Annotated in this window: 96 protein-coding genes and 2 riboswitches (1 of these 98 running past the window's edge); of the genes, 33 read left to right on the top strand and 63 right to left on the bottom strand. The window is 73.7% G+C overall.

What is annotated here, in order from left to right; all coding sequences use genetic code 11:
- The 14 genes from ABZU32_RS23180 to pyrR all read right to left on the bottom strand — a co-directional run.
- Positions 1–338 (bottom strand): S-adenosylmethionine synthetase N-terminal domain-containing protein (locus tag ABZU32_RS23180; protein ID WP_354924955.1); only part of this gene is annotated, 338 nt, incomplete at its 3' end.
- Positions 339–473: 135 nt separating this feature from the next.
- Positions 474–842, bottom strand: a complete 369-nt coding sequence (locus ABZU32_RS23185; RefSeq protein ID WP_354843190.1) for a hypothetical protein — start codon at positions 840–842, stop codon at positions 474–476.
- Positions 843–975: 133 nt separating this feature from the next.
- Positions 976–2,196 carry a bifunctional phosphopantothenoylcysteine decarboxylase/phosphopantothenate--cysteine ligase CoaBC gene (gene coaBC, locus ABZU32_RS23190; protein WP_354924957.1) on the bottom strand — a complete coding sequence of 407 codons (1,221 nt, stop codon included), beginning with the start codon at positions 2,194–2,196 and terminating at the stop codon, positions 976–978.
- Between the two features lie 52 nt (positions 2,197–2,248).
- Positions 2,249–2,512 carry a DNA-directed RNA polymerase subunit omega gene (gene rpoZ, locus ABZU32_RS23195; protein ID WP_189166350.1) on the bottom strand — a complete coding sequence of 88 codons (264 nt, stop codon included), beginning with the start codon at positions 2,510–2,512 and terminating at the stop codon, positions 2,249–2,251.
- A gap of 109 nt (positions 2,513–2,621) precedes the next feature.
- Positions 2,622–3,185 (bottom strand): guanylate kinase, encoded by a 564-nt coding sequence (gmk, locus tag ABZU32_RS23200; RefSeq protein ID WP_354843860.1) that lies wholly within the window; start codon positions 3,183–3,185, stop codon positions 2,622–2,624.
- 151 nt (positions 3,186–3,336) lie between these two features.
- On the bottom strand, positions 3,337–3,660 hold the full coding sequence (gene mihF, locus ABZU32_RS23205) for an integration host factor, actinobacterial type (protein WP_114031276.1): 324 nt from the start codon (positions 3,658–3,660) through the stop codon (positions 3,337–3,339).
- 657 nt (positions 3,661–4,317) lie between these two features.
- Positions 4,318–5,016 carry an orotidine-5'-phosphate decarboxylase gene (gene pyrF, locus ABZU32_RS23210; protein ID WP_354843198.1) on the bottom strand — a complete coding sequence of 233 codons (699 nt, stop codon included), beginning with the start codon at positions 5,014–5,016 and terminating at the stop codon, positions 4,318–4,320.
- Positions 5,013–5,987, bottom strand: coding sequence for a dihydroorotate dehydrogenase (locus tag ABZU32_RS23215; RefSeq protein WP_354843201.1), 975 nt, complete (start codon positions 5,985–5,987; stop codon positions 5,013–5,015). Before ABZU32_RS23215 ends, pyrF begins: the two co-directional genes overlap by 4 nt.
- A complete protein-coding gene (locus ABZU32_RS23220; protein ID WP_354924959.1) occupies positions 5,977–6,873 on the bottom strand; it encodes a dihydroorotate dehydrogenase electron transfer subunit in 897 nt (298 codons plus the stop codon). The genes ABZU32_RS23215 and ABZU32_RS23220 overlap by 11 nt, the downstream gene beginning before the upstream one ends.
- A 13-nt stretch (positions 6,874–6,886) precedes the next feature.
- Positions 6,887–10,177 (bottom strand): carbamoyl-phosphate synthase large subunit, encoded by a 3,291-nt coding sequence (carB, locus tag ABZU32_RS23225; RefSeq protein WP_354924961.1) that lies wholly within the window; start codon positions 10,175–10,177, stop codon positions 6,887–6,889.
- Complete coding sequence (gene carA / locus ABZU32_RS23230; RefSeq protein ID WP_354924964.1) at positions 10,170–11,318, bottom strand: glutamine-hydrolyzing carbamoyl-phosphate synthase small subunit; 1,149 nt, start codon at positions 11,316–11,318, stop codon at positions 10,170–10,172. Before carA ends, carB begins: the two co-directional genes overlap by 8 nt.
- Complete coding sequence (locus ABZU32_RS23235) at positions 11,315–12,619, bottom strand: dihydroorotase (protein ID WP_354924966.1); 1,305 nt, start codon at positions 12,617–12,619, stop codon at positions 11,315–11,317. Before ABZU32_RS23235 ends, carA begins: the two co-directional genes overlap by 4 nt.
- The gene (locus tag ABZU32_RS23240; RefSeq protein WP_354925107.1) at positions 12,616–13,548 is read right to left on the bottom strand and encodes an aspartate carbamoyltransferase catalytic subunit; all 933 of its coding nucleotides are present in this window, start codon (positions 13,546–13,548) and stop codon (positions 12,616–12,618) included. Before ABZU32_RS23240 ends, ABZU32_RS23235 begins: the two co-directional genes overlap by 4 nt.
- 58 nt (positions 13,549–13,606) lie before the next feature.
- Positions 13,607–14,227, bottom strand: coding sequence for a bifunctional pyr operon transcriptional regulator/uracil phosphoribosyltransferase PyrR (gene pyrR, locus ABZU32_RS23245; RefSeq protein WP_354924967.1), 621 nt, complete (start codon positions 14,225–14,227; stop codon positions 13,607–13,609).
- 475 nt (positions 14,228–14,702) lie between these two features.
- On the opposite strand from pyrR, the gene ABZU32_RS23250 reads away from it, so the two are divergent.
- The 3 genes from ABZU32_RS23250 (at position 14,703) to ABZU32_RS23260 (ending at position 17,385) form a co-directional block, all read left to right on the top strand.
- Positions 14,703–15,197, top strand: coding sequence for a transcriptional regulator (locus ABZU32_RS23250; protein WP_279783368.1), 495 nt, complete (start codon positions 14,703–14,705; stop codon positions 15,195–15,197).
- A gap of 380 nt (positions 15,198–15,577) precedes the next feature.
- Complete coding sequence (locus ABZU32_RS23255) at positions 15,578–16,006, top strand: Rrf2 family transcriptional regulator (protein WP_354924969.1); 429 nt, start codon at positions 15,578–15,580, stop codon at positions 16,004–16,006.
- Positions 16,007–16,086: 80 nt separating this feature from the next.
- The gene (locus tag ABZU32_RS23260; RefSeq protein WP_354924971.1) at positions 16,087–17,385 is read left to right on the top strand and encodes a globin domain-containing protein; all 1,299 of its coding nucleotides are present in this window, start codon (positions 16,087–16,089) and stop codon (positions 17,383–17,385) included.
- A 1-nt stretch (position 17,386) separates the two neighbouring features.
- Here the strand turns inward: ABZU32_RS23260 and ABZU32_RS23265 are convergent, their stop codons facing one another.
- From ABZU32_RS23265 to ABZU32_RS23275, 3 genes are all read right to left on the bottom strand, one after another.
- Entirely contained in the window at positions 17,387–18,856 is a 1,470-nt protein-coding gene (locus tag ABZU32_RS23265; RefSeq protein ID WP_354924973.1) for an FAD-dependent monooxygenase, read from the bottom strand.
- 244 nt (positions 18,857–19,100) lie between these two features.
- On the bottom strand, positions 19,101–19,541 hold the full coding sequence (locus ABZU32_RS23270; protein ID WP_354924975.1) for an SAV_6107 family HEPN domain-containing protein: 441 nt from the start codon (positions 19,539–19,541) through the stop codon (positions 19,101–19,103).
- Between the two features lie 614 nt (positions 19,542–20,155).
- A complete protein-coding gene (locus ABZU32_RS23275; protein ID WP_354924977.1) occupies positions 20,156–21,133 on the bottom strand; it encodes a YafY family protein in 978 nt (325 codons plus the stop codon).
- A gap of 63 nt (positions 21,134–21,196) precedes the next feature.
- On the opposite strand from ABZU32_RS23275, the gene ABZU32_RS23280 reads away from it, so the two are divergent.
- Complete coding sequence (locus tag ABZU32_RS23280) at positions 21,197–22,348, top strand: epoxide hydrolase family protein (protein ID WP_354924979.1); 1,152 nt, start codon at positions 21,197–21,199, stop codon at positions 22,346–22,348.
- A gap of 11 nt (positions 22,349–22,359) precedes the next feature.
- Here the strand turns inward: ABZU32_RS23280 and ABZU32_RS23285 are convergent, their stop codons facing one another.
- Complete coding sequence (locus ABZU32_RS23285) at positions 22,360–23,241, bottom strand: L,D-transpeptidase family protein (protein ID WP_354924981.1); 882 nt, start codon at positions 23,239–23,241, stop codon at positions 22,360–22,362.
- Between the two features lie 129 nt (positions 23,242–23,370).
- Here ABZU32_RS23285 and ABZU32_RS23290 point away from each other — a divergent pair, with 129 nt between their 5' ends.
- On the top strand, positions 23,371–23,847 hold the full coding sequence (locus ABZU32_RS23290; protein ID WP_354924983.1) for a YbaK/EbsC family protein: 477 nt from the start codon (positions 23,371–23,373) through the stop codon (positions 23,845–23,847).
- Between the two features lie 40 nt (positions 23,848–23,887).
- Entirely contained in the window at positions 23,888–24,442 is a 555-nt protein-coding gene (locus tag ABZU32_RS23295) for a GNAT family N-acetyltransferase (RefSeq protein ID WP_354843240.1), read from the top strand.
- Between the two features lie 24 nt (positions 24,443–24,466).
- On the opposite strand, the gene ABZU32_RS23300 is transcribed toward ABZU32_RS23295, so the two are convergent.
- From ABZU32_RS23300 to ABZU32_RS23325, 6 genes are all read right to left on the bottom strand, one after another.
- On the bottom strand, positions 24,467–25,201 hold the full coding sequence (locus ABZU32_RS23300) for a HAMP domain-containing sensor histidine kinase (protein ID WP_354924984.1): 735 nt from the start codon (positions 25,199–25,201) through the stop codon (positions 24,467–24,469).
- Between the two features lie 102 nt (positions 25,202–25,303).
- Positions 25,304–26,548, bottom strand: coding sequence for an FAD-dependent oxidoreductase (locus ABZU32_RS23305; RefSeq protein ID WP_354924986.1), 1,245 nt, complete (start codon positions 26,546–26,548; stop codon positions 25,304–25,306).
- A 150-nt stretch (positions 26,549–26,698) separates the two neighbouring features.
- The gene (locus tag ABZU32_RS23310; RefSeq protein ID WP_354924988.1) at positions 26,699–28,327 is read right to left on the bottom strand and encodes a helix-turn-helix domain-containing protein; all 1,629 of its coding nucleotides are present in this window, start codon (positions 28,325–28,327) and stop codon (positions 26,699–26,701) included.
- A 54-nt stretch (positions 28,328–28,381) separates the two neighbouring features.
- Complete coding sequence (locus ABZU32_RS23315; RefSeq protein WP_354924990.1) at positions 28,382–28,723, bottom strand: TraR/DksA C4-type zinc finger protein; 342 nt, start codon at positions 28,721–28,723, stop codon at positions 28,382–28,384.
- Between the two features lie 200 nt (positions 28,724–28,923).
- On the bottom strand, positions 28,924–29,172 hold the full coding sequence (locus tag ABZU32_RS23320) for a hypothetical protein (RefSeq protein WP_354924992.1): 249 nt from the start codon (positions 29,170–29,172) through the stop codon (positions 28,924–28,926).
- Positions 29,173–29,283: 111 nt separating this feature from the next.
- Positions 29,284–29,613, bottom strand: coding sequence for a hypothetical protein (locus ABZU32_RS23325; RefSeq protein WP_354924993.1), 330 nt, complete (start codon positions 29,611–29,613; stop codon positions 29,284–29,286).
- 199 nt (positions 29,614–29,812) lie between these two features.
- Here ABZU32_RS23325 and ABZU32_RS23330 point away from each other — a divergent pair, with 199 nt between their 5' ends.
- Complete coding sequence (locus ABZU32_RS23330; RefSeq protein ID WP_354924995.1) at positions 29,813–30,271, top strand: hypothetical protein; 459 nt, start codon at positions 29,813–29,815, stop codon at positions 30,269–30,271.
- Positions 30,272–30,307: 36 nt separating this feature from the next.
- The gene (secD, locus tag ABZU32_RS23335; protein WP_354924996.1) at positions 30,308–32,563 is read left to right on the top strand and encodes a protein translocase subunit SecD; all 2,256 of its coding nucleotides are present in this window, start codon (positions 30,308–30,310) and stop codon (positions 32,561–32,563) included.
- Positions 32,564–32,644: 81 nt separating this feature from the next.
- Here secD and metF read toward each other — a convergent pair whose 3' ends face one another.
- Positions 32,645–33,577, bottom strand: coding sequence for a methylenetetrahydrofolate reductase [NAD(P)H] (gene metF / locus ABZU32_RS23340; RefSeq protein WP_354843263.1), 933 nt, complete (start codon positions 33,575–33,577; stop codon positions 32,645–32,647).
- 416 nt (positions 33,578–33,993) lie between these two features.
- On the opposite strand from metF, the gene ABZU32_RS23345 reads away from it, so the two are divergent.
- The gene (locus ABZU32_RS23345) at positions 33,994–35,061 is read left to right on the top strand and encodes a polyprenyl synthetase family protein (protein WP_354924998.1); all 1,068 of its coding nucleotides are present in this window, start codon (positions 33,994–33,996) and stop codon (positions 35,059–35,061) included.
- Positions 35,062–35,079: 18 nt separating this feature from the next.
- Here the strand turns inward: ABZU32_RS23345 and thiE are convergent, their stop codons facing one another.
- The 3 genes from thiE to ABZU32_RS23360 all read right to left on the bottom strand — a co-directional run bounded on the left by thiE (position 35,080) and on the right by ABZU32_RS23360 (position 37,288).
- On the bottom strand, positions 35,080–35,718 hold the full coding sequence (gene thiE / locus ABZU32_RS23350) for a thiamine phosphate synthase (RefSeq protein ID WP_354925000.1): 639 nt from the start codon (positions 35,716–35,718) through the stop codon (positions 35,080–35,082).
- The gene (locus ABZU32_RS23355; protein ID WP_354925002.1) at positions 35,696–36,028 is read right to left on the bottom strand and encodes an Rv2175c family DNA-binding protein; all 333 of its coding nucleotides are present in this window, start codon (positions 36,026–36,028) and stop codon (positions 35,696–35,698) included. Before ABZU32_RS23355 ends, thiE begins: the two co-directional genes overlap by 23 nt.
- 90 nt (positions 36,029–36,118) lie before the next feature.
- On the bottom strand, positions 36,119–37,288 hold the full coding sequence (locus ABZU32_RS23360) for an FAD-dependent oxidoreductase (protein ID WP_354843275.1): 1,170 nt from the start codon (positions 37,286–37,288) through the stop codon (positions 36,119–36,121).
- Positions 37,289–37,475: 187 nt separating this feature from the next.
- A riboswitch (TPP riboswitch) is annotated at positions 37,476–37,588 on the top strand.
- Here ABZU32_RS23360 and thiO point away from each other — a divergent pair.
- The 4 genes from thiO to pknB all read left to right on the top strand — a co-directional run bounded on the left by thiO (position 37,582) and on the right by pknB (position 41,922).
- Entirely contained in the window at positions 37,582–38,745 is a 1,164-nt protein-coding gene (thiO, locus tag ABZU32_RS23365; RefSeq protein WP_354925004.1) for a glycine oxidase ThiO, read from the top strand. Its footprint overlaps the riboswitch before it by 7 nt.
- 62 nt (positions 38,746–38,807) lie before the next feature.
- Positions 38,808–39,008, top strand: a complete 201-nt coding sequence (gene thiS, locus ABZU32_RS23370) for a sulfur carrier protein ThiS (protein ID WP_354843281.1) — start codon at positions 38,808–38,810, stop codon at positions 39,006–39,008.
- 130 nt (positions 39,009–39,138) lie between these two features.
- A complete protein-coding gene (locus ABZU32_RS23375) occupies positions 39,139–39,897 on the top strand; it encodes a thiazole synthase (RefSeq protein WP_354843869.1) in 759 nt (252 codons plus the stop codon).
- Between the two features lie 93 nt (positions 39,898–39,990).
- The gene (pknB, locus tag ABZU32_RS23380) at positions 39,991–41,922 is read left to right on the top strand and encodes a Stk1 family PASTA domain-containing Ser/Thr kinase (RefSeq protein ID WP_354925006.1); all 1,932 of its coding nucleotides are present in this window, start codon (positions 39,991–39,993) and stop codon (positions 41,920–41,922) included.
- A gap of 45 nt (positions 41,923–41,967) precedes the next feature.
- Here pknB and alc read toward each other — a convergent pair whose 3' ends face one another.
- From alc to uraD, 9 genes are all read right to left on the bottom strand, one after another.
- Positions 41,968–43,053, bottom strand: a complete 1,086-nt coding sequence (gene alc, locus ABZU32_RS23385) for an allantoicase (protein ID WP_354925008.1) — start codon at positions 43,051–43,053, stop codon at positions 41,968–41,970.
- Positions 43,050–44,378: an allantoinase AllB gene (gene allB / locus ABZU32_RS23390; RefSeq protein WP_354925010.1), complete on the bottom strand. Its 1,329-nt coding sequence runs from the start codon at positions 44,376–44,378 to the stop codon at positions 43,050–43,052. Before allB ends, alc begins: the two co-directional genes overlap by 4 nt.
- On the bottom strand, positions 44,365–45,510 hold the full coding sequence (locus ABZU32_RS23395; protein WP_354925011.1) for a glycerate kinase: 1,146 nt from the start codon (positions 45,508–45,510) through the stop codon (positions 44,365–44,367). Before ABZU32_RS23395 ends, allB begins: the two co-directional genes overlap by 14 nt.
- A 208-nt stretch (positions 45,511–45,718) precedes the next feature.
- A complete protein-coding gene (locus ABZU32_RS23400) occupies positions 45,719–47,203 on the bottom strand; it encodes an 8-oxoguanine deaminase (RefSeq protein ID WP_354925013.1) in 1,485 nt (494 codons plus the stop codon).
- On the bottom strand, positions 47,200–47,673 hold the full coding sequence (locus ABZU32_RS23405) for a (2Fe-2S)-binding protein (RefSeq protein WP_354843297.1): 474 nt from the start codon (positions 47,671–47,673) through the stop codon (positions 47,200–47,202). Before ABZU32_RS23405 ends, ABZU32_RS23400 begins: the two co-directional genes overlap by 4 nt.
- Positions 47,664–48,539 (bottom strand): FAD binding domain-containing protein, encoded by an 876-nt coding sequence (locus ABZU32_RS23410; protein ID WP_354843299.1) that lies wholly within the window; start codon positions 48,537–48,539, stop codon positions 47,664–47,666. Before ABZU32_RS23410 ends, ABZU32_RS23405 begins: the two co-directional genes overlap by 10 nt.
- A 12-nt stretch (positions 48,540–48,551) precedes the next feature.
- Complete coding sequence (gene pucL, locus ABZU32_RS23415) at positions 48,552–49,424, bottom strand: factor-independent urate hydroxylase (RefSeq protein ID WP_354925015.1); 873 nt, start codon at positions 49,422–49,424, stop codon at positions 48,552–48,554.
- Between the two features lie 2 nt (positions 49,425–49,426).
- A complete protein-coding gene (gene uraH, locus ABZU32_RS23420) occupies positions 49,427–49,750 on the bottom strand; it encodes a hydroxyisourate hydrolase (RefSeq protein WP_354843304.1) in 324 nt (107 codons plus the stop codon).
- Positions 49,747–50,517 (bottom strand): 2-oxo-4-hydroxy-4-carboxy-5-ureidoimidazoline decarboxylase, encoded by a 771-nt coding sequence (gene uraD, locus ABZU32_RS23425; protein WP_354925017.1) that lies wholly within the window; start codon positions 50,515–50,517, stop codon positions 49,747–49,749. The genes uraH and uraD overlap by 4 nt, the downstream gene beginning before the upstream one ends.
- 173 nt (positions 50,518–50,690) lie before the next feature.
- On the opposite strand from uraD, the gene ABZU32_RS23430 reads away from it, so the two are divergent.
- Positions 50,691–51,554: a deoxyribonuclease IV gene (locus ABZU32_RS23430; RefSeq protein WP_354843310.1), complete on the top strand. Its 864-nt coding sequence runs from the start codon at positions 50,691–50,693 to the stop codon at positions 51,552–51,554.
- 1,142 nt (positions 51,555–52,696) lie between these two features.
- Here the strand turns inward: ABZU32_RS23430 and ABZU32_RS23435 are convergent.
- From ABZU32_RS23435 to ABZU32_RS23445, 3 genes are all read right to left on the bottom strand, one after another.
- On the bottom strand, positions 52,697–53,596 hold the full coding sequence (locus ABZU32_RS23435) for a LytTR family DNA-binding domain-containing protein (RefSeq protein ID WP_354925019.1): 900 nt from the start codon (positions 53,594–53,596) through the stop codon (positions 52,697–52,699).
- Between the two features lie 73 nt (positions 53,597–53,669).
- Positions 53,670–54,884 (bottom strand): histidine kinase, encoded by a 1,215-nt coding sequence (locus tag ABZU32_RS23440; RefSeq protein WP_354925021.1) that lies wholly within the window; start codon positions 54,882–54,884, stop codon positions 53,670–53,672.
- A gap of 162 nt (positions 54,885–55,046) precedes the next feature.
- Positions 55,047–55,655: a sulfite oxidase-like oxidoreductase gene (locus ABZU32_RS23445; protein ID WP_354843318.1), complete on the bottom strand. Its 609-nt coding sequence runs from the start codon at positions 55,653–55,655 to the stop codon at positions 55,047–55,049.
- Between the two features lie 452 nt (positions 55,656–56,107).
- On the opposite strand from ABZU32_RS23445, the gene aroF reads away from it, so the two are divergent.
- Positions 56,108–57,145: a 3-deoxy-7-phosphoheptulonate synthase gene (gene aroF, locus ABZU32_RS23450; protein WP_354925023.1), complete on the top strand. Its 1,038-nt coding sequence runs from the start codon at positions 56,108–56,110 to the stop codon at positions 57,143–57,145.
- Positions 57,146–57,164: 19 nt separating this feature from the next.
- Here aroF and thiI read toward each other — a convergent pair whose 3' ends face one another.
- Complete coding sequence (thiI, locus tag ABZU32_RS23455) at positions 57,165–58,487, bottom strand: tRNA uracil 4-sulfurtransferase ThiI (protein WP_354925024.1); 1,323 nt, start codon at positions 58,485–58,487, stop codon at positions 57,165–57,167.
- A gap of 304 nt (positions 58,488–58,791) precedes the next feature.
- Here thiI and ABZU32_RS23460 point away from each other — a divergent pair, with 304 nt between their 5' ends.
- On the top strand, positions 58,792–59,670 hold the full coding sequence (locus ABZU32_RS23460) for an MHYT domain-containing protein (RefSeq protein ID WP_354925027.1): 879 nt from the start codon (positions 58,792–58,794) through the stop codon (positions 59,668–59,670).
- A gap of 134 nt (positions 59,671–59,804) precedes the next feature.
- Here the strand turns inward: ABZU32_RS23460 and ABZU32_RS23465 are convergent, their stop codons facing one another.
- Together ABZU32_RS23465 and ABZU32_RS23470 are read right to left on the bottom strand one after the other, a co-directional pair.
- Entirely contained in the window at positions 59,805–60,830 is a 1,026-nt protein-coding gene (locus tag ABZU32_RS23465; RefSeq protein WP_354843330.1) for a 6-phosphofructokinase, read from the bottom strand.
- Between the two features lie 166 nt (positions 60,831–60,996).
- On the bottom strand, positions 60,997–62,016 hold the full coding sequence (locus tag ABZU32_RS23470) for a lactonase family protein (RefSeq protein WP_354925029.1): 1,020 nt from the start codon (positions 62,014–62,016) through the stop codon (positions 60,997–60,999).
- 162 nt (positions 62,017–62,178) lie between these two features.
- On the opposite strand from ABZU32_RS23470, the gene ABZU32_RS23475 reads away from it, so the two are divergent.
- The gene (locus tag ABZU32_RS23475) at positions 62,179–63,090 is read left to right on the top strand and encodes a helix-turn-helix domain-containing GNAT family N-acetyltransferase (protein WP_354925031.1); all 912 of its coding nucleotides are present in this window, start codon (positions 62,179–62,181) and stop codon (positions 63,088–63,090) included.
- Between the two features lie 256 nt (positions 63,091–63,346).
- Positions 63,347–66,760: a P-loop NTPase fold protein gene (locus ABZU32_RS23480; RefSeq protein WP_354925033.1), complete on the top strand. Its 3,414-nt coding sequence runs from the start codon at positions 63,347–63,349 to the stop codon at positions 66,758–66,760.
- A gap of 79 nt (positions 66,761–66,839) precedes the next feature.
- Here the strand turns inward: ABZU32_RS23480 and ABZU32_RS23485 are convergent, their stop codons facing one another.
- The gene (locus ABZU32_RS23485; protein WP_354925035.1) at positions 66,840–67,307 is read right to left on the bottom strand and encodes a DNA starvation/stationary phase protection protein; all 468 of its coding nucleotides are present in this window, start codon (positions 67,305–67,307) and stop codon (positions 66,840–66,842) included.
- Between the two features lie 120 nt (positions 67,308–67,427).
- On the opposite strand from ABZU32_RS23485, the gene ABZU32_RS23490 reads away from it, so the two are divergent.
- Positions 67,428–68,453, top strand: coding sequence for a MerR family transcriptional regulator (locus ABZU32_RS23490; RefSeq protein ID WP_354925037.1), 1,026 nt, complete (start codon positions 67,428–67,430; stop codon positions 68,451–68,453).
- Positions 68,450–70,954: a VIT domain-containing protein gene (locus tag ABZU32_RS23495; RefSeq protein ID WP_354925039.1), complete on the top strand. Its 2,505-nt coding sequence runs from the start codon at positions 68,450–68,452 to the stop codon at positions 70,952–70,954. The genes ABZU32_RS23490 and ABZU32_RS23495 overlap by 4 nt, the downstream gene beginning before the upstream one ends.
- 126 nt (positions 70,955–71,080) lie before the next feature.
- Here the strand turns inward: ABZU32_RS23495 and ABZU32_RS23500 are convergent, their stop codons facing one another.
- Positions 71,081–71,914, bottom strand: a complete 834-nt coding sequence (locus tag ABZU32_RS23500) for an SWIM zinc finger family protein (protein ID WP_354925041.1) — start codon at positions 71,912–71,914, stop codon at positions 71,081–71,083.
- Positions 71,915–71,958: 44 nt separating this feature from the next.
- The gene (locus tag ABZU32_RS23505; RefSeq protein ID WP_354925043.1) at positions 71,959–75,309 is read right to left on the bottom strand and encodes an SNF2-related protein; all 3,351 of its coding nucleotides are present in this window, start codon (positions 75,307–75,309) and stop codon (positions 71,959–71,961) included.
- A 171-nt stretch (positions 75,310–75,480) separates the two neighbouring features.
- Between ABZU32_RS23505 and mmuM the strand changes: the two genes are divergently transcribed.
- The 3 genes from mmuM (at position 75,481) to ABZU32_RS23520 (ending at position 78,675) form a co-directional block, all read left to right on the top strand.
- Entirely contained in the window at positions 75,481–76,365 is an 885-nt protein-coding gene (mmuM, locus tag ABZU32_RS23510; protein ID WP_354925045.1) for a homocysteine S-methyltransferase, read from the top strand.
- A 190-nt stretch (positions 76,366–76,555) separates the two neighbouring features.
- Entirely contained in the window at positions 76,556–77,299 is a 744-nt protein-coding gene (locus ABZU32_RS23515) for a hypothetical protein (protein ID WP_354925047.1), read from the top strand.
- 62 nt (positions 77,300–77,361) lie between these two features.
- Positions 77,362–78,675 (top strand): FMN-binding glutamate synthase family protein, encoded by a 1,314-nt coding sequence (locus ABZU32_RS23520; RefSeq protein WP_354925049.1) that lies wholly within the window; start codon positions 77,362–77,364, stop codon positions 78,673–78,675.
- A 13-nt stretch (positions 78,676–78,688) separates the two neighbouring features.
- Here the strand turns inward: ABZU32_RS23520 and ABZU32_RS23525 are convergent, their stop codons facing one another.
- Both ABZU32_RS23525 and ABZU32_RS23530 read right to left on the bottom strand, forming a co-directional pair.
- A complete protein-coding gene (locus ABZU32_RS23525) occupies positions 78,689–79,375 on the bottom strand; it encodes a cellulose binding domain-containing protein (protein WP_354925051.1) in 687 nt (228 codons plus the stop codon).
- A 298-nt stretch (positions 79,376–79,673) separates the two neighbouring features.
- The gene (locus tag ABZU32_RS23530; RefSeq protein ID WP_354925053.1) at positions 79,674–81,170 is read right to left on the bottom strand and encodes an MFS transporter; all 1,497 of its coding nucleotides are present in this window, start codon (positions 81,168–81,170) and stop codon (positions 79,674–79,676) included.
- Positions 81,171–81,551: 381 nt separating this feature from the next.
- Between ABZU32_RS23530 and ABZU32_RS23535 the strand changes: the two genes are divergently transcribed.
- Together ABZU32_RS23535 and hypF are read left to right on the top strand one after the other, a co-directional pair.
- The gene (locus ABZU32_RS23535; RefSeq protein ID WP_354925055.1) at positions 81,552–82,550 is read left to right on the top strand and encodes a Gfo/Idh/MocA family oxidoreductase; all 999 of its coding nucleotides are present in this window, start codon (positions 81,552–81,554) and stop codon (positions 82,548–82,550) included.
- A 31-nt stretch (positions 82,551–82,581) separates the two neighbouring features.
- Complete coding sequence (gene hypF / locus ABZU32_RS23540) at positions 82,582–84,870, top strand: carbamoyltransferase HypF (protein WP_354925057.1); 2,289 nt, start codon at positions 82,582–82,584, stop codon at positions 84,868–84,870.
- Positions 84,871–84,988: 118 nt separating this feature from the next.
- Here hypF and ABZU32_RS23545 read toward each other — a convergent pair whose 3' ends face one another.
- Positions 84,989–85,702: a lysophospholipid acyltransferase family protein gene (locus ABZU32_RS23545; RefSeq protein WP_354925059.1), complete on the bottom strand. Its 714-nt coding sequence runs from the start codon at positions 85,700–85,702 to the stop codon at positions 84,989–84,991.
- A 189-nt stretch (positions 85,703–85,891) separates the two neighbouring features.
- Here ABZU32_RS23545 and ABZU32_RS23550 point away from each other — a divergent pair, with 189 nt between their 5' ends.
- Positions 85,892–86,653 carry an alpha/beta fold hydrolase gene (locus ABZU32_RS23550; protein ID WP_354843383.1) on the top strand — a complete coding sequence of 254 codons (762 nt, stop codon included), beginning with the start codon at positions 85,892–85,894 and terminating at the stop codon, positions 86,651–86,653.
- 150 nt (positions 86,654–86,803) lie between these two features.
- Entirely contained in the window at positions 86,804–87,253 is a 450-nt protein-coding gene (locus ABZU32_RS23555; protein ID WP_354843385.1) for a hypothetical protein, read from the top strand.
- A gap of 34 nt (positions 87,254–87,287) precedes the next feature.
- Here ABZU32_RS23555 and ABZU32_RS23560 read toward each other — a convergent pair whose 3' ends face one another.
- The 7 genes from ABZU32_RS23560 to ABZU32_RS23590 all read right to left on the bottom strand — a co-directional run bounded on the left by ABZU32_RS23560 (position 87,288) and on the right by ABZU32_RS23590 (position 93,671).
- Entirely contained in the window at positions 87,288–88,481 is a 1,194-nt protein-coding gene (locus ABZU32_RS23560; protein ID WP_354925061.1) for a hypothetical protein, read from the bottom strand.
- Between the two features lie 182 nt (positions 88,482–88,663).
- Positions 88,664–89,383, bottom strand: a complete 720-nt coding sequence (locus ABZU32_RS23565) for an endonuclease/exonuclease/phosphatase family protein (RefSeq protein ID WP_354925063.1) — start codon at positions 89,381–89,383, stop codon at positions 88,664–88,666.
- Between the two features lie 86 nt (positions 89,384–89,469).
- Positions 89,470–90,414: an ROK family glucokinase gene (locus tag ABZU32_RS23570; RefSeq protein WP_354843394.1), complete on the bottom strand. Its 945-nt coding sequence runs from the start codon at positions 90,412–90,414 to the stop codon at positions 89,470–89,472.
- A 16-nt stretch (positions 90,415–90,430) separates the two neighbouring features.
- Positions 90,431–91,153, bottom strand: coding sequence for a hypothetical protein (locus tag ABZU32_RS23575; protein WP_354925065.1), 723 nt, complete (start codon positions 91,151–91,153; stop codon positions 90,431–90,433).
- Positions 91,153–92,337 carry an ArsA family ATPase gene (locus tag ABZU32_RS23580; protein WP_354925067.1) on the bottom strand — a complete coding sequence of 395 codons (1,185 nt, stop codon included), beginning with the start codon at positions 92,335–92,337 and terminating at the stop codon, positions 91,153–91,155. The genes ABZU32_RS23575 and ABZU32_RS23580 overlap by 1 nt, the downstream gene beginning before the upstream one ends.
- Positions 92,334–92,771 (bottom strand): SRPBCC family protein, encoded by a 438-nt coding sequence (locus tag ABZU32_RS23585; RefSeq protein ID WP_354925068.1) that lies wholly within the window; start codon positions 92,769–92,771, stop codon positions 92,334–92,336. Before ABZU32_RS23585 ends, ABZU32_RS23580 begins: the two co-directional genes overlap by 4 nt.
- Before the next feature lie 132 nt (positions 92,772–92,903).
- Positions 92,904–93,671 (bottom strand): metallophosphoesterase, encoded by a 768-nt coding sequence (locus ABZU32_RS23590; protein ID WP_354843405.1) that lies wholly within the window; start codon positions 93,669–93,671, stop codon positions 92,904–92,906.
- A 239-nt stretch (positions 93,672–93,910) separates the two neighbouring features.
- Here ABZU32_RS23590 and ABZU32_RS23595 point away from each other — a divergent pair, with 239 nt between their 5' ends.
- The gene (locus tag ABZU32_RS23595) at positions 93,911–95,710 is read left to right on the top strand and encodes a long-chain fatty acid--CoA ligase (protein ID WP_354925070.1); all 1,800 of its coding nucleotides are present in this window, start codon (positions 93,911–93,913) and stop codon (positions 95,708–95,710) included.
- A 117-nt stretch (positions 95,711–95,827) separates the two neighbouring features.
- Positions 95,828–100,075: a HAMP domain-containing protein gene (locus ABZU32_RS23600; protein WP_354925072.1), complete on the top strand. Its 4,248-nt coding sequence runs from the start codon at positions 95,828–95,830 to the stop codon at positions 100,073–100,075.
- A 60-nt stretch (positions 100,076–100,135) separates the two neighbouring features.
- Here the strand turns inward: ABZU32_RS23600 and ABZU32_RS23605 are convergent, their stop codons facing one another.
- From ABZU32_RS23605 to ABZU32_RS23625, 5 genes are all read right to left on the bottom strand, one after another.
- Entirely contained in the window at positions 100,136–102,520 is a 2,385-nt protein-coding gene (locus tag ABZU32_RS23605; RefSeq protein WP_354925074.1) for a LuxR C-terminal-related transcriptional regulator, read from the bottom strand.
- A 103-nt stretch (positions 102,521–102,623) separates the two neighbouring features.
- Positions 102,624–103,793, bottom strand: a complete 1,170-nt coding sequence (locus tag ABZU32_RS23610) for a glycosyltransferase family 4 protein (RefSeq protein WP_354925076.1) — start codon at positions 103,791–103,793, stop codon at positions 102,624–102,626.
- A complete protein-coding gene (locus tag ABZU32_RS23615) occupies positions 103,790–105,160 on the bottom strand; it encodes a M48 family metallopeptidase (RefSeq protein WP_354925078.1) in 1,371 nt (456 codons plus the stop codon). Before ABZU32_RS23615 ends, ABZU32_RS23610 begins: the two co-directional genes overlap by 4 nt.
- A 30-nt stretch (positions 105,161–105,190) precedes the next feature.
- A complete protein-coding gene (locus ABZU32_RS23620; protein WP_354925079.1) occupies positions 105,191–106,120 on the bottom strand; it encodes a hypothetical protein in 930 nt (309 codons plus the stop codon).
- 725 nt (positions 106,121–106,845) lie between these two features.
- Entirely contained in the window at positions 106,846–107,445 is a 600-nt protein-coding gene (locus ABZU32_RS23625; protein ID WP_354925081.1) for a C40 family peptidase, read from the bottom strand.
- A gap of 82 nt (positions 107,446–107,527) precedes the next feature.
- A riboswitch (cyclic di-AMP (ydaO/yuaA leader) is annotated at positions 107,528–107,686 on the bottom strand.
- A gap of 500 nt (positions 107,687–108,186) precedes the next feature.
- On the opposite strand from ABZU32_RS23625, the gene ABZU32_RS23630 reads away from it, so the two are divergent.
- From ABZU32_RS23630 to ABZU32_RS23640, 3 genes are all read left to right on the top strand, one after another.
- On the top strand, positions 108,187–108,762 hold the full coding sequence (locus tag ABZU32_RS23630) for a metalloregulator ArsR/SmtB family transcription factor (protein WP_354925083.1): 576 nt from the start codon (positions 108,187–108,189) through the stop codon (positions 108,760–108,762).
- Positions 108,759–110,048, top strand: a complete 1,290-nt coding sequence (locus ABZU32_RS23635) for an MFS transporter (protein WP_354925085.1) — start codon at positions 108,759–108,761, stop codon at positions 110,046–110,048. The genes ABZU32_RS23630 and ABZU32_RS23635 overlap by 4 nt, the downstream gene beginning before the upstream one ends.
- A gap of 244 nt (positions 110,049–110,292) precedes the next feature.
- A complete protein-coding gene (locus ABZU32_RS23640; protein WP_354925087.1) occupies positions 110,293–111,180 on the top strand; it encodes a methyltransferase in 888 nt (295 codons plus the stop codon).
- Between the two features lie 204 nt (positions 111,181–111,384).
- Here ABZU32_RS23640 and ABZU32_RS23645 read toward each other — a convergent pair whose 3' ends face one another.
- Together ABZU32_RS23645 and ABZU32_RS23650 are read right to left on the bottom strand one after the other, a co-directional pair.
- The gene (locus ABZU32_RS23645; RefSeq protein WP_354843435.1) at positions 111,385–112,305 is read right to left on the bottom strand and encodes an NlpC/P60 family protein; all 921 of its coding nucleotides are present in this window, start codon (positions 112,303–112,305) and stop codon (positions 111,385–111,387) included.
- A gap of 271 nt (positions 112,306–112,576) precedes the next feature.
- Positions 112,577–113,899, bottom strand: a complete 1,323-nt coding sequence (locus ABZU32_RS23650) for an NYN domain-containing protein (RefSeq protein WP_354925089.1) — start codon at positions 113,897–113,899, stop codon at positions 112,577–112,579.
- A 295-nt stretch (positions 113,900–114,194) separates the two neighbouring features.
- On the opposite strand from ABZU32_RS23650, the gene ABZU32_RS23655 reads away from it, so the two are divergent.
- Positions 114,195–115,343 carry the 5' portion of a DEDD exonuclease domain-containing protein gene (locus ABZU32_RS23655; protein WP_354843441.1) on the top strand. The gene runs 597 nt beyond the window's last position, so the window shows 1,149 of its 1,746 coding nt (coding positions 1–1,149); its start codon is at positions 114,195–114,197; its stop codon lies off the right edge, out of view.

Genomic DNA, 115,343 nt, shown 5'->3' on the forward strand with positions numbered 1-115,343 from the left:
GCCTCATAGGCGTCATCGACACCCTGCGCGATGTCGGGCGACTGCGCCCCGATCGACACCGACACCCCGCACGAGGCACCGTCGAACCCCTTGTGCGAAGCGTCGTACCCGATCTCCAGGATCTTCTCCCGGATCAACCCCGGAATATCGACATACGTCTCAGTCGTCACCTCACCGGCGACATGGACCTGACCAGTCGTGATCATCGTCTCGACCGCGACCCGGCTCGTCGGATCGCCCTTGAGCATGGCGTCGAGGATGGCGTCGCTGATCTGGTCGGCGATCTTGTCCGGGTGACCCTCGGTGACCGACTCGGAAGTGAACAGGCGGCGGGACAACTCAGTGGCTCCTCATGCAGCGGCTGCTGACGTCGTTGGCTTGGGCGTGAGACGGCCGAAGCGCTCCGCCGAGTGTAGCCCTACCTGTAGCGGCGCCGCTCTACCGTCCTGGCATGTGGGCGTGGCCGACGCCGTTCACAGGTCGGGCAGCGGATCCTTCGGGAGGTCTCCCGGGGAGAACGCCTCGGCGTCCGCCGCCGCGACGACCGCGACGTATTCATCGTCGACCTCGAAAACCGTACCACCCAACTCGATCGTGGGACCGGCAGCGAATCGCACGGGGCCGAGGCGCGTCTGGCGCGGGTAGGTCGCCCACACCGCGGCGGGCTCGTACCTGCTGAACACCTTGGTGGCCAGCACGGTGATCGAACGGCCCGTCACCACGACCATGTAGTTGGCCACGCCGCCCGAGCGCACCAAAGTGACGGGGAAGACATAGTGAATGTCCTCGCCCGGCGGCAGCAGAGCGCGACAGCGTCCCCTGATGGCGGCGGTCACCGGCATGTCAAGACCTCCCGGTCCGGCATCCATCTGGAGTATCCGCCGGGAATCGCCCGCCATCAAGCGCCTTCGTCCCGGTTTGCGGTCAAGGTCAGAGATCTGTGGCTCCGAAGCGCCCGCATCGCCGCCCCGGCGATCAGCTCAGGCGGGGGACGACCAGGTCCCAGACGACGTCCGCCAGAACCTCCTTGGGAGCGCGAGGCACCTCGACGGGCTCGCCATCGGCCACCAGGACGACCGCCGCGTTGTCGGGGGTGCCGAAGGCCAGCCCCTCCCCCACCTGGTTGACGACCAGCAGGTCGCAGCCCTTGCGGGCGAGCTTGGCGCGGCCGTTGGCCAGCACGTCGTCGGTCTCCGCGGCGAAGCCGGCGATCACCTCGGGAGCGGGCTCGCCGCCCTGCCTGCGCCGCTCGCACAGCTCGGCCAGGATGTCGGGGTTCTCGGTCAGCCGGATCGGCTCGGGCCCCGCGGAGGTCTTCTTGATCTTGGATCCGCTGCGCTCGGCGGGACGGAAGTCGGCCACGGCCGCCGCCATGACCACCACGTCGGCGCGGGCGGCCGCCTCGAACACCGCCGCGCGCAGTTCCAGAGCGGACTCGACGCGCAGGACGGTGACCCCCGCCGGGTCGGGCAGGGCCACGTTCGCCGCGACCAGCGTCACCTCGGCCCCGCGCGCCACCGCCGTGCGGGCCAGGGCGTACCCCTGCAGGCCGGAGGAGCGGTTGCCGATGTAGCGGACCGGGTCGATGGCCTCGCGTGTGCCGCCGGCGGAGATCACCACGCGGCGACCGGCGAGGTCGCGCCCGCGCCCCGCCAGCACGAGCCGGCAGGCCTCGAAGATCTGCTCAGGGTCGGGAAGACGGCCGGGCCCGGTGTCGGCGCCGGTCAGCCGGCCCACCGCCGGCTCGATGACCAGCGAGCCGCGCTCGCGCAGCGTCGCGACATTGGCCCGGGTGGCGGGGTGCTCCCACATCTCGGTGTGCATGGCGGGGGCGAAGACCACCGGACATCGCGCGGTGAGCAGCGTGTTGGTGAGCAGGTCGCCGGCCAGGCCATGGGCCGCCCTGGCCAGGATGTCGGCGGTCGCCGGGGCGACCACCACCAGATCGGCGCCCTGGCCGATGCGGACGTGCGGCACCTCGTGGACCGACTCCCACACCTCACTGGTGACGGGGTTGCCGGACAGGGCCGCCCACGTGGGCTCGCCGACGAAGCGCAGCGCGTCGCGCGTGGGGACGACCCGGACGTCGTGCCCCGACTCGGTGAACAGCCGCAGCAGCTCGCACGCCTTGTACGCGGCGATGCCCGCGCCCACGCCGAGAACGACTCTCGGCCTGGCGCGGTCGTGGCTGGCCATCGTGGTCTCCGGGGCGGAGTGCTGTCGGGCTCGGGGTCGCCTCGGGAAGGTCTCAGCCCTCGATGGGCTCGGAGCTCAGCAGCCCCTCGGAGATCTCGCGCAGCGCGATGGACAGCGGCTTCTCCTGGGCGTGGGTCTCCACCAGGGGGCCGACGTACTCCAGCAGGCCCTCGCCGAGCTGGGAGTAGTAGGCGTTGATCTGGCGCGCCCGCTTCGCGCCCATGATGACCAGGCTGTACTTGCTGTCGACGACCTCAAGCAGCTGGTCGATCGGCGGGTTGGTGATGCCTTCGGCAACCGGGGCAGTGCCTGCCACGTCGTCGGCCTCTCAGTCGGAATTGGACTCGTATTCGAGTCTGCGGTCTTGGCCTCGGAGGATACCAGGCGGGAACGGCGGGGCCGACTCGCTCAGGCCGGGCCGATCGTCACTTCAGCAAGGCTACCAGCCGGCCGCACACATCCTTGACCGCCGTGTTGACCAGCGACAGGTCGAACTCCTTCTCGGCGGCCAGCTCGACGCGGCCCGCCGCCAGGCGGCGCTCGATGACGTCCTCGGGCTCGGTGCCGCGGCCGCGCAGGCGGCTCTCCAGCTCTTCCCAGCTCGGCGGGGCCAGGAAGACCAGCAGCGCCTCCGGCATCGACTCGCGCACCTGCCGCGCGCCCTGGAGGTCGATCTCCAGCAGCGTCGGCACGCCCTCGGCGAGCTTGCGCTCGACGGGCGCACGGGGCGTCCCGTACCGGTTGCCGGCGAACTCCGCCCATTCGAGCAGCTCGCCGCCGGCCACCATGCGGTCGAACTCGGCGCCGTCGACGAAGTAGTACTCGACGCCGTGGGTCTCACCGGGCCGGGGAGACCTGGTGGTCACCGAGACCGACAGCCACACCTCGGGGTGGGACCGCCGAAGCTCGGCGACGACCGTGGACTTGCCGACGCCCGACGGGCCGGACAGGACCGTGAGGCGCTTGCCCGTCGGTCCGGAGGAGACCATCGTCGCCTCCGGACTCCCGGATGGAGGCATGGAGTCACCGTCACGTGTCCCGTACCCCCCGAAAACGGGAGCCTTGTGGGCTCCGCCCTCTTCGGGCCAGGACGTACCGGTCACTACCACACCCCCGTAAATCATGTTCCGCGAACCGAGATCAGCTCTCGGCACCGCCGAACTCACGCTCCAGAGCGGCGCGCTGGTTGGCGCCGAGGCCCCGTACACGACGGGACTCGGCGATACCGAGCCGCTCCATGAGCTGCTTGGCGCGGACCTTGCCCACGCCGGGGAGCGACTCCAAAAGTGCCGACACCTTCATCTTGCCGATGACGTCGTCGGTCTGACCATCCTTCAGCACCTCAGCCAGAGAAACCGCGCCGTGCTTCAGCCGGTTCTTGACCTCGGCACGCTCCTTGCGGGCCTTGGCAGCCTTCTCCAGGGCTGCGGCGCGCTGCTCGGGGGTCAGGGGAGGAAGAGCCACGCCGGGTCACCTCGAATTTCTGTCGATGTACTCGGACGGGAGGGGAAACTAGCTGGTCTTGGGCTCGCAAGCAACGTCAAGGCCAGTTTCTCCCCACAAGAAATTCATTTCATCACCCAGCGTGTTCGCCTCATTGCCGTGCGTCGACAAAACCGGCCTGTACTGGCCCCTCGCGGGCTAGTCCTCCCACGCGGCGGGAAACCCAGCGGGCTAGTCCATTCGGCACCACAAAGATCATCCTTTCCGCCATCCTCCGCCCTCCGGACTCGCCGCGAGCGACTCCACCAGACCGCCCAAACAGCCCACTCAGGCCGCCCCCAGAGACCCCACAAGCCCGCCGAGCACAGCGAGTCCACCGACCCGACACAACACCCGTCTCAAGGTCACCCAGGCCCCGTCAAACCATCCCAACGGCTCGGCCACAAGACCCGCTCGCGCCGCCTCAAAGGCGCCCCGAGCCCGCCGAGCGGAGCGAGGCCAAGCAAACGCTGCTCGGGGCGCGGCGGTGTCCTGAGGAGGAGGGAGGGTGAGGAACGAGCCCGGACGACGACGAAGGACGCCGCCTCAAGGGCGCCCCGAGCCCGCCGAGCGGAGCGAGGCCAAACAAACACAGCCCGCCGCCTCAAGGGCGCCCCGAGCCCGCCGAGCGAGCACAGCTCAACCCGAGAGGACGCGCCGGAGGGCCGCGGCGATGCCGGCGGCGGCGGCGCCGGGGTCGGGCGAGCCGGTGATGGGCCGTCCGATCACCAGCAGGTCGGCCCCGTCGGCGATGGCCTGCTCGGGGGTGGCTACCCTGGCCTGGTCCTGGGTGTCGGAACCGGCGGGCCGCACGCCCGGGGTGATGAGCGTAATGCCGGGCCCGACCTCCGCGCGGACGGCGGCCACCTCGCGCGGGGAGCACACGAGGGCCTGGGCGCCCGCTCCGACGGCCTCTACGGCCAGACGGCGCACGGCGTCGCTCGCCGGGCCCCTGACCCCCAGGCGCACCAGATCGGCCTCTGACAGCGATGTCAGGGCCGTCACGGCGGCGATGACGGTGTTGGGGAGGGCGTCGACGGCGGCGCGGATCATGGTGCCGCCTCCGGCCGCGTGGACGGTGAGGATGTGCGGCTTGAGGCGCGTGACGGCCTTGGCCGCTCCGGCGACGGTGTTCGGGATGTCGTGGAGCTTCAGGTCCAGGAAGATCTGGACGCCGGAGGCGCCGCGCACGGAGGCGATCACGTCGGGTCCGTAGCGCAGGTAGAGTTCGAGGCCGACCTTCACGGTGCTCACGTGCGGCGTCACCAGGGCCGCCCAGCGGGCCGCCGTCTCCAGATCAGGTGCGTCCAGGGCGACGGCGATGGGTGCGGACGTCAAAGTGAGCTCTCCTCCAGGTCGATACGGTGCCGGGGCCCTGCCCCGGGCGGTCGGTGCGCGAGGCCGACGGCGTCGGCGAGGCGCTCGAAGCCGCGCTCCTTGAGCAGGTCTTCCAGCTCCCGCAGAATCCGCAGGCAAGCGTAGGGGTCGTGGAACAGTGCGGTGCCCACCGAGACGACGCAGGCGCCGGCCAGGATGAGCTCCAGGGCGTCCCTGCCGGTCATGACGCCGCCCATGCCGACGATGGGCACGCCGGGCAGCGCGGCGTGCACCTGCCACAGGCAGCGCACGGCCAGCGGCCGGATGGCGGGCCCCGAGAGCCCTCCGGTGCCGGCGGCGAGCGAGGGGCGCATGGTGTCGACGTCGATGCTCATGCCGAGCGGGGTGTTGATCATGGCGAGGGCGTCGGCGCCGCCGTCCACGCAGGCGCGGGCGACGGCGACGATGTCGGCCACGTCCGGGGCGAGCTTGGCCACGACGGGGACGTCGTAGCGCATGGTGGCGCGCACCGAGGCGAGCACCTCGGCGGAGGCGGCGGGGTCGCGGGCGAAGACCCGGCCGAGGTCCTCGACGTTGGGGCACGACAGGTTGACCTCGACGGCGGCCACGCCGGGCGCGTCGGCGAGCCTGCGCGCGAGCGCGGTGTACTCGGCGATGCTGCCGCCGGCGATGGACACCACGGCCCTGGCCCCGCGCTCGACCAGCCGGGGAAGCTCGCGCTCGAGGAAGACCTCCACGCCGGGCCCCTGGAGCCCCACGGCGTTCAGCATGCCGGAGGGCGTCTCGGCCATGCGGGGGGTGGGCCGCCCGGCCCTTGGCGCCATGGTGATCGAGCGGGTGACCACCGCGCCGAGGCGGGCGAGGTCGAAGAACTGGGAGAGCTCGGCGCCGGAGGCGGCGCACCCGGCGGCCGTGGTGATCGGGTTGGCCAGTTCGACGTGCGCCAGGTACGTCCGCATGTCAACTGACATTTCGGGTGTGGGCACCTCCCTCCTGGGCTCGTCCCCCGGGGGCTCCGAGGGCGTCGAACGGGATCGTGCCGATGTCCTCGAACCGCACGCGCTCGCCGCGGAAGACCGGGCCCTCGACGCACGACCGCACCATGCGGGTCACCCCGTCCTCCCCGATGACCGGGATCACGCACGTCATGCAGACGCCGTACCCGCAGGCCATCGCCTCCTCCACGCTGACCTGCACGGGAATGTCGAACTCGACCGCGACGGCGGTCACCCCGCGCAGCATGGCCATCGGCCCGCTGGCGTACACCACGTCGGCCCGCGCGTCGGCGATCACCGAGGGCAGCGCGTCGGTCACCCGGCCGCGCAGGCCGAGGGAGCCGTCCTCGGTGGTGAGCGTCGTGGTCTCCCCCATGCGCCGGGCGCGCAGCGCGCCGAACACCCGGTCGGCCGAGGCGGCGCCGAGCACGAAGTCGACCCGGCAGCCGCGCTGCTGCAGGGTGTCGGCCAGTGCGAACAGCGACGCCGAGCCGTACTCTCCGCCGACCAGCACGCACGCGCACGGGTCGCGCGGCACGGGGAAGGGCCGGCCGAGCGGCCCGACCAGGTCCAGGGTGTCCCTGGCCTTGCGCTCGGCCAGCCACGCGGTGCCCCGCCCGCGCACGGCGAACACCAGCTCGACGGTGCCGCCGTAGTCGGGCTTGACGTCGTGCACGGAGAAGGCCCGGCGCGTCGGCATGGAGGTGTGCGGGCCGCCGACGGCCACGGAGACGAAGTGCCCGGGACGGAAGCGCTCGGCGATGCCCGGCGCGACGACGGTCAGGGCGTGGTAGGCGTCCACGCGGCGCGTCGTCAGCACCGTGCCGGTCACCTGCACCGGAGTAACGGCCGTCTCCTCCACCTCCCGCCGGGCGTCAGCCCCTCAGCCGCTGGGCGTGCTCCTGGAGCGACCGTACGCCCACCGACCCGGCGGCGATCGCCTGGATGCCCTGGACGGCCGCGCCGAGCCCCTGCACCGTGGTGACGCACGGGATGCCCCGCAGGACGGCCGCCGTGCGGATGTCGTAGCCGTCCAGGCGCGGCCCCGACTGCCCGGGGCTGCCGAAGGGGGTGTTCACGATGAGGTCCACCTCGCCGTCCAGGATGCGGGTCACGATGGTGGGCTCACCGTCCGTGCCGATGCCGTCGCTCTGCTTTCGCACGATCTTGGCATGGACGCCGTTGCGGCGCAGCACCTCGGCGGTGCCCTCTGTGGCCAGGATCTCGAACCCCAGGTCGGCCAGGGCCTTCACCGGGAAGATCATCGCCCGCTTGTCGCGGTTGGCGACCGAGACGAACGCCCGCCCCTTGGTCGGCAGCGACCCGTAGGAGGCCGACTGCGACTTGGCGTAGGCGGTGCCGAACACCTCGTCGATGCCCATGACCTCGCCTGTGGAGCGCATCTCGGGCCCGAGGATGATGTCGACGCCGTGGAAGCGGTTGAAGGGCAGCACGGCCTCCTTGACCGCGATGGGGGCGTCCAGCGGGAGCGTCCCGCCGTCGCCTTCGGCGGGCAGCATGCCCTGGCCGCGCAGCGCGGCGATGGTCTCGCCCATCATCACCCGCGCGGCGGCCTTGGCCAGCGGCACGGCGGTCGCCTTGGACACGAACGGCACCGTGCGGCTCGCCCGCGGGTTGGCCTCAAGGACGTACAGGATGTTGGCCGACATGGCGTACTGGACGTTCAGCAGCCCGCGCACGCCGACGCCGCGCGCGATGGCCTCGGTGGCGGCGCGGATGCGCTTGATGTCGAACCCGCCCAGGGTGATCGGCGGCAGCGCGCACGCCGAGTCGCCGGAGTGGATGCCGGCCTCCTCGATGTGCTCCATGACGCCGCCCAGGTAGAGCTCCTCGCCGTCGAACAGGGCGTCCACGTCGATCTCGATGGCCTCGTCGAGGAACTTGTCGACCAGCACCGGGTGGTCGCTGGCGGCGCCGGCCCGCTCCATGTACGCGCTCAGGGTGGCCTCGTCGTAGACGATGGCCATGCCCGCGCCGCCCAGGACGTAGGACGGGCGCACCAGGACGGGGTAGCCGATCTCGCCGGCGATGGCCCGCGCCTCCTCGACGGTGACCGCGGTGCCGTGCTTGGGCGCGGGCAGGCCCGCCTCGGCCAGCACCCGCCCGAACGCCCCGCGCTCCTCGGCCAGGTGGATGGACTCGGGGCTGGTGCCGACGACCGGCACCCCGGCGTCCTTGAGCGCCTGCGCCAGCCCGAGCGGGGTCTGCCCGCCGAGCTGGACGATCACCCCGGCGACCGGGCCGGCCTGCTGCTCGGCGTGCACGACCTCAAGGACGTCCTCCAGCGTGAGCGGCTCGAAGTACAGCCGGTCGGAGGTGTCGTAGTCGGTCGAGACGGTCTCGGGGTTGCAGTTGACCATCACGGTCTCGTACCCCGCCTTCGACAGCTCGAACGAGGCGTGGACGCAGGCGTAGTCGAACTCGATGCCCTGGCCGATGCGGTTGGGGCCGCTGCCCAGGATGATGACCTTGGGCCGGTCGCCGCCGGGGACCTCGTTCTCCTCGTCGTAGGTCGAGTAGAGGTAGGGGGTCTTGGCGGCGAACTCGGCGGCGCAGGTGTCGACGGTGTTGTACACCGGCCGCACGCCGAGGCCGTGGCGCAGCGCGCGCACCTCGGGCTCTGCCATGCCGCGGATCTCGGCGATCTGCGCGTCGCTGAAGCCGTGCCGCTTGGCGCGGGTGAGGGCGGCGGCGGTCGGCTCGCCGCGGCCGAGCTCGCGGGCCTCCTCGTCGATGAGATAGAGCTGGTCCAGGAACCACGGGTCGACGCTGGTGGCCTCGTACAGCTCCGTAAGGGTCGCCCCGGCCCTGATCGCCTGCTGCATGGTGCGCAGCCGCCCGTCGTGCGGCTTGCGGCAGGCGGCGAGCAGTTCGTCCTTCTCTCCGGGGTCGCCCGTCCAGGAGAAGGACGAGCCCTTCTTCTCCAGTGACCTGAGGGCCTTCTGGAGCGCCTCGGGGAAGGACCGGCCGATGGCCATGGCCTCGCCGACCGACTTCATGTGGGTGGTGAGGGTCTGGTCGGCCCCGGCGAACTTCTCGAAGGCGAAGCGCGGCACCTTGACCACGACGTAGTCCAGGGAGGGCTCGAAGGAGGCCGGCGTCTCGCGGGTGATGTCGTTCGGAATCTGGTCCAGGGTGTAGCCGACGGCGAGCTTGGCGGCGATCTTGGCGATCGGGAAGCCGGTCGCCTTGGAGGCCAGGGCGCTGGACCGCGACACGCGCGGGTTCATCTCGATGACGATCATGCGCCCGGTGCGCGGGTCCACGGCGAACTGGATGTTGCAGCCGCCGGTGTCGACGCCGACCTCGCGGATCACCGCGATGGCGACGTCGCGCATGTTCTGGTACTCGCGGTCGGTGAGGGTCATGGCCGGGGCCACCGTGACGCTGTCGCCGGTGTGCACGCCCATCGGGTCGATGTTCTCGATGGAGCACACGATGACGACGTTGTCGGCCCGGTCGCGCATGACCTCCAGCTCGTACTCCTTCCAGCCGAGGATGGACTCCTCGAGGAGCACCTCGGTGGTCGGCGAGGCGTCCAGGCCGGCGCCGGCGATGCGGCGCAGGTCGGCCTCGTCGTAGGCGAACCCCGAGCCGGCGCCGCCCATGGTGAAGCTCGGCCGCACCACGACGGGGTAGCCGAGCCCGGCGGCGGCGTCCAGGCACTCCTGCAGGGTGTGGCAGATCGCCGAGCGCGCCGACTCGGCGTTCAGGCCGTGCTCGGCGGCGACCCTGGCGACGATCTGCTTGAACAGCTCGCGGTTCTCCCCGGCCTGGATGGCGTCGATGTCGGCGCCGATGAGCTCGACGTCGTAGCGCTCGAGCACCCCGGCCTCGTGCAGCGCGACGGCCGTGTTGAGCGCGGTCTGCCCGCCCAGGGTGGGCAGCAGCGCGTCGGGGCGCTCCTTGGCGATGATCTGCTCGACGATCTCGGGGGTGATCGGCTCGACGTAGGTGGCGTCGGCGAACTCGGGATCGGTCATGATCGTCGCGGGGTTGCTGTTGACGAGGATCACCCGGTAGCCCTCGGCCCGCAGTACCCGGCACGCCTGGGTGCCCGAGTAGTCGAACTCGCAGGCCTGCCCGATCACGATGGGGCCGGAGCCGATCACCATGATCGACGAGATGTCGGTGCGCTTAGCCACGCGTGCCACCCTCCTTGGTGCCCGGGCGCGCCATCAGGGCGCAGAACTCGTCGAACAGGCCGGCGGCGTCGTGCGGGCCCGCCGCGGCCTCGGGGTGGTACTGGACGCTGAAGGCCGGGTAGTCGAGCAGGCGCAGCCCTTCCACGCAGCCGTCGTTGAGGTTCACATGGCTGACCTCGGCGCGGCCGTAGGGGGTCTCGAAGGGCCCGTCGAGGGGCGCCTGGACGGCGAAGCCGTGGTTGTGCGCCGAGATGTCCACCTTGCCGGTGCGGCGGTCCTGGACGGGCTGGTTGACGCCCCGATGCCCGTACCGCAGCTTGTAGGTGCCAAGGCCCAGGGCGCGGCCGAGGATCTGGTTGCCGAAGCAGATGCCGAACACCGGCCGGCCGGCCTCCATGACGCCGGTGAGCGCCTCGACGGCGTAGCCGGCCGTCTCGGGGTCGCCCGGCCCGTTGGACAGGAAGACGCCGTCGGGGTCCAGGGCGAGGATGTCGGCGGCCGTGGCGCTCGCCGGGAGCACGTGGACCTCGCACCCGCGCTCGGCCATGCGGTGGGGGGTCATCGCCTTGATGCCGAGGTCGACGGCGGCCACCGTGAACCGCTTGGCGCCGTGGGCGGGCACGACGTACGGCTCGGCGGTGGAGACCTCCTTGGCCAGGTCGGCGCCCACCATCGAAGGGCTGCCCTTGACCCGCTCGACCAGCTCCTCCACGGGCGCCGAGGGCGCGGTGAACACCCCGGCGCGCATGGCGCCGCGCTCGCGCAGGTGGCGGGTGAGCGCGCGCGTGCCCGGCATGGCGATGCCGACGACGCCCTGCCGGCGCAGCTCTTCGTCCAGCGAGCGCTTGGAGCGCCAGTTGGAGGCGACGCGCGCCGGCTCGCGCACGACGTACCCGGCGACCCAGACGCGGGAGGACTCCGGGTCCTCGTCGTTGACGCCGGTGTTGCCGATGTGCGGGGCGGTCATCGCCACGATCTGCCGGTGGTAAGAGGGGTCGGTGAGGGTCTCCTGGTAGCCGGTCATGCCGGTGGAGAACACCATCTCGCCGAATGTCTCCCCCTCGGCGCCGTACGGCGTGCCGTGGAAGACCCGGCCGTCCTCCAGCACGAGGACGGCCGTGCCGGTGGTCGCGAGCGTCACGTGAGCTTCCCTTCGAGAACGGTGGGGCGGCCGCGCAGGAACGTGGCGACCACCCGCCCCGGCAGGGTCATGCCCTGGTAGGGGGTGTTGCGGCTCTTGGAGGCGAACCCGCCCGGGTCCACGGCCCAGCGGACCGACGGGTCGAACAGGGTGAGGTGGGCGGGCGTGCCGGGCCTCAGCGGGCCGCCCTGGCCGTCCAGCCGCCCGATGCGGGCGGGCCGCGCGGACATGCGGTCGGCGACGCCCGCCCAGTCGAGCAGGCCGGTCTCGACCATGGCCTCCTGGACCACCGACAGGGCGGTCTCCAGGCCGATCATGCCCATGGCCGCGGCCGGCCACTCGGTCTCCTTGTCCTCGACCGGGTGGGGGGCGTGGTCGGTGGCCACGCAGTCGATGGTGCCGTCGGCGAGCGCCTCGCGCAGCGCCTCCACGTCGGCCCTGGTGCGCAGCGGCGGGTTGACCTTGTAGATCGGGTTGTAGGCGCCGTTGGGCGAGTCCTCGGCGCAGGCGTCGGTGAGCAGCAGGTGGTGCGGGGTGACCTCGGCGGTGACGTCCCAGCCCTTGGACTTCGCCCAGCGGATGATCTCCACAGACCCGGCCGTCGAGACGTGGCAGATGTGCAGCCGGGAGCCGACGTGCGCGGCCAGAAGGCAGTCGCGGGCGATGATGGCCTCCTCGGCGACCGCCGGCCAGCCGGTCAGGCCGAGGCGCCCCGAGATCGCGCCCTCGTTCATCTGCGCGCCCTCGGTGAGGCGCGGCTCCTGGGCGTGCTGGGCCACCACCCCGTCGAACGCCTTGACGTACTCGAGGGCCCGGCGCATCAGGACGGCGTCGGAGACGCACACCCCGTCGTCGGAGAAGACCCGCACCCGGGCCGCGCTGTCGGCCATCGCGCCGAGCTCGGCGAGCTGCTTGCCGGCCAGGCCCGAGGTGACCGCGCCGACCGGCTGGACGTCGCAGTGCCCGGCCTCCTGGCCGAGCCGGTAGACCTGCTCGACCACGCCGGCGGTGTCGGCGACCGGGGAGGTGTTGGCCATCGCGTGGACCGCGGTGTACCCGCCGAGCGCCGCGGCGGCGGTGCCGGACTCCACGGTCTCGGCGTCCTCGCGGCCCGGCTCGCGAAGGTGGGTGTGCAGGTCGACCAGGCCGGGCAGCGCGATCAGCCCGCCGGCGTCGAGATGCCCCGCGCCGGGGGCGTCCACCTCGCCGGGAGCACCGACGGCGGCGATGTAGCCGTCTTTGAGCAGGATGTCCTTCGGCTCGCCTCCGAGGACGCGGGCCCCCTTGAGAAGGTAGGTCACTGGTTTCCCCCGATCGCGGGCTCCGAGCCGGACAGAAGCAGGTACAGGACGGCCATGCGCACGGTCACGCCGTTGGTGACCTGCTCGACGATGGTGGAGCGCGCGGAGTCGGCGACCTCGGCGGCGATCTCCATGCCGCGGTTCATCGGCCCGGGGTGCATGACGATCGCGCCGTCGGGCATGCGGCCGAGGCGCTCGGGGTCCAGGCCGTACCGGCGGCTGTACTCGCGGGCCGAGGGGAAGTAGGAGGCGTTCATCCGCTCGTGCTGGACGCGCAGCATCATGACCGCGTCGGACTTGGGCAGCACCGCGTCGAAGTCGTAGGAGACCTCGCACGGCCACTCGCCCATCGCCACCGGCAGCAGCGTCGGCGGCGCGACCAGCGTCACCTCGGCGCCCAGAGTGTGCAGCAGGTGGACGTTGGAGCGGGCGACCCGGCTGTGCAGCACGTCGCCGACGATGGTGACCCGTCGCCCGACCAGGTCGCCGAGGCGCCTGCGCATCGTGAAGGCGTCCAGCAGGGCCTGCGTCGGGTGCTCGTGCGTGCCGTCGCCGGCGTTGACCACGCTGCCGTCGACCCAGTTGGCCAGGCGGTGCGGGGCGCCCGAGGCGCCGTGGCGCACGACCACGGCGTCGGCGCCCATCGCCTGCAGGGTGAGCGCGGTGTCCTTCAGGCTCTCGCCCTTGGACACGCTGGACCCCTTCGCCGAGAAGTTGATCACGTCGGCGGACAGGCGCTTGGCGGCGGCCTCGAAGGAGATGCGGGTGCGGGTGGAGTCCTCGAAGAAGAGGTTCACCACCGTGCGGCCGCGCAGGGTCGGCAGCTTCTTGATCGAGCGGCCGGAGACCTGCGCGAGCTGCTCGGCGGTGTCGAGGATCAGCAGGGCGTCGTCGCGCGACAGGTCGGCGGTGGACAGCAGGTGGCGCATCATCGCCGGCCTCCTCTCGGGCAAGGGCGCGAGACGGGGACAGGGGTGGGGCGGCGCCTCATCGCTGGCCCCCTCTCAGCAGGACCGCGTCGCGCTGGTCGATCTCGGCGAGGCACACCCGGACGGTCTCGGCGCGGGAGGTGGGGAGGTTCTTGCCGACGTGGTCGGCGCGGATGGGCAGCTCGCGGTGGCCGCGGTCGACCAGCACCGCGAGGCGCACCGCCGTCGGGCGGCCGAGGTCGTTGAGCGCGTCCAGCGCGGCCCGCACGGTGCGGCCGGAGAACAGCACGTCGTCGACCAGGACCACGATGCGGCCGTCGACGCCCTCCTTGGGCAGGTCGGTGCGGCCGAGGGCGCGCGCGGGGCGCAGGCGCAGGTCGTCGCGGTACATGGTCACGTCGAGCGAGCCCGCCGCGACCGGGCGTCCCTCGACCTGCTCGATGCGGTCGGCGAGCCGGCGCGCCAGGAGGGTGCCCCTGGTCGGGATGCCGAGCAGCAGGAGATCGTCGGGGCCTTTGGCGCGCTCGAGGATCTCGTGGGCGATGCGGGTGAGGGCCCGGTTGATGTCGGGGGCCTCCAGGACGGCGCGCTCGCCGTCGACCGGACGGCCACCGCCGGGCGCCGGATCCCCGTCGACGCGGGGATCGTCGTCGCGCGCCTGATTTCGGGCGGCGTTCATGAGGGTCACCACCTTTCCCGCCTCACAGGACGGGTCTTAAAGGACTTGGCGTGCCCCACGTTAGCAGCCCCCCGCCGGACGCTCGGAACGGGTGGCCACCTTCACGAGCTGGGCGGATACCCTCGAGGCCGGACGGCGCGGCCTTCCCGCCGCCCGGCCGGCCGGGCCGGCGATCCCTGCCTCCGGCCGGCCGGACGCATGCCCCGGGCGGGCGGATGCGGCGGGGGTGGCGCTTGGGACCGAGCGGAGGAGTGCCGAACCGGACAGGATTCGGCATCTTTTTTCCAATCAGCTTGACCAATCACGTCCACACCTTTACCGTCACTGTGCGTAACCACACCTCGCGACGTTCTCGGGTAAACCACGACGTGTCGGTCACCGATGGTGCCTCCCCGGGTGCCACCCGATCGCCGTTGCATTCGTCGCAAGGCGCACAATAAGTGAGAACGTTCATAGAAAGCCGGGGGGCCAAACGATGCCGTCTGACTACGCCAAGTCGCTGGGCGCGAGGCTGCGCGCCATCCGCACCCAGCAGGGGCTATCACTGCATGGAGTCGAAGAGAAGTCTCGAGGCAGGTGGAAGGCCGTCGTCGTGGGCTCCTACGAGCGGGGTGACCGCGCCGTCACGGTGCAGAAACTCGCCGAATTGGCCGACTTCTACGGCGTCCCGGTCTCCGAGTTGCTCCCGGGCGGTTCCGCCCCGAGCCCGCTCGGCCCCACGCCGAAGCTTGTGATCGATCTTGAGCGGCTGGCGCAGTTGCCCAAGGAGAAGGCCGGGGCGCTCGCCCGCTACGCGGCCACCATCCAGAGCCAGCGTGGCGACTACAACGGCAAGGTGCTGTCCATCCGCCAGGAGGACCTGCGCTCCCTCGCGGTCATCTACGACAAGTCCCCCACCGAGCTCACCGAGGAGCTCATCACGTGGGGCGTGCTGGACGCCGAGGCACGCCGCGCGGTCGAGTCCTTCTGACCCTGCGGCCGAGGCCGCCACGCGGCGGCACCTCGCGGCCGCCGTGCGCCGAAGAGCCCGCGAGAGAGCATTCCGCTCCTCGCGGGCTCTTCGCGTCTCCACGGGCCCTTCACCCTGCACGGGTCCTTCACTCGGCACGGGCCCTTCGCGCTGGACGGGCCCTGGCCCTGCACAGGCCCTTCGCCCTGCACAGGCCCTTCGCCCTGCACAGGCCCTTCGCCCTGGACGGGCCCTTCGCACTGGACGCCCCCTTCGCCCTGCGGGCCCCTTCGCGCCGGCGGGCCGTCGGGGACGCCGTCCTGACGGGGCGCGATGTGGGGTCTCCCACATTCGCCGCCGCTTAATTGTCATCTCACATGACAAATTGTTAGCGTTGTGGCGTGCGACTGACGAAGTTCACCGATCTCGCCCTGCGGGTCACCATGCGCCTGGCGGTCGTGGAGCCGGGGGCCACCCTCACCACCGCGCAGGTGGCCGAGGCGATGTCGATCCCTTACACCCACACCGCCAAGGCCATCTCGCGCCTGCGGCATCTCGGGGTCGTGGACGCGCGGCGGGGTCGCGGCGGCGGCCTGGAACTGACCGCGTTCGGGCGGTCCGCGTCGCTGGGATGGCTGGTCCGCGAGCTGGAGGGCGAGGAGGAGGTCGTGGCGTGCGAGGGTGAATTCCCCTGCCCGCTACGGGCCGCCTGCCGGCTGCGCGGCGCCCTCCGCGACGCGCAGCGCGCGTTCTACGCCTCGCTCGACGCGCTGACCATAGGCGACCTGGTGACCTCGCCGACCGGGCCGGTCCTGCTGTCGCTCACCTGAAGCCGGCCGCCCGCACGGTGGCCGTCACGGCCGCGGTTGAATATGAAGATCATTTACCAATTAACTCTCCAGGAGGATTTGTGCTCTCCCTTGAATCGGCCGCGCACGTCCGTGCCACCCTGCCCGCGATCGGCGCCGCCATCGGCGACATCGCGGCGCGCTTCTACGACACGATGTTCGCCGACAACCCCGAGCTGCTGCGCGACCTGTTCAACCGGGGCAACCAGGCGAACGGCGAGCAGCGCGCCGCCCTGGCCGGGGCGCTGGCCGGCTACGCCGCCTCGCTGGTCGGCTCCGGCGCCGCCCCGGACGCCATGCTCGCCCGCATCGCCAACAAGCACGCGTCACTGGGCGTCACCGCCGACCAGTACGTCCTGGTGCACAAGTACCTCTTCGCCGCCATCGGCGACATCCTCGGCGAGGCGATCACGCCCGAGGTCGCGGCGGCCTGGGACGAGGTGTACTGGCTCATGGCCGGCACGCTCATCGCCCTGGAGGCGGTCCTCTACCGCGAGTCGGGCGAGGGGTGGCTGGAGGCGACGGTGATCGACCGGCGCCGCGAGACCCCGGAGGTCGTGTCCTTCACGCTGCGGCCGAAGGTCGCCAGGTCGTTTCGGCCGGGGCAGTACATCAGCGTCGCCGTCCCCCTTTCCGACGGGGCCCGGCAGATCCGGCAGTACAGCCTCTCGCGCGCGCCGGAGCGGGGCGACTGGCGCATCACCGTCAAGCGGGCGCGCGGCGACGGCGCCCCGGACGGCGAGGTCTCCGCCCTGCTCCACTCCGGCGTGCGCGCCGGAGACGTCCTGTCGGTCTCGGCGCCGTTCGGCGACCTCACCCTGCCGCACGGCGACGGCCCGCTGCTGCTGGCCTCGGCCGGAATCGGGATCACGCCCATGTTGTCCATGCTCGACCACCTCGCGGCCACAGGGTCGCGCCGCCGGGTCCTGGTGGCGCACGCCGACCGCACCCCGGCCCACCACGCCCACCGCGCGGAGCTGCTGGACCTGGTCGCCGCCCTGCCCGGCGCCACTCTGCACCGCTGGTACGAGCAGGAGTGCGGCTGTGCCCGGGACGACCGCACCGGCCATGCCGGTTACGCCGGCCATGCCGACCAGCCGGCCACCGCCCCCACAGGACGCACGACCGCCCAAGGCACCGCTCCGCGTGCGGGAGGCGCCGCCGGGTCCGCGGCGGCGCCGGCGATGATCGGCCGGGTGGATCTCACCGGCGTCGACCTGCCGGAGGGCGTGGTCGCCTGCCTGTGCGGGCCGATGCCGTTCATGCGGGAAGCGCGCTCGCAGTTGCTCGCGCGCGGAGTGCCGGCCTCCGACATCCACTACGAGGTCTTCGGGCCCGATCTGTGGCTGCCCCGCCCCTGAGTCAGGCGCGCAGCGAGCGGCGCACGGACGCCGGGGGCGACTCCCCGCACCACGCGGCCAGGGCGGCGCGCAGCCCCACCGCCCGGGCGCCGGGGTGCACCTTGTCGGCGGCCCACGCGATGTACCCGTCCGGCCGCACCAGCATCGCCGGACGCCTCCGCTCCTCGGGGGCGACGCGGTCCACCCGCCCGCCGGGCCGGACGGCCACCGACGCCGGGTCGTCCGGCGAGACGACCAGGACGAACCGCCCTCCCCGCAACGCCTCGTACAGCCTCCCGGGCTCACCTGCCAGCGGGATGTCCGGCGCCCGCCGCCCGGCCGGCCGAGGGACGCCCTCCGGGGGCGGGTAGGCGACGGCCAGGCCGGAGATGGCCATGGCCAGCCGGTCGTTGACCGGCCGCACGCCGCGAAGGACGGCCGGTAGGACCGCCCGGATCGCCCGGGTACGGCGGTTCGAGCCCAGTGCCAGGCTCAGCAGGGCGCCGCTGAACCGCAGGACCGCCCGCCCGACCGGGCGGCGCTCGGCGTCGTAGCCGTCGAGCAGCGTGGGCGAGGCCCATCCCTGCACCTCCGCCGCGAGCCGCCACGCCAGGTTCGCCGCGTCCTGAAGGCCGGTGTTCATGCCCTGACCGCCCGCCGGGGAGTGCACGTGCGCGGCGTCGCCCGCCAGCAGCACCCGGCCCACGCGGTAGCTCGGCACCTGCCGCTCGTCGCTGTGGAAGCGCGACAGCCAGCGCGCGTCGCCCATGCCGAAATCGCGGCCCGTGGCGCGGCGGACGACGTCCGCCACCTCCGCGAGCGTCACCGGCGCGTCGCCCGGAGGCCGCCGCCGGTCCCAGGCGATGACCCGGTACCACCCGTCCCCGTAGGAGGCGATGAAGGAGAAGCCCTCCTCGGTGGCGTGCAGCGCCAGCGGCCACGGCGGCGGCTCGGCCAGGCGGACGTCCGCCAGCATCACCGACCGGACGGCCGACCGTCCGGGGAAGGGCAGGCCGACCGCCTGCCGGACCGTGCTGCGCACACCGTCGGCGCCGACGGCGAAGCGGGCCCGCCACGTGCGCGCGGCGCCGTCGGCGCGCGTGTCGACCAGCACGCCCTGATCGTCCTGGCGCACCCCGACGACCTCGGCCCCCCGTACTATCTCGGCGCCGAGGCCGACGGCGCGGTCCTCCAGCACGTTCTCGGTGTTGTACTGCGGGGTGGACACCACGAACGGGAACCGCGAGGGCAGGCGGGACAGATCGAGACCCGGATCGTCGAACAGCCGCATTCTGCGGATCACCACGCCGCCGGCGATGAGCTCGTCGGCGACGCCGCGGGCGTCGAGCTGTTCCAGGGAGCGGGCGTGCAGGACGAACGCCCGGGAGAGGTTCGAGCCATGGGCCCCGCGTTCGAGGACCGTGCAGCCGACGCCTCTCGCGCACAGGTCACCGGCCAGCAGCAGCCCGGTCGGACCCGCGCCCACGACCACGACATCAGTGTCGAAAGGGCACCATCAGCGCCTCCAGGCGAATGCGTGGGGGGCGTTCGTGGCTCACCGCCCGGCCGGACGGCCACACGGGCGGCCACTTTCGACTGTACCCATCCCGCCCAGACCACCGCACAGGCGCCCACCCACGCCCGTACCCGCCAGGAGCCGCCCGGCTCTCACCGGATCCGGGACGCGGCCGTCCGGCGATGTGGGGCACCCGATCTCTCGCCGGGCACGGTGGCGGTCAGCCTGCCAAGGGGGCCTTCACGGGGAGGGCGGACTGGCCGGGGAGGCCCAGGATGTCTTCGACGACGCCGACGAAGGTGTCGGCCTCGGTGATCAGTTCGTCGGCGTCGCGCGCCGACACGACGCGGATCATGCCGGCCTCGGCGGCCGCCCGCTTGCGGGCGCTCTCGGCGAAGTACGCCGCCCAGCGGGCGAGCCTGGGCTCGGCCTCGGGCAGCAGCTCCCACGCGCTGCGCAGCCGGCGCCTGCGGCCGTCCATCGGCCGGGGCAGCGCCGCGAGGATCGCGGCCGCCGCGCGCAGCGCCGCGAGATGGGCCGAGACGTAACGCTCGGCGGGAGTGCGGGCCGCCGCGGCGTCCGCAAGGCAGGAATGCGCGTCGGTGAGGTGCGCGCGCACCGTCTGTGAAACCCGGGGACCTTCTCCGGACTCTCGAGTCATGCCACCCTCCTCGGGGTCATGGCTCCGGCGGTGACCGCCGGTGATAACACGGTCGCAGACGCCACCGACAATTCCGGTGGTCCGCTGGTCATGGTCACGGACGCTCGCTTCCTCGCTCCCTCGCCGTGGCACGCCGGACGTGCCGCGGGTGCCGCGCTTCCTGTGCCAGCCCTCCGCTCGTGATCGCCCGACGTTCCGGTGCTCGGACGGCCCCCCACCGGCCTGGTGTGCCGGCGGCCGTCCGCCCGGCCGCGGCGCCTCCCCTGGGTGCCGCCGCCGATGTGGTGATGTCGGCGCCCCATGGACGTGGCGCCCGCTCGGGCCGGACGAGGAGCTTCCCCTCTCCCCGTCCGGCCGTTTCGGTTCGCGTGGAGGGGCCGCCGCGGACGGCACCTCCAGCCGGTTGGTGGGGGTGGGCCGCGAGTCCCACCCCCACTGTGTCGAACATAAATTCGATGACGCGCTATGTCAAGCATCTCACGAACACAAGTTCGATCATGTGGTCAACCAGCGGTTCGAACACGAGGCCGGAGCCGGACCGCGCTCCGGCCGTGCCCCCGGTCCGGCGGCCCCCACAACGCGGGCCCTGTGGTGATCGCGGAAACGGACCTCCTTCAGCCGGAACCCGGGTCCGACATGGTCGCGGCCCGGTCGAGGCGGTCGCGGACCTCGCGCAGCACCGGGACCAGCTCCGGCGGATCGAGCACCTCGAATTCGAACCCCTTCACCGCCACGTGCACCGCCAGCTCGCGCAGCGAGTTCGATCCCGCCGTGAACAGGCAGGTGCGCGCGTCCACGGCCTCCAGCCGTCCAGCGCCGGGCGACGTGCGCGGCGCCACCGCCTCCAGCGGGGCGTGGAAGAGGACGCGGGCCTGGTAGGTGTACGGCGCCGAGGTGATGGCGTGCCGGACGTAGGCGGCCGCGTCCTCCTCGGGCGGCGTGCGCGGCATGAACCGCGCCCCCGGCGGCCCGAGCGGCTCCTCGATCCGGTCGACCCGGAAGGTACGCCAGTCCCCCTTGGCCACGTCCCACGCGACCAGGTACCACCGGCGCGGGGTGTGCACCAGCCGGTGCGGCTCGACCTCGCGCGCGGTGACGCCCTCGCGCCCCCGGTAGCGCAGCCGCACCCCGCGCCGGTCGCGGCACGCGGCGGCGATCGCGGTCAGCAGATCGGCGCCGACCTCCGGACCGGCCGCCCCGGGCAGCGCCACGGTCGCCGCGCGGAACGCCTCCACCCGGTGCCGCAGCCGGGAGGGCAGGAGCTGCTGGAGCTTGACCAGCGCCCGCACCGCGGCCTCCTCCAGGCCGGCGACGCTGCCCGTCGCGGCCGTACGCAGGCTGATCGCCACCGCCACGGCCTCCTCGTCGTCGAGCAGCAGCGGCGGCAACGCGGCCCCCACGCCGAGCCGGTACCCGCCGGCCACCCCCGAGGTGGCGTCCACCGGATAGCCCAGCTCACGCAGCCGTTCGACGTCCCGCCGCACGGTACGCAGGCCGACCTCCAGCCGGCCCGCGAGTTCGGCGCCGGTCCAGTCCGTACGTGCCTGCAGGAGCGACAGCAGGCGCAGCAGCCGCGCGGAGGTTTCCAACATGGGCACCATTGTGGCCACCATTGGTGCCTGAACCTGACACCAATGGCCAATACCGTGACCGGCATGACGAACGAGATCCAGCCTTACCGCGTCCAGATCCCGCAGGCCGACCTCGACGACCTGCACGAACGGTTGCGCCGTACCCGCTGGGCGCCCGAACTGCCCGGAACCGGATGGGAGCGCGGCGTGCCGACCCGCTACCTGCGGGAGCTCGCCACCTACTGGGCCGACGGCTTCGAATGGCGCGCCCAGGAGGCGGCGCTCAACGCGTACCCGCAGTTCACCACCACCGTGGACGGCGCGCGGGTGCACTTCCTGCACGTACGCTCCCCCGAGCCCGACGCCACCCCGCTCCTGTTGCTGCACGGCTGGCCCGGCTCGGTCGTCGAGTTCCTCGACCTCATCGGCCCGCTCACCGACCCCGCGGCCCACGGCGGCGAGGCCGCCGACGCCTTCCACCTGGTGATCCCGTCGCTGCCGGGGTACGGCTTCTCCGGCACGCTGCCCGGCACCGGCTGGACGGACGGCCGAACCGCCGCGGCGCTGGCGGAGCTGATGTCCAGGCTCGGCTACGACCGGTACGGCGTGCAGGGCGGCGACGTCAGCGCGTTCATCGCCCCGCTGGTGGGACGTGCCGCGCCGGACAGTGTCATCGGCGTGCACGTCAACGGCCTGCTCACGTTCCCCGGCGGCGACCCGGCGATCATGGGTTCGCTGACCGAGGCGGAACGTGCGCGGCTGGCCGGGATGAAGGACTGGCAGGCGAAGCTGGGCGCGTACATGCAGGTTCAGGGCACCCGCCCGCAGACGGTCGCGGCCGCGCTACACGACTCCCCCACCGGTCAGCTCGCCTGGATCGTGGAGAAGTTCAAGGACTGGACGGACCCGGCCGCCGAGCTCCCCGAGGACGCGGTGGACCGGGACCGGATCCTCACCGACGTGAGCATCTACTGGTTCACCGGCACCGCGGGCTCGGCGGCGCACACCTACTACGAGCGGTTCAACGACTTCACCATGTGGGCGCCGAAGGAGCGCGGGACGGTGCCGACCGCGGTCGCGGTGTTCCCCACGGACTTCTCGGTCCGCCCGCTGGCCGACCAGGCGCACAACGTGGTGCGCTGGTCGCAGTTCGAGCGGGGCGGCCACTTCGCGGCCCTGGAGACCCCCGACCTGGTGATCGCCGACCTCCGGGCGTTCTTCCGGAGCCTGGGCTGACCGGACGGCGTTCAGCGCTGGAAGCGGCCCCTGACGTGGACGGGGACGCCGGCGCCGAGCAGGCCGGGGAGGATCTGGGCGACGTGCATCGGCAGGCGCACGCACCCGTGGGAGGCCGGGTAGAGGGGGACCGACAGCGCGCCGTGCAGGGCGATGCCGCCGTTGAAGAAGATCGGGTTGTAGAGCTGCCCGAGGTAGGACGTGTGCCACCCGGACGCGCGCCAGGTGGTCTTGAAGTCTCCCGTGGGGGTGCGGGCGCTGCCGCAGAACCGCTGCGTCTTGCCCTGCCAGGTGGCCGTCTCGCAGTAGGGGATGCCGCTGCCGGAGGAGACGTGGGTGATCAGCCGCACCTGGCCGCCGCGGTACAGGACGGCGACCTGCCGGGTGAGGTCGATCTCCACGCGGTCGGGCTTGCCGTTCGGGATCAGCACGCGGGGCGCCCGGGGGCTTTCCAGCGCCCGCCAGGTGCGGGCGGTGATCGTGCTGGTGGGCTTGATGCCCTGGACCTTCTGGAAGGCCCACACCGCGGACTGGGTGGTGCCGCCGTACCTGGCGTCGATCTTGCCGGGGACGTAGCCGAGCTCGCTCAGGCGGTTCTGCAGTTCCTTGACCGCCGCGCCCTTGGCGCCGAGCCTCAGCGTGCGGTGGGGCGCCGCGAAGGCCCTGACCGCGCCGGCGGCACCCGCGCGGACCACGCCGGTGACGCCCGGCACCGCGCCCGTGACCGCGCCGGGGACACCCGCCTGCGTCGTCGTGGCGGTGAGCGCCGTGAGCGCCGCGCGCGGGGGTGTCGCGCCGGCGGCCGCCCACGCGCCCGGCATCCCGCCGCCCGAGACCAGCACGGCGCCCGCGGTCAGCACCGCCGCGACCGTGAGCCGCCTCCCAGCCGTCATGTCAGGACTCCCCTCCGTCAGCACCACGTCCGGTTCACGGGACCCTAGCGCATCGATCATGCCCGACCCCGTACGGTCACAGAGATGTAATCGATCGCCGACGCCGGTCAACCTGTTTAGAGTGTCCGCGTGCCCGAAAAGTTGCATCCGAGCGTCACCAAGGTGACCGACGCCCTCCGCGAGGCCGGCGCCACCGGCGAGGTCGTCGTCCTGACCGATCCGGCGCCGACGGCCGCCGCGGCCGCCGCCCAGCTGGGGTGCGAGGTCGGGGCCATCGCCAACAGCCTGGTCTTCGACGCCGACGGCGAGCCGCTGCTGGTGCTCACCAGCGGCGCCCACCGGGTGGACACCGCCCTGATCGCCGGCCTGGTCGGCGCGGCGAAGGTGAAGCGCGCCACGCCCGACTTCGTGAAGGCCGCCACCGGCCAGGCGATCGGCGGGGTCGCCCCTGTGGGCCACCCCGCGCCGATCCGCACGCTGGTCGACACCTGGCTCGCCAAGCACGAGGTCGTGTGGGCCGCGGCCGGCCACGTGCACACGGTCTTCCCCACGACCTACGACGAGCTGCTGCGCATGACCGGAGGCGCGCCGACCGAGGTCGAGTGACCTCGGCGCGGCCGATCGCCGTGCTGCTAATGTGCGAGAAGTGATCGAACTGCGACACGCCGGTCCGCAGGAGTTCGCCGCCTCGCTGGACACCGTGATCGACATCTACACGGTGGCGATGCGCCCGCCGGGCGACCAGCTCTCGGGCCGGCAGAGCATCATGCGCAACCACGCGACCTACCCCGACTTCACCTGCCTGCTGGCCGAGACCACCGACGGCCGCGTCGTCGGCTTCGGGTACGGCTTCCACGGCTCGCCCGGGCAGTGGTGGCACGACGTGGTGCGCCGCGCCCTGGAAGAGCGCGAGGGGCCGGCGCGGGCCGCGGCGTGGTTCGAGAACGCGCTGGAGATCGCCGAGATCCACGTGCGCCCCGAGTACCAGGGCAAGGGCGTCGGCCGCCGGCTGGTCCACGGCCTGTGCGCGGGCCGCGGCGAGCGCACCGCGGTGATGTCCACCCACGACCAGCCCACGGCCGCGCGGCATCTCTACCGGCGGCTGGGCTTCATCGACCTGATCGGCATGTACGTCTTCCCGGGCGGCTACGAGCGGTACGCCATCGTCGGCAGCACGCTGCCGCTGCGCCCGATCACCTGACCCCGTCGCCCGGGCCAGGCCAGGTCAGGTCAGGGACGGCAGACGCAGGGTGAAGCACGCGCCGCCGCAGGCGGTCTCGCGGACCTCGAGACCTCCCCGGTGGGCCACGGCGATCTCGCGCGCGATGGCCAGGCCGAGTCCTGCGCCTCCCTGGTCCCGGCCGCGGGCGCTGTCGGTGCGCCTGAACTGCTCGAAGATCCGTTCCCTGTCCGCCTTAGCGACACCCTTGCCGTCGTCGATGACCACCAGTTCGGCGTGAGCTCCGTCGTGGTGGACCTCGACCCGTACGCCGTGGGTCGCGTGCCGCTGGGCGTTGTCCAGCAGACCGTTGATGACGCGGACGATCTGGAGGGGGGCGACCCTGACGATGACGCCGGGCGTCAGCCGCGGCCGGACCGGAAGGCGATCGGACCGGCGCTGGAGGACGCGGCGGACCAGGTCGGACAGGTCGACGTCTTCGTATTGCTCGGTCCTGCCCGACCGCACGCTCGCCAAAGCCAGCAGATCGTCCACGATCGACTCCAGGCGGTCGACGCTTCTCAGCGCCCGTATGACGAGCTCGTGGAAATCGGTCTGCTCAGGATGCATGAGAGCTTCCTCGAGTTCCACCCGCAGGCCGGCCACCGGCGTCCGGAGCTCGTGCGAGGCGTCGGCGACGAACTGACGTCGCCATGCCTGCGCGGCCTGCCAGGCCGCCGTAGCGCTGAGCGGCGATGGGTCATCAGAGGACCGGACGCCGTCCCTGGCGTGATCGGCCACGCACCTCCTGTGAGATCCGGACCTGTCAGGAACCATCTCGTGCTTCTCCTCTCCCGAGCTCTGCGACATCCGCCGGGCCGTACGCTTCGTGTGCGGCCCGCCTCAGCGGAGGGGATCGAGGTCGGCCAGCGCGGCGGGCTGCTTGCCGGTGGTGATCTGCTCGGCCAGCAGCCTGCCCGTGATCGGGCCGTGGGCCAGGCCCCACATGCCGTGGCCTCCCGCCACGTAGACGGTGGGAGCCGCCGTCGCGCCGATGAGCGGCCGTCCGTCCGGGGTGACGGGGCGGGGCCCCACCCAGGCGTCGGTGCGCTCCTCCCAGTGCACGCCCCGCAGGAGCGGCCTGGCGGAGGCGATGATGGCCTCCAGCCGGGCGGGCACCGGCGGGGCGTCCGGGTCGCGGAACTCCATGGTGCCCGCCACCCGGAGCCCGTCGCGGTACGGGGTGCACGCCACCCGCTCCCCGGGCAGGTAGATGGGGCCGGGGACAGGATGGTCGACCGGGACGGTGAAGGAGTACCCGCGGCCGGCCCGCACCGGGACGCGCACACCCCACTGCCGGGCCAGACGGGGCAGCCAGGCGCCGGTGGCCAGCACCACGGCGTCGGCGGACAGCACGGTGCCCGTGGCCGAGCGGACGGTCGTCTTCCGGGCGTCGGTGCGCACCTCGTCGACCTCGGCGGCGTACATGGTCGCGCCGCGTCGCACGACGGCCTCTCCCAGGGCCTGCACGAACGCGCCCGGGTCGAGGTAGCGCTGGCCGTCGATTCGCACCCCCGCCGTCAGCGCCCCGCCGGCGAGGGGGACGTGCTCGGCCAGCCGGCCGCCGTCCAGCACGGTGTGCTCGACCCGCTGCCCCGCCGCCTCCAGCCTGCGCAGCTCGCGCAGCAGGCTCTCGGCCTGACGTGGCGTGCGGAACGCCGCGGTGATCGGCGCCGCGATGACCGGGGCGGACACGCCGTTGGCGGCGAGCACCTCGTAGGCCTCGACGCATTCGTCGTTGAGCGGCAGGCCGGCGCGCGCGGCGCGGGTCCACGACCGCCAGCGGCTGTTGGCCGCGAAGCGGGCAAGGAAAGTCCACAGGCCCGGATCGAGGCTCGCGGGCACGTGCAGCGGCGCGGCCGGGTTCAGCAGCGAGCGCAGGCCGTAGCGCAGGACGGCGGGTTCGTTGAGCGGGACGGCCAGGCCCGGCGCGATCCAGCCGGCGTTGCCCCAGGACGCGCCGGCCGCCACGCCGCCGCGGTCGATCACGTCGACCTGGACGCCGCGCTCCTGCAGGAACCACGCGGTCGACAGACCCACGATGCCCGCGCCCACCACGATCACCGATCGCGTTCCGTTGCCCCCCATGCCGACCTCCAACTCGCGCGAATGCCGATGTCACAGCCAGGATGGCCCGGGCGGCGGCCCGCGGCGTTGTGGGCGGGCGACAATCGCGGCGCCGCCGTTGTGGACCCGGCACAACGCCGGCCCTCGGGACGGCGGCGGGCCCCGCGCGGATCAGCTTCGGGGCTCTTCCTCCACGGCGGCCAGCATGATGGTCATGGCCAGGCGCTGGTGGGCGTCGTAGAGGTCCAGCGGGCTGATCTCGCCCATCTTGCGCAGCCGGTTGCGGACGGTGTTGGGATGCACCGCGAGTCGCTCGGCGGCCAGGGTGAGGTCGCCCTGGCTTTCCAGCCAGGCCCGCAGCGTGGCGACGAAGCGCGTGCCGTGACGGGTGTCGTGCCGCAGCAGCGTGCTCACCGGCCCGCGGGCCGGGGCCCGGCCGGTCCTCGCGGCCGCGCGCAGCCGCCGCAGCAGGATGTCGTCCCAGGACTCGTCGTAGGCGGGCGGGACGGCGTCCGGCTCGGCGCTCTCGTGCAGGGCCAGGCACTCGTCGGCTTCCTGGCGGCCGGCGGGCAGGTCCGCCGCCTCGGCGGGTGCGCCGATCCCCGCCCTGATGCGCACCTGGGCGGGCAGATCGCGGTGCAGGGCCGCGATCCACTGCCGGGCCGCCTCGGTCCGCTCGGCCGGCAGGATCGTGTAGAGGGTGTCGCCGAGCAGCGCGCTGCGCCCGGGCCGGGACCAGCCGAAACCGGTCGTGGCCCGTTCGAGGGCCAGCAGCAGCGCGGCGTGGCGGTCGTCGGGGGTGTACGCGCGGACCGCGATGACGCGAATCGCCTGCGGGGCCAGGCCCAGCCGGCTGATCAGCGTCGCGGCGTCGGCGCTGCCCTCCAGCAGTCGGATGACCAGGTCGGACTCCACCTGACGCTCCAGGTCGGCGCTGGCCCGCGAGCGCAGCAGGTGCAGGGCGACGGTGCGCGCGCCGTCGGCCAGCGCCCGGCGGTGGGCGCCGGTCAGCGGGGCGGCGCAGCCGACCCACACCGAACCGAGCAGCTCGCGGCCGGCCCGCACCGCCACCGCCATCCGCCCGGTCAGGCCGTAGCGGGCATCGGCGGGGACGAACACCGGCTCGTCGGTCGCCGTCAGGCGGGCGAACACTTCCTGCCGCTCGAACAGCTCGCGCAGCCGTTCCGGGACCCGCCGTCCGAGGATGGTCTCCAGCCGGGCCGGATCTCCCGCCTGCTGGGAGCGGGAGTAGGCCAGCACCTGCGAGTGCCGGTCCTCGATGGTCACCGCGCCGCCGATGACGTCGGCCAGGTTGTCGGCCAGGGCGAACAGGTCGGTAGGGCCGCGTCCCGAGGCCGTCTCGCGGCTCTCCAGCACCAACCCGTACACCATGCCGGCCAGCTGGCTCCAGGAGACGGCGGGGTCGGCCAGCAACACGGCCACGCCATGCCGGTCGGCGATGGCGGCGGCCTCCCGCTCGACGTCCGCACCGCTCCCGCCGCCGCCGCTCCCGCCGCCCCCGCTCCCGCCGCCCCCGCTCCCGCCGCCGCCGCTCTCGCGGCCGGTGCCGTTGCGGGCGGGGCGCACCAGGACCGCCGTGGCCTTGGCCGCGGCCGCCCACCGCACCGCCTCGGCGAGCGAGGAGGTTCCGACGGCCAGAAGCACGTCGCCGGTGACGTGGTGGTCGGTGGCGTCCGGTATCGCCACGCTGCGCAGCCACGTCGAGCGCGCCTCGGGATCTCCGTACAGCCGCACGCCGTACCCGCCGAGCACGTTCACCAGACGGTCCAATGTGATCACGGTCAGCTCCGGGTGGTCGGAAAGGGGGCGGAGGGCCCGCCCCCTTTCGTGGTGTCAGGCGGCCTCGTGCCGTCGCTGGCAGTCGATGCAGGTGCGTGCCAGCGGCCGTACCTTGAGCCGTTCGAACGGGATGGGCGTCTGGCAGTGGGCGCAGCGGCCGTAGGCGCCGGCCGCGAGTCTGTCGCAGGCCTGGGACAGCTCGGCGACGGTGCGCTCGGCGGCGATGATCGACACGGCCAGTTCCTGCCAGGTGCCGTCGGCGCCGCTGCCGTCCTGCTCCTGGGCCCGCAGGCCGCGCAGGTGCCGGCTGCGCTGCTCAAGCTGTTCCCGCAGCTCCTGGCGCAGCGACTGGAGCTGCACGCTGCTGAGATGTGATGCCGTGCGACCGTCGGTCATGATCATGTGATCCTTTCCGTGATGGGTCGGGAAGATGTTGGGAAGGAGGCCTCGCGCGGGCCACCTCTGCCTCGCGGCGCGTCCCCCGGCCGGGGGCGTCGCCGGTCGACACCGGGAACGAGCCGTCGCGGCGCGATGGGCCGCGGCAGCGGCGGACGGCGCGAGGCCGGCCGCCAGGGCCGGTCGCCGGCACGGCCGCGTCAGGCCGAGGACCGTGACGTGCTGTGGCGAGGCGCCGTGCCGTCCGGGAGCCGCGAGGTGGCGTCCCGGCCGGCGCGGCGGCGGCCCTTGGTGCGCCGCCGCCGATGACCGCGACGCCCCGGGCGCGCGGCGGCGGGCAGGCGGCCTGGCGAGCCCGCCGTCATGTCGGCGACGCTCTCCAGCGCGTACCTGGCCTGCCCCACGCTGGTGGTGCGGCCGAGCCGGAGGGGTTCAGTGCGCGATGGCACGCCCGGGCCGGCGCCAGGGGAAAGCCTGGATGCGGGCGCGGAGATGCGCCGGGTGCTCGTCGCGGGACTTCGCGGCGCGCGTGGCCGCGGAGCCCGACGGGAAGGCGCCGGCTAGGTCAGCGGCGGGCTGCGCGATCCCGTGGTGAGGTGCGCCAGTCGCTGAGGCTCGGGCAGCGTGTCCGTCTCCGGGCCCGGCGATGGCAGCAGCGCCAGATGGGCGAGTTCGCCGTGGCGTTCGCCGCGCGTGGGCGGCCACAGGGACCGCACGTGGTGCTCGCGGGCGCCGCTCGCCTGCGGCGGAAGGCCGGACAGGTCGGCGTCCCACGCACCGGGCTTCCACTGCGGGCCGGAGGCCGGGCTCTGCGCGACCGCCGGGCCGCCGCGGCCCGCCGTCCACGCGGCGCCGGCCAGCACCAGGGACAACAGAACCAGGCCCATCACGCCGGCGAACGCGATGGACCCTCGTGGAGTTCTCCACGGTCCCGTCATAGGGCCGACCATAGCCCACCCCCTCAGAAAAGGCATTTCCCGACATAGAAGGCATTTCCCGGCGTCATCGGTGGTCGGCGCACCGGCGACGGCGTGGGGTACGGTGGCGGCCAGTACCCCCCGCACCCCCCGTGTCCGGCCAGGAGGAGATGTGCGCAGCAGACTGCCCGCCATCCTGCTCCTGCTGTCGGCCTTCCTGCTGGGCCCCGCGCCCGCCGGCGTCCATCCGCGGGCCACGGCGCCACCCGTCGCCGGCGCGGCCTCCATCACTGTGGCCCCACCCGCCGGTACCGCGTCCACCACCACGGCGCCACCCGCCGGTACCGCGTCCACCACCGTCGCGTCTGTCACCGCCGCGGACATCGCCGAGGCGGCAACCGCGGGGTGGGACAGCCCTGCGGTGCGGGCCGGACAGGACGCGGCCCCGCCCCGGCTGCATCCGACCCGCCAGACGCCCGCGCCGCCGCTGTGGCTCGCCATGCCGCCGTCCAGCGGGCAGCGGGACCCTGACGCGCGGCGCATCACCACGATCACCGGGCACCCCGGCGCGGCGCCGCAGCCGGCCGGGCGCCGTGCTCCGGCACGGGCGCCCCCCTCCATGACGCGCTGACGTCCGTTCCTTTTCTTTCAGCCCGTGGAGGCTCTCATGTCACGCGCGCCCTTCTGGCGCGCGGTGGCGACGTTCCTTCTGATCGCCACCGCCCTGCTACTCTCCGTCACAATACCGCCACGCCTGGGCCTGGACCTGCGCGGCGGCACGCAACTCGTCTTCGAGGCCCAGGACTCGCCCACGACCCGGGCCGACGCCGAGGCCACCGATCACGCCCTGGACGTGCTGCGCCGGCGCGCCGACGCGCTCGGCGTGGTCGACCCGACCCTGCTGCGCTCCGGCGAACGGCGCATCATCGTCGAACTTCCCGGCGTGCTCGACCCCCGCCAGGCCGCCGACGTCATCGGCAGGACCGCCCAACTCGGCTTCCACCCGGTGCGGGGAGAAGCCGACGACGCCGGCGCCTCTGGGCGGGTTCTGACCGACGAAACCGGGCAGCGCCTGCGGCTCGGCCCCGTCATGATCTCCGGCGACGGGGTGACCGGCGCCGCCGCCCGCAGCGACCCGCAGCAAGGGCCGGGCTGGTTCGTCACGGTCGACTTCCGCGACGCCGGCGCCTGGCGGCGGCTGACCGGCGAGGCCGCCTGTCACAGCGCGGGCGACGCCCGGCGGCGTGTCGCCATCGTCCTGGACAACAAGATCATCTCCTCGCCCCAGGTCGATGCGCGCGTGCCCTGCCAAGCCGGCATCGCCGGCGGTTCCACGCAGATCACCGGCTCCTTCACCCATCGGCAGGCGGACGATCTGGCCGTGTTGATCAAGGGGGGCGCCCTGCCCGTCCCGCTCACGCTGATCGAGCAGCGCACCGTCGGCCCCACGCTGGGCGCGCAGGCCATCGAGGCCGGCGCCAAGGCGGGGATCGCCGGTGTCCTGCTCACCGCGCTCTTCATCGCCCTCACCTACCGGCTGTCAGGACTGATGGCCGCCGTCGCGCTCGCGGCATACGGGCTCATCTCCTACGCCGCCCTGCTCGCCCTCGGAGCGACCCTCACGCTGCCGGGTCTGGCCGGTTTCGTCCTGGCCATCGGCATGGCGGTCGACGCCAACGTACTGGTGTTCGAACGCGCGCGGGAAGAGTACGGCCGCGCGCCGCGCCGCGGCCCGCGCGCCGCCCTGGACCGCGGGTTCGCCAACGCGTGGAGCGCCATCTCCGATTCCGCCGTCACCACGCTCCTGGCCGCCGGGCTGTTGTTCTGGCTGGCCTCCGGGCCGGTCCGGGGGTTCGGCGTGACGCTGGCCATCGGCGTCCTGGCCTCGCTCGCCTCGGCCATGCTCATCACCCGTGTGCTGACCCATCTCCTCATCGGCAGGACCGGCACGCGGCTGTCGGCGTCGTCCGGACTGGCGGCGCGAGGCCGGGTCAGAACCTGGATCACCCGGCGTGACCCACGCCTCATGGCCGCGGGCCGGCGATGGCTGGTCGTGGCCGCCGCCACGGTCGCCGCGGCCACCGCCGGGCTCGTCCTGCACGGGCTGAACTACGGCGTCGAGTTCACCGGCGGCCGGATGATCGAGTTCGCGGCCGCGCAACCGGTGAACATCGAAGCGGCGCGGCGGGCGGTGGCCGAGGCCGGCCATGCGGCGGCGAACGTGCAGGTCTCCGGGACCGTCGTGTCCGTGCGGGCCGGGCAGATCACCGCCGAGGAGGTCACCGCCGTCGAACGGGCGCTCGACGGCGCGCTCGGCGAGATGACCAAGCAACGAGACGAGCTGATCGGCCCAAGTCTGGGCGACGAGCTGCGCCGCAACGCGCTCATCGCACTCGCCGTGGCGTTGGCCGCGCAACTGCTGTACCTGGCCGTCAGGTTCCGCTGGACGTTCGGCGCGGCCGCGGTGCTGGCCCTCGTCGTGGACGCCTGCGCGGTGCTGGGCCTGTTCGCCTGGCTGGGCAAGCCCATCGACGGGGTCTTCCTGGCCGCCATGCTGACCATCATCGGATATTCCATCAACGACAAGGTGGTGGTCTTCGACCGCGTACGCGAACTGTGGCGGACCCGGCGGCAGGAACGCTTCGCCGACGTCGTCAACACGGCGATCCTGCAGACCGTGCCACGTACCGTCAACACCGGTCTCGGCGCCCTGTTCATCCTCACCGCGCTGACCGTCTTCGGCGACGGCACCCTGCGCGACTTCGCCATCGCGCTCATCGTCGGCATCCTGGCCGGGACCGCGTCCTCCGCGCTCGTGGCCGGCCCCCTCGCGATCGAGCTCGAACGCTTCAGCAGGCGACCGCCGCCCGAGCCCGCCACACCGCGCCCGCGCCGTCGGCGGGGCACGGGCGCGGTCCTGTAGCCGGTGATCACCGTCCGGGGCCGCTCGCCGGCCGTGCCGGCCGGGTCCTCACCTCAGAAGGCGAACACCCGGCGCGGGACACTAGCCGGCCGGGACGGGCTCCGGTGCGGGCGTCAGGGCCTGGTAGACCTCGCGGGTCGCGCTCGACCGGTTGAAGGTGATGAAGTGGATGCCGGGCGCGCCCTCGTCGAGCAGGGTCTGGCACAGCTCGGCGGCGTGCTCGATGCCGAGACGCCGCACCGCGGCCGGGTCGTCGGCGACCGCCTCGAACCGCCGGGCCACGTCGGCCGGGAAAGGCGCCCCCGACAGCTTCTCGGACCGCGCGATCGTGCTGATCTGCGTGACCGGCATGATGCCCGGGATGATCGGCGTGTCGCACCCGGCGGCGGCCACCCGGTCGCGCAGGCGCAGGTAGTCGCCGGCGCTGAAGAACATCTGCGTGATGGCGTAGTCGGCGCCGGCCCGGCACTTGCGGACGAAGTAATCGACGTCGGACTCGACCGACGGCGACCTCGGGTGCCGGTACGGGAAGGCGGCCACGCCGACGCAGAAGTCGCCCGACTGGCGGATGAGGCGGACGAGATCCTCGGCGTAGGCGACGCCCTCGGGATGCTTGATCCACTCGGCCAGCGGGTCACGGCCGGGCGGGTCGCCCCGCACGGCGAGGATGTTGCGCACCCCCGCCCCGGCGAACCTGCCGACCAGGTGGCGCAGCTCGCGCACCGAGTGGTCGACGGCGGTGAAGTGGGCGACGGGCGTGAGCGTCGTCTCGTGGGCGAGCCGCTCGACGATCTCGACCGTGCGGTCGCGGGTGGAGCCGCCGGCGCCGTAGGTGACCGAGACGAACGTCGGGCGCAGCCGCTCGAGCTCGCGGATCGCGCGCCACAGCTGCCGCTCCCCCTCGTCGTTCTTCGGGGGCATGAACTCGAAGGAGAACGAGCGCCGCCCGGAGGCGAGCAGTTCCCGTACCGTCGGGACGCGGTCAGGACGGACGGATGGACGACCCAGAGCCATGGTGCCAAGGCTACAGGTCCGGACCGCCGCGCACCGATCGCCAACGTGCGCTGCCCGCGACAAACCGCCGAAAGCGAGGCGGCCGACGGGCGCTCCACAGGCCGCTCGGCCAGCGGACATCACCGACACCGCTGGACCCAGGACATCACACGGACCGAGGGACCCCACGACATCGCACAGACGTTCGACCGTCGGGCGTCGCACGGGGCGGCGAGCGACGGGCATCGCACAGAGCGTGCGGCGCGTACCACAGCCCCACACCGATCATCGCTCGCGTGTCGGGTTCCCTTCCGGTGCCGCGGACCGGTGTCGGCAGCTCAGCGGAGTACCCCGGGCGTGCCACCGCCGGTCCATGGCGTGGGTCACACAAGGGGAGGCGAAGCGGCGGCCCGTTGTACGGCCGTTAATCTCAGAGCATGACCACTTCCTTCGCCCTGTCGGACGCGTTCCGTTCCGAGGTGGACCAGCGCCTGCGGGCGTTCGTCGACCGGCAGCGCCCCCTGGTCAGCGGCCCGGAGCTGAGCCCGCTTCTCGTGGCCGCCGAGGACTTCCTCGCCGGCGGCAAGCGGCTGCGCCCGGCCTTCTGCTACTGGGGCTGGCGCGGCGCGGGCGGAGGCGAGGAGGCCGCCATCTTCACCGCCGCCGCCTCGCTGGAGCTCCTGCAGGCCAGCGCGCTCATCCACGACGACGTGATGGACGCCAGCGACATGCGCCGGGGCCGTCCGTCGGCGCACCGGCGGTTCCAGTCGCTGCACGAGGACTCGGCGTGGCAGGGGTCGGCGGAGCAGTTCGGCGAGGGCGCCGCGGTCCTGCTCGGAAGCCTGTTGCTGGTGTGGTCGGGCGAGATGTGGCGGACGAGCGGGCTGCCGGCCGAGGCGCTGGCCGCAGCCGAGCCGGTGCACGACCTGATGCGCACCGAGCTGATGTGCGGGCAGTACCTGGACCTGCTGGAGCAGGCGCACGGCCGCAGCACCTTCGACAGCGCGCTGCGGGTCGCGCTGCACAAGAGCGGCAAGTACTCGGTCGAGCAGCCGCTGCGCCTCGGGCTGCTGATGGCCGCGCGGGCGCCCGAGCCGTGGATCGACCGGCTGTGCGTCGACTACGGGCAGAAGGTCGGCATCGCCTTCCAGCTCCGCGACGACGTGCTCGGCGTGTTCGGCGACCCGGCCGAGACCGGCAAGCCCGCCGGCGACGACCTTCGGGAGGGCAAGCGCACGATGCTGATCGCGCGCACGCTGTCGGAGGCGACGCCCGAGCAGGCCGCCGACGTGCGCCTGCTGCTCGGCGACGCCAAGCTGGAGCAGGACGGCGTCGAGCGGCTGCGCGCGATCATCGAGGACACCGGCGCCCTGGCGGCGAGCGAAGAGATGATCAAGCGCTATCTGGACGACGCGCTGACGTCCCTGGAGCGCGCGCCGATCACCGGCGAGGCGCGCGAGGCCCTGCACGAGCTCGCCGTGGCCGCGACGGCCCGCCGCAGCTGACGACGGCCCCGCCAGGGGTCAGCCGGGCGTGAGGCGGCGGGCGAACTCGGCGGCGGCGGCTCCGGGGTCCTCCGCCTCGGTGATGGCGCGCACCACCACGACCCGGGTGACCCCGTACGACATGACCTCGTCCAGCGTGCCGAGGTCGATGCCGCCGATGCCGAACCACGGCCGATCGGCCGCCAGGGCCGCGGCGTGCTTCAGCAGTCCGGGGCCCGGAGCGAAACGGCCCGGCTTGGTGGGCGTCGGCCAGATCGGCCCGCAGCAGAAGTAGTCGACGCCCTCCTCGACCGCCGCGGCGGAGGCCTCGGCGTCGCTGTGGGTCGAGCGGCCGATCAGGACGTCCGGGCCGAGGATGTCGCGCGCGACCGCCACGGGCAGGTCGTCCTGGCCGAGGTGCAGCACGTCGGGGCGCGCGGCGTAGGCGATGTCGGCCCGGTCGTTGACCGCCAGCAACGCCCCGTGCCTGTCGCAGGCCGCGCGGAACACCTCCAGCAGCGCGAGCTCCTCGCGGGCCTCCAGACCCTTCTCGCGCAGTTGGACGACGTCCACGCCCGAGGCGAGGACGGCGTCCAGGAACTGGTCGAGATCGCCTTGGCGGCGGCGCCCGTCGGTGCAGAGGTAGAGCCTGGCGTCAGAAAGCGAGCGCCTGGGCACGCCTTTTCACCTCGGTGTGCCGACCGGCGACGATCGCGTCGATGGGGGCTCCCGGCAGGGAGTCGTCGGCGGTGAACAGCCACCGCAGGGCCTCGACGTCCTCGTAGCCGGAGTCGGACAGCACGGTGAGGGTGCCCGGCAGGCCCTTCACCACGTCGTCGCCGGCGATGAACTTCGCGGGGACCTCGGGCTCTGGGCCGCCGCGGCGGACGCCGATGAGCTTCTTGTCCTTCAGAAGCTGCTTGGCGCGCCCGGTGCTGAGCCCGAGCCGCCTGCCCACTTCCGTGAGGGGGAGCCACTCCCCCACCATTTGATCAGTCTCGCGGTCGATCTGTGCAACAGAAAGCGTCACGGAACCACAACTACCACGTCGCGCCTCTTCTCAAACACCCGCAGGGGGTCACAAGCAGTCGCGCAAGGGTATCGAGGGGTCGATCGCCCGATCAACGTCGACTCTTTGCCCGCCCTCGACGATGCGGCGGCCCTGGACCAGGTCACGGGGACGGTCGACGGTGAGGATGGCGGCCAGCCGGTCGTCCGCGGTGAACCAGCACGCCGCCCACTTGCGGTCGGTCTCGGGGTCGCCGCGCAGCACCAGCCGGCCCCCGTCGTGGTGGCCGGCGTACTGCACCATGCGGCCGAACTGCTCGGACCAGAAATAGGGCACCGGGTCGTACACGGCGGACTGGCCGAGCAGGGTGGCCACCGCGGTCTCGGGGGCGTTCAGGGCGGTGTCCCAGTGCTCGACGCGCATGCGCCGGCCGAAGCGCCGCGACCACCAGTTGGCGCAGTCTCCGGCCGCGACGACGCCCTCCATGGAGGTGCGCAGGTGCTCGTCGACCAGGACGCCGTTGTCGATCTCGACGTCCGAGCCGGCCAGCCAGGCGACGTTCGGGCGCACGCCGACGCCGGTTACCACGACGTCGGCCGGGATCCACGAGCCGTCCATCATGGTCAGCCCGCCGGGGTCGATCGAACCGACCATCGTGCCGAGTCGCAGGTCGATGCCCGCCTCGGCGTACCAGGAGGCGGTGCGGGCGCCGACCTCGGGCCCGAGGGCCACGGCCAGCGGTGACTCGGCGGCCTCGACGACGGTCACCTCGCAGCCGGCGCGGCGGGCCGCGGTGGCGACCTCGGCGCCGATCCACCCTGCGCCGACGATCGCGACGCGGCACTCGGGCACGAGCGCGGCGCGCAGGGCCAGGGAGTCGTCGATGGTGCGCAGCACGTGCTGGGTGCCCTCGCCGCGTAGCCGGACGGGGGTGGCGCCGGTGGCGATGACCAGGCCGTCGTACTCCAGTTCGCCCTCGGTGGTCTCCAGGGCGCCCTCGCGAAGCCCCTTGGCGGAGACGTTGGTGCGCAGATCGACGTCCAGCGCGCCGAGATCGGAGTCGACGACCGTCGAGTCCAGCTCGCCCAGCAGCACGGCCTTGGACAGCGGAGGCCGGTCGTACGGCCGATGGGCCTCCTCGCCGATCAGAGTGACGCGCCCTCGGTATCCGCGCGCCCGTAGCGCCTCGACACTGCGCACGCCGGCCAGTCCGGCCCCCACCACCACGACATGATTCACAACCTGACCCTAAGCGGCCAGGACGGTAACTCGCCAACGGCGATTTGGTAACAAATTGGCTCACTGTCCCATACGGGCAGTGATGAGACCACTCAAGCGGGTGGCGATGCCGTACCAGGGCGGAAACAGACCGCGTCTCCCGGCTCTCCCGCCGTCCCCGGCCGCGCCGGGACGGGATTAGGCTGGGTCCACCACGCGCGGGAGTCCGGCGAAACCGGGCTGAGAGGAGGGCTGAGGGCCCTCGACCGCCACGAACCTGATCCGGGTCATGCCGGCGAAGGGAGCGGACTCAGATGCAGGTGTCGAACGCGCCCCCGGCCGACGCCGCGCGGCACGCCGACATGATCGTCGTGGGCGGCGGCATCATCGGGCTCTCGATCGCCTGGCGCGCCGCCCGGCGCGGGCGTTCCGTCATCGTCGTCGACCCCGCGCCCGGCTCGGGCGCCTCGCACGCGGCGGCCGGGATGCTCGCCCCGGTCAGCGAGGTCGCCTACACCGAGGAGCCCCTGCTGCGGCTCGGCCTGGCCTCGCTGGCCCGCTGGCCGGCGTTCGCCGCCGAGCTGTCGGCGGAGTCGGGGGTGGACGTCGACCACCGCGGCGAGGGCACGCTCGACGTGGCCTTCGGCGCGGACGACCTGGCGGCGTTGTCCGAGGTGGCCGGCTTCCTGGAGAAGCTGTCGCTGCCCGTCCAGCGGCTCACCGGGCGGGAGTGCCGCCGTGCCGAGCCGATGCTCGCCCCCTCCGTCCGAGGCGGCATCCTGGTCGCCGGCGACGCCTGGGTGGATCCCCGCCGCGTCACGGCCGCCCTGCTCGCCGCGCTGGCGCGCCGCGGCGTGCCGGTGGTCGCCGACCGCGTGACGGGGCTGCTCTCCGCGGACGGGCCCGTGCGGGGGGTGCGGTGCGCGAGCGGCGCGGCGATCGGCGCCGGGCTGGTCGTCCTGGCGGCGGGGGCGTGGTCGGGCTCCCTTCCGGGCCTGCCCCCCGAGGTGCTCCCTCCGGTGCGCCCGGTCAAGGGGCAGATCATGCGGCTGCGCGGCGCTCCGGGGTTCCTCGGCCGGTGCGTGCGCGGCGTCGTGCACGGTTCGCGTGCCTACCTCGTGCCGCGCGGCGACGGCGAGATCGTGCTCGGCGCCACGCAGGAGGAGATGGGGTTCGACACCCGGGTGACCGCCGGGGCGCTGTGGGAGCTGCTGCGCGACGCCCGCGAGCTGGTGCCCGGGATCACCGAGCTGGAGGTGGTCGACCTGGCGGCGGGGCTGCGCCCGGGGACGCCGGACAACCTGCCGGTGATCGGCCCGAGCGGCGTGGACGGGCTGGTGCTGGCCACCGGCCACCACCGGGGCGGCGTCCTGCTGTGCCCGCTCACCGCCGAGCTGGTGGCCGGCGACCCCGACCCGGGGCTCGTCCCTCTCGCGGCGCTCTGCTCCCCTCTGCGCTTCACCGAGGCCCACCGATGAACGAAGGAGGAACGGGGCGCGCGCCCTGGCGGCGGCCAGGGAACTCCCGCCCCGGAACGGCGATGAATGTGATGATCAACGGTGTGTCCTGCGACCTGCCCGCCGGGGCGACCGTCGCCCGGGCGGTCCAGGAGCTGACCTCGTCGGGCGCGGGCGTCGCGGTGGCGGTGAACGACGAGGTGGTGCGGCGCGGCGCGTGGCAGTCCACCACGCTCAGCGAGCACGACCGCGTCGAGGTGCTGACGGCGGTGCAAGGTGGCTGACCACGGCGCCGGCCCCGCGGCGGGACACGACATCCACCGGAGCGGCGCCACCAGCGCGCCCGGGGACGACCTCGACCGCACCGGTGCGCACCCGGCGCCGGGGCACGACCTCGACGAGGCGGGCGACGCGCTGGTCATCGCCGGGGAGAAGTTCACCTCCCGGCTGATCATGGGGACGGGGGGCGCGCCCTCGCTGGACGTCCTGGACCAGGCGCTGGCCGCCTCCGCCACCGAGATCACCACGGTCGCCATGCGGCGCCTGGACCCGGCGGCCCGGGGGTCGGTGCTGGACGTGCTGCGCGGCCGGGGCGTCAAGGTGCTGCCCAACACGGCGGGCTGCTTCACCGCGGGCGAGGCCGTGCTGACCGCGCGTCTGGCGCGCGAGGCGCTCGGCACCGACTGGGTGAAGCTGGAGGTCATCAACGACGAGCGCACGCTGCTCCCCGATCCCATCGAGACCTTCGACGCCGCCGAGCGGCTGGTCGCCGACGGGTTCGTCGTCCTGCCCTACATCGGGGACGACCCGGCGCTCGCGCGGCGGCTGGAGCAGGCGGGGTGCGCGGCGGTGATGCCCCTGGGCTCCCCGATCGGCTCGGGTCTCGGCATCCGCAACCCGCACAACATCGAGCTGATCGTCGAGGCGGCGGCCGTCCCGGTGATCCTGGACGCCGGCATCGGCACGGCGAGCGACGCGGCCCTGGCGATGGAGCTAGGATGCGACGCGGTCCTGCTCGCCAGCGCCGTCACCCGCGCCCAGCGGCCCGGCCTGATGGCGTCGGCGATGCGCGAGGCCGTTCTGGCAGGTCGCATGGCGCGCCTCGCCGGCCGGATCCCCCGGCGGCGGTACGCTGAGGCCTCCTCGCCGGCGATCGAGCCGCGTGCCAGGTGACAACGATGACCCCTTGGGGACGGGAGAACATGTCGGCATCGGTTTGGGATGTGCTTGCCCTCCCCCCGGCAAACCGCCCGTAAACTCACTCCCGTGGACACGACGGTTGCGGACCCCCTTCTAGGGCGGCTGCTGGACGGGCGGTACCGGGTCGAATCCCGCATCGCCCGGGGCGGCATGGCCGCTGTCTACCTGGCCCTGGACGTCCGGCTCGACCGCACGGTCGCCCTGAAGGTCATGCACCCCTCGCTCGCCGAGGACCCCGACTTCGTCCGCCGCTTCATCGGCGAGGCCAAGTCCGTCGCCAGCCTGTCGCACCCGAACGTCGTGCACGTCTTCGACCAGGGCACCGACGCCGGCAACGTCTACCTGTCGATGGAGTACGTCCCCGGGCGCACCCTGCGCGACGTGCTCCGCCGGCGGGGGCGCCTTCCCGCCCGCGAGGCCCTGGAGATCCTCATCCCGGTGCTGGCCGCCCTCGGCGCGGCCCACCAGGCCGGCATGGTGCACCGGGACGTCAAGCCCGAGAACGTCCTGCTCACCGACGACGGCCGGGTCAAGGTCGTCGACTTCGGGCTGGCCCGCGCGATCGAGGCGGGCAACCAGACCAAGACCGGCGTGATGATCGGCACCATCGCGTACATGTCGCCCGAGCAGGTGACCGCCGGGGTGGCCGACGCGCGCAGCGACGTGTACGCCGCGGGGGTGCTGCTGTTCGAGCTGCTGACCGGGCAGCAGCCCTATCAGGGCGAGAGCCCCATGTCGGTGGCCTACCGCCACGTCCACGACCGGGTCCCCGCGCCCTCGGCGGTCGTCCCGGGCACGCCGCAGGCGCTGGACGCGCTGGTGCTCTCGGCGACCGACCGCGACCCCGCGCGCCGTCCGGCCGACGCCACGGCCATGCTGGTCGCCGCCGTCGAGGCCCACCGCACGCTGCCGCGCGACCCCGGGCCGCACGTCCCGCCCGCCGGCGCGACGTCCCCCTCGATGCTCCGCGAGACCGGCGTGATGCCGCGCGAGGCCGTCCCGCCGGCCCATCCCACTCTCGTCCACTCCCAGACCGAGATGCTGGCCGCCCCGCCGGTGGCGCCGGGCCCGCCTGGCGGACGCCGCGGCGTCCGGCCGGTCTGGCTCATCGCGGCGCTGGCGGTCGTCATGATCGGCGCGGTCGCCGGCACCGGCTGGTGGTTCTCCGAGGGCCGGTACACCAAGGTCCCCGACCTGCTCGGCCTCAACGTCACCCTCGCCAAGGAGAAGGCCGAGAGGCAGGGCTTCGCGGTCAAGATCGGCCCGGCCGAGCACGACGACAAGCTCGCCGAGGACAAGGTGCTGCGCACCGATCCCGAGCCGGGCAAGGACGTCCTCAACGACGCGGTCATCACGCTCATCCCCTCCTCCGGCCCGGTCAAGATCGCCGTGCCGAACGTGCTGAACCTCTCCCAGGGCGACGCGCAGGCGAAGATCTCCGAGGCGGGGCTGGCCCCCGGCCCGGTCAGCCGGGTGCCCAGTGACACCGTCCAGCGCGGCCTGGTGATGCGCACCAGCCCGCAGGTCGGCACGAAGGTCCGCGAGGGCAGCCGCGTGCAGCTCGTCCTGAGCGCCGGGCTGCTGATGCCGGACGTCAGCGACATGCAGTGCGACCAGGCCGACGCGTTCCTGCGGCAGAAGGGCTTCGTCCCGACGGTCGTGCAGCAGACCGACAACGCCCAGCCCAACACCATCATCGCGCAGGTCCCGACCGCGCGGTCGGAGGTCACCGCCGGGCAGAACGTGCAGCTCACCTGCTCCAAGGGGCCCGACACCGGCTTCCACTGGCCGTGGGAGAGGCCCGACAACCCCCAGCCCGGCCAGGCGCTCGTCGCCATCCCCGACGTCCGGTTCAAGAAGGTCGCCGACGCCACGAACGAGCTGCGCGCGGCCGGGTTCAAGGTCCGGGTGCGCCGCATCGCCGGCACCGGCGCCGTCGTGGCCGAGAACCCCCTCGGCCAGGCCCCGGCGGGCACCCGCATCACCATCTGGCACTGACCCGCCCGGGCGCGCCGACGTCCGTCCGTCGCGCCCGGGGAGCGGTCAGACCCGCGCGCCGTCGCCGGGGGCGGGGATGCCGTAGAGGCGCAGGCGGCCGAGGCCGCCGTCGGGGTGGATGTCGAGGCGGACGTGCGTCGCCGGCCGCTCGCCGGCCAGGCGGAAGCGGTGGCGGGTGTCCGGCTGGAGCCGGGTGCGGGGCAGCAGCTCGAACCATCCGGCGTCCGGCCCGGGCTCCGCGCCGCCGGGCACGTGGGCGGCGGTGAGCGACGCCGCGCCGGGCGCGTTGTAGACCAGGTTCGCGGTGTCCAGCTCGGCGACCCGGACGACGCCGGGGACGGCCAGGCGCACGACAAGCCAGTCGTTGCCGCCGTCGCGGCGGCGGGCGGTCTCCCAGCCTTCGGCCTGGTGGCGGGGCGACCCGGGGGCGATGACGTTCAGCGGAGAGGAGTAGAACGCGTCGGAGCAGGCGGTGACCAGCGCGCCGTTCTCCAGGGCGGCCAGGTCCAGGGGCATCGCGTCGTGCATGGCGAGGTCGGCGGCCACCTCGCCGTGGACGCGGAGCCGGGCGACGCCGCCGTCGGGGAAGATGTTCAGCCGCACGTGGGTGAACCGGCTCCCGGCGGTCACGGGGAAGGTGTGCTCGCTGTCGCCGGTCAGCGGGCTCCGCGGCACGATCTCGGTGTAGGACGCCTCGCGCAGCTCGTCCGCCGAGGGATACCCGGCGGCCTCGCACGCCTCGACGGAGACGAAGGGCGGGTAGTTGCCGGTGAACCAGGCGGTGTCGACGACCACGGCCCGCACGACGCCGGGCATGCCGAGGCGGACGACGGCCCAGTCGTGACCCGGCTCACGCCGGCGGCGGGTCTCCCAGCCGTCGTACACCTGACCGCGAGGGCCGAACGTCCCGGCCTGGAAGGCGGGCCGGCCGGGCCTGACCAGCGCCTGGCGCTCGGCGAAGGACTCGTCGCTGGCCGCCACCACCGACCCGCCGTAGGAGCGCAGGGCGAGGTCGGGCAGCCGGCGCGGGTCCGGGGCGGTCGCCGGGACGGTCGCGGGGACCCGTACTGGGGCGGGGGGACGGCCCGCCGCGGCGGCGGGCGCCGAAGCCGGGTGGTGCGGAGTGGTCACAGCAGGGCTCCGAAGGGAGGTTCGGCGTCGGTGACGGGACGGCCGCGCAGCCAGGTGGCCTGGACGACGCCGGTCAGCGTGCGGCCGTGGTAGGGCGTGAGGGGATTTCGGTGGCGCAGCGCGCCCGCCTCGACGGTGAACTCGGCGGTGTCGTCGAAGGCGACCAGGTCGGCGTCCGCCCCCACGGCCAGCCGGCCCTTGGCGGGCAGCCCCGCGAGCGCGGCCGGTCCGCGCGACATCCACCCGGTCACCCGGTCCAGGCCGTGCCCGCGTGCCCGGGCCTCGGTCCACACGGCGGGCAGTCCGACCTGGAGGGAGGAGACCCCGCCCCAGGCGGCGGCGAAGTCGGGGACCTTCAGGTCGGCGGTGGAGGGCGAGTGGTCGGACACCACGCAGCTCAGCACGCCCGCGGCCAGCCCCTCCCACAGCCGGTCGCGGTTGCCGGCGTCTCTGATCGGCGGGCAGCACTTGAACTCCGGGCCGCGCACCTGCTCGGCGGTGATGGTGAGGTAGTGGGGGCAGGTCTCGGCGCTGACCGGCACCCCTTCGCGCCGCGCGGCCTCCAGCGGTTCGAGGCAGGAGGCCGAGGACACGTGCAGGATGTGCGCCCGCGCGCCGGTCTCGCGGGCGGCGGCGATGACCCGCTCGACGGCCCGCCGCTCGGCCTCCCCCGGACGCGAGTCCAAAAACTGGGCGTACGTCGGCCCGGCCGGGTCGGTGAGCAGCGCCGGATCCTCGGCGTGCACCACGACGAGCCCGCCGAACGCGGCCACCGCGCGCATGGCCGCGCGCAGCCCGTCCGCGTCGAGCGGCGGGAACTCCTCCACGCCCGAGGGCGACAGGAAGCACTTGAAGCCGCGCACGCCGGCCTCGTGCAGGGGACGCAGCTCGCCCGCGTTGCCGGGGATCGCGCCGCCCCAGAAGGCCACGTCGACGGCGCACTGGCCGGCGGCCGCCGCCCGCTTGGCCGCCAGGGCGGGGACGTCGACGGTCGGCGGCAGGGAGTTGAGCGGCATGTCGACGATCGTGGTGACGCCGCCGGCCGCCGCCGCCCTGGTCACCGTGGCGAAGCCCTCCCAGTGGGTGCGTCCCGGCTCGTTGACGTGCACGTGACTGTCCACCAGCCCCGGCAGCAGGCACACCTCGCCCAGGTCCACCGTCTCGGCGGCCGCCGCCTCGGCCTCGTACGGGAGCAGGGCGGCGATCACTCCGTCCCGGACGGCCACGACCAGCGGGCGCTCGCCGTCGGGGAGCACCGCGCGCCGCGACCGCACGATCAGGTCGAACATGTGCGGGCCGGCGCCCCGCGGGTCAGTCGGCGGCATGGGCGGGGGCCTGGGAGAGCCGGTCCGCGGCGAGCCCTGCGGCGAGCCGTTCCAGCAGCGGGCCGGCCTCGGCCATGCAGCGGCGCACGTCGGCCTCGATGTCGGTGAGGGCGTACGCCGCCTGGATGCCGGCGGCGCGCAGTTCGTCGTCGGTGAGCGTCCGGCGCCCGCACACGGCGACGACCGGCACCCCGGCGCGTCCCGCCGCCTCGGCGACCCCCGCGGGCGCCTTGCCGCGCAGCGTCTGGCGGTCCAGCGACCCCTCGCCGGTGATGACCAGGCGCGCGCCGTCGAGCCGGCCGGCGAAGCCGAGCAGGTCGAGCAGCAGGCGGATGCCGGGCCGGATCTCCGCGCCGAGGAAGGCCATGGCGGCGAACCCCACCCCGCCGGCCGCTCCGGCGCCCGGGTCGTCGCGCACCCGCACGCCCAGCTCGCGCTCGGCCACGTCGGCCCAGTGGGCCAGGCCCTCCTCCAGCCGCGGCAGCTCGCCGGGGCCCGCGCCCTTCTGCGGCCCGTACACGGCGGCGGCGCCGTCCGGGCCGAGCAGCGGGTTGTCCACGTCGCTGGCCACGACGAACGCGGTGCCGGGCGGGCGGGCGAAGCCGTCCAGGTCGAGGGCGCGCAGGTCGGCCAGCGCGCCGCCCCCCGGGGGCAGCTCCCGGCCGCGCGCGTCGAGCAGTCGCACCCCGAGGGCGCGCATCATGCCGGAGCCGCCGTCGGTGCAGGCGCTGCCGCCGAGGCCGAGCACGATCTGGCGAGGGTCGTGGCGCAGCGCGGCGGCCACCAGGTCACCGGTGCCATAGCTGGTCGCGGTGAGCGGGGCGAGCCGCCCGCCGGTGAGCCGGTGCAGCCCGGACGCCTCGGCCAGCTCGACCACCGCGACGTCGTCCTTCACGCCGTAGGCGGCGGTCACCGGCTCGCCGGTCGGCCCGGAGGCGACGGTCTCCACGCGCCGGAACCCGCAGGCGACGGCGGCCTCGACCGTGCCGTCCCCGCCGTCGGCGACCGGCATGGTCACCACCTCGACCTCCGGGCGCGCGGCGCGCAGCCCCGCGGCCACGCGCGCGGCGACCTCGACGGCGCCGAGCGACCCTTTGAACTTGTCCGGCGCGACCAGCACGTGTCCCGGCATCACCCGACGACCTCCCGCTCCCTTTAGTCCCGGCCTCACCCGGCGCGCTCGCGCCCGGGCGGAGCCTCCGCCGCGCGGAGACGCCCGGCGCACGCCCGGCCTCACCACAGAATCTTCCATGCCCCCCGCCGTCGCCTCGCCGCCGGGCCCCCGCGACGCGCCGGGGGCATACGACAGGTCGATCACCGGCGAACGCGGGCGGAGGCGGTCACCGGTGCACCTCCCCTGCCACGGTGACGCCGCGGTCGGCGGCCAGGCGCAGGAGGCGGCGGTGGGCGTCGGCGCCGGCGCGGCCGGCGGCGTCGTGCGGGACGGTGCGCAGCTCGCCGTCCGCGACCACGGTGCGCCCGCCGACCAGCACGCGCGCCACCGGCGGCGGCGGCCCGAACACCAGCGCGCACACCGGGTCGTCGATGGCGGCGGCGAACCCGCCGACCCGCCACAGCACGATGTCGGCCAGCTTGCCGGGTTCCAGGGTGCCGATCTCGTCCTCGCGGCCCAGGCAGCGGGCGCCGCCGAGCGTGCCGAGTTCCAGGGCCTGCCGGGCGGTGAGCGCGGCCGGGCCGTAGCGGGCGCGCTGGAACAGCAGGGCCTGCCGCACCTCCCCGGCGAGCGTGGTCAGCTCGCTGGAGGCGGCGCCGTCCACGCCCAGCCCGACGACCGCCCCGGCGCGCAGCATCTCCGACACCCGGGCGATGCCCGCGCCGAGGCGCCCGTTGGAGCTCGGGCAGTGGGCGGTGCCGGTGCCGGTGGCGGCGAAGCGCTCGATGTCACGGTCGTGCAGGTGGACGGCGTGGGCCACCCAGACGTCGGGACCGAGCCAGCCGAGCTTGTCCATGTAGTCGACGGGCGTGCAGCCCATCTGGGCCAGGCAGTGCTCCTCCTCGTCGAGGGTCTCGCACAGGTGGGTGTGCAGCCGCACGCCCTTGTCGCGGGCGAGCGCCGCGGCCTCGGTCATCAGCTCCGCGCTCACCGAGAACGGCGAGCAGGGGGCGACGGCGACGCGCAGCATCGACCCCGGCGACGGGTCGTGGTAGGCGTCGACGGCCTCCGCCGTGGCGGCGAGGATCTCCGGGAGGGTCTCCACCACCTCGTCCGGGGGGAGGCCGCCCTGGGAGACGCCGCGGTCCATCGACCCGCGGCAGGGGTGGAAGCGCAGGCCGAGGTCCCGGGCGGCCTCGATCTCGGCGGCGAGCAGGTCGCCGCGGCCCTTGGGGAAGATGTAGTGGTGGTCGGTCGTGGTCGTGCAGCCGGACAGGGCGAGCCAGCCGAGCCCGGCGGTGGCCGCGCCCCTGACCACCTCGGCGTCCATGGCGGCCCACAGCCGGTAGAGCGCGGTCAGCCACTCGAACAGCGTGGCGTCCTGGGCCACGCCCTGGGAGGCCCACTGGTACAGGTGGTGGTGGGTGTTGACCAGCCCGGGAGTGGCCAGGCATCCGGCGCCGTCGACGCGGGCGGCGCCCGGGACGTCGGGGCCCGGGCCGGCGCCGATGGCGGCGATGCGGCCGTCCCGGACGAGGATGTGCCCGTGCGCGATCTCGGGTCCGGCGACGGGGGCGATCGCGACGTTCTCGATCAGCGTGTCCCCTCCGCCTCCGGGCCCGCCGCCGGTCGCGACCGTCTCGTAGCGGCCGGTCGCGTCCGCTCCGCGACCGCCGGCCATCGGGCCGCCGGTCATCGGGCCGCCGGTCATCGGGCCGCCGCCTTGCGGGCGGCGGCCAGGCGTACCGCGTCGAGGATCTTCTCGTATCCGGTGCACCGGCACAGGTTGCCGGCCAGCGCCTCGCGGATCTCGGCGTCGGTGGGCTCGCCGACGCGCTCGATGAGGTCGTGCGCCTGGACCAGCAGGCCCGGCGTGCAGAAGCCGCACTGCACGGCGCCGCACTCGACGAAGGCCTCCTGCACCGGGTCCAGGCGCTCCCCGCCGGCCAGCCCTTCGACGGTGCGCACCTCGCGCCCCTCGGCCTGCCCGGCGGCCACCAGGCACGCGCACACGGGCAGGCCGTCCAGGTACACCGTGCACGAGCCGCACTCGCCCTGCTCACAAGCGTTCTTGGCGCCCGGCAGGCCGACCCGCTCCCGCAGCACGTACAGCAGGCTCTCGCCCTCCCACACGCCGTCCACGGCCTCGGGCCTGCCGTTGACGGTGAGGTTCACGCGCATGCCGCCACCTTTCCTCGGTAGTCGTTCCAGGCCCAGGTGAGGGTGCGGCGGGCCATCACCGCGATCGCGTGGCGCCGGTAGGCCGCGGTGCCGCGCACGTCGTCGATGGGCGAGGCCGCCTCGGCCGCCAGCTCGCCGAACCGCGCGAGCAGCGCGCCGTCCAGGGGCGCGGCCCCGGTCCAGTCGAGCTCCCGGCCGGCGAACTCCTCGGCCGCGCGGGCCCGCCGGGGCGTCGGGGCGGCCGAGCCGACGCCGGTGCCGACGCGGCGCTCGTCCGGGTGCAGGGCCAGCGCGAACGAGCACACCGCGATCACCATGGCGTTGCGCGGGCCGACCTTGGAGAAGTACTGCGGCCCGGTGGCCGGGCGGGCGCGGAAGGCGCGGATCAGCTCGTCGGGTTCCAGCGCGCTCCGCTTGACGCCGAGGTAGAACTCCTCGGCCGGGATCAGGCGGGTGCCGCGGGCGGCGGACTCCACCTCGATGACGGCGTCCCCGGCGAGCAGCGGCGGGTGGCTGTCCCCGGCGGGGGACGCGGCGCCCAGATTGCCGCCGACCGAGCCGCGGTTGCGGATCTGCGGCGAGCCGACCGTGCGGGACGCCTGGGCCAGCCCGGGGAGCCGGTCGCCCAGCTCGGCGATGATCCGGGCGTAGGACACCCCGGCGCCGACCCGCAGCAGGCCGTCGGCGGTGACCTCCCACTCGCCGAGCTCGCCGACCGTGGTGAGGTCGAGCAGCGCCACCGGGCGCCGCACGTCGAAGTTGATCTCCACCATCACGTCGGTGCCGCCCTGGATGGGCACGGCGTCCGGGACGGCCGCCTTCGCGGCCAGGGCCTCGGCCCAGGTGGCGGGTCGCAGGAAGTCCAACGGTCGGCTCTCCTAGTCCCAGGCCGCGCCGGCGGGCGGGGCGTCGTCGTGCAGCACGGTTCCCTCGATGAGCCCGTAGGGCCGGTCGGCGGCGAAGTAGACCTCGTTGTCGTTGTCCAGGCCGAACGGCGCGAGATCGACCAGGAAGTGGTGCTTGTTGGGCAGTTCCAGCCGCACCTCGCAGATCTCCGGGCGCTCGCGCAGCACGCGCTCCCCCATGGCGAACAGGGTCTGCTGCAGGGAGAGGCTGTAGGTGCCGGCGAAGGCGTCCAGCAGGCAGCGCCGCGCCTGCCGGTAGGACTCGGCGTAGTCGCGGGACTCCTCCCCGGCCGGGAGCAGGTGCCGCCAGCGGGCGGTCACGGCGGTGGCCAGGACCCGGTCGGCGGCCGGGGGCAGCGTCGTGTACTCGTCCTTCGCGAACCCGTGGAACTCCGAGCCGGTGGAGTTGAGCAGCACCAGGTCGCGCAGGCCGGACACCACCGTGGTGGCGCCGTCCCGGTCGTGGTGGACGACGCACGTGCGCACCTCGCCGCCCGAACGCGCGAACGAGTGCGGCCCGCGCCGCTCCCAGGAGTACTCCTCCACCGCCACCCGGGCGTGGTGGATCGTGGGCTGCGAGCCGACGAAGTGGCGGGCCAGCAGCAGGGCGAACTCCTCGATCTCCCCGATGCCGTGCTTCTTGGCGAAGGCGTACACGGTGTTCTTCTGGGAGTCGGTCGGCAGCACGGCGGCGTTGTCGCCGCGCCGGTGCACCTCCTCCATCGCCCCCGACAGCGAGACGCCGACGTTGCAGTCCTTGAGGTGGTGCACCTCGCCGTCGCGGGTGACGCGCACGACGCGCGTCTCCGCCTTGCCGTAGCGGTTGGGTCCGAGCACGACGGCCATCGCTAGCTCCCCCGGTAGGTCGAGTAGGCGAACGGGCTCAGCAGCAGCGGCACGTGGTAGTGCGCGTCGGGGTCGCCGATGGCGAAGGTCACCACGACCTCGGGGTAGAAGGCCGCGACGCCGCTCACGGCGAAGTAGGACCCGGTGTCGAAGACCAGGCGGTGCACGCCCCGGCCGGGCTCGCCCTCGGGCAGCCAGTCGGCCAGGCGCCCGTCGCCGTCGGTCACGCCGGTGCCGACGACCCGGTCGCCCTGGAACAGCGTGACCCGCACGCCCTCCGCGGGCCGGCCCCTGCTGGAGTCGAGCACATGCGTGGACAGGCTCACCTCCCCTCCTCCCCATCGTGCCCGTCGCGGCCGGCGGCTCCGCCGCGGCCCTCCCCGGAAGCCCACCGGCCGCCGTCACGGCCACCGCTGCCGCCGGGGCCGCCGGGATCGGGGCCGCCGGGATCGGGGCCGCCGTGGTCGGGGTCGTCGGGAGCGGGGCCGCTGGGATCGGGGTCGTCGGGAGCGGGGCCGCTGGGATCGGGGTCGGCGGGGTCACTCGAGCTACCGGGATCGTCACCGTCGCCGGGGCCGGCCGCGAGCTTGACGGCCCGCAGCACGGCGATCTCGGCCAGCTCCTCGCGCACGACGGCCCGCTCGGTCTCCTCGTCGTTGCGCACCCTGGCCATGAGCCGGTCGGCCATCTCCTCCGCCGTGAGCCCGGTAGCGCAGACCAGGTACACGTGCCCGAACCGCTGCTCGTAGAGAACGTTGCCCGCGGCGAGCTGGGCGAGCACCCTGCGGTCGGCGCCGGCCGTGCCGGACTGCTCGGCCCGCGACCAGGACGCCTCCCTCCCGCCGCCCCCGGCGCGGTCGCCGATGCGGGGATGGGCCGACAACGCCTCCAGCACCTGCGGCCAGCTCAGCCCGCGGACGGCCTCCCGCGCGGCGGCGGCCAGCGCGGCGGCGTCGGCGTAGGGCAGGCCGGCGGCGACGCGGCGCGCGAACGCGGGCGCGGCGCAGCAGCTCAGCAGTTCCCGTTCGGCCTCCGGCGGGCTGAGCGCGTTGAGGGCCGCCAGGCCGTCAGAGCCGGGTGTCACGTTCGGCATGGCAGCCAGTGAACAGCCGCGGGCGGGCGCGGTCCAGCGGCGGGATCTCCCAACTGGGGCAACGCATCGCCATGGTTTTTCGTGTCATGCTCCAACGCCGTCCGCGCGGGCCCGTCACGGCCGCCCGGTGCCTCCCCCGAGCATCCGGGCCGCTCCCATAAGCTGGAGGCATCATGACGGCAACCTCTCTCATCGGCGGCCACGCGCTGGTCGCGGGCGGTCTGGCCACGGGCGGCCTGCGCTACGCGGCCGAGATCGAAGCCGAGATCATCCAGGTGTTCGTGACCAACCCGCGCGGCTGGGCCCTCAACGCCGGCAAGCCCGCCGAGGACGCCGCGCTGCGCGAGTCGGGCGTCCCGGTGTTCCTCCACACGCCCTATCTGGTCAACATGGGGTCCCCGAGCGCCGACACGCTGGAGAAGTCCACCGCCAGCATCCGTCACGCGCTGGGGCGCGCGGTCGAGATCGGCGCGCTCGGCGTGGTCGTGCACACCGGGTCGGCGGTCAGCCAGTCGCGCGACGCCGCGATGCGCCAGCTCCACGAGCACCTGCTGCCGCTGCTGGACGAGATCCCCGAGCACGGGCCCGATCTGCTGCTGGAGCCGATGGCCGGCCAGGGGCAGATGCTCTGCGCCACCGTGCAGGACCTCGCCCCCTACCTGGACGCCCTGGAACACCACCCCCGGGCCAACGTGTGCCTGGACACCTGCCACGCCTTCTCCGCCGGGCACGACCTCGCCGCGCCGGGCGGCGTCGCCGAGATGCTCGACGCGCTGCACGCCGTGGCCCCGGGCCGGCTGAAGCTGGTGCACGCCAACGACTCCAAGGACGCCTGCGGCTCCAAGCGCGACCGCCACGAGAACATCGGCGCCGGTCACATCGGCGCGGGCGCCTTCGCCGAACTGCTGCGCCACCCGGTCGCCGCCGGAGTCCCGTTCTGCATCGAGACGCCGGGCAAGGCCGACAAACACCGCGAGGACATCCAGCTCCTGAAGAAGCTCCGCGAGCCGGCGACGGCAGCGGCGGCCTCACACTGAACACAGGCCGGCCGACGGCGACCCCGCACTGAACACAGGCCGGCCGACGGCGACCCCGCACTGAACAGGCGAACCGACGACGGCTCCGCGCCGGACACAGGCGAACCGACGGCGATTTTCCGCAGAGCAAGAGGCGAGCCCGCGACGATCTCCCGACGAGCAGCGAGTGATCCTGCGACGATCTCCCCCTGAGCAGCGGGCGAGCCTGCGGCGATCTCGCGCTGAGCACGGGCGGCCTGCCCGGCGTCGGGGGCACGGCGCCGGGCAGGGTGTTCGCCAACGAGATCCGGCCGCCCCCCTTTGGGCCAGATCACGTGCGTAGGCCTCGCGGCCGATCGGCGAACACCCCGCCCCGCCCGGGCCGACGGGCCCTACCCCCCGGTGAGGGCCCGGCGACCCCGGCGTCCGCCGGCCCGGCGCGCGGGCGCGCAGGCACGGCGTTCGCCGGTGGGTTCGCGTGACCAGGGTCCGTCCGGCCCTCAGGGGCAGGTGTCCCGCCTGGTCACGCACTGTGGCTCTTCGACGGGCACGACATTACGTCGTGTCATCTGGGTCGCGCGGGCCCTTCGGGCGCCGCTCGCTGAGCGGTCAGTAGTCATCGATGTACGGAGCGTGTCCGCGCGACGAGCGGCGTCCCTGGTCCGACGAGCGGCGGGACGGGGGCTCGCGCCCGGGCCCGCTCGCCGCCCGCAGCCGCCGGACGCGCGGTCGGCGGCGCCCACGCCACACCCAGCGCGCACCCAGCGAACCCCCGGGGCGTCCATGAGGGCCGCCCGCGCAGCCCGCTCCCGTACGGGACGCCGTTCTACGGCGCGCCGTGTGGCGTCGTCCCAAGGGGCACGTGCGGCATCCGTCCTACGGGTCGCATGCAGTGCCGCCACCCCAAGGTGCACCGCGTGGCGCCTCCCAGCGGGTCACCGTGTCAGCGCCTCCCAAGGTGCACCGCGTCGCGCCTCCCAGTGGGTCGCCGTGTCAGCGCCTTCCAGGGGGCACCGTGTGGCGCCCCCCAAAGGCCACCCTGTACTGCCCCACGCGCCGCCACCGTGTAGTGCCTTCCAGGCGCCACCCTGTAGTACCTTCCAGGCGGCACCTTGTGGTGCCTTCCAGAGGCCGCCGTGTGGCCCGTTCTACAGGGCGGCGTCCTACGGGGCGCCGTCCTGTGGGGCGCGCTCCTGCGACGCGGGGTCATGCGGAGCGGGGTCGCGGGGAGCGGTGTCGCGGGGAGCGCCGTCCTGAGGGGCGGTGGCGGGCTGCGGGCGGGGCAGGCCGCCCGCAGGCGACGGGAGCTCGGCCGGGCGCGGCAGCGGGGCGCGGAACTGCCGCACGAGCTGCTCGCGGACGCGGCGACTGTGGCGGCGGCTCACCGGGAGCGTCGTCTCGCCGACGCGCAGCACGATGCGGCCTTCGTCGAAGCGCATCTCGGTGACGTGCCGCGCCGACACCAGCGTGCTGCGGTGCACGCGGATGAACCCCGAGGACGCCCAGCGGCGCTCCAGGGCCGCCAGGGACATGCGCACCAGATGGGTGCCCTCGGCGGTGTGCAGGCGCACGTAGTCGCCGCTGGCCTCGGCGTAGGCGACGGCGTGCTGCGGCACGAAGCTCGTGCGCCCGCTCAGCTCGACCGGGATGACGTCGCCCTCCGCGGCCTCGGCGGCGCAGGGCCCGTAGGCGGCCTGCTCCAGGCGGCGCACCGCCTCGGCGACCCGGTCGGGACGCAGCGGCTTGAGCAGGTAGTCCACCGCCTCCAGCTCGAACGCCTGCACCGCGCGGTCGTCGTGCGCGGTGACGAAGACCAGCTTGGGCGGGCTGGGGAAGGCGCCGACCAGGCGGGCGAGGTCGAGGCCGTCGAGGCCGGGCATGCGGATGTCGAGGAAGACGCCGTCGAGCCGCTCGCCGGCACCGATCATCGCGACCATGTCCTGTAGCGCGGCGACCCCGTCCGAGGCCGTCAGCACTTGCTCGACGCGATTGTCCTGCCGGAGGAGATAGGCCAGCTCCGACAGCGCGTGCACCTCGTCGTCGACCGCCAAGACACGGAGCATGGAGACCAAACTGCCGTCAGGACCGCCTCGCGGGCAAGCCCTCTATCGACATTGAGTGGCGACCCGAATGCTTTCAGTTATAGTTTGGCCGGATTTTCGGCACCCGCATGCGCACCGTGGTGCCCTCGTCGGGCGCGGTGTCGATCACCAGCCCGTACTCCTGGCCGTAGATCTGGCGCAGCCGCACGTCCACGTTGGCCAGCCCGATGCCGCCTCCGCCGTCCCCGCTCGGCGGCTCGCCCGCCAGCAGGCGCCGCACCCGGCCCGGCTCCATGCCCGCGCCGTCGTCCTCGACGGTGATGTGGACCTCCTCGCCCGCGTCGCGCACCACGATGCTCACCTCGCCCGACCCGCCGCCGCGGCGGATGCCGTGGGTGATGGCGTTCTCCACCAGGGGTTGCAGGCACAGGAACGGCACCGGCACCGGCATGACCTCCGGGACGACGTCCACGACGAAGCGCAGCTTGTCGCCGAAGCGGGCCCGCTCAAGCAGCAGGTAGCGGTCGACGCAGGTCAGCTCGTCGGAGAGCGTGGTGAAGTCTCCGGCGCGGCGCAGGGCGTGCCGGGCGAAGTCGGCGAAGTCCAGCAGCAGCTCGCGCGCCCGGTCGGGCTCGGTGCGGGTGAAGGAGGCGATGGTGGCCAGGGAGTTGCACACGAAGTGCGGGGAGATCTGCGCGCGCAGGGCCCGGGTCTCGGCCTGCATCGCCCGACGCCGGGTGGCGTCCAGCTCGGCCAGTTCGAGCTGCCCGGAGGCCCACCGGCCGACCTCGGTCACCGCCCGCACCAGGGGTGCGCCGACGTGCGGGTCGTAGGCGGCCAGCGCGCCGATGACCCGCCCGTCCACGGTCAGCGGCACCATGACGGCGCTGCGGATGGCGCAGTCGTCGGCCTCGCAGAACAGCTCGTCCCCTGCGACCAGGTGGGGCCGCCCACCGGCGAGGATGCCGTGGACGTGCCCGATGAGGTCGCGCACGTGCGCCTCGCCGGGCGCCTCCCACGCGCCGTCCCAGGCGAGCACCTGGTCGGTGGAGGTGACGGCGAGGGCGGCCGTGCCGGTCAGGGCGCGCAGGTGGCGCACGGCCCTGCGCGCGGAGTCGCGCGACAGCCCGGCCCGCAGGTAGGGCGCGGCCATCGCGGCGACGTGCAGCGCGGCGAAGGTGGCGTCGCCGGCCGGGCCGCCCTCCCCCGCCCGGCCGCCCGCGCCCGCCGCGCCGCGACGGCGCCGGCCCAGGCGGTACCCGGCCAGGCCGCTGAGGACGCACAGCAGCGCCCACCCGGTGTGCAGCATGCGGGCAACCGTAATCGGTCACCCGATGTGATCGTGTGGGAACCGGACGGCGGGCCCGCGCCGGCGTCAGAGGCGGGGCGAGGCCCGCACCGGCCCGGCCAGGGCGCACGACCGGCTGTGCGGCGGCCACGCGAGCACCTCTCCGTACGGCGGCCGGCGGGGTCAGGCGGGGCCGTCGCCGGGTTCCTCCTGGTAGGCGTAGCGCTGTTCGCGCCAGGGGTCGCCCAGGTTGTGGTAGCCGCGTTCCTCCCAGAACCCGCGGCGGTCGGCGACCAGGTACTCCACGGCGCGCACCCACTTGACGCTCTTCCACGCGTACAGGTGGGGCACGACGACGCGCACCGGGAAGCCCCGCTCGGCCGACAGCGGCTTCTCGTCCAGTTCGAGGGCGAACAGGGTGGAGTCGCGCGCGAAGTCCGACAGGCGCAGGTTGGCGCTGTAGCCGTACTCACCCCAGATCATGACATGGGTGACCCCGGGGTCCGGGGGAACGGCCTCCAGCAGGGCGCCGGCCGGCACGCCTCCCCACTCGTTACCCATGATCGAGAACTTGGTGACACAGTGGAAGTCGGCGATGAGGGTCACGCGCGGCAGGGCGGAGAACTCCGGCCAGGTGAAGCGGATCTCCTCCCCCGACGCCGTGGCTCCGAAGACCGACAGGTTCCAGCTCTCCGGCCGGAACCCGGGAACCCGGCCGTAGTGGAGGACCGGTCGGCCACGGGGGACGTACTGCCCGGGGGGCAGTCGAGTTTCCTCGGTTGGATCCGGCACGCAGCAATCCTGCCATCGCGCTGTCGGCCGCGTGGCATTGGCACCCCGTTAACCCGTCCGGGGTGGCGGTCCTCCCCCGGACGGCGGGACGATCCCATCCACCCACGGAGGATCCACCGGCGGCCGTGCCGGCGCAGCGCCCGGCGGTCCCATCTCCCGCGGACGGCTCCCTCCACGGACGGCCTCACCCTCGGTCGCACAGGACGGCCCTGCCGGCCGTACCTGCGCCGTCGCCGCCCACCGCTGGGGATGGGTTATGCTTGCGGCGATGCGTACCGCGTTGGAGTTTTGGTATGGCGACGGACCCGTGGAATCGGCCGATCGCCGTCAGACGCTGCGCTGACCGCCAGACGTCGACGAAGGCCCCGGGTCCTGATCAGGACCCGGGGCCTTCGTCGTTTTCCGGCGTCGAACACCTCGACCGCGACCGCGGTCCGGAGAAAGGGCATCACATGGTCATCGTCATGGCCCCCGGGGCCACTCAGCAGGACGTCGACGCCATCGTCGACCTCGTCGCCACGGCCGGCGGTGATGCGTTCGTCAGCCGTGGCGTCAATCGGACGATCATCGGCCTGGTCGGCGACATCGCCCAGTTCATGAACCTGAACCTGGGCGGGATGAACGGCGTGGCCGACGTCATGCGCGTCTCGACCCCCTACAAGCTCGTGAGCCGGGACAACCATCCCGACCGGTCGACGGTCCGGGTCGGCGGGGTGCCGATCGGGCCGGACACGGTCACGCTGATCGCCGGGCCGTGCGCCGTGGAGACTCCCGACCAGACGCTCGCCGCCGCCCGCATGGCCGAGGCCGCCGGCGCGACCCTGCTGCGCGGCGGCGCGTACAAGCCCCGCACCTCCCCCTACGCCTTCCAGGGGCTCGGCGAGGCCGGGCTGCGCATCCTGGCCGACGTGCGCGCCGAGACCGGACTGCCCATCGTGACCGAGGTGGTGGACGCCCACGACGTCGAACTCGTCGCCTCCTACGCCGACATGCTCCAGGTCGGCACGCGCAACGCGCAGAACTTCGCGCTGCTGCAGGCCGTCGGGTCGGTGGGCCGGCCGGTCATGCTGAAGCGCGGCATGAACGCCACGATCGAGGAATGGCTCATGGCGGCCGAGTACATCGCCCAGCGCGGCAACCTGGACATCGTCCTGTGCGAGCGCGGCATCCGCACGTTCGAGACCGCGACGCGCAACACCCTGGACATCTCGGCCGTGCCGGTGGCCCAGCGGCTGTCGCACCTGCCGGTCATCGTCGACCCCTCGCACTCGGGCGGCCGCCGCGACCTGGTGCTCCCGCTGACCCGCGCGGCGATCGCCGTGGGGGCCGACGGTGTGATCATCGACGTGCACCCGACCCCCGAGCAGGCGCTCTGCGACGGCCCCCAGGCGCTCGTGGACGGCGACCTGGCCGAACTGGCCGCCATCGCGCGCGACTTCCCCCCGCTGATGAACCGCACCCTGGCCACCAAGCTCGCCCCGGTGGTCTAGAACGGCCGGCGCCGGCCGGTCAGACCGCGGCGGGCGCGGCCGGCGCGGCGTCCACTGCGGGCGCCGCATCTGCGGCCGGCGCGGCGTCCAGGGCGTCCGCGGCGTTCGGGCTCCGACGGACGCCCGCGGGTGCGCCGTCCAGCTTGTACTCCTGGATGGAGTCGGCGAGCTGGACGGCGAGCTCCTCGGCGTCCAGGCGCTTCTCGATCTGCCGCAGGTCGGCGATCTTGGCGGCGGTCTCGGCGCGGCGCGGGGTCAGCAACGTGCAGCAGTCCTCGTCGGGCAGTTCGGAGATCTGCAGGGTGCCGATGCGCCGCGCCTCCGCCATGATCTCGGTCTTGTCCATGCCGATGAGCGGGCGCAGGATCGGAAGCTCCACGGCGTCGTCCAGCGCGGTGATGTTCTGCAGGGTCTGCGAGGAGACCTGGCCGAGGGAGTCGCCGGTGACCAGCACGTTGCGGCGCAGGCGGTGGGCGACCTCCTCCGCGGTCTTGAGCATCAGGCGGCGCTGCGCCACGACCTGCAGGCGGTCGGCGCCGGATGCCTTGAGCGACTGCTGCGCCTTGCCGAACGGCACCACGAACAGCCGCGCGTTCCCCTGGAACTTGCTCAGCGCCCGCACGAGGGCGTACGCCTTGTAGATCGACTCCGAGGTGGTGAACGGGATGCCGGAGAAGTGCAGGAAGTCGACCTGCAGGCCGCGCCGCAGCATGCGGTAGGCGGCCACCGGGGAGTCGATGCCGCCGGACATCAGCACCAGGCCGCGCCCACTGGTGCCCACCGGCAGGCCGCCCTGGCCGGGAAGGCCGTCGGTGAAGACGAACACCTCGTCCCTGTCGACCTCGATGTTCACGGTGAGCTCGGGGTTCTTCAGGCGCACGGGCAGGCCGTACTTGTCGTTGATCTCGCCGCCGACCATGCGGTCGAGCTCGTTGGAGCGCAGCGGGAAGCGCTTGTCGCGGCGGCGGGAGCGCACGGCGAAGGTGGCGCGGCGCTCGACCTCGGGGCGGCCGGCGACCAGTTCGAGCGCGGCGGCGGTGACCGCCTCGGGGTTCTTGGCGACCCGCCAGGCCCGGTGCACCCAGACCAGCCCGATCACGTCGGTGAGACGCTCGGCGATGGCGTCGGCGGTCTCCACGCCGGTTCCCTCGGGCAGCAGGATGGCGATGACGCCGTGGCGCTGCCGCACGTCGACCTTGACGCCGAAGCCCTTCAGCGCCGCCTTGATGTTGGCCTGCAACTGCCGCTCGAACAGCTCGCGGTTCCTGCCCTTGAGGACGACCTCGCCCAGTTTGAGCAGCACACAGGGCTCACCCAGAGCTGACGGGGGCACGACGGACATGGGGCTGCCTCCGGCGGGGATGGTGGAGTCGGGTGGGGACACGTGCCGGCGGAAGGTCCTCCCGCGCTGCGCACCCCTCAATTTATCCCTTATCGAGGGCCGTCGCTCCCGCCCGCCGCCGGCGGTGGCCGCCATCGGACCCGGCGAGGGGGCCGTCCGGCGGAAACGACCACCGGGATCTCGCCTTTCCGGCCTCAAGAAATTCCACGAAACGGCTGGACCGATTACTGTTCCGAGCAGTGCTCATCATCCGGAAACATCCGGATTGCCCGCCGTAGATCATCTTTATCCTCAAGGACGCCCAGTGTCGCATATTGACCACTTCGCGCAAGGAATATTCACTCCGCTGGCCGCGTACGTGATGTCGGTCATCGGATCATTTCTGAGTCTGCTGCTGGCGAGCCGGGCACGCGGGACGCACGGCGGCGCCCGCCTGCGGTGGCTGGCCGGCGCCGCGCTCGCGCTCGGCGGCACCGGCATCTGGGTGATGCACTTCGTCGCCATGATGGGATTCCGCGTCCCGGGCACGGCGATCACCTACGACGTACCGCTCACCATCGTGTCCGCCCTGGTGGCCGTCGTCATCGTCGGTGTCGGCCTGGCCGTGGTCTCGTGGTCGGGCGAGCGCCTGCCCGCGCTGCTCGGCGCGGGGCTGCTCACCGGGCTCGGGGTCGCCGCCATGCACTACCTCGGCATGGCCGCCATGAACATGGCCGCCGTCAAGCACTACGCCGCGCTGCCCGTCGCGGCGTCGGTGCTGATCGCGGTGGTGGCCTCGACCGTGGCGCTGTGGTTCAGCCTGCGGGTGGAGGGACTGCTCGCGACCACGGGCGCTGCGCTCATCATGGGCGTCGCGGTCACCGGCATGCACTACACCGGCATGTTCTCGCTCAGCGTCACAGTGGATCGCTCCAACACCGGCCAGGCGCTCGCCGGCGCGACCGCCATGAGCTTCCTGCTGCCGCTCCTCATCGGGATCAGCCTGGTCACCCTGGTCCTGCTGCTGGTGGTGACGCTGGCGCCGTCCCGGGAGGAACTGGAGAGCGAGACCAGGCTGCTCGCCCAGATCGAGGAGCAGCGTGCGCGGGCCGGCGCCGCCGCCCCGGCTGCGGCGCCCCCGTCCCGGCCGCAGCCGCCGGGCGCCGGGTCCCTGTTCCAGCGGCGTGACGGGCGGGAGCCCTGAGACGCGACCCACGCGAAAGGCGGACAAGGAAAACCGCCCCTGGCCGTGACGGCCGGGGCGGTGGACGCACGCGGGCGTGCCGTACGGCGGGCCGGCGCTGCCGGCGCGGGCCCGCCGGCGCGGCCCGGGGCGGATCAGCCGAAGAAGACCTCGGCCTCCTCGTAGCGGGACACCGGCACGGTCTTCAGCTCGGAGGTGGCGGCGTCCAGGCCGACCCGGACGATGTCGGTGCCGCGCAGCGCGACCATCTTGCCGAAGTCGCCCTCGTGGGCGGCGTCGATCGCCTGCAGGCCGAAGCGGGTGGCGAGCACGCGGTCGAAGGCGCTCGGGGTGCCGCCGCGCTGGACGTGGCCGAGCACGGTGGTGCGGGCCTCCTTGCCCGTGCGCTTCTCGATCTCGCGGGCGAGCTGCTCGCCGATGCCGCCGAGGCGGACGTGGCCGAAGGCGTCCAGCTCGCCGGCCTGCAGCGCCATCTGGCCCTCGACCGGGTGCGCGCCCTCGGCGACCACGATGATGGGCGAGTAGCGGATCTTGAAGCGGCTCTCGACGTACTCGCAGACCTTGTCGATGTCGAAGGGCTTCTCGGGGATCAGGATGACGTTGGCGCCGCCCGCCATGCCGGCGTGCAGGGCGATCCATCCAGCGTGCCGGCCCATGACCTCGCAGATCAGCGCGCGGTGGTGGGACTCGGCCGTGGTGTGCAGGCGGTCGATCGCCTCGGTGGCGATGTTGACGGCCGTGTCGAAGCCGAAGGTGTAGTCGGTGGCGTTGAGGTCGTTGTCGATCGTCTTGGGCACGCCGACGACGTTGACCCCGCGGTCGAACAGCTGCTTGGCGACGCCCAGGGTGTCCTCGCCGCCGATGGCGATCAGCGCGTCGACGCCGGTGTCGGCCAGGTTCTGCTTGATGCGGTCGACCCCACCGTCGATCTTGATGGGGTTGGTGCGCGACGAGCCGAGGATCGTGCCGCCGCGCGGGAGGATGCCGCGCACGGTCGAGATCTCCAGCGGCATCGTCTCGCCCTCGAGCGGGCCGCGCCAGCCGTCACGGAAGCCCACGAACTCGTGGCCGTGGACGCCGATGCCCTTGCGGACGACGGCGCGGATGACCGCGTTCAGTCCGGGGCAGTCTCCGCCTCCTGTGAGCACGCCGATACGCATGACGGGTTCCTCCCGATGGGGTACGCATTGAGGTTACGGGTGAGATGCATGGCCGCCGTGGACGCTTCGCGGGCTCCTGTGGCCGCCGACGTACAGATTTTGCCCCAGCCCGCCTAATTGGTCTAGACCAAGCGGTGGGAGGCCAATCTCACCCTACCGGTGCGACTCAGATCGACAGGGCGAGTACGCAGGAAGGGCTGCCGATCTTGTAGACCTCGCCGGTGGGCACGGGGATGCCGTCGCGCAGCTCGAAGGTCGCGACCGCGTCCGACCGCTGGTTGGCGACGTACATGCGCTCGCCCGCCACGGCGAAGTGGCGCGGCCACAGGCCGCCCGCCCCGACCTCGGCCACCTGGGTCAGCGCGGCCGGCTCGCCGCCCTCGGGCCCCACCTCGAAGACGCCGATGGTGTCGGGCCCGCGGTTGGCGACGTAGAGGTGCCGGCCGTCGGCGGACAGCTCGACGTGGGAGACGTAGTTCGGCCCGGTCACGTGGCTGGCCGGGGTGCGCGCGAGCTCGCGCCAGGAGGCGTCGTAGACCGCGACCGTCCCGTCCAGCTCGCAGCCCACGTACCAGCGGCCCTCGCGGTGGACCATGTGGCGCGGCCCGCTGCCGGGCTTCAGCCGCACCGGGCCCTCCGGGTGCTCGGCGGGCCCGCCGCCGAGCAGGTGGCGCCGCACCTCGTCGGTGCCGAGGTCGGTGACGTGCAGCACGGCTCCGGGACCGAACACCGCCTGGTGGGCGTGCGGCTCGGCCTGGCGGGCCGGGTCGGGGCCGTGGCCCTCGTGGGGGAACAGCTTGGGCGGGCCCTGGAACAGGCCGGAGCTGCCGAGCCGGTAGACCGCCACCGTGCCGTCGCCGTAGTTGGCGACCGCGAGCCAGGTGCCGGTCGGGTCCACGGCCAGATGGCAGGGGTAGGACCCGCCGCTCGTGCCGTCGGCGAGCGGCGCGGGACCCTGCGGGTCGGCGGAGTAGGCGGCCACTCCGCCCTCCTCGCACTCCAGCGCCGCGTACAGCACGGGCAGCCGGGGGTGCAGGGCCAGGAACGACGGTCCGGGGGCCTCGGTCTCGGCCAGGCCCCGCAGGGCGCCGTCGGCCTCCCTGCGGACGACGCTCAGGCCGGGGCCCGTCCCCCCGGTGCCCGGTGTGTATCCGCCGATGTAGAGCAGCTCGCGCCCGGATGTCATGTGATCGACGATACCGTCACGCACCCGCTCCGACCTTGATCGGGGTCCCCGTGCCGCCCCGCGTCACCGGGCGCGGAGAGCGGCCAGGAGTGATCGGGTCTGGACGCACGACCCGTCCATATGTTTGACTCTGTCAACGAATTACTTGATTGGAGCAACGGTATGGAGGAGCTCGTCGGCCGGGTGCGCGGGTTCAACCGCTTCTACACCCGCCTCATCGGCGTCCTGGGCGCCGGAATGCACGACACGCCGTACTCCCTCACCGAGGCGAGGGTGCTCTACGAGCTGGGCAAGAAGGACGCGACAGAGACCGGCGAGCTGCGCAGGATGCTCGACCTGGACGCCGGCTACCTCAGCCGCATGCTCGCCCGGTTCGAGGCCGACGGCCTGGTCACGCGCGAGCGCTCCGCCGCGGACGCCCGGCGACAGGTCGTCCGGCTCGGTGAGCGGGGCCAGGCGGTCTGGCGGACGCTGGACGACGCGTCGGCCACCGGGGTGCGCGCCCTGCTCGAACCTCTCTCGGAGGAGGACCGGCGGCGCCTCATCGCCGCCATGACCACCGTGCGGCAGGTCCTCGCCGACCGGCCCGCCCCGGACCGCTATGTCATCCGCCCGCCCCGGCCCGGGGACCTCGGCTGGATCGTCCACCGCCACGGCGTGCTGTACGCCGAGGAGCACGGCTGGGACGAGACGTTCGAGGCGCTGACCGCCCGCATCGTCGCCGAGTACGTCGAGGACCACGACCCGCGGCGCGAGGCCGTCTGGATCGCCGAGGTGGACGGCGAGCCCGCCGGCTCGGTGTTCTGCGTCAGGAAGGACGACCGCACGGCCCAGCTCCGCCTGCTGCTGGTCGAGCCGTCCGCCCGCGGCATGGGCATCGGCGGCCGGCTGGTCGAGGAATGCCTGGCCTTCGCCAAGCGGACCGGCTACGAGCGCATCGTGCTCATGACCGTCGACGAACTGGCCGCCGCCCGCCGCGTCTACCAGCGGGCCGGCTTCACCCTCGACGAGCAGTGCACCAAGCGCGCCTACGGCACCAAGGTCACCGAACAATACTGGTCCCGCTCCCTCTGACCCCGCCCCTCCCGGGCGCCGTACGCCCCGGGTGGGACGAGTGCCGTCTCCGGGGCCGGGGCCCGTCCGTCACTGGGCCGCAGGGCGGACGGGCGCCGGGCCCGGAGAGGGCAAACATCGCGCAAAGGGCCGGCCGTGGCGGCTCGTGCCCCGCCTAGGGTCGGCCGGGCCTTCGGGACCATCATGGCCGCGCCGCGTCACGCGGCCCGCCGGTCCAGGGGTGTTGGACCCCGCCGCCCGGCCATGGGAGCAGCCGATGACCACGACGACCGTTCTAGCGCCGCCCGCCCCGAAGATCAGGAACCGCAAGGCGCTGGTCTTCCTCGACCGCGACGGCCGGGGCTCGGCGAGGGCGGGCGGCGCGGCCGACCGCCGGCTCGTCCACGCCCTCACCGGCGAGGGGTACGCCGTCCAGACCGCCGAGTGCGACGCGGACGACCACACCAGGGTGGGCGCGTTCCTGGACGCCGTCGAGCCGGGGGACCTGCTCCTGGTCCGCTGGTCCACCGAGTCGGGGTGGGGTCCGGGCGAGTTCGGCGCGCTGATGGGGGAGTTCGCGCGCCGCGTCGAGCGTTCCGACGGGGCGGCGCTGCTCCTGATCGTCGACTTCGGCTGGCTGGTCACGGCCGGGCCCGGCCACCCGCACGAGACGGTGACCCGCCTGCACGTCCGGGGCGAGCCGGTCGCCGCGGCCGCCGCGCTCACCACCAGCGCCACCATGCCCGGCGAGCGTCCCGGCGGCGCGGTGTCGCTCACGGCGATCCTGGCCGACGGCATCCTGTCCGGCGAGGCCGACCTGGACCGGGACGGCGCCGTGTCCGTCGGCGACCTGTACCGGTACGCCGACGAGCGCTGCGCCGATCTCGGCGCCGACCGGCGGCCGTACCTGCTCACCTACGGCGAGGGCGAGCTGATCGAGGTCGCCCGCGCCCGGCGGCCCGCCGGGGACCTCGGCCCCGCCTTCGCCGCGACGCTCGCCCGCCTGGCGGCCACCGGCGACACGGTCGCCCCCGCCTCGGCCCGCGAGCTGGTCGGCCGCGTCTACGACGTGCACCTGAGCGAGCCGGCGAGGCTGCTGCTGCGCCGGGCGACCCTCCTCACCGAGGACGAGCCGCTCACGCCCGAGACGGCGGCCCTGCTCATGGAGGACGCCCCCGCCGGCACGCGCGAAGCGCACGCGCTCGGGGAGCTGGCCGCGTGGGGACTGCTGGGCGAGGACACGCCGTTCGCCGATCCGGCGGTGCGCCCCGCTCTCGCCGGCCGGCCGGACGCGCGGGAGCTGGCACGGGTCTCGGCGGGGCTGCGCCGGTGGCGGGCCGCACGGCGCGCCGTCCAGCCTCGTGCCCGGCTGACCGGCGACCGGTGGACCCTGCGGGACCGGCTCGGCCACCGGGTGCACGCCGAGGCGATCGCGGCGTTCGTCCGCCACCCGGAGACGCGGCCGCCGCTGACCATCGGCGTCAAAGGGCCGTGGGGCGCGGGCAAGACGTCGCTGATGCGCATGGTGCAGGACCTGCTCGACCCGGGCGCGGCCGAGGACCGCCCCGCCGCGATCCACCTCGCCACCCCGGCGGAGGACCTCCCTCCCCGCGGACCAGGACGCCGCGGCCGCCCCGGTCACGCACACGGCCGGGGGTGGGGCGGGCGCGGGTCGAGGGGCGAGGGGGCGGTCGGCTCGGCGGGGCGGGTGACCAATGCGGAGGTGCTCTCGCGTGCCAGACGGGCCGAGTCAGGGGGCCGGGAGTACGCGGTCCCCGGCGAGCTTCCCCTGCGGCACGCCGACTGGCGGCCGACCGTCTGGTTCAACCCGTGGATGTACCAGAGCGGCGAGCAGGTGTGGGCCGGCCTGGCCCACGAGATCATCAGCCAGATCACCTGCCGGCTCCCGCGCGGCGAGCGTGAGCGCTTCTGGCTGGCGCTCAACCTCGCCCGGGTCGACAGGGAGGAGGTGCGCCGCCGGGCCTACCGGCTGGCCGCGACCCGCCTGCTCCCGGTCGCCCTCGCCTTCCTGGCGACGCTGCTGGTCACCGGCGCCTCGCTCGCCGCGTCGGCCCTGGTGCCCGCGGCCGGCTCACTGCTGCGCGGCACGGCCGCGGCCGTCGGGTCGGGCGGCTCGTTCCTCGTCCTGTTCGCCGCCGGAGTGCGGCTCGCGCGTTTCATGGGCGAGTCGGCCGACACCGCGTTCACCCGGCTCGTCCGCCAGCCCGACCTGCTCGGCGGCGGGCCCGGCGCGGGCTCGGAGCTGTCGCCCGACCCCGGGTACCGGGCCAGGACCGGGTTCCTGCACCTGGTGCAGACCGACATGCGGCGGGTGCTCGGCATGGTCGCCACCGAGGAGCGCCCGCTGCTGGTGTTCGTGGACGACCTGGACCGCTGCTCGCCGGGGACGGTGGCCCAGGTGATCGAGGCGGTCAACCTGTTCCTCGCCGGGGAGTTCCCCAACTGCGTGTTCGTCCTGGCCATGGAGCCGGAGGTCGTGGCCGCGCATGTCGAGGTGGCCTACCGGGACCTCGCCCGATCGCTCCCCGCCTCCGCCGAGGAGCGTTCCGGTCTCGGGTGGCGCTTCCTGGAGAAGATCGTGCAGCTTCCGCTGAGCGTCCCCATGCTCGACGACGGCGAACGGCTGCCCGCCTACCTGCGCGCCCTGCTGGAAGTGCCCGCCCCGCCCGCGAGCCCCCCGGACGACCGGCGCTCCGGCCCTCCGCCCGGCCAGGAACACCCGCCCGCGCCCGAACCGGCCGCGAGCCCACCGCTCACCACGCACCCGGCCTCCCGGGACGGCGGAACCGCCCCAAGCCCACGGCACACCACGCGCCCGTACCCGAGCCTCGGGGACGGCGCGCCGGTCCCGGGCCCACCGCGCTCCACGCGCTCCGCCCGCGGCCCCCGGGGCGGCGGAAGGGAGGTGCGCCTGTCCGGGAGGGCCGAGCCGGAGGTCAGGGCCGACCCGGGGCTGGTGGACCGCGTCGAGGCGGCGATCAGGGCGATGGGCCCGACGGCCGGCGACCTGGACATCGTCGCGCGTGACGCGCAGGACCAGGTGGGCGCGGCGGACGGCGACGCCATCGGCGGGCTGTCGGCCGCGACGCGCCTGGCGGCGGACCGGGTCTACGACGACCTCTACAGCGACGAGAACGCCTACGCCGCGATCGCGCGGGTGCTGCCCGTCCTCACGCTGAGCAACCCCCGGGAGCTCAAGCGGTATGTGAACGTCTTTCGGTTCTACTCCTTCGTGACCTACCGGCGCGCCCTGGCCGGGGCGGCGAAGGCGACCGACGAGGAGGTCGCGAAGCTCGCGGTGCTCGCCATCCGCTGGCCGCATCTGCTGTCCTTGCTCGCCCGCGAACTGGACGGCCCGCCACTCCCCCGCGACCGCCCCGCCACGCCGGACACGCCCGGCCAGGAAGCGCCATTCAGTCCGACATTTCCGGTGATCTCGGAATCATCGCCACCGCCAGACGACCCGGGGCGTCCCGGATCCGCGGCAGGGCGGACGGCGCTCGACGTTCTTGAGCGGGCGGCCGGCGCGGACGAGGACGCCTGGGCCCGCGCCCTCGTCGAGGTGGGCCTGGTGCGCGGCGCAAGAGCCGGCACCGCGCGCTGGGACGCCCTCCGCGCCCTCCTGGGCGCCGGCCCGCCCGTCGCCCACCTCGCCTGGCGGCTGCTGTGAGCCGGGCCCAGTGGTCCCTGCGGCAGCCGCCGTGAGCGGGGCCGGGGTGCTCACGGCCGCCGCCGCGAGCCCGGCCGGGTCAGCGCTGGGCCTGGATCATCCAGTGCTGCTTCTCGAGGCCCTCGGTGATCTGGATGAGGAGGTCCTGGGTGACCGGGTCCGGCTCCTCGGTGGCGGCGATGCGCTCGCGCATCCGGGCGATCATCTCGCCGAGGATGTCGGTGAACGCGGCGACCACCTTGCCGTCCTCAATGTATCCGGTGTCGAACTGTCTGACCTGGGTGTCGCGGGCGACGGTCGCCGCGCGGCCGTCCGGGTTGACGCCCAGGGCGACCGCCCGCTCGGCCGCGCTGTCGGCGCCGGTCCGCGCCAGGGCCACGATCTCGTCCAGCTGCAGGTGCAGCGAACGGAAGTTGCGGCCTATCAGGTTCCAGTGCGCCTGCTTGCCCACGAGCGAGAGGTCGAGCAGGTCGATGAGAGCTCCCTGCAGCGCATCGCCCGCGATCTTCTGCTTGTCGCTCGGGAGCGGGCTGGTGATCTGGGCCATGAAGCATCTTCCCCTCAAGAATGATCGACGGCCTTCTACCTGGCTACCTAGAACGCCCTAACCGGTCTCCCGAAGCGCTAAACATTGACAGTGTCATAGTTGCAGTGTCAGCATGGAAGCATGAGTGACACCTGGACGATCGGCGAGCTGGCGGAGCACGCGGCGCACCTGCTGCCGTCCTCGCCGCGGCGGCCCAACGGCCGGGTCAGAGACGTGCCCAACGAGCGGCTCATCCGCTGGTACACCACGATCGGCCTGCTCGACCCGCCGCTCACCCGCCGCGGCCGGGTCGCGCTGTACGGCAGGCGTCACCTGCTCCAGCTGGTCGCCGTCAAGCGCCTGCAGGCCGAGGGCCGGTCCATCGCCGACATCCAGGCCGAGCTGGCCGGCGCGACCGACACGGCGCTGGAGCAGATCGTCGACGCGGCCGGGCGGCCGGTTCCCGTCGCGCCCCGGCCCAGCGCGACCGGCGACCCGGCCGTTGAGCCGACCGGCGATCCGGCCGAGGACTCGACCGGTGACCCGGCCGGAGACCCGCCGTCCGGCTCCCCCCGCGCCCGGCCGCGCTTCTGGGCGGCCCGCCCGGCCGCCGCGGGAACCCGCACGCCCGCGACGGACCCGGCCGCGGCTCCGGCCCACGGGCGCGTCGCCGCCGTCCTCGCGACGGAAAGCGGGAGGAGCACACCGGCCGCGGAAGGCGGGACCGGCACGCCGGCGACCGCGGGCGGGACGGGGTCGCCGGTGCCGAGCGGCGGGAGTCCGCAGGCGGCGAACGGGGGGCCGCCCGTGGCGCCCGGGGGGCCGGCGCCGGGCCTGCCAGGAGGGCAGGCCACGCCGCCGGACTTCCTCGCGGCGCCCTTCGCTCCCGAGCAGGCCCTGCCCCGCCCGGCGGGCCGGTGGCCGGGCGTCGTTCCCGCCGCCGCGCCCGCCGATGACCTGGTGCACGGCGTGCGGCTCGCGCCCGGGGTCACGCTCCTGCTCGAAGGGCGGCCTCCCGCCCCCGGCGACATCGCCGCGCTGCGGGAGGCCGCCGCACCGCTGCTCGCCCTGCTGCACGACCGCGGCCTCCTGCCTTCCGGCGTCCCCGGGCATGCCGCCCCGGCCGCCGGCCTCGACCAGTCTCCGCCCGAAAGGTCGTCATCATGACTGTGCAGATCACATCCTTGAAGCCCGGCGAGTACGCCCCGGCGCCCGACGCGGGGCTCGGGGCCCTGAGCACCGGCAAGGGGAACCTGCCCTTGGAGAGCGTCGAGGTCGAGGCGAACATCACCGCGCTGACCTGCGGCGTGGAGGTCACGCAGGGTTTTCGCAACCCGCATGACGTGCCCCTGGAGGCGACCTACATCTTCCCGCTGCCCGACCGCGCCGCGGTGACGGCCTTCCGCATGGAGGCCGACGACCGGGTGGTGGAGGGGGTGCTCAAGGAGCGCGGCCAGGCCCGCCAGGACTACGACCGCGCCATCGCGCGAGGGCAGCGCGCCGCCATCGCCGAGGAGGAGCGCCCGGACGTCTTCACCATGCGGGTCGGCAACATCGTCCCCGGCGAGCGGGTGACGGTGCGGCTGACGCTCAGCCAGCCTCTCCCGTACGAGGACGGCGCGGCGACCTTCCGCTTCCCGCTGGTCGTGGCGCCCCGCTACATCCCGGGCACGCCGCTGGACGACCTCGCCGCCGGGGACGGCGTGTCCGCCGACACCGACGCCGTCCCGGACGCCTCGCGGATCACCCCGCCGGTGCTGCTGCCGGGCTTCCCGAACCCGGTGCGGCTGGCGCTGACGGCCCGCGTCGACCCCGCCGGGCTCGACCTGACCGAGATGCGCTCCAGCCTGCACGTCGTCTCCCAGGAGGAGGGCGTCGTGCGACTGCTGCCCGGCGAGCGCCTCGACCGTGACTTCATCCTGCGCCTGTCGTTCGACGCCTCCAGCGCCCTGACCCTCGTCCCCGACGGAGAGACCCGCCGACCGGCGCCCGCCGCCGAGACCGGAGCCGACACCGGAGCCGACGGCGTCGACGCCGAGATCGACGGGGAGGCCGACGGGGACGGCACGTTCGTGCTGACCGTGCTCCCGCCCGCGCGGACCGATGCCCGGCGCGCGCCGAGGGACGTGGCGTTGCTGCTGGACCGCTCGGGCAGCATGACCGGGTGGAAGATGGTCGCCGCCCGGCGGGCCGCGGCGCGCATCGTCGACACCCTGTCCTCCGCCGACCGGTTCGCCGTCCTGTCCTTCGACAGCGTCGTCGAGCGTCCCCTCGGCGTGGACGCGGGCCTGGTCCCGGCGAGCGACCGCAACCGCTACCGGGCCGTCGAGCACCTGGCCCGGCTGGAGGCGCGGGGCGGCACCGAGATGCTGCAGCCGATGGAGGAGGCGCTCGGCCTGCTGGAGGACCCCGGCAGGGAACGGGTGCTCGTCCTGGTCACCGACGGGCAGGTCGGCAACGAGGACCAGATCCTGGAACGCCTCGGCTCGCGGCTGGCGGCCGTGCGCGTGCACACCGTCGGCATCGACCGGGCGGTGAACGCCGGGTTCCTCGGCCGGCTGGCCGGGCTCGGCGCGGGCCGCTGCGAGCTGGTGGAGTCGGAGGACCGTCTCGACGAGGCGATGGAGCACATCCACCGCCGCATCGGGTCGCCGCTGGTCACCGGCCTGTCGCTGAAGGTCGAGGAGCTGGACGTGGTGGCGGGCAGCGTGACCCACCTGGGTTCGCTGTACTCGGGCGTGCCGCTCACCGTCTACGGGCGGTACCGGGGCGCCTCCCGCGGGGCGCTGACCGTCCACGGCCTGCGCGAGGACGGCGGCCCGTGGGAGCAGCGGCTGGAGGGCCGGCCCGCCGAGGGGGACGCGCCGCGGGCCATCTGGGCGCGGGCCCACCTGCGCCGGCTGGAGGACCGCTACGCGGTCGGCGAGCACGCCCTGGAGCACGACATCGTCGCCGCCTCGCTGCGGCACGGCGTGCTGTGCCGGTTCACCGCGTTCGTGGCCGTGGACACGCGGGTGGTGGCCGAAGGCGGGCCGCGGCACCGGGTGGTGCAGCCGGTGGAGCTGCCCAGCGGCTGGGAGGCGCCCGGCTTCGCCGCGCCCATCGCCGCCGCGCCGATGGCCGCCTCCGCGCCCGCCGTCTTCAGCGTCATGGGCGGGGAGGGCACGCTCATGGCGGGCGGGGGCCCGGCTCCCGGTGCGGCCGGCGCGCCGGTGGGCGACGCGGCGTTCGGAGGGGGGCCGTTCGCCGTCCCGTCGGGCGCGCCGCGCGGCCCGATGTTCGCGCGGCCGTCGAGCCCGAGGATGGCGCCCCCCGCGCCGCCGGTCCCGCACTCGCTGGACATCGTCCGGCCGCAACTGGCCGCCGAGCTGGCACGGCTGCGCGAGCAGGAGGCGCTCGCCGCGCCCGAGCGCAGTCGCTACCTGGCCGACCTGGGCAGCCGCCTGGCCGCGCTGGCGGCCTACGTGGGCGGGGAGAACGAGCTGTCGGCGCTGGCCCGCGACCTGTCGGCCTGCGAGGGCGACCCGGCCGCCGACGTCGACGCCCTGTGGCGCCGCGCCGTCGAACGGCTGACCGCCCTGAGCGGCGACGGCACGTCGACCGGCACCACCGGGTCCGCCGCGGGCCGGCCCCGCGCCCAGCGCGCGTCCTTCTGGAAGCGCTCCTGACGAAGCGGGCCGGCGGCCCGGCGCCGGCCCGGCGGTGACTCGCCGTGGCCGGCGCCGGTCCCGCGCTCACGCGGAGATCGCCGTGGCCGGGCTTGGGGGCGGGCCCCCTCCGCGCGGAGGGCGGCCTCAGCCGGGGTCGCCGAGCCGGCGGTAGGCGGGGCGGAGGATGTCCAGCAGAGGGATGTGGCGTACCTTCACGGCGGGCGGCTCCAGGGCGCGCAGCAGCAGCTCCGGCGGCGCGGCGGCCCCGCCGGGACGGGGGCGCAGGCGGCCGAGCGGCACCGATGACGCGTAGAAGTCGCCGGTGCGCTCGGCGAACGGGACGTCGTCCACGTGCAGCGGGTCCTGCGGCTCCTCCTCCTCGTCCGGCGTCCCCCGCAGGGCCTCCAGCAGCGGCTCCTTGGCCCGTCCCCGCCAGGCGAGCACCAGGAACGGGTCCTGGTCGAACGCCTCGCCGAGCAGGTAGAGCACGGCGGACAGATGCTTGCACGGCGACCCCCAGTCGGGGCACGAGCAGTCCATGTCCAGCTCGGCGGCGCCGGAGGGGAACAGCGGCAGCCCGAGGTCGTCGAACACCCCGACGATCTCGGGAGGCATCTCGCCCGCCAGGAGCTTCGCGCGGTACAGCGCCTGCCCGGCCAGGGCGTCCTGGACGGCGGCCCAGGCGTCCGCGCCGTAGGCGGGGATGCGGATCGAGACGTGGTAGGGGGCCGGCCGCGACCCCTGGACCGCCGCCTCGACCCGCCCGGCCGCCAGGTCGATGGACAGCACCTGGCCCTTCCTCGCGTAGGAGCGCCCGCGGCTGAGCCGTCCGGCGTCGCAGACGCGTTCGAGGATGTCGATGAACCTGCGCGACCACCACTGCTCGCCGATCGAGCCGCGCCTGCTGCGCGCCTGGATGCCGCCCTCCACCTTGATCGGCGCGGCGGCCTCGAACCAGCCGTCCTTGCCCAGGGGCATCTCAGCTCACCGCCTTCGGGCCGGACCTCGGGGACACCGGCATCTCAGCTCACCGCCTCCGGGCTCAGGCGGAACAGCTCGCGCAGTTGCTCGGTGGACAGGTCGGTGATCCAGTCTTCGCCGGCGCCGACGACGGTCTCGGCGAGGGCCTTCTTGCGCTCGATCATCTCGTCGATGCGCTCTTCGAGGGTGCCCACGCAGATGAACTTCCTGACCTGGACGTTCCTGGTCTGGCCGATGCGGAACGCCCGGTCGGTGGCCTGGTCCTCGACGGCGGGGTTCCACCAGCGGTCCACGTGGATCACGTGGTTGGCCGCGGTGAGGTTCAGCCCGGTGCCCGCCGCCTTGAGCGACAGCAGGAAGACCATGGGCTCCTCGTCGTTCTGGAAGCGCTCGACCAGCTCGTCGCGTCTCTTCTTGGGCAGCCCGCCGTGCAACCACAGCACGGGCCGGTCGAGATGGGAGGCGAGGTAGGGCTGCAGCAGCGACCCGAACTCGGCGTACTGGGTGAAGACCAGCGCCTTGTCCCCCTCCTCGACGATCTCCTCGGCCAGCTCCTCCAGCCGCGCGAGCTTGCCCGAGCGCCCGGCGAGCCGGGAGCCGTCCTTGAGCAGGTGGGCGGGGTGGTTGCACACCTGCTTGAGGCGGGTCATGGTCGCCAGGACGTTGCCGCGCCGCTCGATGCCCTCGCTGTCGTCGATGCGGGCGAGCATGTCGTTGACGACGGCCTGGTAGAGGCTGGCCTGCTCGGGCGTGAGCGTGCACCACACCTTCATCTCCAGCTTCTCCGGCAGGTCGGAGATGATCGTCTTGTCGGTCTTGAGGCGCCGCAGCACGAACGGGCCGGTGGCGCGCTTGAGCGCACGCGCGGCGTCCTGGTCTCCGCGGGCCTCGATGGGCTCCTGGTAGCGGTCGCGGAACCGCTTGGCCGGGCCGAGCAGGCCGGGGTTGCAGAACTCCATGATCGACCACAGCTCGGCCAGGTGGTTCTCCACCGGGGTGCCGGTCAGCGCCAGCCGGGTGCGCGCCGGGATGGAGCGCACGGCCTGGGCCTGCCGGGCGGCGCTGTTCTTGATCGCCTGGGCCTCGTCGCAGACCACCCTGCCCCAGGTGAACCCGGCCAGGACCGGCGCGTCGCGCAGCGCCGTGCCGTAGGTGGTGAGGACCAGGTCGGCCTCTCGCACGGTTTCGGCCAGCTCCTCGTCGCGCTTGCGGGTGCCGCCGTGGTGGACGTACACGCGCAGCGAGGGCGCGAACCGCTCGGCCTCCTTGTGCCAGTTGCTCACCAGCGACATCGGGCACACCAGCAACGTCGGCGCCACCGCTCCGCCGGAGGCGCGCTCCTCCAGCAACAACGACAAGGTTTGGGCGGTCTTGCCCAATCCCATGTCGTCGGCCAGGATGCCGCCGAGGCCCAGGCCGGACAGGAAGCTCAGCCATGACAGGCCGCGTTCCTGGTAGGGGCGCAGGCTGCCGTTGAAGGTCTGAGGGGTGGCCAGGGCCGACAGCCGCCGCTCGGCCTCGCCGGACAGCAGGTCCCCGAGCGGGCCGTCGGCGTCCACGCCGATCAGGGGCAGCTCCTCCTCGCCGCCGCCGACGACCTCCTGGATCACCTCAGCGACGGTCATCTGCCCCGACCTGCGCCGCTCCAGCACCGACAGGGCGGCCTTGAGCTGGCGGTCGTCCAGCTCGACCCACTGGCCGCGCACGCGGACGAGCGGGACCTTCAGCCGGGCCAGCTCCTCCAGCTCCTCCTCGCTGATCGTGTGATCACCGACGGCGAGATCGACCTTGAAGTCGACCAGCTCGCCGAGGCCGAACCCCTGGCCGGCCGCCGCCCGCGACGGCGTCGCCGTGCGGGAACGGGTGGTCAGCCGCAGGCCCAGCCCTTTGCGCCCGGCCCACGCGGGGAGGCTGACGCCGTACCCGGCGGCCTGGAGCAGCGGCGCGGACCGGCGCAGGAAGCCGAACGCCCACGCGGTGTCCACCACCATGCCGGACGGCCGGGGGTCGCGCAGGGCCGTGTGCAGTTCGGGGCACAGCCGCACGGCCCGGCCGAGCCCGGCGAGCAGGACCTCGTCGGGGCGTCTGGGCAGCCCGGGGACGCGCTCGCCCCGCCACAGCATGCCCGCCGGCACGTACAGGCTCGGGTCGTCGACCGACTGGAGCGCGAACTCCAGTTCCCAGGCGTCCTGGTCCCCGGCACCGTGGTCCTCCTCGCCCCCCTGCCCCGGCCCGTCGCCCCGCTCGGAGCCGTTCTCCCGCTGGAAGCGGTTCGCCTGCTCGGGGCCGTACCGGCCGCCCTCTTCCGGCACCGCCAGGTCGCGGCGCGGCTCGATGAGGCGGAAGCAGACGCGGATCGGCCCGTCCAGTTGCCGGGCCGAGGCGTGCCAGTCGACGAGCGCGCCGGCGAGCGCCTCGGCCTCGCGGCCGCCGGCGCCGGGGACGGCGGCATCGGGGGTGGTGAGGGCCGACAGCCACCGCTCGGGCAGCGCGCCCGCGGGACCTGGGCGGTTGCCGCGCAGCAGCCTGTCCGGCAGCGACAGCCGGACGGCGCCGTCCGCCAGGGCCGCGAGGGCGTCGCGCAGGACCTCGGCCGCGGGGTGTTCGCCGCCGGCCGCGCGGACCACCGGCGGCATGGCGGCGGCCAGCTCGCGGAAGGCGGCGGCGTCCGCGCCGGTCAGGACGGGCAGCCAGCGGGCGGCGTAGCCGCCGCCCTCGGCGAGCAGCTGGGGCAGCACCCTGCCGCGCCGCACGAGCGCCCGGGCGTGCTCGGCCACGACGGCGAGGTAGCGCAGTGATCCTCCCGCCCCCCACTCGGGGCCGCCGGAAACGGGCGGGGCGGCGTCGTGCGCGCCCGAAGCGGGCGGGGCGGCGTCGTGCGCGCCGGACAGCGTGCCGAGCAGGCGGAGCGCCGCGGCCGGCGGCAGGAACAGGGCGGGAACCTGCCAGGACGAGATCTTGGGGGCGCGCGCGGTGGTCGGCAGGCCGGACTCGGGAGAGGGCAGCGGCGCCCGGGCCGTCCCGGGGAGCCACAGGGTCATCGCCCCGCCGGTGGCGGCGTTCGCGGCCGCGCGCCCGTCGGTCTCGCTCGCCCACCGGCCCGGCGCGGCCCCGGTCACCCGGGGGACGCCGTCCCCGGCGGCCGTGGCGGGCAGGGGGGTGGTGACGACCAGGCCGAGCGCGGCGGCGAGGGTCGCGGAGGGCGTGGCGCAGGGGTGCGGCCGCCCGGCGCCGGGCCGTCCGCGCGCGGGAGCGGGCCGCTCGGCGGACGGGGAGGAGGCGGGCCCTCCCCGCGCGCTGACCTCCTGCCCGGCGGGCGGGGAGGACGCGGAGGTGTCCTCCGCCCATAGCGCCAGGCCACGACCGGTCCATGCCCCGTGGACCACGAGCACGCGTCCACCCCCCGTCCGCCTGCGCCGCCCGGCTCCCCTGCCATCGGCCGCCGCCGGAGCGCCGTTACGCGCCGGCGGGCCGTTCCCGCGCTCCGCACGGTACCGGCCCCGGCCCCCACTCGGCGCCCGGGCGCGACCGACATCCGGTCTGATGGGTCATAGGGTATATGCGTGAGTTTTAAGCCTGATGAGAGCGATGTTGTGATCCTGGACGGCGGTCTCGCCACACACCTGGAGGCCCTCGGCTGCGACCTGCGCGACGAGCTGTGGTCGGCCAGGCTCCTGCTGGAGGACCCCTCGGTCGTCCGCCGGGCGCACCTCGACTACTTCGCCGCCGGCGCCGACGTGGCCACGACGGCGAGCTATCAGGCGAGCTTCCCCGCGTTCGTCCGGCGCGGCAGGGTCTGGGACGAGGCCCGCGCGCTCATCCAGCTCTCCGTCGAGCTCGCGATCGAGGCCCGCGACGAGGCGGGCGGCGGCATGATCGCGGCCAGCGTCGGCCCGTACGGCGCCTACCTGGCCAACGGCGCCGAGTACACCGGCGACTACGACCTGGACGAGGACGCCCTGGTCGAGTGGCACCGTCCCCGCTGGGAGGTGCTGGCCGAGAGCGGCGCCGACCTGCTGGCCTGCGAGACCATCCCCTCCTACGCCGAGGCGCGCGCCATCGCCCGCCTGCTCCGCGAGACCCCGAACGTCAACGCCTGGGTGAGCTTCTCGTGCCCGGACGGCGACCACGTCGGCGACGGCACGAAGCTGGCCGACTGCGCCGCGCTGTTCGCCGGCAACCCCCAGGTGGTGGCCGTCGGGGTCAACTGCACCTCGCCGGGCGACGTCAAGAGCCTGATGGGCCACATCAGCGGCTCGCCGATCGTGGTGTACCCCAACTCCGGCGAGGGATGGGACGCGGAGAACCGCCGCTGGACCGGGATCGCCGACCCCCTGGAGTTCGGGGCCGCCGCCCGCGAGTGGCGCGCCGCGGGCGCGGCCTTCATCGGCGGCTGCTGCCGCACGACCCCCGAGCACATCCGCCGAATCAAGGCCGAACTCGGCTGACCGGCCCGCGGGACGGGCATCCGGCGGGCGGGAAAGGGCTGGTCATCGTGTTCTCCGTCGGACCCGGGCGGCGCGGAAGAAGATAGTGGCCCGCCGGTAACACTGTGGTCATCCGCGAGCATCACGGCGGCAACATTGTCACGGTTCACTCCTGACAGGCACCGATGCACGGCTGTCAACAGGAGGCGCGATGACGTCCCCGCCGCATCCGCCCGACCAGCGGGCCGGAGGGCAAGGGGCTCCGCCGGGGGCCGGGCTGAGCCTTGACGCCGCCGCGATGACCACCCGCGAGATCAACCGGTCACTGCAGGCCCTCCCGTGCGGACGGGCCGTCGTGGCCAACCCCGGCGGGCGGCACAACCTGGCGGTAGGGCTGGACGCCCCGGTCCACGTCGAGATCGACGGGCCCGCGGGCTTCTACGCCGGCGGGCTCGGCAAGCGGGCGCGCGTCACCGTCAACGGCTCCGCCGGCGGCGGCACCGGCGAGAACCTCATGTCGGGCGACGTCCACGTGCGCGGCTCGGCCGGGCGCAGCACGGCGGCCTCCGCGCGCGGCGGAGTCGTGGTGGTGGACGGCTCCTGCGCCTCGCACGCGGGCATCTCCCTCAAGGGCGGCACGCTGGCGATCGGCGGCGACGCGGGCGCCTACTGCGGGCACCTCGCCCAGTCCGGGGTGATCCTGGTCGGCGGGAACGCCGGCCCGTGCCTCGGGGACTCGCTGTTCGAGGCGGTCGTCTACGTCAACGGGAAGATCGCCGGGCTCGGCGACGGAGCGGTCATCGAAGAGCTCGACGAGCACGACGCGACGTTCGTGAAGGTCCTCGCGGACGGATGCGGGTTCGACCATGTCGCGCCCTCCCAGGTGACCAAGGTCGTCTCGGCCCGCCGCATGTACCAGATGCACGCCCGTCACGACGACCACGGGGCCTACTAGCCGCCCGTCCCCCGCTGATGGACGCGGGGGATCTCCACCCATCGACCTACGCCGAGGACAGGATGAGCCACACCTTCTCCCCCGAGGTGATCGCGCAGATCCAGGAACGCGCCAGGCTCGGCGGCGGCGCGGTGCGCGGCTGGGGCGCCAGGCGCGCCGTGCCGAGCTTCGACGACCTGCTGCTGCTGCCGGCCGGCCTGTCCTCCGGCCTGCCCGAGGGGCACCGGGAACGCTGCGACACCCGCACCATCCTCGGCACCCGGCACGCCGAGGAGCCCGTCGTCCTGGACATCCCCATCACGATCGCCGGGATGTCGTTCGGCGCGCTGTCGTCCGCGGCCAAGGAGGCGCTCGGGCGGGCGGCCGGCATGACCGGGACCTCGGCGACGACCGGCGAGGGCGGCATGGCCCCGGTCGAGCGCGGCGCCGCCAAGACGCTGGTCTACCAGTGCCTCCCCTCGCGGTACGGCTTCGACCCCGACCACCTGCGCTCTGCCGACGCCGTCGAGATCGTCCTCGGCCAGGGCGCCGTGCCGGGCGGCGGCGGGGTGCTCCTCGGCCAGAAGGTCACCACCCCCGTGGCGTTCATGCGCGACCTGCCCGAGGGCGTGGACCAGCGCTCGGCGAGCCGCCACCCCGACTGGTACGGGCCCGAGGGCCTGCGCGTGAAGATCGAGGAGCTGCGCGAGGTCACCTCCTGGCGCATCCCGGTGTACGTCAAGATCGGCGCGGCGCGGGTGGCCTCGGACGTCCGGCTCGCGGTCGAGGCGGGCGCGGACGTGATCGTGGTGGACGGCATGCAGGGCGGCACGGGGGCCGCCGCGGACGTGTTCATCGAGCACACCGGCGTCCCGACGCTGGCGGCGACGCGCATGGCGGCCGACACGCTGCGCGCGATGGAGATGGAGGGCCGGGTCCAGCTCGTCGTCTCCGGGGGCGTGCGCAGCGGCGCCGACGTGGCCAAGGCGCTGGCCCTCGGCGCGGACGCCGTGTCGATCGGGGTGGCCGCGCTCATCGCGCTCGGCTGCAACTCCCCCTCCGACGACACCGGAGCCGACGTCAGCCTCGGCTACCGGGCGCTCGGCACCGTGCCCGGCTCGTGCACGGCCTGCCACACCGGCGGCTGCCCGGTGGGCATCGCCACCCAGGACGACATGCTCGCCGACCGGCTCGACCCCGACTTCGGGGCCGAGCGGGTGGCCAACTTCCTGCGCGCGCTGGCCACCGAGACCACGATGCTCGCCCGCGCCTGCGGCAAGTCGTCGGTCCACCAGCTCGGCACCGACGACCTGGTCGCCCTCACGGTGGAGGCCGCGGCCATGGCCCGCGTCCCCCTGGCCGGCACCTCGTGGATCCCCGGCGCCCCGGCGACCTGACCGCGCCGCCCGGCTATCGGCGCGGGCCGTAGGTGGAGGAGCAGTAGACGCCGTTCACGCCGTAGTACAGGGGGACGGGGGTGGCGCCGGTATGCGCGGCGGTGAAGCCGACCTGCACCGATGCGCCGGGCGCGATGACCTTGTTCCAGGCCAGGTTGCGGGCGGTGAAGAAGGAGTCGGTGCGGCTCCACACCGCCGAGTGGCCCGAAGTCAGGCGCGGAGCGGGCTCCTGCCACCTGATGGACAGCGTCCAGCCGGCGATCGGGGCCGTGCCGGTGTTCTTGAGCGTGATCCAGGCGTTCTGGCCCGTCCGCCACGCCACGAACTCGTAGGTCACGTCGCACGCGAGGCTCGGCGGCGTCCGGGTGGGGGTCGGGGTGGCCGTCGGCGAGGGGAGCCCGCCGCGGGCGAGGGCCACGAACGGGTCGGATGGCGCGCTCTGGTTGCCCGCCGCGTCCCTGGCGATCACGATGTAGGTGTAGGTCCTCCCGATGACCACGTCGTCATCTCCGAAGGCCGGATACGAGGACGTCCCGACCTGGACGTACCCGGTGTCCCCCTGCCGGTAGACGTCGTAGGCGACGACCCCGACGTCGTCGGTGGACGGCGTCCAGCAGAAGAGCACGTACAAGGTGTCGGAGGAGCAGGGCTCGTAAAGACCGGTCGGCTTCGACGGCGGCGTGGTGTCGGCGGCGGACACGGCGCCCGAGCCGGACGCCGGGCTCGCCGGGGCGGCGGCGTACGCCCCGGAGACGGCGGTCAGAGCGAGGGCGAGCGACGCGACGGCCGAAGCCGCCCACCTACCCCATGAACATGGTGCGCGGAGTCCCATCCGATCCCTCCAGCGATGCACGACGGCGACGACCTCTCCCTGCGAGCATCGAACGCCTGGCGCGCCCCGAGAAGGGACCCTCGCTCCCCGCGCCCGGATGCGCTGGTCGTGCATGAAGCTTTCATCCGGGACGCCGGTCACCGCGACGCGGCACGAGCCTGGGGGCTCAGCCGGTGGAGCGGGCGAGGGAGCCGGTCACCGGGTCGCCGCCGGGGCGGCCGGGGCGTGGCCGTCCGGGGATGAAGTAGGTGATCGCGGCGCCCAGGAGGGACACCCCGCAGGCGATCAGCAGGGCGACCTGGAGGCCGCGCAGGGAGGGCAGCGTGTACGGGCCTGCCGCCGCCAGGGTCATGTGGGCCAGCACGACGCTGGTCACCGCGCTGGAGGCCGAGGTGCCGATCGAGCGCATCAGCGCGTTCAGCCCGTTGGCGGCGGCGGTCTCCGACGCCGGCACCGAGCTCATGATCAGCGCCGGCATCGCGGCGTAGGCCAGGCCGACCCCGGCCGCGATCACCGACCCGCCGATCACGACCTCCCACGCCGAGCGCATCAGGCCCAGCGTGGCCGCGTACCCGGCGGCGATCACCAGTGTGCCGGCCATCAGGGCGACCTTCGGCCCCCACCGCCGCGACACCCGCGCGGACACCGGCGAGAGGAGCATCATCACCAGGCCGCCGGGCGCCAGGCAGAGCCCCGCCTCGACCAGCGACAGCCCGAGCCCGTACCCGGTGGCGGGCGGGCTCTGCAGCAGCGTGGGCAGCACCAGCGACATCGCGAACAGCGCGAAGCCGACGACCACCGAGGCCAGGTTGGTCAGCAGGACGGGGCGGCGCGCGGTGGTGCGCAGGTCGACCAGCGGCGCGCGCAGGCGCAGCTCCATCAGGCCCCAGGCGAGCAGGACGGCCACGGCGGCGGCGAACAGCCCGAGGGTCGGGGCGCTCGTCCACCCCCAGTCGCCGCCCTTGGTGATGGCCAGCAGCAGGCAGACCAGGCCCACCGTCAGGCCGATGGCGCCCGGGACGTCGAACGTGCCGGCGGCACGTAGCGGCGACTCCGGGACGATCAGCGCGACCAGCAGCAGGTTGACCGCCCCGGCCGCGGCGGCCATCCAGAACAGCGCGTGCCAGTCGGCGTGCTGGGCGATGAAGGCGGCGAGCGGCAGGCCGATGGCGCCGCCCACGCCGAGGGTGGCGCTCATCAGCGCCATCGCCGAGGGGAGCCGCTCGGGCGGCAGCTCGTCCCGCATGATGCTGATGCCGAGCGGGATCACCCCGATGGCGCACCCCTGGAGCACCCGCCCGGCGACCACCGGGATGAGCCCCTCCGACAGCGCGCAGACGACGGATCCGATGATCATCAGCAGCAGGCTGGCGAGCATGACGCGCCGCTTGCCGTACAGGTCGCCGAGCCTGCCGCTCACCGGGTTGCAGACCGCGGCGGCGAGCAGCGTGGCGGTGATGATCCAGGAGGCGTTGGCCGCGGAGGTGTGCACGAGGCGCGGCAGGTCGGGGATGAGCGGCACGACGATGGTCTGCATCAGCGACACGACGATGCCGCAGAACGCCAGCACCGCCACCACCACGCCCGGCGCCCGCACCCGGGAGCCGGGCTCCGCTCCGTCCTCCTTCTTTGGAGGGCCGCTCTCCGAAGCCGAAACGCTCATGAACCGTCCCCGATCATTGATCACTAAAAGTGTGCACAAGCACGATACATACCCGTTGATCACGATCTTTTCCCGCCTCGTCCCCCGCCCGCGCACCCCCGCGATCAGCGGAGGATGCGGCGCGAACCCGCCGTTTCCCCAGCGCCGCCGCACCCCCGCGTCCCCTGGGCGGCAGGCCGCCGGAGCTCGCGCGTGTGATAGACGTACGACACCTGGCGCACGCCGTGCCGGCACGTTCCGCTGAACGCCGGCCATTGGAGGAGCGCGGATGTCCACGGGAGCGCCGGGGGCCGCCCGCCCGCCGCAGGACCACCGACCACCGCACCAGACCGCCGGCACGCCGTGAGGCGTGCGGCGCGGATCACACCAAGGAGGAACATCGTGCTGTCATGGGGTATCGCCGCCACCGGCGGAATCGCGCGCACCGTCGGGAAGGTGATCGCCGCCGAACCCGGCATGCGCGTCGCCGCCGTCGGGTCGCGCGACCTCGGCCGGGCGTCCGCGCTCGCCGCCGAACTGGGCGCGCCGCGCGCGTACGGCTCGCACGCCGAGCTGGTGCTCGACCCGGACGTCGACGTCGTGTACGTGGCGACGCCGCACTCGCACCACCTGCCGGTGGCCGAACTGGCCATCGCCGCGGGCAAGGCCGTGCTGTGCGAGAAGCCGCTGGCGCTGAACGCCGCCGAGGCCGAGCGCATGGTCAAGCTCGCCCGCGACGCCGGGGTCTTCCTCATGGAGGCCATGTGGATGCGGTTCAACCCGCTGGTCCAGCGGCTGCACCGCATGATCGGCGAGGGCGCGCTGGGCACGCCGCGCTCGGTGGCCGCGTCGTTCGGGTTCCCACTGCCCTACGACCCGGCGCACCGGCTGTGGGATCCGGCGCTCGGCGGCGGGGCCCTGCTCGACCTCGGCATCTACCCGATGGGGCTGGCGCAGCTGCTGCTGGGCGAGCCCGACGCCATGGACGTCACCGGTTCGCTGTCGGCCGGCGGGGTCGACGCGGAGGCGGGGCTGCTGCTGTCGTGGAACGGCGGGGCGCGGGCGCTGCTGGACACCTCGCTGCTCAGCCCGCTGTCCAACGCGGCCACGGTGACCGGCACATTGATGCGCGCCGAGCTGGAGGCGCCGTTCTACGCCACCCGGCGCATGCTGCTGCACGGCCCGTCCCGCGAGCCCGAGGAGCACGTCATCGCGCAGTCCGACAACGGCTACGCGGGCGAGATCAGGGAGGTCCGCGACGCGCTCGCCGAGGGCCGCGCCGAAAGCGCGATCATGCCGCTGGACGACTCCCTCGCCATGGCCCGCCTGCTGGACCGGGCGCGCGAGCACGTCGCCCGGTCCGCCGCGCCGCCGTCCGACATGGCCGCCGAGGTTCGTTGATCAGCCGGGTGACGAGGCCGAGACTGATCATGTGAGGTCCTGTGTCCGCGCCGAGGTCCGTGTCGACGGTGTCGTCCAGGGGGTGGGGTTCCGCCCCTTCGTCCACCGGCTCGCCACCGATCTCGGCCTGCGCGGAATGGTCGGCAACGACGAGCGCGGCGTGTTCATCGAGGTGGAGGGCGCCTCGGGCGCCGTCGCCGCGTTCGTGCGCGCGGTGCGCGAGCGGCCGCCGCCGCTAGCGGTGGTCGACCGGGTCACCTCGCGCGAGATCCCGGTCACCGGCGAGCCGGGGTTCGGCATCGTCCCGAGCACCGGCGCCGGACGAGGCCGCGCCCTGATCTCGCCCGATGTCGCCACCTGCGATGACTGTCTGCGCGAGCTGGCGGACCCGGCCGACCGCCGGTTCGGCTACCCGTTCGTCAACTGCACCGCCTGCGGCCCGCGGTTCACGATCGTGCTGTCCTCGCCCTACGACCGCGCGGGCACCACGATGGCGTCCTTCCCGTTGTGCGAGGCGTGCGCCGCGGAGTACCACGACCCGGCGAGCCGGCGCTTCCACGCCCAGCCGGTGTGCTGCCCGGCGTGCGGCCCCCGCCTGCGGCTGGTGGACGCCGCGTCCCGCGAGATCCCGGGCGACCCCTTCGCCCGGGCCGCGACCCTGCTGCGGCGCGGGCTGGTGCTGGCCGTCAAGGGCATCGGCGGGTACCACCTGGCGGTGCGGGCCGGCGACGGGCGGGCGGTGGCCGGGCTGCGCGCCCGCAAGCGCCGCGAGGACCGGCCGTTCGCGCTCATGGCGGCCGACCTGGACGCGGCGCGGCGGCTGTGCGACGTCGGCCCGGAGGAGGAACGGCTGCTGACCGGCAGGCAGCGGCCCATCGTGCTGCTCGGCCGCCGCCCGGACGCGGCGATCGCCCCCGCCGTCGCCCCGGGCGCCCGCTCGCTCGGGGTGATGCTCCCCTACTCCCCGCTGCACCACCTGCTGCTGCGCCGCTTCCCCGAGCCGATCGTGCTGACCAGCGGCAACCTGTCCGACGAGCCGATCGCCTACACCGACGAGGCGGCGTTCGAGCGCCTGCGCGGCATCGCCGACGCCTTCCTGACCCACGACCGGCCCATCCACACGCGCACGGACGACTCGGTCGTGCGGGTGTTCCGCGGCCGGGAGCTGCCGCTCCGCCGGTCGCGCGGCCACGTCCCCTCCCCGCTGCCGCTCGCCCGGGGGCCGCGCCGGCCGGTGCTCGGGTGCGGCGCCGAACTGAAGCACACCTTCTGCCTGGCCGAGGGCAGCCGGGCCTTCGTGTCGCACCACATCGGCGACCTGGAGAACTACGAGACCCTGCGGTCGTTCGTCGAGGGCGTGCGCCATTTCGAGCGGCTGTTCGGCATCCGTCCCGCGGTGGTGGCGCACGACCTGCACCCGGAGTACCTGTCCACCAAGTACGCGCTGGACCGCGAGGACGCCGAGCGGATGGGCGTGCAGCACCATCACGCGCACATCGCCTCGTGCCTGGCCGACAACGGCGCGCAGGGGCCGGTGATCGGGGTGGCCTTCGACGGCCTGGGGTACGGCGCGGACGGCACGCTGTGGGGCGGGGAGTTCCTGGTCGCCGGCCTGGCCGGGTTCCGGCGGGCCGGCCATCTGGCGGCGGTGCCGCTGCCCGGGGGCGCCGCGGCGGTCCGGCAGCCCTGGCGGATGGCCGCGGCCTACCTCGGCGGCGGCGCGCCGCGGTCGCTCGGCGTCCGGGCGCGCAACGCGGCCCTGTGGGACGCCGTGGTGACCATGGCGGGGCACGGGGTGAACGCACCACTGACCTCGAGCGCGGGGCGGCTGTTCGACGCGGTGTCGGCGATCGTCACCGGCCGCGACGCGGTGACCTACGAGGGACAGGCCGCCGTCGAGCTGGAACAGCTCGCCGACCCCCGCGAACGCGGCGCCTACCCCTGCCGCCTGCTCACCGCCCCCGCACCGGAACCGTCCGGCGGCTTCGCGGCGGAGGGACGCGACCTGGTCGAGGCGGCGCTGGAGGACGTGCTGGCCGGGGTGGCGGCCCCGGTGGTCTCCGCGCGGTTCCACAACGGCGTCGCCCGGCTGATCCTCTCCGGCTGCCTGCGGGTGCGCGAGGACACCGGACTGACGGCGGTGGCGCTGTCCGGCGGCGTGTTCCAGAACATGCTGCTGCTGGAGCGGGCGTGCGCCCTGCTGGAGGACCACGGGTTCACGGTGCTGACGCACCGCCGGGTGCCGCCCAACGACGGGGGGATCAGCCTCGGCCAGGTCGCGGTGGCCGCCGCCCGGCAGCGGCGCTCCGGCGAGGCGTGACCCCCGGACGCCCCGTGAGCAGAAGCCGCGGGCCGCCGCGAGGAGCCGCAGGCGGACGCGGGGAGGCGCGGCCTGCCCACGGGAGCCTCGGTGAGCGGCCGGCGGGCGTGGCGGGTGGTCAGGAGGCCGGGGTGGAGCCGGACTTCCTGGCGGCGCGGGCCATCTCGACCTTGGCGCTGGCGGCGTACTTGTCGACGTACTCCTGGCCCGACAGCTCCATGAGCGCGTACATGATCTCGTCGGTGACGGCGCGCAGGACCAGGCGGTCCTCCTCCATGCCGTAGTAGCGGGAGAAGTCCAGCGGCTTGCCGTACCGCACGCCCGGGCGGATGCCGAGCTTGGGGAACGGCCGGCCGGTGGGCATCATCTCGAAGGTGTTGACCATCGCCCAGGGGATCACCGGCACGCGCGACTCCAGCGCCAGGCGGGCCACGCCGGTCTTGCCCTTGTAGAGGCGGCCGTCCGGCGAGCGGGTGCCCTCGGGGTAGATGCCGAGGATGTGGCCCTCGCGCAGGACGCGCAGCCCCGTGCGCAGCGCGGCCTCGCTGGCCTTGCCGCCGGAGCGGTCGATGGGCACCGTGCCGACGCCGGTGAAGAACGCCCGGCTCATCAGCCCCTTCACGCCGCGCCCGGTGAAGTACTCGGCCTTGCCGAGCGAGATGACCTTGCGGGGCAGCGGGAGGGCGCCGAAGAAGTGGTCGGCGAAGGACAGGTGGTTGCCCGCGAGGATGACCGGACCCTCTTTGGGGACGTGGTCGGTGCCCTCCGACCAGGGGCGGAACACCAGATGAAGGAACGGAGCCAGAATGGCCTTCACCACCCAGTAGAACACTCGGGCACTCCTTCTCCGGCTCACGCGGTCGCGACACGCCCGTCTCACAGGCGTGGCGTCATCTTCGCATGCCCACGACACACCACCTACACCTCGCCGTGCGCCGTCCGCGACACCCTGGCCCGCGGATCTCGCGGGCGGGCCCCGAACATGCGACGATCAGGCGAGCCGCACCAGGAGGGAACCATCATGCCGCTCATGCCCGGTTCCGAGCCGTACGAGCACGAGGGTGGCGAGGTCGGGGTGCTGCTCTGCCACGGCTTCACCGGGACGCCGCAGTCGCTTCGCCCATGGGCGAAGCACCTGGCGGCGGCCGGCCTGACCGTCTCGCTGCCCCGCCTTCCCGGGCACGGGACGACCTGGCAGGAGATGAACCGCACGCGGTGGGAAGACTGGTACGCCGAGCTGGAGCGGGCTTTCGAGAACCTCAGGGGCCGCTGCGCCGAGGTGTTCGTCATGGGGCTGTCCATGGGCGGGTGCATGGCGCTGCGGCTGGCGGAGGTCCACGGCCGGGCCGTGCGGGGCGTGGTGGTGGTCAACCCCTCCATCGTCAACGACGTGCCCCTGCTGAAGCTGGCCCCGGTGCTGAAGTTCGTGGTGTCCTCGGTCGCCGGGGTGGCCAACGACATCAAGCGCGAGGGCGTGACCGAGCTGGGTTACACCCGCACGCCGGTCAGGGCGGCGGCCACGCTGCCCAAGCTGTGGTCGCTGGTGCAGTCGGAGCTCGGCCGCGTCACCCAGCCGGTGCTGGTCTACCACAGCCCCGAGGACCACGTGGTGAAGCCGGCCAGTGTCGAGTTGTTGCGCAAAGTGCTCGGCGCGAACCTGACCGTGCGCGAATGCGCCGACAGTTACCACGTCGCCACACTGGACAACGATGCGCCTCTGATATTCGAGGGGAGCCTGGACTTCATCAGGGCCCACGCGTCGGTACCCTTGCAGAGAGACTGATCCGGCCCCCTGCCCCGGCCCGCGTCAGGCGGCGAGACGTGGCGGCGGCCCCGAGCGATGCGATCCAGGAGCCACCCACCGAGCAACGGTCAGCAGCACGAGCAATCCAGCGAGCGCGCCCATGAGCATTGGAACGAATCGAAGTGACCGGTGACGCCACAGAGCGATGAGGACGAGGTCTGGCGTCAGATCGTCGCCTCCTTCAACGAGACCGCCGAACCGACCTCGGGCGCGCAGCCGTGGCCGGATCGTGAGAACGTCCCCGTCGACGACGCCCCCCAGGCGGTGAAGGCCGAGGTCCCCGCGGAGGTTCGTGAGGACGAGCGGGACGACGCCGTCGCCGAGGACGACGGTGACCATTACGTTCCCCCGCCCCCTCCCCCGCTGCCGAAGATGGACTCCGGCACCAAGATCGCCTGGCTGGCGCTCTTCGGCGGCCCGGCCTATCTCCTGCTGGCCGCGCTCCTGTCGTGGCCGATGGAGGGGTGGATCATCTTCGCCGCCATCTCGGCGTTCATCGGCGGCTTCGTCGCGCTGATCGTCCGCATGGGCGACGGCTCACCGCCCGACTCCGGCTGGGACGACGGCGCGGTCATCTGAGCGGCCCCTGCCAGGTGGTGCCGCGCGGCGCCGGTCACCGCGCCGTGGGAGCACCGGTGGTGCGGGCCGGCGCGGCAGCGTCGCTCTTGGCCTCCGCGGGCTGGAAGCGCTCGATCACGTCGGTGTAGCGGTCGGCCGCGTCCACGACGTGCCCGACGGCCATGGTGAGGTCGCCGACGTGGGTGACCGCCTGCAGGCGCATCGTGCGCGGCCGGGCGGACTCCTCGCCGCGGACGACCCGCCAGCCGGACCCGCCGCGCAGCAGATAGGCCTCGCCCGGGTGCGCGGGGTCGAACCCCGACACCCAGAAGTGGCCCTTGCCGTCGCCGGTGACGCCGTAGAGCTCGGCGTAGCGGTCGGGCGCCTCGGCCCGCCGCCAGCGCTTGCCGTTCCACTCGAGGATCAGCGGGGAGATCTTGCCGCCGTCGTGGTAGACCCCGCCCACGGCGACGGCCTTCTTCGGCCCTTGCATGGAGACGTCGCGCAGGTAGCCGCCGGCGATCGAGGGCGTGGGGACGCTCTTCCACGCGCCGTCCGACAGCCGCATGACCAGCGGCTGTGACCCGCCGTCGCCGACCGCCCAGCCGTCGCCCTTGCGGGTCAGCGCGACCCCGTACAGCATGCCCTTGCTCTTGCCCTTGACGGTGGTCCAGCCCTTCGCCGTGGAGGTGGCGATCAGCGGCTGGCCGCCGCGTCCGCCCACGGCGACCATGCGGCCCGGGACGGCGTCCACCCCGCCGAGCCAGTCGCCCGTGCCGAGCTGCGGCACGCTCACGCGGTCGAACACCGAGCCGTCGCCGCGCACCACGTAGGGCAGGCCGTCGTGGCCCTCGCCGACCGCCCAGATCTCGCGCGGCGTGGCCGCGGCCACCGACCTCAGGTGACCGGCGCTGGAGGCGTCGTTGCGGATGCCCACCTCGGTCCAGGCGGCGCCGTCCCAGTGGGTGATGACGCCGCGGTTCTGCCAGGCCTCCCAGACGTCCTCCTGGCCGACGGCCCAGATGTCGGTCTTGGACAGCCCTGCCACGTCGGACAGCGAGCCGTCGCTCTGGAGCCGCGCGGTGGCCGACTCCTGGAACATGCCGACCGGCCCGCGCTCGGCGGCACGCGGGCGGGGCGGTTCGGCGTGCGCGTGGGCCGCGGGCATGGTGCGGACGAGCGCACCGGTCAGCACTCCGGTCAGCAGCACGCACAACGGCAACGCACGCCTCGGCAGGCGGCGGGACATGACCAAATCGTACGTCTCCCGCCATCCCGCGCGCGGAAGCTACCCGAGTGTTGACCAAACGGTCACCTGAACACAGTCCGCCCGTCGACGCGATCACACCGCCAGGCCCCGCCACACTCGCCCCCGAGCCACGGCGGCGCGGTCATTTCCGGCGTTCGCCATCGGGCCGGGGTGGCGCGCGGTCATCCCGCCAGGCGTTCGCCGCCGGGCGGGGCCACGAGGAGCTCGGCCAGGACGGGCAGGTGGTCGGTGGCCGCCCGCAGATCGGCGGCGGCGGCGTCCACTCCCCCGCACGAGCGCACGGCGACGCCGGGCGCGGCCAGCACGGCGTCCAGGCGCTTGCCCGGCCGCCGGGCGGTGAAGGTCAGCCCATCGCCCCGGGGCGCCAAGGGGTAGCAGTCGGCCAGCGTGCGGGTCAGGTAGTCCCAGGTGGGCCCCCCGGGCTGCTCGTTGACGTCGCCGGCGAGCACCAGCGGCGCGCCGAAGCGGCGGGAGACGTCCTGGGCCAGGCCCATGATCTCCACCGCGTGGCACAGCCGGGCGGCGGCGCGCAGGTCCAGGTGGACCGAGGCGACGGTGAGCGCCACGCCGTCGCGCTCGACCACCGCGATGGCGACCCCGCGCCGTTCGAGCCCGGCGAACGGCCGCAGCAGGTGGCTCTCGGCGTGGACGGCCCGCGTGCCGGGGCCGGCCATCACGGCCACGCCGCCCCAGCGCCGCCCGGTGACGATGCGCAGGCCGGCGGCGCGGGCCAGCCACGCCCGCCTGCGGCGCCATCGCAGCAGGCGGGGGGCCTCCTGGAGGCACAGGACGTCGGGCGCCATGGCCCTGACGACCCGCGCCAGAGCGGCGTTGTCGTCGTACATGGAGCGCACGTTGTAGGTGCCGACGCGGATCACCATGGAGCGCGGACGCCTCCGGAACGGGTCTGACGGCCCGGGCGGGCGGGGATGGCACCCGGCCGCGCGGAGGCGGCCGGGTGGCGTGGTCAGGGGTGGCGGGCGAGGTCGGCGGCGCCGACCAGGCCGGCGGAGGGCCCGAGCTCGGCGGGGCGGATGTCGGCGTGCGGGCGGTGCTCGCGCCCGGTGAGCGCGCGCCGGAACGCCGCGCGGGCATGGTCGATCCACAGGTCGGCGGCGCGGGAGACGCCGCCGCCCAGGATGAACCGGCCCGGGTCGAGGACGGCGGCGAGGTCGGCCATGCCCTGGCCGAGCCACTCGGCCATCGTCGAGAACGCCGTGAGCGCCGCGTCGTCGCCGTCCCTGGCGGCCTGGGTGATGTGCGTGCCCTCGATGCCGTCCACCGACCCGCCGGCCAGCTCGAGCAGCCGCCGGGCGCGCCCGGGCTCGGCCTCGGCGAGCAGCCGGGCCTCGTGCACCAGGGCGTTGCCGCTGGCGTACTGCTCCCAGCAGCCGAGGTTGCCGCAGCCGCACAGCCGCCCTTCGGGGACGACCTGCATGTGGCCCATCTCGGCGCCCATGCCCCACCGGCCGCGGTACAGGGCGCCGCCGAAGACCAGGCCGCCGCCGATGCCGGTGCCGACGGTCACGCACACCACGTGGCTCTCGCCGCGCCCGGCCCCGAAGCGGTACTCGCCCCAGGCCATCGCGTTGGCGTCGTTCTCCACCACGACGGGGAGGCTCACCCGCTCGGCGACGGCCTTCTGCAAGGGCTCCTCGCGCCAGGCGAGATTAGGGGCGAACCGGACGATCGACCTGGTCTCGTCGACGAACCCCGCCGCTCCCAGCCCCACGGCCTCGACGTCGTGGCGGCCGGCGAGCTCGAGGACGGCCTCGGCGATCGTCTCGGCCACCTTGTCGGGGTCGTCGGCGGGGGTGGGTCGCAGGAGGTTCTCCACGATGTGGCCGTCCTCGTCCACGACCCCGGCGGCGATCTTCGTGCCACCGACGTCAACGCCGATCGTCAGCGCCATTTCTCATCCCTTCACCTCAGCCCAGGTCGATGTGCTGAACCCGGGTGTCCGTGTCGCCGGCGCCCCTCGGCGAGGCCGGTCGCGACACGGCGTCCACCGCCTGGCGGAACGCGGCGAGAAGCTCCCCGCCCGCGGTGATCAGGTGGTCGGTGACGTCGCCGCCGGCCTCGCGGCGGGCGGCCTTGAGCCGGCAGACGGGGCAGGCACGGCAGATGTACTCATCGTCATCGTGCCCCGACACCGCCTCGGCCCACACATCACCGGACGCGCGGCCGGAGCCGCCGCCGAGGGCCTGCCCGAGGCCGTGGCCGAGCCCGGCCACCGAGCCCTTGACCAACCCCTTGCCGACCTCGCGGCCGACCCGCTGCTGCAGCGCGTCGAAGAGCTTGCGCGCCTCCTCGGCCACCGAGCCCAGCGGGTCGGCGGTCTGGCCGCGCGCGTCGCGGGAGTCGCGCGGCCGGTCGCCTTCGCGCCGCCGGAACCACTCGTCGCGCACGGCGTCGCGCCGCTCGTCCTCGCGCTCTCGCTCACGCTGCTGGAACCACTCGTCCCGCGGCACGGCGCGCGGGCCGGCGTCCTCGCCTCCGGCGGGACGCGGCCGGTCCTCTCCGCCGGGCGCGGCGGGACGCGGCCGGTCGTCTCCGCCGGGCGCGGCGGGACGCGCCTTCCGGGCGTCGCTGTCGTTCACTTCGATGCCGTCGGCCGGCGTGCCGGCGTCGCGGTCGTTCATCTCGGTCATCAGGCCCCTCCTGCCTCGAACCGTACCCGGAGGCGCCCGTCGAGGAGCACGGCGTCGCTCACGGATCTGCGGGCGAGTGCGGCGGGGAGGGCGAGGACCCTGCGGTATGAGCCCGCGGTGATGATCAGCTCGTCGCCCTTGCGGGCCAGGCCGACCTCCGACCGGTCGGCGAGGGGCAGCGCGAGGGTGAGCTCGTGGAGATCGTCTTTGGAGCGGACGGTCAGCGGCGGCTCGCCGGAGGGAGGCGCGAACGGGTCGGTGCCGGCGTACAGCCGTTCGGCCAGGCCCGCGAGCGCCTCGGCGCCGACCGGCTCGGCGGGCAGGTAGGGGACGGTGTGGACCGGCAGCGGCGCGAACGACTCTCCGACGGCCGCCAGATGGCGGGCCTGCGCCGCCACCCAGCCGCTGCGCCAGGCGTCGCCGCCGTCCTCGGGGAACACCCGGTTGGCCACGACGCCGTCGACGCGGTAGCCGTACAGGCTGAGGGAGGTGAAGGTGCGCCGCGCCTCGGCGACGACGACCGCCTCGGGGGTCAGCACCAGGCGGACCGAGGCGCCGCCGCCGCTCAGCAGCTCGCGCACCTCCATGAGCCCGGCGTGCAGCCGCTCGCCGGCGCTGACGACGGCGTCCTCGGGCAGGCTGAGCCGGGCGACGTGCCGGACGAGCGGGGCGAGGGCGCGCAGCAGCCGGCGGCCGGCGGGGAGCAGGCGGTGGACATGCCAGTCGAGGGCCTCGGGAAGGGCCAGCAGCCTCAGGGTCTCGGCGGTGGGGGCGCAGTCGACGACCACCACGTCCCACCGGCCGGTGCGCACCTGGTCGCACAGCTCGAGCAGGGCGATGACCTCCTCGGCGCCGGGCAGCACCGTGAGCTCCTCGGAGGTGACCCCGTCCAGGCCGAGCTCGGCGAGCAGGCCCCGCGCGTACTCGCGCAGCTCGCCCCAGTGGCGCTCCAGCGCCCGCTGGGTGTCGACCTGCTGCAGGTACAGGCCGGGCTCGACCTCCGACGGCTCGCCGGAGCCGGGCACGCCGAGGGCGTCGGCCAGGGAGTGGGCGGTGTCGGTGGAGACCACGAGCGTCTTGAGCCCCCGGCGGGCGGCGAGCGTGGCGGTGGCCGCGGCGACGGTGGTCTTGCCCACTCCTCCCTTGCCGGTGAAGAGCAGGATGCGCGGCGCCTCGGCGCTCATCGGCCCTCGACGCGCTTCTTCAGACCCTTCAGAGCGGTGTCGACGATGACCTTCTCGGCCTTGCGCTTGACCATGCCGATCATCGGCACCTTGAGGTCCACGGCCAGCTCGTAGGTCACCTCGGTGGCCTCGCCCGCGCCGACGAGGCGGTAGCTGCCGGTCAGCCCGGACAGCATCTTGCCGGACTCGACCATCTCCCAGTCGACGGCCTGGTCGCCGTGCCAGCGGTAGCCGAGGGTGTACTCGTCGGTGATCACCCCCGCGTCGAGGGCGAACCGGACGGTGTCGGGGCGGCCGTCCTCGCCCACGGACAGGACCTCGGCGGACCTCACCTGACCGGCCCACTCGGGGTAGGCGGCGAAGTCGGCGATGACGGCCGTGATCGCCGCCGGGGCGGCGCCGATCGTGATGCTGGACGTGGTGCGATCAGCCATGGGCTTACCGTACTCGTTCGCCGTTCCCCAGCGAACGCCCGAGGGTGTGATCTTCGCGGCGGCCGGGAACGCTCCTGCCCGGCGGCGCCCGGAAGCGGGACGGCACCCCTTTCGAGGGGACCGTCGCGCCGGTCACAGGTCGAGGGCGAAGGGGTGCCCCCGGCCGCGGAAGTGGCCGACGTTCACGCACTCGGTGCGGCCGATGCGGGTGCGCGCGGCCAGCGGCTGGTGCACGTGCCCGAACAAGGCGTACCGGGGCTGGGTCGCCCTGATCGCCTCCAGCGTGGCCTCGCTCCCCCGCTCGAAGCGCCGCGCCACCACGTCGTACAGCAGGTCGGGCACCGCGGGCGGGATGTGGCAGCACAGCACGTCGACCGCGCCGACCGCCTCGACCTTGCGGGCGAACTCCTCGTCGTCGACCTCGTTCGGGGTGCGGTAGCGCGTGCGCAGGCCTCCGCCGACGAACCCGAAGGTGAGCCCGCCGATCTCGGCGGTCTGGCCGTCGAGCACATGGTGGCCTTCCCTGAGGTGCTCGCCCCACAGACGGGGCACGTCGACGTTGCCGTAGGTGAGGTAGGCGGGCGTCGGCATGGCGGCGAAGATGCGGGCGTACTGGGCGCGGACCGCCCGCTCGATGTGCTCGCGCGGCTCGCCTCCGAGCGCCTCCCACAGGCGGGCCGACATGCCGCGCGCCTCGTCGAAGCGGCCGGCCGTGCGCAGCGCGATGAACTCGGTGGCGCGCTCGTGGCCGAACAGCTCGGCGAAGATCCCCTGCGAGTGGTCGGCGTAGTCGACGAACAGCAGCAGGTCGCCGAGGCAGACCAGCGCGTCGGCGCCATCGGCGGCGCGGGCGAGGGCGTCGATGCGCCCGTGGACGTCGCTGACGACATGGACCCGCATGACGCACATAGTAAACGGGGCGCCCCCGGGCCGGCCGCCGCGTAGGGGGCCGCCGCGTGGGAGGCGGGCGCGGGCGACACGCCGGACGCGCCGTGCGGGCACCGGGTCCGGGGCCGCGGCCCTGATAGCGTGGTCGGGCCCTTCGGAACGCCGTCTACCGCACCGTCGGCCCGACGCGATAGCGTCCAGGGCGACCACCGGGAAACACCGCCTCCCGGCATGCGTTCGAAGGAGTGACCGTGCGCGAGTACAGCGTTCCCGTGCTGGTGGACGTCCCGCTGTCGGACAACTGCGCCGACATCGTCTTCGAGCGGGGCGAGCAGGAGCCGGGCACGGTGGTGATCAACCGTAAGTCCGGCGAGTCCTGGACGCCCGTCACCGCCGCCGAGCTGCGCGACCAGGTCGCGGGAGTGGCCAGGGGGCTCATCGACGCCGGCGTCGAGCCGGGCGACCGGGTGGCGCTGATGTCGCGCACCCGCTACGAGTGGACGGTCGTCGACTACGCCATCTGGGCCGCGGGCGGGGTCAGCGTGCCCATCTACGAGACCTCCTCCCCCGAGCAGGTGCGCTGGATCCTCACCGACAGCGGCGCCAAGGCCGTCATCGTCGAGTCCGAGGCCCACGAGCGCACGGTCCGCGAGGCGCTTTCCGGCATCGCCGGGGAGCCGTCGGTGTGGTGCCTGGACAACGGCGCGCTCGCCGAGCTGACCGCGGGCGGCGCGGACGTCTCCGAGGAGACGCTCAAGGAGCGCCGGCTGGCGCGGGGCGGCCTCGACCTCGCCACCCTCATCTACACCTCCGGCACGACCGGGCAGCCGAAGGGCTGCCGCCTCACCCACGACAACCTGCTGTTCACCGCGCGCAACGTGGCCAGGGGCCCGCTGGAGGCGCTGTTCGAGCTCGACGGCCGGGCCGCGCTGCTGTTCCTGCCGCTGGCCCACAGTCTGGCCCGCATCATCGAGATCGTCCTGATCGAGACGGCCACCGTCCTCGCCCACACCCCCAACATGAAGAACGTCGCGCCCGACCTGCAGGAGTTCAAGCCCACCTTCCTGCTGGGCGTGCCGCGGGTGTTCGAGAAGGTCTACAACGCCGCCGAGCAGAAGGCCTCCTCCAGCGGCGCGCTCACCGGCAAGATCTTCCACCGCGCGGTGCAGGTCGCGGTGGCGTGGAGCCGCGCCGAGAGCGCCGGCGGGGCGGGCGCGGGCCTGCGGCTGCAGCGGGCGGTGTTCGACCGGCTCGTGTACGCCAAGCTGCGCGCGGCCACCGGCGGCCGGCTCAGCGCCGCGGTGTGCGGCGGCTCGGCCCTGGGCGAGCGGCTCAGCCACTTCTTCAGGGGCGCCGGCATCGAGATCTTCGAGGGCTACGGGCTCACCGAGACCTCGGCCCCCTCGGCGGTCAACATCCCCGGGGCCAACAAGATCGGCACGGTCGGCAAGCCGTTCCCCGGCGTGACGATCGCCGTGGCCGACGACGGCGAGGTGCTGGTCAAGGGCCGCCACGTCTTCGACGGCTACTGGAACAACCCAGAGGCGACCGCCGAGGCCATCGACGAGGACGGCTGGTTCCACACCGGCGACGTCGGCTCGCTGGACGCCGACGGCTACCTGCGCATCACCGGAAGGAAGAAGGAGATCATCGTCACCGCCGGCGGCAAGAACGTCGCCCCGGCCCCCATGGAAGACCGCATCCGCGCCCATCCGCTGGTCAGCCAGGCCATGGTGATCGGCGACGACCGGCCGTTCGTGGCGGCGCTGGTGACGCTGGACCCCGAGGCCCTCGGGCCGTGGAAGCAGGCCAACGGCAAGGCGGGCGTCTCCGACGCCGACCTGTGCGCCGACCCTGACGTCCTGGCCGCCGTGCAGAAGGCCGTGGACGAGGCGAACATCCTGGTCTCCAAGCCCGAGCAGGTGAAGAAGTTCGCCATCCTCCCCACCGACCTCACCGAGGAGAGCGGTCATCTGACCCCGTCGCTCAAGGTCAAGCGCAACGTGGTCGCGCGCGACTTCGCCAAGGACATCGAGGCCATCTACGGCTGAGCCCGGCACTCGTCGCCGCGTCCGGACCGCTTTGCCCTACCGGCGGTTGTTCTCGCTGATGAGGACCGCTCTATACGATGGTTTGGCCGGGCACTGGACGCGAACTTAAGGGTGGACATGGTTGAGAGCGTCAGCACCGCCAAGCGCGCAAGGACCACCCGCGCGACGGCGGGCGGCCCAGAAGTGGACCTGCGGCAGCTGCTGGCGGGCCTGACCGCCGTCCGCGACGGCGACTTCGGGACGCGGCTGCCCGAGGAGGGCGACGGCCTCTACAAAGAGATCGCCACCGTCTTCAACGGCATGGTCGACCAGCTCTCGCTGTTCACCAGCGAGGTCACCCGCGTCGCCCGCGAGGTCGGCACCGAGGGCCAGCTCGGCGGCCAGGCGGCCGTGCCGGGCGTGTACGGCACCTGGAAAGACCTGACCGACTCGGTGAACGCCATGGCGGGCAACCTCACCGACCAGGTGCGCAGCATCGCCCAGGTCACCACCGCGGTCGCCAAGGGCGACCTCTCGCAGAAGATCACCGTCTCGGCGCGCGGCGAGATCCTCGAGCTGAAGAACACCATCAACACGATGGTCGACCAGCTGTCCTCCTTCGCCGACGAGGTCACCCGCGTGGCCCGCGAGGTCGGCACCGACGGCCGTCTCGGCGGCCAGGCGCAGGTCACCGAGGTCGCCGGCACCTGGCGCGACCTGACCGACTCGGTGAACTCCATGGCCGGCAACCTCACCGACCAGGTGCGCAACATCTCGCAGGTGGCGACGGCGGTGGCGCGCGGCGACCTGTCGCAGAAGATCACCGTCTCGGCGCGCGGCGAGATCCTCGAACTGAAGAACACGCTGAACACCATGGTCGACCAGCTGTCCTCCTTCGCCGACGAGGTCACCCGCGTGGCCCGCGAGGTCGGCACCGAGGGGCGCCTGGGCGGCCAGGCGGACGTCAAGGGCGTCTCGGGCACCTGGAAGGCGCTCACCGAGTCGGTGAACGTCATGGCCGACAACCTCACCGCCCAGGTGCGCAGCATCGCCGAGGTCACCACGGCGGTCGCCAAGGGCGACCTGTCGCAGAAGATCCGCGTCGACGCGCGCGGCGAGATCCTGGAGCTCAAGGAGACCATCAACACGATGGTCGACCAGCTCTCGGCGTTCGCCGACGAGGTGACCCGCGTGGCCCGCGAGGTCGGCACCGAGGGCAACCTGGGCGGCCAGGCGACCGTGCGCGGCGTGTCGGGCACCTGGAAGGACCTCACCGACAACGTCAACGTGATGGGGTCCAACCTCACCAGCCAGGTGCGCTCGATCGCGCAGGTCGCGACGGCGGTGGCCAGGGGCGACCTGTCGCAGAAGATCACCGTCGAGGCCAAGGGCGAGGTGGCCGCGCTCGCCCAGACGATCAACACGATGGTCGAGACGCTGAGCGCGTTCGCCGACGAGGTCACCCGCGTGGCCCGCGAGGTCGGCACCGAAGGCGAGCTCGGCGGCCAGGCGCGGGTGCCGAACGTCGCCGGCACCTGGAAGGACCTCACCGACAACGTCAACTCCATGGCCAACAACCTGACCAGCCAGGTGCGCAACATCGCCCAGGTCACCACGGCCGTGGCCCAGGGCGACCTGACCAAGAAGATCGACGTCGACGCCCGCGGCGAGATCCTCGAGCTCAAGACCACCATCAACACAATGGTCGACCAGCTGTCCTCCTTCGCCGCCGAGGTCACCCGCGTGGCCCGCGAGGTGGGCAGCGAGGGCCGCCTGGGCGGCCAGGCCGAGGTGGAGGGCGTCTCGGGCACCTGGAAGCGCCTGACCGAGAACGTCAACGAGCTGGCCGGCAACCTCACCCGTCAGGTGCGAGCCATCGCCGAGGTGACCAGCGCGGTGACCTCGGGCGACCTCACCCGCTCGATCACCGTCGACGCCTCCGGCGAGGTCGCCGAGCTCAAGGACAACATCAACTCCATGGTGAAGTCCCTGCGCGAGACCACCAGGGCCAACCAGGAGCAAGACTGGCTGAAGACCAACCTCGCCCGCATCTCCGGCCTGATGCAGGGCCACCGCGACCTGTCGGTGGTCGCCGAGCTGGTCATGAACGAGCTGGCGCCGCTGGTCAGCGCGCAGCACGGCACGTTCCTGCTGGCCGAGGAGACCCCCCGCGGCACCGAGCTGCGGCTGGTCGGCGGCTACGGCCACCGGGAGGACTCCCGCCGCTACGCCCTGGGCGACTCCCTGGTCGGGCAGGCGGCGCTGGCCAAGCGCACCATCCTCGTCGAGGACGTCCCGCACGGCTACCTCAAGATCGCCTCAAGCCTGGGCGAGGCGGGGCCGGTGAACCTCATGGTGCTGCCCATCGTCTTCGAGGACCAGGTGCTCGGCGTCATCGAGCTGGCCAGCCTCAACCGCTTCACCCAGATCCACCGCGACTTCCTCGAACTGCTCGTCGAGACCATCGGCGTCAACGTCAACACGATCGTGGCCAACGCCCGCACCGACGCCCTGCTCACCGAGTCGCAGCGGCTGGCCACCGAACTGCAGGTCGGCCAGGAGGAGCTCCAGCGCTCCAACGCCGAGCTGGAGGAGAAGGCCGAGCTGCTCGCCCGGCAGAACCGCGACATCGAGACCAAGAACATCGAGATCGAGCAGGCCAGCCAGGAGCTGGAGGACCGCGCCCAGCAGCTCGCGCTCGCCTCCAAGTACAAGAGCGAGTTCCTGGCCAACATGAGCCACGAACTGCGCACCCCGCTCAACTCGCTGCTCATCCTGGCCCAGCTGCTGGCCCAGAACCCCGCGCGCAACCTCACCGCCAAGCAGGTCGAGTACGCCAACGTCATCCACTCGGCCGGCACCGACCTGCTCCAGCTCATCAACGACATCCTCGACCTGTCCAAGATCGAGGCCGGCAAGATGGACCTCACGCTGGAGCCGTTCCACATCCGCCAGCTGCTGGACTACGTCGAGGCCACCTTCCGGCCGCTGACCACCGAGAAGGGGCTGCGGTTCGACGTGCAGGTCGCCCCGGACGTGCCCACCCAGCTGCTGATGGACGAGCAGCGCCTGCGCCAGGTGCTGCGCAACCTGCTGTCCAACGCGGTGAAGTTCACCGAGCGGGGCACCGTCGCGCTGCGCGTCGAGCGCACCACGATGGACCTGCCGAGCGGCTCCGGCCAGGAGGTCCTGGCCTTCCACGTGTCCGACACCGGCATCGGCATCGCCGAGGAGAACCTCTCCCAGATCTTCGACGCCTTCCAGCAGGCCGACGGCACCACCAGCCGCAAGTACGGCGGCACCGGCCTCGGCCTGTCCATCAGCCGCGAGATCGCCACGCTGTTCCACGGCGAGATCCGCGCGGACAGCACGCTCGGCGAGGGCAGCACGTTCAGCCTCTACCTGCCGATGAACGGCTTCTCCGACGAGGAGCCGACGGTCCCCGGCACGGGCCGCCCGGCCCCCCGGCAGGCCGAGCCGGTGGAGCCGGCGGAGCCCGTCGAGTTGCCTGCCCCCTCGCCCCCGCAGGGCGAAGACCTCGACGGCCGTCGCCTGCTGGTCGTCGAGGCGCGGCCGAACGGGCTGCTGTCGCTGCTGGCGCAGAGCGTCGTGGCCGACCTGTCGCAGACCCACGGCCCGGTGCGGGTCACCACGGCGAGCAACCCCGACACCGCCATGGCCGCGCTCACGCGCGACGGCTACCACTGCATCGTGCTCGACCTCGGCATGCCGCAGGACGCCGCGGCGGAGTTCCTGCGCCGGCTGGACGACGACCCGGCGCTGCGGTCGCTGCCGGTGCTCGCCCACCACACCCGCAAGCTCACCCGGCCGCAGGAGAACCTCCTGCAGGGCCGCTCGCGCACCCAGCCGCTGGAGCGCCTGCCCAGCCTGGACGAGCTGCGCGAGCGCATCACGCTGCACCTGTCGGCCGAGGGCCCTGGGGACGTGCTGCCGCTGGTGCAGGCCAGCCCCGAGGAGACGCCCCAGGACGTCGAGAAGGTCGACAGCGGCCTGCTCGGCCGCAAGGTGCTGGTGATCGACGACGACGTGCGCAACGTCTTCGCGCTCACCAACATCCTGGAGTTGCACGGCATGCAGGTGCTCTACGCCGAGAACGGCCGCAAGGGCATCGACGTGCTGATGCGCAACGACGACGTCGACCTGGTGCTGATGGACATCATGATGCCCGAGATGGACGGCTACGCCGCCACGGCCGCGATCCGCGAGATGCCGCGCTTCGCCAACCTGCCGATCATCGCGGTCACCGCCAAGGCCATGCACGGCGACCGCGAGAAGACCCTCTCGTCGGGCGCCAGCGACTACGTCACCAAGCCGGTGGACTCCGAGGAGCTCATCGACCGCATGCAGCGCTGGCTCGAACTCTGACCCCGCCCCTCAGACGAAGACCTCAACCCGGCAGCGGGCCCCATCCCCGCGACATCGCGTTCAGGCGCCGCTGGTGAGGTGGTTGGCGGCCCAGGAGGCGATGCCGGCGCGGGAGCGGACGCCGAGTTTGTTCATGATCCGGTCGACGTGCCCCTCGGCGGTCCGCTGGGAGATGACCAGCCGCGCCGCGATCTCCCTGTTCGAGCGGCCCTCGGCGACGAGCGTGGCGACCTGCCGCTCGCGGGGCGTCAGCCGCAGCAGCGAGTCGCCCGGGGCGGAGGGGGCCGGGACGCCGGAGAGGGCGCCGGCCGGGACGCCGGGGCGGGCCGCGCCGCCGGACGGACGGCGCGTCTCGCCGAGGGCGTAGGCCACGGCGGCGTCGAAGGGGATCTCCGCGGCCCGCCGGCGCGCGGCCTCCACGGTGTCCTTGCCCAGCGTCCGCTCGGCCCGCTCCCGGCAGTGGACGCTCCACCCGCGCAGGGTGCCCCAGCCGAACAGCGGCGCGCCGATCGGCTCCCACATCCGCTCGCTCATGGCGAGCATGAGCGAGGCGGCCTCGGCGTCGCCGTTCGCCATGGCGATCCAGGCCAGGAACTCCACGCAGAACGGGATGCCGAGCCGGTCGGTGATGCGCCGCTTGACGCGCAGCGACTCCCGCGCGTACCTCTCGGCCGACCGCAGGTCGCCGCGGCTCCACCAGGTGACGGCGAGGTTCCACAGGGCCCATGACCGCGTCCAGCACTCTCCGTGGGCCTCGCACAGCGCCACGCAGTCCTTGCACAGCGCCATGGCGCGCTCCACGTCCCCGAGCAGGCCGACGACCATGCCGAGCTGGCAGGACACGACGGTGGTCACGGAGGTGAGCTCCCCTGTGGCCCGGTGGTGGTCCAGCGCCCGCTCCAGGTACACCGCCGCCTCCTCCAGCCGGTCCTGGATCCACATCGCCGTGCCGATCCACTGGGTGGCGTGGGCGAGCGCGGTGTCGTCCCCGAGGCGCCGCGCGAGGTCGGCGCACTCGGTGAGCGCCCCGAGCGCGCGCTGGACGTCGCCCTGCCCGGTGGCCACCCAGCCGTCAACCCACAGCGCCTTGGCGCGCTCGCCGCTGGGCGCGGTGTCCAGGGCCAGCGCCCGGTCCAGCCAGTGGCGGCCGTCCCTGACGGCGGAGCCGATCCAGTACCACCAGAGGGCGCCGGCCATCCGCAGCCCGGTGCGGGCCTCGCCGGGTTCGGTGAGGCAGAACTCCAGCGCGGCCCACACGTCGGGCTCGTCGGCCCGTGTGCGGTCCAGCCAGGCGGGCTGGCGCGGCCCGAACCAGTCGGCCTCGGCCCGCTCGGCCAGGCGCAGGTAGTGGTCGCGGTGCCGGCGGCGCACGGCGGTCTCCTCGCCGCTCTCGGCCAGCCGTTCCTTCCCGTAGTCGCGGATCGTCTCCAGCATGGAGTACCGGACGTGGGCGCCATGGCCGGTGCGGCAGACCACGGACTTGCCGACCAGGCTCGCGATGCCCGACAGCACCTGCTCACGCGTGAGGCCCGCGCCGGCGCACACATCCTGGACGGCTTCCTGGCCGGCCTGGCCGGCGAACACCGAGAGCCTCGCCCACAGGGTCTGCTCCAGGCCGGTGCACAGGTCGAAGCTCCACCCGATCGCCGCGCGCAGCGTCTGGTGGCGCGGCTGGTCGTCGCGGTACCCGGTGGCCAGCAGGCGGTAGCGGTCCTCCAGCCGGGTCAGCATCTGGTCCACCGACAGCACCGGCAGCCGCACCGCCGCCAGCTCGATGGCCAGCGGCAGCCCGTCCAGCCGGCGGCACAGCGTGGCCACGGCGTTCTCGTTGCCCTTGTCCACGACGAACCCCGACACCGCGGCCGACGCGCGGTCCTCGAACAGCGCCAGGGCCTCGTATCCGGTGCCGGCGTCCTCGGCCCCGGCGGCCGGCTCCTGCGTGCCGGGCAGGGTGAGCGGCAGGACGCGCCAGACGTGCTCCCCGGGCAGCCCGATCGGTTCGCGGCTGGTGGCCAGCACCCGCAGCCCGGGCGCCGCCCGCAGCAGCGCGGCCACCAGGTCGGCACAGGCCTCGCGCACGTGTTCGCAGTTGTCCAGGACCAGCAGCAGGCGGCGGCCGGCCAGGTGGTCGGCCAGGGCCCGCACCGGGTCGCGGGTGGAGACGGTGTCGGGCGCCTCGACCGCCGCGGCCACCGCGCTCGCGACCAGCGAGGCGGTGTGCACCTTGGCCAGTTCGGCGAGGCGGACACCGTCGGGGAAGGTCCGCTGGAGCCGGCGGGCGACGTGGAGCGCCAGCCGGGTCTTGCCGACCCCGCCGACGCCCGTGAGCGTGACCAGCCGCCACCGGCACAGGCATTTCCCGATGTCCGCGGTCGCCTGCCGGCGGCCGACGAAGCTGGTGATCTCGCGGGGCAGGGTCCCCGCCTTCCGCTTTACCGCATGCACTGGCACCACGCCCGCCGGGCCCGAGGGGCTCCTGAGATGGTTCATGGCCATCCGTCGCGCGCATGACGTCATCACGCGCCCACTGTCCGTATTATCCCATATGTCAGGTTCGCGCGGTCGGGGAGCCCGAGCCGTCCAGCAGCTCTGCGAAGCGCTCGGCGACCAGATCCCAGCGCCACTCGCGCTCGATCCACTCCCGGCCCCGCTCCCCCATGCGCCGGGCGCGCTCCGGGTCGCGCAGCAGCCCCGTCAGGGCCGCCGCCACCTCGGCCGGGTCGCGGCCGTCGACCACCAGCCCGGTCTCCCCGGGCAGGACCGCGTCGGGCGCGCCCCCTGAGGCCCCGGCGACGATCGGCAGCCCGGTCGCGGAAGCCTCCAGGTACACGATGCCCAGACCCTCCACGTCCATGCCGCCAAGGCGCGTGCGGCACGGCATCGCGAACACGTCCCCGGCGTCGTAGTAGGCCGGCAGGCTGCTCCAGGGCACCGACCCGGTGACCACCACCGACCCCGCCAGCCCCCGCTCGCCGATCGCCCGCTCGATCGCCGGACGGGACGGCCCCCCGCCCACCAGCAGCAGGACGGCGTCCGGCACCTCGCGCAGCACCGACGGCCAGCAGCGGACCAGCGTGTCCTGCCCCTTGCGCGGCACCAGGCGCGACACGCACACCACCACGGGCCGCTCGCCGATGCCCAGCGACGCCCGCACCCCCGCGCCGCCGGACCCGGGACGGAACACACCGGTGTCCACGCCGGGCGTCAGCCGCACGAGCCGGCCGGAGGGCACCACGCGCACCAGCCGCTCGCGGGTGTACTCGCCCAGGTAGGTGACCACGTCCGCGCGGGCGCCGATGCGCGCGAGCAGGCCGCGCGCCACCGGGACGCCCGCCCAGGCGGCCTCGTGCCCATGGGTCAGCATGACCACCCGCCGTGCCCCCGCCGCGCGAAGGGCGGGCGCGAGCAGACCGAGCGGGGCCGCCGCGCCGAACACGACGGTGTCGCACCCCTCCGACCGCACCAGAGCGGCCGCCCGCCGCGCCACCTCCGGGACCGGCAGCATCAGTGACCCTCCATGCCGCACCACGCGGTACGGCTGCCGCGCGTCGAACTCCTCCCACCCGCGCCAGCGCGAGGCGTACACCACCACCGACCCCGGCGGCCGCCGGAGGGCGAGCGCGTGCACGAACGCCTGGATGCCGCCGGGCCGCGGCGGGAAGTCGTTGGTGACGAACAGCGTCCTGGCGTGCCCGGGGCCGTGCCCGTCGGGGATCACGGCTCGGGCAGGCCGTTCAGGCGGGCCCAGGAGCGCGCTAGAGCCAGACGCTGCGGAGCGGTGGGGTGGGAGGCGTACATCAGGTAGTCGAAGCCGCTCGGCGTCAGATCGGAGATGTTGGTCAGCGCCAGCCGCTTCTGCATCGCGGCGAACGTGGCGGCGTCGCGGGTCAGATCCAGCGCGTGGACGTCGGCCCTGGCCTCGATCCGCCGGCTGACGAGGTTCTCGGCCGGCCCCGACAGCACGGTCGCCAGGCTCATCAGCCCCAGAAGCACGCCGACCGACCTCGGGTCGGCCACCGAGGCGACGCCCGTGCGGCGCCTGAGCGCGGGCAGGGACACCACCAGGTACAGCAGGCAGGCGCCCGCGGCGGCGCCGAGCGCGCCGACCATCGTCCCGTACAGGACGTCCCCGCGCTTGGCGTGCCCCAGCTCGTGCGCGACGACCAGCCTCACCTCACCGGCCGGGGCGCGCAGCAGCGTGTCGTAGACGACGATGCGGCGGGTGGCGCCGAAGCCGGAGACGTAGGCGTTGAGCGCCGTGGTCCGGCGGGAGGCGTCGGCGACCAGCACGTCCTGGACGGGGACGCCGTCGCGGCGGGCCATGGCGACCAGATCGTCGCGCAGCCGCCCGGCGGGCAGCGGCGTGAAGTCGTTGAACAACGGCTCGACGACCAGGGGGTAGACGAACGACGCCGCGACGGTGAGCAGGAACGCCCCGGCCGCGGCGGGCGCCCACCAGCGGCGGGGGGCGCGGCGGGCCAGCCAGACCACCGCGAGCACCATGATCGCGATGATCACGGTCTGGACGGCGAAGCTCTTGAGCCGGTCGGCCGACCACGCGGGCCACTGCTGGGTGGACAGGCCGTACGCGCGCAGCCGCGTCTCGTACCACATGCCGAGCGGCCACTTGATCGCCAGGCTCACCGCCGAGAGCGCGACGACGCCGAGCAGGGCGCGCGCCCACCACGGGCCCGGGAGCCGTCCCACCAGCCAGGCGCCCACGGGCGTCAGGACCAGCACGCCCGCGACGGCGAGCGTCACGGCCAGCGACAGGTACACCGGCACGTTCACGGCCGCGTCGAAAGCGTCGGCGCGCGCGATCTGCGCCGCGGTGAAGTCGCGCGCGGGATCGGGCGCCACGGCGGGCGCGGAGCCCGGCAGCGGGCGCCACGGCGTGCTCACCGCCACCACGGCGGCCAGCGCCACCCCCAGGCCCACCAGCGCGCCCCCCGCCGCCCGCACCCCGCTCACCGCTCGCTCCGAGCCGGCGCCTGGACCATCGGATGGGCCCGTGCGGGTGTGCGCGTCCGCGCCGGCGTCGCCCGCCGGGCCGGCCACGCGGCCGGTCTCGTCACTTCGCTCCATGCTCTCCCCTGCGCCGCGCCGCCACCGTGGTCATGCGAGCTGGTCTCGGACGTACTCGCGCCAGGCGGCGGTGAACCGCTCCAGGCTCATGCGGAGCGTGCGGGACAGCGCCGCCCGCACGTCCCCGTGCCTGGACTCACGGTAGAGGCTCACCAGAGCGCGTTCGCCGAAGCGCCCCGCGACATACCGGCAGGCGAGCCAGGCCTCCTCGTACGCCTGGGCCTGCCGCGCGGAGCCGGCGGCGAACGCCTCCGGCCCGGGCAGCCGTTCGGGCGTCCGTCCGGCGCGCACCTCGTCGGCCAGTTCGGCCGCGGCCCGGCGCGCCGGGATGCCGGCGTCGAGATAGCCGACGTAGTCCGCGAACCCCTCGACCAGCCATTTGGGCGTGCTCCCGTCGAGCGCCGCCCCGGTGGCGATGTGCGTGATCTCGTGGGCGAGGACGACGTCGCGGCCGGCGGCGGTCAGGCGGGCGAACGACCGCGGCTCCACGATCACCCGGTCGGCGCCCGCCACCGCGGCCAGGCCGCTCACCTGCGCTGGGGCGGCCAGCACGGCCGCCTGCTCGGTCGTGGCGGGAACGGCGATCAGCGGACGCACCGGGCCCACGACGCGGGCGACCAGCCGGCTCGCCCGGTCGGCCCGGCGCGCCAGGTCGGCGAACGCGGCTCCGGAGGCCACGGCGGCGGCCCCGCCTCCGGGGACGGGCCCGGTCGCGGAGGTTCTCGCAGCCTGCGGGACCGTGGTTCCAGAAGCCGTGAGGGCTCCAGGGGCGGTGAGGGCACCGGGGGCCGCGACCACGAGGGAGAGGTCGCCGCGAAAGGTCCGCGCGCCGGACCATATCTCCGGATGCTCGCCGATCAGCGTCCGCGCCCGCCGTCCGAGATCGTCCTCGACGGCGGAGGGCCCCGTCAGCACGGTCAGCAACCCCGCCAGGACGGCCCAGAGCCACACGACGCGCATGCGGGAAATCTACCTGCTCGTCCTTCCCGGCCACATCGGCGTCCCAGGGGCGGACTCACCTCAGCGTCCCGGCAGCGGACCCGTATCGACTTAAGAACGGTGGACCCGTATCGACGTCCCGGCGGCGGACGCGTCTCGGCTTCCCGGCGGCGGACCCGGTTCGACGTCGCGGCGGCGGACCCGCGGAGGTCGTGCCCGCTTTATCCGGCCACATCGGCCTTGCGGGACGCGGACGTGCGAAGGCCCCGTCCGCTCCGAGGGGGGAGGAGCGGACGGGGCCTTCACGACCGGCGCGAGGGGCATGTGCACCACCCGGAAACGTCTTCGAGGAGCGGGGGCACCTCTCGGAGACGCTCTCCCGGAGGAATCCTCGCGCCGATCGGCCTCCGGAACGGCAGGCAGATCGGCCTCCGGAACCGCCGGTCAGCTTCCGGAACCGCCGGTCAGCTTCCGGAACCGCCGGTCAGGGTCCGGAACCGCCGGTCAGGGTCCGGAAGCGCCGGCCGGCATCCCGGGACGGCCCGGAAACCGGACCGGCCCGTCGTGGGAACCGGGAGCGGATCGGCACGGGCGACCGGCGCACCCGACCCAGCGGAGCCCTGGATGGGCGGGGGTGGTTCCGCGGGTCAAGCGGGGGTCCAGCGCCAACCTGGAGCGGCAGGCGGAATCCGACCTGGTCATCCGATTGCTGGATGGCAGCGCCGACGCCGCGACGGTCCCGCCGGTCAGACGCCGGGGCGGACGGCGCCGACGAAGGACGCCTTCCGGTAGCCCGACAGCTTGTCGATGCGCACCCGCGCGCCGGTGTGCGGCGAGTGGATCATCTTGCCGTGCCCGACGTACATGCCGACGTGGCCGAGTCCGTAGAAGAACATCAGGTCACCCTGCTTGAGGTTCTTCCAGGACACCTTCTTCCGCACCGTGCGGAACTGGCTGGCGGCGATGCGGGGCAGCTTCACCCCGGCCTTGCGCCAGGCGTACAGCATCAGGCCGGAGCAGTCGAAGGCCCCCGGGCCGCTGGCGCCCCAGCGGTAGGGGTCGCCGATCTGCTTCTTCGCCACCGCGACGGCCGTGTGCGCCTTGAACTGCTGCCGGGCGGCCCTGCTCACTTTGGCCTTGCTCTTGGATGTGCGGGAGGTGCTGGATGTGCTCGCCTCGCTCACCGTGGCCGTGCCGGTGGGCTCGGAGGCCCCGGTGATGCTCGGTGTCTCGATCAGCCCGGCCGGGCCGTAGACGGACGGCTCTGAGGGTCCCTGAGCCGGTGCCGCCGTGGCGGCGTCAGCCGCCGTCGCCTGCGTCGCCACGGCTCCCACGGAGGCCGTCATGGTGAGCACCACACCGCCGAGAGAGAAGCGGGCAATGCGCGACAGACGAGGGTTCTGGGTGGTGCTGGACAGGATCGCTCCTTGATTCTTCCACTCACGCCTACCGGGTTAGCTGACGGATTCGGGCATGGAAGTAGCCCTACGACGCCAAGGCGTCGATTCACCCCCTGATCCCGCGTTCAGGATCAATTGGGTCCCCGGTTCCGTGCTCCTTGCCGCACGGATTCGGCAGGTCACCGCCCCTTTGGGGTCCTGGCTCGCGCCTTACTGGGGCGACGGCGACCGCTGGATTGTCATGCGTGGAGCCGGTCGGAAGACCGGCTCCGTTCGCGACGGCATGGCGTGCTCGCCGCGGGCCAGAAGTTACACAGAACCCCAAATTGAGGCAAAGCCGTGACCAAGTCACATAGATCAAATAGGGGGCTTCTTAATCAGGAAACCCCTGCACAACAAGCGCATCCGTTACCCGTATGTGATTCCCCTCACATATCCCGAAACGGCACCTGACGCGAGTCACACAGGTCACATCAGTCACACCCGTTCAGGGATCTTGGAGAGGGAACGGTCCACCTAGCCCCGCCCGGCGGACCGGGATTCGCACCCCCGCATGTCACGCTCCGCACCCGAGACCCGTTACCCACGACGTCTGTTCCGCAACGATCCTTCAGCAACAGTGCTTCCGCAATGAGAATTACGCAATATCTGTTGCGCAACGTCCATTGCTAATGTCAAAGTGGGCGCATGGCCGATGAAGACGTACGCACGATCACCGACTCACGGGTGCTGGCCGCCCTGTCGCATCCCACGAGGCGGCGCCTCATGGACGCGCTGAAGGTCTACGGTCCCTGCACCGCCAGCATGCTGGCCGAGCACACCGGGCAGGCCGTCGCCAACGCCAGCCACCACCTGCGCGTCCTGGCCGGCAGCGAGCTCATCGAGGAGGCCCCCGAGCTCGCCCGCGACCGGCGCGAGCGCTGGTGGCGGCTGTCCTCGGCCGAGCTGCGCTGGAGCGAGTCCGACTTCGGCGGCGACCCCGCGACCGCCGCCATCGCCAGCGCGGCGGCGTCCCTCAACCTCGAACACCACGTCAGCATGGTCCGCGCCTGGTACGCCGCGAGCGAGGACGAGCGGGCGGCCTGGCAGGACGCCCCCTTCTCCACCGACAAGTGGCTGCGGCTCACCCCCGACGAGCTGCACGAGTTCGAGGCGCAGTTCCTGGAGCTCCTCAGCCGGTGGGCCACCCGGGAGATCCCCGACGACGGGCGGCCCCGCGAGCCGGTGTTCGTCTTCGCCTTCGGCGTCCCGGGCCGGCCGTGAACGGCCTCACCGCGGCGGCCGCGCCCGCCGCGTCCCGATCCCGGGGCCGCTGGGGGCTGCTGCGCGACCGCGACTTCCGGCTGCTGTGGGTCGGCGAGACCACCAGCGGCTTCGGCAGCTCTCTCACCTCGGTTGCCCTGCCTCTGGTCGCGATCACCGCGCTCCACGCGACCACGCTGGAGGTCGCTCTGCTCACCGCCGCGGCGTGGGTGCCCTGGGTGATCATCGGCCTGCCCGCCGGAGCCTGGGTCGACCGCCTGCCCCGCAGGCCCGTGATGCTGACCTGCGACGCCGTGTCGTTCCTGCTGTTCCTCAGCATCCCGGTGGCCGCGTGGCAAGGCGTGCTGACCGTCGGCCATCTGCTGGCCGTCGCGCTGCTCACGGGCACCGCCAAGGTGTTCTTCCAGACCTCCTACCAGGTGTACCTCCCCTCGATCGTCGTTCCCGCCGACCTGCCCGAGGGCAACGCCAAGCTCCAGGGCGGCGAGTCGGCCGTCGAGGTGGTGGGCCCGGGAGCCGCCGGTCTGGTCGCCCAGGTGTTCGGCGCGGTCACCGCGCTGCTCGCCGACGCGGCGAGCTTCGTGGTCTCGGCGCTGTGCCTGCTCGGCATCAGGGCCCGCGAGGCCCCGGTGTCGCGCGAGCGGCGGGCCACGACGCTTCGACGCGAGATCGGCGAGGGCCTGCGCTTCGTCGCCCGCGACCCCTACCTGCGGGTGCTCACGGTGTTCGGGGCGGCCAGCAACCTCGGGCTCATGGGATACCAGGCCATCCTGGTCGTCTTCCTGGTGCGCGACGTCGGCGTCGGCCCCGGCGCGGTCGGCGGGCTGATGGCGGTCATGAGCGTCGGCGGCCTGGCGGGCGCGGCGAGCGCCACCTGGGTGTCCAGGCGGCTCGGCAGCGCCCGCGCCATGATCGTGTTCGAGGCGCTCGGCGCGCCGTTCGGCCTGCTCATTCCGCTGGCCCACCGGGGCCCGTGGCTGGCGGTCGCGGTGGCCGGCGGGTTCGTCCTGGTCACGGGCGTGGTGGCGGGCAACATCATCAAGGCGGGCTTCCGCCAGACCTACGTCCCCCGGCACCTGCTCGGCCGGGTCTCCGTGAGCATGCAGTTCGTCAACTACGGCACCATCCCGCTCGGCGCCCTCCTCGGCGGAGCGCTCGGCGGCGCCATCGGCACCCGTCCATCGATGTGGGTCGTCACGGCCGGGCTCGCCCTGACCGGCCTGATCCTCCTCACCGGCCCCCTCAGGCACCGCCGCGACCTCCCCGCCTCCCCCGACCGCCCCTGACCCCACGACCCCACCCACCACCAGACCAGCCCGCACACCGAACCAGACCCGTTCGAGCATGCCTATCCCGGCGCCGGGTCGGCGGGACGAGGAACGGCCGATCCGGCGCCGTGTGCGGCGGGCGACCCGGTGGACCCTCGGCTCACAGCCCCGGCCGTTCGCCAGGCCACCGGCGGGCGGGCGTCCTTGCCATATCGGCAAGAGGGTGTGCTCATTCGCGCCGCGAGCGCCTAGCCTGCCGGCCATGATGTCGCATTCTCAGCACCATGATCACCTTGGACATGAAGATCAACGTGACCGCCATGACCACGATGGCGAGGGCCACGCGCACCATGACGAGGCCGGCCTGGCGGACCTGCTCGACCTGGACGCGGTGGTGCTCGGCGCCTACCTGGAGAAGGTGACCGCGTGGGCCGGGCGGCACGCCCCCGACGCGCCCCGGACCATCGTCGACGTGGGCGCCGGGACGGGCACCGGCGGGCTGGCCTTCGCACGCCGCTTCGCGACCGCCGAGGTCGTCGCCGTCGACAGGTCCCCCTTGATGCTCGGACGCCTCCAGGCCACGGCGCGCGAGCGCGGGCTGGCCCAGCGGCTGCGCGTCGTACAGGCCGACCTGGACGTCGCCTGGCCCTCGGTCGGCGGAGTGGACCTCGCGTGGGCGTCCTCGTCCTTGCACGAGGTCGCCGACCCGCACCGCGTGCTCACCGACCTGCACACCGCGCTTAACCCCGGCGGCCTGCTGGTGGTCGTCGAGATGGACGGTCCGCCGCGCTTCCTGCCCGACGACATCGGGTTCGGCCGGCCGGGCCTGGAGTCGCGCTGCCACGAGGCGATGGCGCAGGCGGGCTGGAACGCGCACCCGGACTGGCGTCCGTACCTGGAGCGGGCCGGTTTCGAGATCGCCGCCGAGCACCGATTCAGCATCGAGGCGACTCCGGCGCCGCCGGAGACCGGACGCTACGCGCATGCCTACCTGAGCCACATCCGCCGCGGCCTCGACGGCCGGCTGCCCGCCGACGACCTCGACGCCCTGGACCGCCTCCTCGCGCAGGACGACCCCGGGGCCCTCCTGCATCGCGGCGACCTGACCGTCCGGGGCACCCGCACCGCCTGGGCGGCCCGCCGCCCCTGACCGGCTCCCCGCGCCGGCCACAGACCGCGCTCCGGCTCGTAGAACGCGCTGACTTGTAGAACGGGCTGAGCCGTAGACGGGCTGAGCCGTAGACGCGCTGAGCCGCAGAACGGGCTGAGCCGCAGAACGTGCTGGGCCGTAGAACGCGAACGCCCCCGGGCCGAAATTCCCGGCCGGGGGGCGTGGCGTGGTCCGTGCGGTGCGTCAGGGGCGGACGGCGCCGATGATCCCCCGGTAGCTGGAGAGGGGGACGACCTTGACGACGTCTCCGGTGCGGGGCGCGTGCACCATCTTGCCGCCGCCCGCGTACATGCCGACGTGACCGAGGCCCGCGGCGAACAGCAGGTCGCCCGGCTGCAGGGCGTTCAGGGAGACCCGGCGGGAGGCGCCCCAGGAGTACTGCTGGGCGGCGGTGCGCGGCAGACTGACCCCGGCCGCCCGCCAGGACGCCTGGGTGAGGCCCGAGCAGTCCCAGGCGCCCGGCCCGGTGCCGCCGTAGCGGTAGGGCTTGCCGACCTGAGCGAAGGCGAACTGCAGCGCCGCGCGGGCGTTGCCGGAGGCGGCCCCGGTGTACTTGATGCCTGGGCTGTTCGGATTGCCGGGGTTGTAGGCGTTCAGCTTGCGCAGGAGCCGCTCCTGCTCACCGACCAGCTTCTCGACGTCCTTCTTCTGCCGACGCAGGTCGTCCAGCAGCTTGACGGCCTTGTCGTAGGCGCCCTTGGCCTTGTCGCGCTGACCCTTGAGCGACCGGGTGGCCTGCTCGTACGCGCTGATCGTGCGTGACTGGCCCGCCGACATCTGGTCGATGGAGGCCAGCCCGGCCAGCAGCGCCTCGGGGTCGGGCTGGGTGATCAGGTTGGACCAGGACAGGACGTCACCGGACTGGTAGGTGCTGATCGCGACCGACACCAGGCCGACGCGCAGGTCATCGACGCGGCCGAGCTCGCCCTTCAGGCGGCCGTTGAGGGAGTTGTACTCCTTCCTGGCCTTCTTCCACTGCTCGCCGGCCAGGTTGTAGCGGTCCACCACCTTGTCGGCCTGGTCGTTGAGCTTGGCCAGCCGCGCCTTCGTCTGGGCGATCGTCGGCTTCGGCTTGGCCTCCGCTCCGCCCGTCTGGGTCGCCATGACGGCGACGATCAGACCGGCGGCCAAAGGTATCCGCCCTATCGCCCGGATCCCACGCACGACCACTGGGACGCCAGCTCCCTCTGCGAGACAAGTGAGACAACCTGGGCGGTGATCCTACAGAAAAGGCATGGATACCTGCACCTCTTCGCCAGTAAATGGTTTGAGAACAGTCAAGCGATGGGAAATCGCGTCGCCACGACGATCGCGGGCGCCGGGCGCCACAGCCCGTCCGCGGCGGGCGGACGGGCGTCGCCAGGAACGGGCGTCGTCAGGAACGGCCGAGGCGGCGCAGCAGCAGTGTGGAGGGCACGGGACGGGCGCCCATGCGCCGCACCGAGTCGGCGACCTCGCGGTCGGAGGACACCACCGCGACGGCCCGGCCGGGCGGCTCGGCGCGCACGAGCTGCCGGATGAGGTCGTCGGCGATCTCCCCCGGCGCGCTGAACAGCACCCGCACGCCGCGCGGCGCCGACACCTGGACAGGGCCGTTCAGCTCGGCGCCGTCGAACACGCAGGTGACCTCGACCCTGGTCTGCACGGCCAGCCCGCCCAGGCCGGTGAGCAGCCGCGACCGCTGGTCCAGCAGGGTGAGCGACGGGTAGCCGGTCTTGGTGACGTTGTAGCCGTCCACGACGAGGTGCAGGTGCGGGATGGCCAGCAGCTGGTCCAGCAGCACCGGGTCGTCGTCGGCCAGGGCACGGGCCGGCACGGCGCGCACCGAGGGCGTGCCGGGGGTCACGGCGCTCACCGAGTCGGCCGGCTTGCTGATCGCCACGGGCAGCGCGAGCTCGCTGCGCAGGCCGGCGGCCGCGTCCTGCAAGGTGTCCAGCAGGACGCGGATGCGGGCGTCCTCGATGCTGCGGCCCTCGCGCGCGGCGCGGCGGCTGGCCTCGAGGGCTCGCTCGGCGTCGGACAGGCGTTCGCGGAGTTTGCGAAGCTCGCTTTCGGCCGCGCTGGTCGCGGAGGACACCGCCGTGCGGACCTCCTGCTCGAGCGCCCGCAGCTCGGCGGCCCGCTCCTCGGCCAGCCTGCCCCGCTCGCGGGCGTCGTGCAGCTTGCGCCGCAGGTCGGCCACCTCGGCGCGGGACGCCTTGAGCTGGTCGCGCAGCCGCTCGGCCTCCTCCTTGGCGGCGGCCTTCTGCGCGGCGAGCTGCTCGCGCAGGCGCACGACGGTCTGCTCCTGGGCGCTGCCCTCGGCGACGGCCGCCGCCTGCTCCAGGTCGGAGCGGGCGGTCTCCACCAGGTCGGGCCAGCCGGGAGGGCGCGTCAGGTAGGCCGCGGCCGCGACGAGCACCGGCTCGGCCGCCGGCGGCACCGTGCCCTCCTCCAGGCTGGCCACCAGCTCGGGCCACGCCTCCTTGAGGCTCTCGGCGACGGTCTCGCGGAACTCCTTGTCGGTCTCGAGTTGCGCGGCGATCGGCGCGCTGCCCAGGCGGGCGCGCTTGCGCGGATCGAACCTCGCGATGCCCTTCAACGGCGCGGGGATCATCGCGGGCTGCATCGTGCCGAGCACCTGGGCGGCGAGCTCGACGACGTGTAAGCGGACCTGCTCGGGCAGCGGGCGAGACAGGCCTTCTCCGGCTGAACTCATCCGTCGTCCCCTAGCTGACTGGCCATTCAAATTTCGTCTATCCGACAAGGGTACGGCTGGCACGTTCGTGGTCAGCGCCGTTCCCACCCGGTTCCTGGCTCACGACCGCCCCACAAGTGCCGTGTCAGACCCCCTTGCGCCGGACCGCCGACCGGCGAACGGCGCGTTGACGGAGTGTCGCCGCAGGTGCGCGCGGCGGTGAAGGCCGCCCGCCGCGGGGCGGCGAACCCACGGGCCGGTGCGATCGGGCATGGCCGGTGCGGAACTGTCGGACCGCGATCGTATGGTCATGGGCGTGGAGATCGGTGTTCAAGGAACTCTGGACGATCTGGGCACGCCCCTCGACCAGGTGACCTTCGTGGTGTTCGACCTGGAGACGACGGGTGGTTCGTCCGCCGAGCACGCCATCACCGAGATCGGCGCGGTCAAGGTGCGCGGTGGCGAGGTGCTCGGCGAGTTCGCCACGCTCGTCGACCCCGGCCGTCCCATCCCGCCGTTCATCGCCGTGCTCACCGGCATCACCGACGTGATGGTCATGGCCGCGCCGCGCATCGAGCAGGTCCTGCCCGCGTTTCTGGAGTTCACGCGCGGCGCCACGCTGGTCGCGCACAACGCCCCCTTCGACGTCGGCTTCATCAAGGCCAACTGCCAGGCCCACGGCTACCCTCCCCCGGCCAACCCGGTGGTCGACACCGCCGACCTGGCCCGGCGCGTCCTGACGCGCGACGAGGTGCCCAACTGCAAGCTCTCCACGCTGGCCCGGGTCTTCCGCAGCGGCACCGAGCCGTGTCACCGCGCCCTGGCCGACGCCAAGGCGACCGTCGACGTCCTGCACGCGCTCATCGAACGCGTCGGGGCCTACGGCGTGCAGACCCTCGAAGAGCTCAAGGGCTTCGTCCGGGCCCCCACCCCCGAGCAGAAGCGCAAGCGTCACCTGGCCGCGAGCATCCCGAGCGCCCCCGGCGTCTACGTCTTCGAGGACGAACGCGGCGAGGCCCTGTACGTCGGCAAGAGCGGCGACCTGCGCCAGCGGGTCAAGTCCTACTTCACCGCCAGCGAGACCCGGCCGCGCATCCGCGAGATGATCGGCATCGCCGAGCGGGTGCGGCCGATCGTCTGCGCCACCGGCCTGGAGGCCGAGGTGCGCGAGCTGCGGCTGATCGGGGCGACCAAGCCCCGCTACAACCGCCGGTCACGGTTCCCTGAGAAGGTCGTCTGGCTCAAACTGACCGACGAGCCGTTCCCCCGTCTGTCCGTCGTCCGCGAGGTCAAGGCCGACCAGGGCACCTATCTTGGCCCCTTCACCTCCGCGCGCGGCGCCGAGGACGCCAAGTCGGCGCTGCACGAGGCCGTGCCGCTGCGGCAGTGCACCGAGCGCATCTCCACGCGCACCAGCCGTCCCGCGTGCGTGCTGGCCGAGATGGGCCGCTGCGGGGCGCCGTGC

Source organism: Sphaerisporangium sp. NPDC005288 (assembly GCF_040607475.1).
In the GTDB taxonomy this organism is placed as follows: Bacteria; Actinomycetota; Actinomycetes; order Streptosporangiales; family Streptosporangiaceae; genus Sphaerisporangium; species Sphaerisporangium rhizosphaerae.

What these genes read in the sequence shown, in the direction of transcription:
- ABZU32_RS23355 (WP_354925002.1), bottom strand. Translation starts at nt 36,028, where the DNA reads ATGGTGGGGGAGTGGCTCCCCCTCACGGAAGTGGGCAGGCGGCTCGGG.
- ABZU32_RS23270 (WP_354924975.1), bottom strand. Translation starts at nt 19,541, where the DNA reads ATGACTCGAGAGTCCGGAGAAGGTCCCCGGGTTTCACAGACGGTGCGC.
- secD (WP_354924996.1), top strand. Translation starts at nt 30,308, where the DNA reads ATGTCACGCGCGCCCTTCTGGCGCGCGGTGGCGACGTTCCTTCTGATC.
- ABZU32_RS23430 (WP_354843310.1), top strand. Translation starts at nt 50,691, where the DNA reads ATGACGGCAACCTCTCTCATCGGCGGCCACGCGCTGGTCGCGGGCGGT.
- ABZU32_RS23435 (WP_354925019.1), bottom strand. Translation starts at nt 53,596, where the DNA reads ATGCTCCGTGTCTTGGCGGTCGACGACGAGGTGCACGCGCTGTCGGAG.
- ABZU32_RS23345 (WP_354924998.1), top strand. Translation starts at nt 33,994, where the DNA reads ATGACCACTTCCTTCGCCCTGTCGGACGCGTTCCGTTCCGAGGTGGAC.
- ABZU32_RS23480 (WP_354925033.1), top strand. Translation starts at nt 63,347, where the DNA reads ATGACCACGACGACCGTTCTAGCGCCGCCCGCCCCGAAGATCAGGAAC.
- ABZU32_RS23470 (WP_354925029.1), bottom strand. Translation starts at nt 62,016, where the DNA reads ATGACATCCGGGCGCGAGCTGCTCTACATCGGCGGATACACACCGGGC.
- thiO (WP_354925004.1), top strand. Translation starts at nt 37,582, where the DNA reads ATGCAGGTGTCGAACGCGCCCCCGGCCGACGCCGCGCGGCACGCCGAC.
- ABZU32_RS23640 (WP_354925087.1), top strand. Translation starts at nt 110,293, where the DNA reads ATGATGTCGCATTCTCAGCACCATGATCACCTTGGACATGAAGATCAA.
- ABZU32_RS23520 (WP_354925049.1), top strand. Translation starts at nt 77,362, where the DNA reads ATGAGCCACACCTTCTCCCCCGAGGTGATCGCGCAGATCCAGGAACGC.
- ABZU32_RS23590 (WP_354843405.1), bottom strand. Translation starts at nt 93,671, where the DNA reads ATGCGGGTCCATGTCGTCAGCGACGTCCACGGGCGCATCGACGCCCTC.
- ABZU32_RS23395 (WP_354925011.1), bottom strand. Translation starts at nt 45,510, where the DNA reads ATGCCGGGACACGTGCTGGTCGCGCCGGACAAGTTCAAAGGGTCGCTC.
- uraD (WP_354925017.1), bottom strand. Translation starts at nt 50,517, where the DNA reads ATGCCGAACGTGACACCCGGCTCTGACGGCCTGGCGGCCCTCAACGCG.
- ABZU32_RS23615 (WP_354925078.1), bottom strand. Translation starts at nt 105,160, where the DNA reads ATGGAGCGAAGTGACGAGACCGGCCGCGTGGCCGGCCCGGCGGGCGAC.
- ABZU32_RS23280 (WP_354924979.1), top strand. Translation starts at nt 21,197, where the DNA reads ATGACGAACGAGATCCAGCCTTACCGCGTCCAGATCCCGCAGGCCGAC.
- ABZU32_RS23500 (WP_354925041.1), bottom strand. Translation starts at nt 71,914, where the DNA reads ATGCCCCTGGGCAAGGACGGCTGGTTCGAGGCCGCCGCGCCGATCAAG.
- ABZU32_RS23315 (WP_354924990.1), bottom strand. Translation starts at nt 28,723, where the DNA reads ATGACCGACGGTCGCACGGCATCACATCTCAGCAGCGTGCAGCTCCAG.
- coaBC (WP_354924957.1), bottom strand. Translation starts at nt 2,196, where the DNA reads ATGGCCAGCCACGACCGCGCCAGGCCGAGAGTCGTTCTCGGCGTGGGC.
- ABZU32_RS23465 (WP_354843330.1), bottom strand. Translation starts at nt 60,830, where the DNA reads ATGCGTATCGGCGTGCTCACAGGAGGCGGAGACTGCCCCGGACTGAAC.
- ABZU32_RS23515 (WP_354925047.1), top strand. Translation starts at nt 76,556, where the DNA reads ATGACGTCCCCGCCGCATCCGCCCGACCAGCGGGCCGGAGGGCAAGGG.
- ABZU32_RS23475 (WP_354925031.1), top strand. Translation starts at nt 62,179, where the DNA reads ATGGAGGAGCTCGTCGGCCGGGTGCGCGGGTTCAACCGCTTCTACACC.
- ABZU32_RS23250 (WP_279783368.1), top strand. Translation starts at nt 14,703, where the DNA reads ATGCCGTCTGACTACGCCAAGTCGCTGGGCGCGAGGCTGCGCGCCATC.
- ABZU32_RS23215 (WP_354843201.1), bottom strand. Translation starts at nt 5,987, where the DNA reads ATGTCAGTTGACATGCGGACGTACCTGGCGCACGTCGAACTGGCCAAC.
- gmk (WP_354843860.1), bottom strand. Translation starts at nt 3,185, where the DNA reads ATGGTCTCCTCCGGACCGACGGGCAAGCGCCTCACGGTCCTGTCCGGC.
- ABZU32_RS23620 (WP_354925079.1), bottom strand. Translation starts at nt 106,120, where the DNA reads ATGCGCGTCGTGTGGCTCTGGGCCGTCCTGGCGGGGTTGCTGACCGTG.
- ABZU32_RS23565 (WP_354925063.1), bottom strand. Translation starts at nt 89,383, where the DNA reads ATGGTGATCCGCGTCGGCACCTACAACGTGCGCTCCATGTACGACGAC.
- pyrR (WP_354924967.1), bottom strand. Translation starts at nt 14,227, where the DNA reads ATGAACGCCGCCCGAAATCAGGCGCGCGACGACGATCCCCGCGTCGAC.
- ABZU32_RS23645 (WP_354843435.1), bottom strand. Translation starts at nt 112,305, where the DNA reads ATGGCGACCCAGACGGGCGGAGCGGAGGCCAAGCCGAAGCCGACGATC.
- pucL (WP_354925015.1), bottom strand. Translation starts at nt 49,424, where the DNA reads ATGGCCGTCGTGCTCGGACCCAACCGCTACGGCAAGGCGGAGACGCGC.
- aroF (WP_354925023.1), top strand. Translation starts at nt 56,108, where the DNA reads ATGGTCATCGTCATGGCCCCCGGGGCCACTCAGCAGGACGTCGACGCC.
- ABZU32_RS23580 (WP_354925067.1), bottom strand. Translation starts at nt 92,337, where the DNA reads ATGAGCGCCGAGGCGCCGCGCATCCTGCTCTTCACCGGCAAGGGAGGA.
- thiS (WP_354843281.1), top strand. Translation starts at nt 38,808, where the DNA reads ATGAATGTGATGATCAACGGTGTGTCCTGCGACCTGCCCGCCGGGGCG.
- ABZU32_RS23440 (WP_354925021.1), bottom strand. Translation starts at nt 54,884, where the DNA reads ATGCTGCACACCGGGTGGGCGCTGCTGTGCGTCCTCAGCGGCCTGGCC.
- metF (WP_354843263.1), bottom strand. Translation starts at nt 33,577, where the DNA reads ATGGCTCTGGGTCGTCCATCCGTCCGTCCTGACCGCGTCCCGACGGTA.
- ABZU32_RS23485 (WP_354925035.1), bottom strand. Translation starts at nt 67,307, where the DNA reads ATGGCCCAGATCACCAGCCCGCTCCCGAGCGACAAGCAGAAGATCGCG.
- ABZU32_RS23575 (WP_354925065.1), bottom strand. Translation starts at nt 91,153, where the DNA reads ATGACCGAGATGAACGACCGCGACGCCGGCACGCCGGCCGACGGCATC.
- ABZU32_RS23630 (WP_354925083.1), top strand. Translation starts at nt 108,187, where the DNA reads ATGGCCGATGAAGACGTACGCACGATCACCGACTCACGGGTGCTGGCC.
- allB (WP_354925010.1), bottom strand. Translation starts at nt 44,378, where the DNA reads ATGCCGCCGACTGACCCGCGGGGCGCCGGCCCGCACATGTTCGACCTG.
- ABZU32_RS23585 (WP_354925068.1), bottom strand. Translation starts at nt 92,771, where the DNA reads ATGGCTGATCGCACCACGTCCAGCATCACGATCGGCGCCGCCCCGGCG.
- ABZU32_RS23550 (WP_354843383.1), top strand. Translation starts at nt 85,892, where the DNA reads ATGCCGCTCATGCCCGGTTCCGAGCCGTACGAGCACGAGGGTGGCGAG.
- ABZU32_RS23400 (WP_354925013.1), bottom strand. Translation starts at nt 47,203, where the DNA reads ATGACCGGCGGCCCGATGACCGGCGGCCCGATGGCCGGCGGTCGCGGA.
- thiI (WP_354925024.1), bottom strand. Translation starts at nt 58,487, where the DNA reads ATGTCCGTCGTGCCCCCGTCAGCTCTGGGTGAGCCCTGTGTGCTGCTC.
- ABZU32_RS23305 (WP_354924986.1), bottom strand. Translation starts at nt 26,548, where the DNA reads ATGGGGGGCAACGGAACGCGATCGGTGATCGTGGTGGGCGCGGGCATC.
- ABZU32_RS23570 (WP_354843394.1), bottom strand. Translation starts at nt 90,414, where the DNA reads ATGGCGCTGACGATCGGCGTTGACGTCGGTGGCACGAAGATCGCCGCC.
- ABZU32_RS23490 (WP_354925037.1), top strand. Translation starts at nt 67,428, where the DNA reads ATGAGTGACACCTGGACGATCGGCGAGCTGGCGGAGCACGCGGCGCAC.
- ABZU32_RS23185 (WP_354843190.1), bottom strand. Translation starts at nt 842, where the DNA reads ATGCCGGTGACCGCCGCCATCAGGGGACGCTGTCGCGCTCTGCTGCCG.
- ABZU32_RS23285 (WP_354924981.1), bottom strand. Translation starts at nt 23,241, where the DNA reads ATGACGGCTGGGAGGCGGCTCACGGTCGCGGCGGTGCTGACCGCGGGC.
- ABZU32_RS23600 (WP_354925072.1), top strand. Translation starts at nt 95,828, where the DNA reads ATGGTTGAGAGCGTCAGCACCGCCAAGCGCGCAAGGACCACCCGCGCG.
- ABZU32_RS23530 (WP_354925053.1), bottom strand. Translation starts at nt 81,170, where the DNA reads ATGAGCGTTTCGGCTTCGGAGAGCGGCCCTCCAAAGAAGGAGGACGGA.
- ABZU32_RS23495 (WP_354925039.1), top strand. Translation starts at nt 68,450, where the DNA reads ATGACTGTGCAGATCACATCCTTGAAGCCCGGCGAGTACGCCCCGGCG.
- ABZU32_RS23240 (WP_354925107.1), bottom strand. Translation starts at nt 13,548, where the DNA reads ATGCGCCACCTGCTGTCCACCGCCGACCTGTCGCGCGACGACGCCCTG.
- ABZU32_RS23405 (WP_354843297.1), bottom strand. Translation starts at nt 47,673, where the DNA reads ATGCGCGTGAACCTCACCGTCAACGGCAGGCCCGAGGCCGTGGACGGC.
- ABZU32_RS23275 (WP_354924977.1), bottom strand. Translation starts at nt 21,133, where the DNA reads ATGTTGGAAACCTCCGCGCGGCTGCTGCGCCTGCTGTCGCTCCTGCAG.
- ABZU32_RS23560 (WP_354925061.1), bottom strand. Translation starts at nt 88,481, where the DNA reads ATGTCCCGCCGCCTGCCGAGGCGTGCGTTGCCGTTGTGCGTGCTGCTG.
- ABZU32_RS23650 (WP_354925089.1), bottom strand. Translation starts at nt 113,899, where the DNA reads ATGAGTTCAGCCGGAGAAGGCCTGTCTCGCCCGCTGCCCGAGCAGGTC.
- ABZU32_RS23625 (WP_354925081.1), bottom strand. Translation starts at nt 107,445, where the DNA reads ATGACGGCCTCCGTGGGAGCCGTGGCGACGCAGGCGACGGCGGCTGAC.